Genomic DNA, 115,343 nt, shown 5'->3' with positions numbered 1-115,343 from the left:
TGTTCTGCACATGCTGCAAGTCCTTTGTAATTTCGCCGGAGTTGGCGTACAGGGATTTCAACGTTTTGACTTCACCCTCACTGAGCGGCTCCTTCGTTAAATCACGCACACCTGTTTTGTAAGCAAAATTAGAAATTCGGGAAAGGAACTCTTCGGTCTTGTTGAAGGGAAGGAGCGTAAGCGGCAGCTGGCTGATCTCATTTTGAGCCTCGCTGGTTAGGCGCCATACATTCATCAAGCCCTTCCGGTGCATCCCTTGGGAGGTAGAGCTTACCGCAAGTGTGTTGCCGAGCTCGGCATGAATCCTGTCCATATTGTATGACAAGTCATGGAATGCCCGTTGGTATTGGTTCTCGGCATTAATCAATATGGCGTTTTTCTCTTTATTCTCTTGATAACCCCATACCAGAGCCCCGATCAATAAAATTGTGGCCACAGGAAACAGAATAGCGCTTAATCGTTTGTACATGATGCGATAGTCTCCTTTCTTCTACTCACTGCCGTTAGTTTGACTAGAAGAAAGAAGTCTTATGCATCTCTGTATAATTCCTTCATCCCTTAGAAATCTTCCTCAATGTCGAAGTGATCGCGATTGTTGCACAGACACTGCTTAAATCCGGTTTCAATCCGGCCCTGCTCCTTTTTTCCCCGCAGCACAAAACGTTCACCGCAATCTTTGCAAAGAATTTTCACTTTTACACGCAAAAAAAGACACCTCCCTTTCTATGATTCCCTGGCTGTCAGCCGAGGTCTATAGAATGAAGTGTGCCCTGATTTGTTAAGTGTTAACCTCTTCCTCCCGCTTAATGAAACGAAAAGGAGAACGGTTGTTAGCTCTAGAGATTTTGCCCATGCCGCCATACCACAGCAGCACCATAAGCGGTACGATGAACCATACCCATGTGTGGGTCAGCAGGTTCAGAATCAGGTCGTACAGACCATGCCACATCCAAGGCAGGAACAAGGATAGACCGAGGAAGAATCTTCTTCGTTTCCCTTCCGTGAACCTCGCATGTCCCATGTAGTATCCCATGATCACACCAAACATCGCGTGTCCCGAAACGGGCAGCAGTGCTCGTAAGAACATCGGACCAAAGGCTGCCTGGCTGTACCAGGCGTAAAGCAAATTCTCTACCGTAGCAAATCCCAGCGATATCGCCACTGCATAAAGGATGCCGTCATAAGGCTCGTCAAATTCCGTATGGTTAAAAATGATGTGATACATTACGAACCATTTCAGAAATTCCTCAACGCCCGCCGAAACGAACAATGAGTTGACTACCGGATTGTCGCCAAGCCATAGTATCATTCCCCGCTGCAAAATCATAACCGGGAAAACGATCAGAACCCCTAACATGAACACCTTGATCACCATGTGCAGGGGCTCTTGATCATACCTATCTTTCAGGTAAAAATACGTGAGCAATGCGAGTCCCGGCGCCAAAGCTGACGCAATTACCGAGAACACCAGCACTAAAATTCCCCTTCCGTTAGTTGCGGGCCTGAAGTCCGGCACGCACGCCCACCTTCATTAATGCTGACGCTGGAAGTGTGTACAGATAACCTCAACTGCTTGCTGAGGCATGACTTTCTTCCCGTATTCCTCCAGCATCGCCTCCGTTACTGAGGAGGATTCACCGAATTCAGCCAGCATCGCAATAACCGCCGGCAGCTTCTCGCTATCCAATTCCTCAGGATCGAAGTACAAAAACCATTTATCCATATAGTGATAGAGCTTACCCGCTCCGCCTACAAGGTCCTTCAACATATGCGATGCTTCAATGAGCACTTCAAAATCCTGAAAAACATAGACGATCGTATCACTTTGATCCAGCGTTACTTCCATTTCATAAATCTCGTCCGGCATATCTTCTTCGGATAAGCCGCCGAAATGATGATCGTATTTCCCTCTCGTCACAATAACCACCATGCCCTGGGCAGGCAGTGCAAACACCTCAACGGCAAGAGGTCCGGTGGCATCAAATCCGAGTTCACTGTATGCCTGATCCATCATCTCCGTAAACAGGTCATAAACTTTCGGTATTTCCTGCCACATCTCTTCCTTCTGGATCCCACGCTCACTCAGATCGTCAAACGTGAGGAAAATCCGTATCTTATCTTGACTCAAACGCTCTATTTTCATGACAGGATCCTCCTTACGTAAAACAAAAGTTTATAACAAATTATGATGTCTGGATTATGACGTGATAAAAATGGTTTTATATAATTGATTTTATCATTTAATAACCACAAATGCACGTAAATATGTAGCTAAAGAAAAAAGAATCATTCACAGGGAATCGTGTGGCCGCTCCCCGAGAATGATTCAAAATGGTTCATGCCGTTTACAAACCCGGTATGACGGTATGGGTCTCTTTCAAAATCTGTTCGACTTCGTTTTTAACATCAGGGTTGTTTCGGATGAAATCCTTGACTTGTTTCAGGTTGGCAGCCTTCGAATGAGTCGATGTCTGTACCCCTGCAGTTCCATTGGAATGAGTGGAATCATGTCGGCCTGAACTGGGAGACACGCTTTCTTGGCTGAAGCCAGAATATTGCTGGCTCTTGGTGCCCTGAATTTTACTCATCGCGGTATCCGCGAATCGGCCTAGATTCGCATCTTTCATCATTGAGGAGAAGAACTTGCTGTTATTACGGGAAATCATCCGGCATGCAACGGCACCGATAATGACACCATATAGAAATGACGAAGTCTTCACAAATGATACCTCCTTCTATGATAAACTCGAGATTATTGTTCTCGCACCGCCAAGAACTCATGCTACATAAATACAGGAAAGTGAGATGGAATCATGGTTAGAACACGAACAGTACTTCTGCTGGCTTTCTGCCTTATGCTCAGCGCATGCGGCAGTAACGGCGCGGCTCAGAAGCAAAGCACGGCCACGGAAGTCGGTAATGACAGGGCAGCGCAGCAAAATGAAACCTCCGGACAGGTGTCCACTCCGAAAGAAGGCACCGACAAGGCAGCCGAAACGGACAAGCCTGAAGCTGAGCCTGACGTGGATAAATCCGCGGACCCATCAGATAAAGCTGTCAAGAGTCCTGACAACGAGGCACCATCTGAACCAAAATATCACATGAATAAGGTGTATCGCATCGTTCCCAATGATGATTCCGTACCCGAAAAAGTCGTGCTGCTCACGTTTGATGACGGCCCAAAGGATAAAACCATGATCAACCAAATGATCGATACGCTGGACAAACATGATGCCAAAGCGATTTTCTTCGTCAATGGATACCGTGCGAAGGAGCATCCAGAGCTGTTAAAACTGATCCATGACCGCGGTCAAATCATTGGGAATCATTCCTGGGATCATATCGACCTGAAAAAAGAAAGCAAACAGAAGGTGAAGGAACAGATCGGGGATGTACAGCAAATCGTCAAAGAAGCGACCGGATCGGAACCGAAGTTTTTCCGTCCTCCATTTGGCTCAGGCGGAGATACCGTCAAGGAAGTTGCCCTTGATCATGACCTGCTGTTCATGACCTGGTCCAACGGTTCGCTGGATTGGGAAAGCAAAAACAAAAACAAACCCGATGCCGTAGTCAGCAATGTGCTGGAACAGCTTCACCCTGGCAGCAACATTCTGATGCATGAGCTTCCCTGGACCGTTGAGGCCCTTGATACCTTGCTGACCAAGCTTGAAGCCAAAGGGTATGGCTTCGTGGATCCGCAATTAATCGAACCTAAAATAAGATAATTCGAAAAAACACAAAAAACCTTAATTCTGCCGTCGCCAGCTGACGATCGAATTAAGGTTTTTTGCGTAATGTAAGCACATGATATTCTGCGGGACATTGCAAGCGCAGCGGGATATGGGAGGTACCGAATCCCCGGCTGATCAGCATCCTGGAAGAAGGTTTGGTTTCGCCCTTCTTTCTCGGCAGCGTATACCATCCGGATTTAAATTTCTTGTAAAAGCGCGCCAGACGAACGGCTCCGGCAATGGGCAGCACAATCTGTCCCCCATGGGTATGTCCTGCCAGCACAAGATCCCCATGCACTGCTTCCTTGCCTTTGACCCATATCGGATCATGCACCAGGATGATGTGAAACTGGTCTTCGGCTGCATGTCCCCGAAATCTTGTGTACGGGTGCTTCCGGCTGGCCGGCTGCCTTACTCCGCTGAGAGCAATAAGCTCGTTACTCCGCTTTAACGTAACGGTTTTGTCATTCAGCAGCATGACGCCGCTCTCCCGCAATACTTTACGGACAGCGTCCTTGCCTGCATGCAGATCATGATTTCCCAAGACGGCATACACGGGTGCGATACGGACCAGCACCGACATGTTATGCCTCATTCGCTGAAGGGGTACCCCTCTTTCCGTAATATCTCCACCAAGCAGTACGCAGTCCACCGATGATAGATTGGATAATAGCTTCACTTCTGACAATTGTCTGCGATGTATATCGGTGATGAACAATATCCGAAAGCCGTCTAACGAGTGAGGGATACGTTCGGATACCACTTCTTCTTCACGCACTCGATAACCCTTGGCTTCAGCCCTCATCCAGCCGATAGCGCCTGCACCGAGTGCCGCAGCACCTGCTATCCACATCAACACACTCATAATAACTCCTTTAACAATTCCTTTAATGGAGGCGCTCCGATAAGTCCCCACCACAGGAGACCTATCATTAACAATATGAAAATGACGATCAATGAGTTCACAAACCATTTGCTCATTCTTACGCGATAAGAGGAATATGTATTCGTTCGTTTAGGAGCGGACACTTCCTCCTCTGCTTGACGCTGGCGGGACCGGGTCGATCTGGAACGGCTCAATCCATCCGCTGTACTGCTGCTCTGGTGCTTTTGCTCCACGGAGCTTATGGAGGGCGGCGATTTAGATCGATTCCTCGTTTCATCTGCTTGTTGCGACTTCGCTGCCGTTCTTTTTTCTGATTGAGCCGTTGACTTGTTCTTGCGGCTTTTATTTCGGCTCTGATGTCGCTGCATTCTGCTAAGTTCGTTCATGTTCCTCTTTCCTCCGAAACCGAATCAACATTCCTGATATGAAATCAATCAGAAAATGACACAGGATGGGCGCCCAAATGGTACCCGTTTGAATATAGACGTAGCCAAGACCGTAACTGCTTAAGAAAACCCACCCAGTTGGAAGCCAATGTTTTAAATATCTGACATGAATAAGTGCGAATAAGATACTTGTCCAATATGGTCCGAACGCATGCTGGATGGCTCCTCGAAACAATAACTCCTCGCAGATGGATACGATCAGAGCTATAACAAAAATATGCCAAACCGGCCTTTTCCGGAACAACATTTCATTGATTCCGCCATCGTCCATACTATCCTCTGACACAAACCGGGATAATACAAAATCCACGACCAGCATTGCTGCAGCAAGTCCGAGCCCCCAATAAACAAACTCGATATTCTTCGGAATGACAAAGAGCCCAAACGGATTCCTCTGCTGAAACAGGATCCAGATCAAACCTGCAATGAGTGTCAATCCTTGGGTAAGATACAGATTAATAAGCAGCAGCCGATCGTTTAATTGATGGGCTTCGATTCTTTTTACGCGTATTTTAAATTTTTTCATAGAAGATGGGCCTGTCTTTCATCTTGATTTTTAAGATTATCTTCGTGTACAACCACAGTAATATCAGAATAATTCAATCATAGGCGGGCATATGCATCATAGCAAATTAACGGCATGACATTCAAGGCTAACCCTTGTTTCTTCCCCTACTATAAGGCCTATGGACAGAATAAACACCTATTGACACAATGTTAGAGCCATGATACATTATGAAAAAATTAATCTGTGAAAACCGATGATGGAAAAGAGAAGCTGTAACGTCCTCAGAGAGCCGATGGGTGGTGTAAATCGGTGGCGTAAAAGTATTCTTGAGCGTTCCTGAGATATTTCGCTGAAACTTGAAGTAGGCGCAAATCGGATGATATCCGTTACCAATCATGGTCTGAACAGACCGCTTGAGGCTGCCGCAAGTTGGCAGCGAATAAGGGTGGCACCACGAATAACTCTCGTCCCTTACTACGGAGGTAGTATGCGGATTGGGAGTTTTTTATGTTCCTGTCTCTTTGCCACGACACCGCGTCAAACCTGTATAGACCTCTTGCAGCTTTATTGGAATCTTTGGTGTATAACGGAATACGCCCCAGCGTAATCCTTATTCAATATTGCAGTACCGCATTTTATAGAGGATTTTAAGGAGGAAGAGAAACCATGTTTAAAGTATTGGTATCGGATCCGATCAGTGATTTGGGGATCCAGCAGTTAATGGATGCCGCCGACGTGCAGGTAGACAAAAAAACCGGGCTTAATGAAGATGAGCTCACTGCCATCATCGGTGAATACGACGGGCTCCTCGTACGGAGTCAGACACGTGTGACAGAACGCATTATGAATGCAGGAACCAATCTCAAGGTTGTTGGCCGTGCAGGCGTTGGCGTTGACAACATTGATCTTGAAGCTGCTACGAAGCGCGGGATCGTTGTTATTAATGCGCCTGACGGTAACACGATTACAACAGCAGAGCATACGTTTGCCATGATGATTGCCCTCGCCCGACACATCCCTCAGGCCTATGCCAAAACTGTGGGCGGATCCTGGGACCGCAAATCCTTCCTCGGCGTTGAGCTGCGCAACAAAACGCTGGGCGTTATGGGAATGGGACGAATCGGCAGCGAGGTGGCTAAACGCGCCAAGGCTTTCGGCATGAACATTCTTGCCTTCGATCCGTTCCTGACGGAAGAGCGTGCGGACAAACTGGGCGTAACGCTTTCCTCGGTGGATAACATTATCCGCAATGCAGACTTCATTACGGTCCATACTCCGCTTACGCCGGAAACGCGCCATATGATCGCAAGACCGCAATTCGAAGTGATGAAGCGCGGCATGCGCATCGTGAACTGCGCCCGTGGCGGCATTATTGACGAACGTGCCCTCGTGGAAGCGATCGATGAAGGCATTGTTGCCGGAGCTGCATTTGACGTATTCGAACATGAGCCGCCTGAAAGCGATCATCCGTTCCTGAACCATCCCAAGGTTATCGTGACCCCGCATTTGGGCGCATCTACCGTTGAGGCTCAGGAGAACGTTGCAATCGACGTGTCGGAACAAGTGCTTCATATCCTGCGCAACGAGCCGTTTAAGAATGCGGTCAACTTCCCGCTTGTAGCGGCTAGCGTGATGAACAAACTGCAGCCATACTTCTCGCTCGGCGAGAAATTGGGCAGTGTGGCCGCTCAGATCACCGCACATGCGGTGAAGGAGATTCACGTCGACTATGCAGGCGAGCTGGCTGAAGTCGATACGCAAGCCCTGACCCGATACATCGTGAAGGGTGTGCTGGAGCGCCACCTCGGAAGCGAAGTGAATATTGTAAACTCCATGCACTTGGCGAAGAGCCGTGATCTGCACGTCGTTGTTTCCCAGACACCAAAAACCAAAGACTTCACCAACCTCGTTACCGTTACACTTAAGACGCAAAACGGTTTGGAGCGAATTGTCGCAGGTACACTGCTGCTGGGTTACGGCGAACGAATTGTCCGTCTGGATAAATTCCCGGTCGATATCTCTCCGGAAGGTCACCTGATTCTGATCTCCCATAACGACAAACCGGGCATTATCGGTCGTGTCGGAACCCTGCTCGGCGAGAACGATGTCAACATCGCCTCCATGCAGGTTGGACGTAAAGTCATCGGCGGTGAAGCCATCATGCTTCTGACGGTGGACAAAGACGTTCCTAAAGACGTTCTGATCAAGCTTACCGGGCTGTCAGAACTGAACACCGCGCAGCAAATCGCGCTGGGCTAAATTCAGGCGAGAAATCAAGGTATAAGGGGTTAATCATTGTTCCACGTAGAACAAGATTAACCCCTTAATTTCAACAAAAAAACACGCTCCTTGCGAGCGTGTTTTGTCTTTTGTGGAGACATTCCCTAAGATTCTGCCGATTTAGTTGGAATGATCATCGTAAACACCGTTCCTTCGCCTACTTCACTTGTTGCGTTAATCGTGCCATGATGCGCTGTCACGATATTTTTCACGATGGCAAGGCCTATGCCGGTTCCCACCGTCTCCCCCCGCACACGCGCTTTATCGGCTTTGTAGAATCGCTCAAAAACAAATGGCAGATCTTCAGGCGGAATACCGACGCCTTGGTCGCTAATCTTTACCTGGAGAGCCTCTGTGTTCGATACGGTAATCCGATCTGCAATGATTCGGATCTGCTTGCCTGAAGGCGTATGACGAAAAGCGTTGTCCAGCAGATTGGTCAGCACCTGTTCAAGCTTGTCTTCATCCGCCGCTTCGAGCAGAAGATTCGAGTGAAGTTTGTTGAGCTGAAGATCAATATCTCTCTCCTTGGCGCGTACGGCGAACTTCCGGAATACCCTTTCACACAATTCACCTGCATCCATCTCCCGCAGGGACATCTCGGCATGCCCCGCCTCCATACGGGTTAAATCAAGCAGATCCTTCACCAGTCGGCCCATACGGAGGGATTCCTCATGAATCACCTGTATCAGCTCCCTGCTCTCTTCCGGTGAAGCCGCCATCCCGTCAAGCAGCGCTTCACTGTAGCCCTGCATCATGGACAGCGGTGTACGGATTTCGTGCGACACGTTGGCGATGAAATCCGTACGCATCTTCTCCAGCGTAACTTGCTCGGTAATATCTCTTAACACAACAACGGCGCCGCGGATCACATCATCCGAATATAAGGGAGCCATATGGGCGGACCATATCCCCTGCTTCACATGCAGGTCAGCGCTTTGGTCCTTTCCTTCGTTCACGGTGGCATAATAAAGCTCGCTGAGCGGTTTCGGCATGACATCGGCTGCCCAGCCTCCGCCCTGCAGCTCATCATCCCACTGCAGACCTTTCCAGGTTTTCATGATTTCCTGCCCTGGCGGGTTCACCAGAATGACCTGACCATGATTATCAAACGTAATCACCGCGTCGCTCATACTTCTCAGCACACTGGAAAGATGCTCCTTCTCATGGTTCAGATTGCGGATATTCGTTTCCAGCTCTGCTGCCATATGGTTGAAGGTATTGGCCAGCTCGCCAATCTCATCACTGGTCACAAGATTTAGACGGGTGCCATACTTCCCTTTACGAATGTCGTTGGCTGCCTCAATGAGCTGCTGCATGGGCTGGGTAATCTTCGTTAACAGAAACAACCCGAAAAAGGTGGTCATCGAAAAACCGATAATGGCCACATAAGTAAATAAACGTTTGATGGCATCCGAATTCGCAAACGTGGTATCGATATAGGGGAGCAAAAATAATCCGAGCGTCAGCAGCACGCACGCGACTAAACAGGTTATCGTAATCCACAGCTTGCCGACGAGTGATCTCCAGAAACTCACGTTACTTTGGTACCTCCAGCTTGTAGCCTACTCCCCATACTGTTGTAATCATCGCTGCGGATTCAGCAGATACCTTATTTAACTTCTCGCGCAGCCGCTTTACATGGGTATCGACTGTGCGAAGATCGCCGAAAAATTCATAATTCCATACGTCCTTAAGCAGTTCTTCGCGGGAGAATACTTTGTCCGGGGACGAAGCCAGGTAGTGCAGAAGCTCATACTCCTTCGGTGTCAAGCTGATTTCATGCCCTCCGGCCGTCACGCGGTGAGCATCATGTTCAATGATCAAATGCGGAAAAACAATGCTGTTGCTTGGGTTCGGTTCCTTGCTCAAATAGGCCGTAGCGGATGATCGGCGCAAAATCGCCTTCACGCGATAAATCACCTCGCGCGGACTGAACGGCTTCACCACATAATCGTCGGCCCCCACTTCAAATCCCTGTACGCGATTGATCTCCTCACCCTTGGCCGTCAGCATGAGAATAGGCGTCGACTTCACCTGACGGAGACGCGTGCATACTTCGACTCCATCCATCCCGGGCAGCATCACATCCAAAATAACGAGCCCGTAATCTTCCGAGCTTGCTTTGCGAAGAGCGGTTTCTCCATCCTCCGCCTCTTCGATTTCATACCCTTCCTTCTCCAAATACATTTTTAACAATCGGCGAATCCGTTCTTCATCATCAACAACAAGAATACGATTTCCGTGCTCTGACATTGGCGGCCAACTCCTTCATTTTTATAGGGAAAATCAGAAGCGGCCCTCTTGAATAAGAAAGGGCCCTTCTGATTGATCATTCACTGTTATTCTATTGACAATTAATCGGTTCCCGCATAGGAATGCAGGCCCGCGATAATCAAGTTGACGCCGACCAGCGTAAACATGACCACGATAAAGCCGATAACGGACAGCCAGGATGAGTATTTACCCTGCCAGCCGCGCGACAGCCGGAGATGAAGGTACACGCTGTAGAACAACCATGTAATAAGCGCCCATACTTCCTTTGGATCCCAGCCCCAGAATCGGCCCCATGCAATTTCTGCCCAAATCATGGCGAATATGAGACCTCCCAGTGTAAATACCGGGAATCCAATCGCAATGGCTCGATAACTGATTTCATCCAGATCGTCCGGATCCAATCTATTAAGTGCAGGCTGAATGAATTTTGCCAGCGGTTTGCGCAGGATCAGGCGGAGCAAACCGTACAGGATCAACCCCGTGATCAGCGACCATATCACCGTATTCAGCTTACGTCCCGCATTCACGCCGTGCATCCAGGACGGGGCTTCCATGAGTGGAGATTTCATGCCCAAGAAGGACTGCATGCTCTCCGTCTCGCTCTTATATGGTGCGACAAGCGGTGGCATGTTATATTCCACTTTTACTATTGTACTATTTTCTGTCTTCGGGTCAACCAAAGTCTGGTTAAATTCAGCTTGATATCCACCTGCACGGAAGCTGTATACCGACAATATAAATCCGATCAGCACCACGATGGCAAACATGACGAGCTCAAGCCAGCGCTGTTCCTTGCGTGAGCCCTTGTCCGTTCCGCTAAAGTTAACGGTACGGAGCAGGTGCATCAGGCCGGCAATAAAACCGACCGCAAAAAACGCATCACCCAGCGCCGCCATCGTAACGTGGATACCCAGCCAATAGGACTGGAGCGAAGGAATCAGCGGCTGCACCTGCTGCGGGAACACGGCGGCATAGGCCATGATCAGGACTGCCAGCGGCAGCGCAAACAATCCGAGCAGCGATTTTTTGTAGATAAAATAAAGTACGAGGAAGGCAATCATGATTGCCATCGACAAGAAGGACATAAACTCATACATGTTGCTGACCGGCACGTGTCCCGAGCCCGCCCATCTTGTAAAGAAGTACAGCAAGTGTCCGATCAAACCGATCGTTGTCGTAACAAACGCGATTTTGCCCCACTTCGCCAAATGGGCTTCCGGGTCGCGTTTGCGGAACCGGCGTCCCATGACGGCAAGTGCATACATGATAAATGCCACGCAGTATAAGGTAAAGGCCACGATAAATGCGTCGCCGCTAAAATCAATTAGATTCATGCTTAGTCCCCCTGTTATTCTCCAATGACTTTTCATCGACTTCGATATTCATTTGCTTGAGGATCGCGGAGATCTCCTTGCGAAGTCCAAACCAGTTCTTGTTCGTATGCGCGCCAAGTGTCAGCGTTCCGTTATCAATACGCAGCCAAATCCGGCGATGGGTGAAATAAAAGCCCATGACCAGGCCGATCATACCGATAAAACAACCAATCCAAATGAACGGCATGGCTTTATCCACACGAATATTCAGATAAGTCGTAGATTCCGAAAAGTCCACATCGTCCATGCTCAGCACATCCAGTTGTACGAGCGCTTCCCCACCCGCCAGCTGTGCATTGATCGCTTCCTGATTAAAGCGTTCCTTATCAATCTGTTTAGGGAAGTAGAAGTATTGAATGCCTTCCTTCGGCAATTCAGGTCCCTTAATCAGAAATAAGAATGCAGGCGCATTCGGGTTAGGTGACAGGTTTACCGGTTTGCCGTTATCGCCAAGTCCAAAATCGGTAAAGGATTGTGTAAGCGTTAACGTATATTCTCCCGCCTGATACTCTCTTTGAGGATCGTCGATCGACAATGTGATTTTGCCGTATTCCTTCCCGCTCTTACTGTCTATCAGCACCGGCGAAACCGTACGGAGAATCGGGGTCAGATCATAATCGAATTGATAAGCTTTTAACCCTTTGTAATTGAGTGGATGATTCACCTCAATGTTATGGCGTGTCAATTCCACGAGCTGAGGCTCTTTATCGAGATCGTCACAATTGGCCTCGCACATATACAGAATCGCCTGGGTTTGGAATTCCTTCGGCAGTACTTTATTCTTGCCTTTAAATTCCTCAGGCATATCGTCCTCGGTATAAAACTCCACCTTAAAGCCGTCGTTCAATAAATAATAACTCGTGTTCTTGATATGCACAGGCTCATCCTGAGGGAAGGCCATGTGCTCGTCCATATGCAGTCCAGGAAGATTCCGTCCAAGAACAGCAAGCAGGAAAATAATCAGGCCGATATGCAGAACATAGGGGCCCCAGCGGCTGAACCGCTGCTTCTCTGCCAGTAGGGTCCCGCCATCCGTTCGTACGCGGTAGCCCTTCTTCTTAATAATCGGCTTCACCCGTTCAACCCAGTCGGCACCGTCCTCATCAATATGCCCTTGGTATACCACCTTCTGGCGGGTAAGGAAGGACATGTGCTTCGGAACCCGCTGCCTGCTGAGTGCTTTGTACAGCGGCAGGACCCGGTCAAGACTGCAAATGACAAGAGATGCGCCGATCATGACAAGCAGCAGTACGAACCACCATGACGTGTATGTATGAGACAGCCCGAGCAAGTAATAGATATGCCCCAGCTGTCCGTACTCCTCTTTGTAATAGACTGAGGGGTCAATGTTAAGGAATGTGCTTTCCTGCGGAAAGATGGTGCCTAGCGAGGAGCCGATCAGCGTAAGCACTATCAGATATATTGCTACCTTAACCGAAGAAAAGAAATTCCATACCCGATCGATAATACCGGGATTTTCTTTCTGTGATCGGCGAGCAACGCCGTCATACCGCATTTCCAGAATCGGTTGGGCCTCCGCTTCTTCGGTCAGCGGCTTGCCGCAAGCCTCGCAGAGGACCGTCCCCGTTGGATTCTGGTGTCCACAATCACACTTCGTGTTCTGGATCAAAGGCTTGGAACCTTGACTCATTTCGCATTCACCAACTGTTCAATTTGTTTATCAAGGGTGTTCAAATCCAGTTCGCCTATACGAATATGGTCAATCTTGCCAGAGGCCGTAACAAAAAAGGTGGTTGGCATGGGGCCAACCCCGAAGCTGGCAACAGCATTCCGTTTAGGATCCATCAGTATGGGGAACTTCACGCCGGTTTGAGCAACAAAATTCTCAACGGTCATTTTGTTCTCTCCCACATTAATTCCGATGATCTCAACGCCTTGACTGTTCCATTTCTCCCACTGAGCTTGAAGAGCCGGCATTTCCCGCACGCATGGCGGACAGTAGGTGCCCCAGAAATTAATAACCCTGGCCTTACCCTCGTATTCACTCATGGTATGTACGCCGCCATCCATGCCTAGAAGTTCAAAATCCGCTGCCTTTTGACCCACTTTGGGAACCTCATCAGAGCCGAATACAACGGTTGCAACGGCGTACACTCCGACCAGGATAATGGCAAGCAGAATCACAATCTGTACGCTTTTCTTTGATTTGCCCATAAAGCAGCAGCTTCCTTTCTATGACATTCATCATATCGTATACTACGGGTGTGAACATCCTATGAACAATTATAACGAAATTTGTCATAAACGCCGCTCGCCATTTTGAATATTATGTGTCGGGTTTAACGTTTTCTCTTCGGTTTCCCGCCCGGCTTAGCGGCTTTCGCCATCTGCAAAAGCTGGTTGATTTCATCTGCTGTCAAATGGCGGTACAAGCCCCGTTTTAAATTTTGCAGCAGCAGATCCCCATAGGATATCCTCTTCAATCGCGTTACCGGATGGGAAATCGCTTCGAACATCCTTCTGACTTGACGGTTGCGTCCCTCATGAATGGTAATCGATATGACGGATTGTTTATTATCCGGATCCACATCCTTATACTCCACCTCGGCAGGAGACGTCATTCCGTCTTCCAGCATAATCCCTTGACGAAGCTTGTCCAGTTCGGTGCCATGGGGCACCCCTTTCACGGTAGCCAAATACGTTTTGGGCACATGATATTTAGGGTGGCTGAGCAGATTGGCAAACTCGCCGTCATTGGTCAGCAGCAGGAGTCCTTCCGTATCGTAGTCCAAACGTCCAATCGGATATACCCGCTCTTTGATGCCCTTGAGATAATCCGATACAATTTTTCGGCCTTCGGGATCAGAAGCGCTTGTAATGACACCCTTCGGCTTATTTAGCATAATGTATACCTTTTTCTCATTCTTAATCGGTTTGCCTGAAACCGTAATGATATCCTGGGCTGGATCGGCCTTCGTGCCGAGTTCGGTAACGGTCTCTCCGTTTACCTGCACCTTGCCTTCAAGAATCAATTCCTCGCACTTGCGGCGGGAAGCGACTCCGGCCTGTGCCATAATTTTCTGTAATCTCTCCATGTTCGTTAGGTCACCTCATTCCTAATGATAACCATCGACAGGATAAATCACAAGCGCGTTCCATGGAAAATGTGCCCCAGGGCAGGAGTCGGAGTGAGGAAACAAGTATAACGGGGAAATATCATGGAGTCTGGATAGCTCCAAAATGATTTTGCTGGCGGTAAACAGCTGTGTTTTCTGATCCAGCGACATGGACTCGTAGCCGATGTTGAAGTCGCCCTCCAGACAGATGTGAATCTGTCCCGGCTGAACCAGCACGGATGAAGAAGAGACCGAGCCGTCCGAATGGATTTTAAAATCCCAGTTCCGCGGTTCCCGCTCGCACACGGTATGATGAATAACAAAACCCTCGATTTCCATTTCATCACCCCTACTACAATTTGTAATTGCAGCAGTATATGACAAGGTGGAATCAAGGGTATGGGCATACGTCCTGTTACATAGAAAAAACGCTCCGTCTTACTCAGACCGTTCAAACGATCGCAATTAACCGAACACCAGCAGGCAGACGGCAATCGCCGCAATAAAACCGATCAAATCGGAGAACAGCCCGACCTTCAGCGCATAGCGGCCATTGCGGATACCCACGGCGCCAAAATAGACGGTCAGTACATATAAGGTCGTGTCCGTGCTTCCCTGTATGGTCGAAGCGATTCGGCCAATCATGGAATCCGGACCGTATGCGCGGATCAGCTCCGTTGTGTAAGCGAGCGAGCCGGTACCCGTCAGCGGCCTAAGAATTCCCAATGGCAAAATCTCGCTCGGTACCCCTAGCGATTGCAGAAAGGGGCCCGTCCAACCCACAAAAAATTCCAGCGCGCCGGAAGACCTGAATACGCTAATGGCAACCATCATGCCGACCAAGTGCGGGATAATCCCAATCGCTGTAGAGAAGCCGTCCTTGGCTCCATCCACAAACGATTCATATACGGGTACTTTGCGCGTATAAGCATAAAGCGGAATGAATGCGATAATAATGGGAATAGACCAAGCGGATACGAGATTAATCCATGATAGCAACCCTCATCACCCCTTCACATCCGGGTTCAGGCTTGTACCGATTCCCGGCGGCTTCTGGCGGCGTATCGTCCGTCTTCGATACCATCGGTCAGCCATGATGGCGGCCGCCGTTGCAATCGCAGTGGCCAACAGCGTGGTCCCGACGATTTCCGAAGGATTGGCGGACTCATAATTCAGCCTGATTGCAATTAGCGTTGTCGGTATTAGCGTAATGCTGGCCGTGTTGAGTGCAAGCAGCGTACACATCGCCGGAGAAGCTATTTCCTTGTCCGGGTTTAACTTCTGAAGCTCCTGCATCGCTTTGATTCCCATCGGAGTCGCCGCATTGCCCAAACCGAACAAATTGGCGCTCATGTTGGACAATATATACCCCATAGCAGGATGATTCTTCGGTACATCCGGGAACAGGAAGCGGACAACCGGGCCCAGCAGCTTGGCAACCTTCTTCAGCAGGCCCGCATCCTCTGCCAGGCGCATCATGCCAAGCCAGAACACCAGTATGCTGATGAGACCGAAGGAGACAGTCACTCCCGTCTGGGCTCCGTCAAATGCGGCTTTTGTAACACTTTCGATGTTCCCGTTCACTGCCGCAAAGCAAACACCGATCAGTATCATCCCCATCCAAATCAAATTGATCATCTCTTCGCCCCCGTTTGCTGCCCCGCTGCGTGAGAATCCACGATCTCTTAAGCGAAGGCTAGTTATGATTTGGCCCTGAACAGATGCCTAAGCACTTCTCCTGCAGACTGCCACAGCGACAACGAACCGATGGGTCCTGATGTGCTTCTGGACTTCTGCAAGATCTCAGGGGCTTCAGGAAGCTTGCTTCCTTCCGCATAGACCGGAACTTTGCCGATGCTGACATTATCGAGCAGAAGTTCAATATGACCCCGCAGTCCGAAAGACAAGTCGGGTGTACTCGCTTTATGCAGGACCAGTCTCTTAACCAGGCGTGCTTCCTCATCATGCGCAAACGCATACGTAAAAGAACCGCCCGTGACCAGTGGATAGCCCTGGATCTTCTGCCCTTTCTCCATAACCTTTTTCAGTGGAAATTGGGCAAATCCGTAATCCAGCATCTTGGAATGATCATTCCAATCGTTGCCGTCATTCAGCGTGACCGCCGCAATCTGCTGACCGTTTCGGGTGGCGGAGCTCACCAGGCAGCGGAATGCTTTTTTGGTGTAACCGGTTTTGACGCCGTCCGCCCCCTCATAGAAACGAAGCATCTTGTTTTTGTTATCCCATTTGTAGTCCCACGCTTCATTCGGATTGGGCGCTTTCTTGGTCGGGGTTTTGACAATCTCGCTAAAGACAGGGTTCTTGAGGGCATATGCCGTCAGTTTGGCTACATCATTAGCGGAAGAGTAATGTTCATCATGATCCAGACCATGGGGATTCATAAAATGCGAGTTCGTCAAGCCGAGCCCGGCCGCCTTCTCGTTCATCAGCAACACAAAGCCTTCTTCCGTCCCCCCGACATGTTCGGCAATGGCCGTCGCGGCGTCGTTGCCGGATCGCAGCATTAAACCGTACAGCAGATTCTCAAGCGTCATCTCCTCGCCAAGCTTCAGGAAGAGCGAGGAGCCTTCCTTGGCAAAGGCATTTTTGGAGATCTTGACGCGATCGTCCAGCTTGCCGTGTTCAATGGCCACGATAGCTGTCATGATCTTGGTCAGGCTTGCGATTCTTAAACGCTCGTCCCCGTTTTTGCTGTACAGCACCCTACCGGAAGTGACGTCAATCAGTGCAGCTGCCTGCGCATGATTGGTGGGGCCATTCTCATGATCTGCATGCACGGGGACAGCCGTAACCAGCAAGCAGCTTATGGCAATCAACATGGATAACAAAGACTTGAACCTGCAGTTCGTCCATTTCATTTTCATCATCTTATCCTCCGGTGTTCGGAAATCTTGTACAAGTATATGTCGTCCGCGCTAAAGGTATGTCCATTTCGTAAGAGAAACGCTGAAAGCCCATAAATTCAATAATCCTAACAGCAAAAATCCCTTCCGTCATGAACGAAAGGGATTTGCTTGCTCCAATCAGTACGCAGGCGGAGGCGTGGTGCTGTTCGCGTCATTGCTGCCTGATTGAAACATCGACTGGATTTGATCGAGTAAATACGGGGTCGCATCAATAATCCGTTCAAACAGATGGGTTTGATTGTCCAGCGGCACGATGTGCACGCCTTCTTTACCCACGACCAGGAAAGCAATCGGTCGAATGGACACGCCACCGCCGCTGCCGCCACCAAAAGGAAGGGCACTATGATCGTTGTGCGTCCCGTTAGTGGTCGCTTGGTGTGTGGATCCAGCCTCTACGTTGTAGTCGCTACCGCCGGCTGCAAAACCAAAAGCCACTTTACTGATTGGCAGGATAACGCTGCCGTCAGGCGTATTCACCGGGTCGCCTACAATCGTATTAACGTCCACCATTCCCTTGATGTTTTCCATAGCCGTTTGCATCAAGCCTTGAATAGGGTGTTCTGCCATGATCTAATTCCTCCTTTCACCTTTAACACGCGAACTATAAGTACCAGTCCAGCATACATAGCTTTTCCGCAGGAGATTTTCGCTATGCAGTTAAGCTCTGTGGAAATTTGCGGCGGACCGTTAAAGATCGGCACTACATCGATTCGAGGCAGCTCTTCCATGATCAGGCGATACGACATCCATCCAAGAAGCGTATGCTTTATGCCATGCAGCAGCCCGGTCGCTACCGCCGTATCAGCCGCATGCTCCAAAGCAATTCGGGTGGACCAGCGCACATCCATGAGATGAACGGCCGCCATCGTCTGCCTCACCCATTTTTTGAAACCTTTTGTTGAAAGCACAGCTCGCCCGTAATCCTTAAATTTGATCGTTCTGCTCGAAGCCTTTTCCTCTTTTGAATCGTGTGTATTTCCCTGTTCTCCGTCTCCAGGAACGGTTTCCTTCTTAAACTCGATCCCACCGTTCGCCAGGTGAAAAGGGACTGCATATTTGCGCTTAATCAAGCCGAAGATCATTTTGATTTCCGCTAATGCTTTATATTCATCTTTTTTTAGAACCACATCCAGCTTAATCGTTACCTTGGAGCACAACACAACGACCAGCAATATGATGAGGAGAACGACCAAACCGACCGCCAGAAAGATCCATACCCTCACGAAGTAACCCCCAAGACGTACTTAGTAAAATGTTATCCGCTTGGCTTAGTATGGCAAAAGCACCTCCAAATGATGCGAAACTGTTCCAAGTCCTTGATTTCAAACTTTCGCAAGCTGCATAAAAAAATCCCGGACGGTGGATTCCTCCACGCCCAGGATTCTATTCCAATCTTTCGTGTGTATAATGGCTAACTTTCCTCTACATCATCGAACGTAAGCTGACGACCGTCAAGCTTATCAAACAACAGCTGCGTTTCCTCTTCTAAATTATCGTTATCCTCAAATTGCGACGGCTCCGGCAAATCCTTGATGTTGGCAAGCCCGAAATATTCCAGGAAGGACTTGGTCGTTCCATACAAAATCGGTCTGCCAATCGCCTCGGCGCGTCCGACTTCCTCGATCAATCCTTTGCTTACCAGCGTATGAATAGCCCGTTCGGACTTGACGCCGCGGATGTCTTCAATCTCTACGCGCGTAATCGGTTGCCGATAGGCAACGATGGAGAGTGTTTCGAGTGCGGCTTGCGACAAGGATGAGCGAGAAGGCGAATACGCCAGGCGCTCGAAATACGGAGCGTGCTCGGCCAGCGTCGCGATTTTGTAACTCCCCGCAATCTGTACGATCTGAATCCCCCGCTCATGGCGCTCCCATTCTTCCTTCATATCTTCAAGCGCTTCGCCAACCAGGCCATCCGACTGCTCGGTAATCTCAGCAATTTGCCTAACCGACAAGCCCTCTTCTCCCGACAGGAACAGAAGCCCCTCAATAATCGATTTCAGCTTCGGATAATCCATCAATGCGTCCTTCCCCTCTCCACTCCATGACGATATCTTCAAACAACTTCTCTTGGTAGCACAAAATTTGCTTCATTTTCATCAGCTCCAAAATGGCCAGGAAGGTGACTACGATTTCATGCCGTACCATCTCTTCGTGAAGCAGCTTGGAAAACAGGATCCTGCCTCCCGGCCCAACCTCCTCCAGGGCATCCATGACCTGACGGATCCGGTCCTTTACCGATATTTCATCCCGCTGAATGCGGGCATACGATGTGCGTTTGACTGCTTTGTTTAACGCTTTTTGAAAAGCAGCGATCAAATCCGAAATATGTAATCCCTGCACCGGGTTCTCTTCCACTTCCGGCATGTAAGGCGTGAGATCTTCGGCTTCCTTGGAATAAATCAGACTGCGTTCCCATTCCTTCTCATGCAAATGGCGGGCGATGCCTTTGTACTTGCGGTATTCGATCAGCTTGGCAATGAGCTCTGCTCTCGGATCCATGTCATCCTCTTCATAAAAATCAAACTCGTCCATCTCGATAACCGGAGGCTTCGGAAGCAATAACTTGCTCTTTATAGACAGCAGCGTTGCAGCCATGACCAGAAATTCGCTCGTAATTTCCAGCTCCAGCTCCTGCATGTTGTGCAAATAGGCCATGTATTGTTCGGTAATCTCGCTGACGGGAATATCCTGGATGTCGATTTCCGCTTTATCAATCAAATGCAGCAGCAGATCGAGCGGTCCTTCAAACGTTTCCAGCTTATATAATACGGTCACGGTGAATCCTCCCGCCAAAAAAATAAAATGCAGTGCTCCAAAAAAAGAGCACTACATTAAATAAGCACTATTTTAGGCTTTTCGTCAAGTTCGCCATTTCGATGGCTGCCATGGCGGAATCCCAGCCTTTATTGCCGGCCTTCGTTCCTGCACGTTCCACAGCTTGTTCGATATTCTCCGTCGTAACGACACCGAAAATCGTTGGTACACCGGTCTTCAGGTTAATTGCGGATACCCCCTTGGCCACTTCGTTGCACACATAATCATAATGCGTGGTGGAGCCGCGAATGACGGTTCCCAAGGTGATGATGGCATCGTACTTGCCGCTTTCTGCCATTTTTTGGGCAATGAGCGGGATTTCAAAAGCACCCGGCACCCATGCGACATCGACTTCGTTCTCCTGTGCGCCGTGACGCTTCAATGCGTCCAGTGCGCCGCTCAGCAGCTTGCTCGTGATGAATTCGTTGAACCGACCTACGACGATACCGTACTTTAGACCCTCGGATACTAATTTACCTTCAAATATTGTTGCCATTGTTGGATGACTTCCTTTCGGTTTGGAGTTTATATAAGGTCTTGCAGTGATCATATTAATTGCTGTGCATTTCAGTCGCTGCCGAATCAAACCGTTCTTCCGATCGCTGTTACTCCTGATTTCATGATCTATTTTCTGGAGGAAAGAAATCAGGAGTTAAAGGCGACCGCTACCGCTTCTCCAGCAGCATTCCGTCCTCTTCGCTGGGTCATTCCATGAGGCAAACCTCACCACATGATTGACCTTTTATTATTGGGTGATTAGTTGGTGCTCTCGTTTTGCTCGATATCGCTGAATTTCAGCATATGACCGAGCTTGGCTTGCTTGGTATGCAGGTAGCCCGTGTTATCCTCGTTCTCCGGCATTTGGATCGGAACGCGCTCCACAACCTCAAGACCATAACCTTCAAGGCCTTTGATTTTGCGCGGATTGTTTGTCAGCAGTCGGATCTTTCTGATCCCCAGATCCTTCAGGATCTGGGCTCCGATGCCGTAATCACGCAGATCCGCCGCAAAACCGAGCTTTAGATTGGCGTCCACGGTGTCGAGTCCCTCTTCCTGGAGCTTGTAGGCTTTCAGTTTGTTGATTAAGCCGATGCCCCGCCCCTCCTGGCGCATGTAGAGAAGAACGCCTCTACCCGCTTCATCGATTTGGCGGAGTGCCGCCTCGAATTGGGGACCGCAATCGCAGCGATGGGAGTGAAACACGTCTCCTGTCAGGCACTCGGAATGCACGCGCACGAGCACAGGCTCATTTCCATCGATCTCCCCTTTTACCAGGGCTACATGCTCTTTATTGTCCACGTCGTTGGTGTAGGCAACGGCCTGAAACACGCCAAAGTCGGTCGGCATCCGCACAGCTACCTCTCGCTGGACAAGCTTTTCTTTGTCATTGCGGTAATGAATCAGATCCTTGATGCTAATCAGCTTCAGATCATGCTTCTTCGCAATCTCCACGAGATCCGGCAGCCTGGCCATTGTGCCGTCTTCCTTGATCACTTCACAGATGACGCCGGCCGGATAGGAGCCGCTCAATCTAGCAAGATCGACAGCCGCTTCCGTATGTCCTGCCCGGCGCAGGACGCCTCCATCTTTTGCGATCAGCGGGAACATATGACCGGGTCTTCGGAAATCTGAGCCAGATGCACTGGAATCCAGTATACCTTTGACGGTTATGGACCGTTCATAGGCAGATATGCCTGTTGTGGTGTCCTTATGATCAATGGAAACCGTAAAGGCCGTTCCATGATAATCCGTATTTTGGGCAACCATCGGTTTGAGGTCGAGCTCCTGAGCTCTGGTCTGCGTCATGGGCAAACATACCAAACCTCGGCCTTCGGTGATCATAAAATTAATGACCTCCGGGGTTGCCTTATCTGCTAATGCGATAAAATCGCCCTCATTCTCACGGTCTTCATCATCTACGACAATGACGACCTTGCCTTCCTTCAAATCGGTTAACGCCTCTTCGATTGTATGAAATGAAAAGCGCTCATCCATCGCTACTCCTCCTTCTTCTCATGGAGACCATATAAAGCACCCGGTTTAGGCAAATCCATGCTCCGCAAGATAATCCCTGCTGATTCCCGGTTTTGTCCCGCCTTGATTCCCTGCTCCTTGTGAGCCGTAATGCAGCAGGTGATCTACATATTTCCCTAAAATGTCGCATTCGATATTAATCGTATCGCCTGCTTTTTTATAAGCCAGCACCGTCTCCGCCAGCGTGTGGGGGATGATGGATACCGTAAAGGAGGAATCTGTTGTTTTGACAACGGTCAAGCTGATTCCATCCAGTGTGACGGAGCCTTTCGGAATGATATATTTGAATACGTCCCCATTCGCAGGCGCGATCTCGTAAACCACGGCATTCTGATCTGCCTGTACGCTCCGTATGACGCCGACGCCATCCACATGCCCCTGAACGATATGGCCTCCAAATCTACCTCCGGCCGCCATCGCCCGTTCCAGATTTACCTTTCCGCCTGGCTGCAGCTCCTTAAGATTGGTATTTCTATAGGTTTCCGGCATCACGTCTACCGTAAATATACCTTTGTCAATGGATGTAGCTGTCAAACAGACGCCGTTAACGGATACGCTGTCCCCCAGCTTTAAATCATCCATGATCCGGCTAGCGGAAATACTGAGCAGCATGGCTTCGCCTTTCCGTCCGATACGCCTCATCTCGCCGATCTCCTCAACCAATCCAGTAAACACAGGCTTCCCTCCTTTCTTTCTCCTTATTTCCAGACTGGAATCCCGGTGACGTAAATATTGTCGCCCAGCCTTTCCGTCTCAAGTCCTGTCAGCATAATCGCTTGATCCATCTGTTCGTATCCGCTGAACATGTAATTTCCAGGCGCATCATACCCTCCGATAATCTTAGGGGCGATAAACTGGATGAGCCGATCCACCAGCTTCTGTTCCAGCATCGAGCCATTCAGCGTGCCGCCACCTTCCAGCAAAATGGAGGCAATCCCCATCTGTCCCAGCTTCGCCATCGCAGCCTTCAGATCCACACGCGGTCCTGGCCCGCAGGGGATAACCTGGGCTCCCAGCTCTTCCAGCCCGGTCCGCTTCGTCTCATCCGCCTGCTCCGTCGTCAAAATCCACGTTGGCGCCAATCCGTCTGTCACGACATGGCTGTCGAGCGGGATTCGCAAGCTGGAATCCACAATGATCCTAACCGGATCCAGCCCTTCCACGCCAAGTCTCGTCGTCAGACTCGGATTATCAGCGATAACTGTAGACACGCCTACCATGATGCCTTGATGGCGATGACGCAGCGTATGCACAAGTGCTCTTGATTCTTCATTGGATATCCACTTGCTATCGCCGGTTTTCGAAGCGATTTTGCCGTCCAACGTGCTGGCTGTCTTTAACGTTACAAAGGGCTGACCTGTCGTAATGAACTTAATGAAGGTTTCGTTCAAGCGAAGAGCACGCTCCTTAAGGACACCGGTCTCAACCCGGATTCCCGCTGCACGCAGCATTTGAATCCCTTTGCCCGCAACCAGAGGATTGGGGTCCTCGCAAGCAACAACCACTCGCTGAACACCCTCGGCAATCAGCCTCTCGCTGCAAGGCGGCGTTGTACCGTAGTGACTGCAGGGTTCCAGTGTCACGTACACCGTACTGCCCGCCGCTTTGCTGCCAGCCATATTCAGGGCATGAACCTCAGCATGCGGTGTTCCACGCTCCAAATGCGTTCCTACCCCTGCAAGCGCGCCATCCTTAACTATGACACAGCCGACAACCGGATTAATCCCGGTTTGACCCTGAGCACGTTCAGCAAGGTCCAGCGCAAGTGACATATAGAATTCATCGTTGACGATATCCATGCTAAACATGCTCCTTTCCCAACGTTCACATAAAAAAGCCCTGCCAAAGATTCGGGGGAATCCTTAACAGAGCTTGATGGAAGTTAATAATCGACACGCTAAATAACCGTCATGAATGCAGGTTTTGCTTATAACAAACAACTCAAATCCGTTACCGGCGACATCCAATCATCGCAAGTACAGGCTTGAACCGCATGTGAAAACCTGCACATAACGCATATCACGTTGTGCGCATAGACACAAATAGCACATGTTGCTTATGTGTCTTTCACTCCTTCTCCCATCCAGACTATACTGTCGGTCCCGGAATTTCACCAGGTCCACCGCATACGGTGTGCAACAACACACGCATATCCGGGTCACGGACTAAGACGCAGCCATCTGCTTTCTAAAGCTTAATCACTGCGTTCATCACCGCCGGTAGGGAATTTCACCCTGCCCCGAAGGATTAAACATATGAAATTGTTTGATCTTATGAAGAATCTTATCACCACCTTTTGAAAATTGCAAGAAAAAACAACTAACTTTTTTAAAGTTTATAACTTAATACCAATATGTGTATTGGAAGTAGAAGGAGAATTCTCCTCCAAGGGAGAACAGTTTAAGTTGGGCAAACACGGGAGCAAGATAAAGTTAAAAAAGGAGCGCGCTACGATGAAAACTTCGCTGGACATTGTCGTCCGTCCTACGGAAATCGACGTCAACGGACATGTAAATAACGCCAAATACCTGGAATATCTGGAGTGGGGCCGTGAGGAATGGTACGAAGCAGGAGACCTTCAATATGATATGTTGAAACGGCTCGGAATCCAGACCGTTACCGTCAATATCAATATCAATTACCGCAAGGAGTGCGGCCAAGGCGAAAGGCTAACCGTCGTGACCGAACCGAAATCTATCGGTCGTACGAGTTATGTGCTGATTCAGACGATTTACAACGAACAGGGAGAGCTTTGCGCGGATGCTGCCGTTACCAGTGTGGCGATGGATGTACTTACTCGTAAGAGCAGGCCTGTTCCGGAAGAGCTCCGCCAATTATTCCCTGCCCCTGCGTAATCCCTCCCCGAATAATCAAACAGGCTCACCCTTAAGGGTGAGCCTGTCCTGAACAGAAGCTGATTGTTATGCTTCGTATACTTCTACTTTTTCCATTTTGTCGCGGCCTTTGAATGCATCCACGTACTCCATGCCCTCTACAACTTTACCGAACACCGTATGCTGTCCGTCTAAATGCGGCTGCGGCTCGTAGCAAACATAGAACTGGCTTCCGCCCGTGTTGCGGCCGGCATGCGCCATGGCCAAGCTTCCACGCTCATGCTTGTTAGGGTTGATCTCGCAGTTAATTGTATAGCCAGGACCGCCGGTTCCCGTTCCCTGTGGGCAACCGCCTTGCGCCACGAACCCAGGGATTACGCGGTGGAACACAAGACCGTTATAAAAACCGGAGTTTGCCAATTTCTCAAAATTAGCTACCGTGTTAGGTGCATCATTCTCAAACAGGTCAAGCACAACCTCTTTGCCGTTCTCCAATGTGATCTTCGCCTTTTTAGCCATATGTGTTATCTCCTTCCGTTATTAGAACGCTTCAATCGATTTTTTTACAATGCATTGTATAGTTTACTATGAATTGAGCCCCGAAGCAAAGCGATCTTGTCCCCCGTTCACACATTCCATATCAAGTCCTGGGCAAGCCAAAGAGCCCTGACCGCTGCCGGAGGCAGTGGCGGGCCCTCTTGGATATTAGAGGCGTAAAACATCCGTTTAGCTCGTTACAGTTTCTTTCGTTACACTTGCCGGCACGACATCATGGCTGACGATGTCCGCAAGGGACTCACGGCGTACGACCAGATTGCTCTGTCCGTCCTTCACGAATACGACCGCAGGTTTACGGATCCGGTTGTAGTTGCTAGCCATGGAATAGTTGTATGCGCCTGTGCAGGATACAGCCAGCAAATCGCCTGTTGCTACCTTCGGAAGCTCCAGGTCCCAGATCAGCATATCTCCGCTCTCACAGCACTTGCCGGCAATGGATACCGTTTCTTCCGGCTTCTCATTAGCCCGGTTAGCGAGCAACGCTTCATATTTCGACTCGTACAGCGCCGGACGCGGGTTATCCGTCATTCCGCCGTCTACGGCAACGTATTTACGTACTCCGGGAATATCCTTGCTTGTTCCTACCGTGTAAAGGGTGGTGCCTGCGTCACCAACAATGCTCCGGCCCGGTTCCACCCAAATTTCAGGAAGTTCGGAACCAAGGCCCGCAAAGTGGGTCTTCACGGCATCCGTGATCGCTTTTACATACTGGGATACTTGAAGCGGCGTATCTCCATCCACGTAACGGATACCGAAACCACCGCCCAGGTTCACAACCTTGAATACAACCCCCAAGCCTTCTTTAACGGAAGCCGCGAATTCAGCTACGCGCTGAACGGCCATCTGAAAGCCTTCCACCTCAAAAATCTGGGAGCCGATATGGGAATGAATGCCCATCAGATGAATATTCGCTTGAGCTTCGGCAAGCTTCACCGCTTCATAAGCTGAGCCGTTGCCGATATCGAAGCCAAATTTCGAATCCGTTTGGCCTGTTGAGATATACTCATGCGTATGAGCCTCAACGCCCGGTGTCACGCGAAGCAAAATGTTGACCTTCCGGCTCTTCTCGGCAGCAATCGCTTGCAGCATATGAAGTTCAACTACGTTATCGACAACAAAACAGCCGATTTCCGCATCCAGCGCCATCTCAATCTCTTCCGGCGTTTTATTATTTCCGTGGAAATGAATCCGTTCTGCCGGGAATCCGGCCTCAAGTGCGGTGTACAGCTCTCCGTCGGAAACGACGTCAAGCGACATCCCTTCCTGGTCAGCCAATTGGCACATGGCCATCACGCAAAACGCTTTACTTGCATACGCGACTTGGAACTTCAAGCCTGACGCCTTGAAGGCCTCGATGTATTCCCGGCAGCGATTACGAACCGACTGCTCGTCTACAATATATAGAGGTGTTCCATATTGAGCTTTCAAATCGGATGTGTCACACCCGCCGATTTCCAAATGCCCCTGATCGTTAATCTTGCTTGTACCGTGTAAAAACATGCTTACAATTCCTCCGATCCATTGATTCAAAAATAGGGTAATCGAATAATTGTTCACAGTATAGCAGACAACGGAAGGTAATCAAAATGGATTTTTCAACACAACATTTGTGTTATTGTTAATGCTCGCCTCTCGGATTCATTTCAGGACCCATTTTGGTGTTGTCGCGCGTTTTGTTGATAGACGGGCGTCTTCTTGACATGAGCAGCGGTTTACGGAATAAAATTTCACCCATCGCTTTTGCACTAAATGGTATAAACGGCCACAAATAAGACGAGTTATAGGAACGATGGGTCGTCAGGAGCAGAATCAGAAGCGTCGTCCCGATGACAAAGCCCTTCACCGCGAACAGGGCTGTTGCAAGCAGAAGGAGCAGCCTGACCATCCGGTTTGCAAGTCCCAGCTCATAACTCGGAGTAGCGTACATCCCGATGGACGCAACCGCCATATACAGGACAACCTCGTTGACAAACAATCCGGTCTTAACCGCGATGTCGCCGATCAAGATCGCAGCGATCAACCCCATCGCCGACGCTAGCGGTGTCGGCGTATGCACGGCAGCCAAACGGAGCAAATCCACACCGAATTCAACGATCATAAACTGCAGGATAATCGGAATTTTAGCGTTCTCCTGCGGACCGATGATATCGAGACCCGGCGGCTTCAGCTCAGGATGAACAACCAGCAGCATCCACAGCGGGAGCAGGAACATGGATGCAAAAATGCCTATAAAACGTATCCAGCGGAGATAAGTCCCCATAAACGGGGTCTGGCGATTCTCCTCGGCATGCATACAGAGATCCAAAAACGTGGTTGGCATAATCATTACGCTCGGTGAAGTATCTACCATGACAACAATTCGGCCTTCGAGCAGATGCGAGGATACTACATCCGGCCGTTCCGAATATCTGACCAGTGGAAAAGGGTGCCAACCTTTGTTCACAATCGCTTCTTCGAGCTGCTTATCTCCGATAGGAAGCCCCTCTATATCCACTTCCAGGATTTTTCCGCGAATCGCCTCAACCTGGGTTCGGTCCACGATGTCATCAATGAAAAGCAGACACACATCTGTTCTCGTCCGCCTTCCGACCTTCATGACCTCGACGTGCAGTCCCGGATCACGAACCCGTCTACGCACCAGGTTCACGTTGGTAACGAGTGTCTCCGTAAAACCATCCCTTGCGCCGCGAACGACGCGTTCCACCGCAGGCTCTTCGAGCCCGCGCACAGGATATTTCCGGGTATCCAACAAGATGGCGGAATGTGCATCCTCAATAAACAGCGCACATATCCCGGAGAGCACTTCGTTAATCACTTTGCTGAGTCTTGTATCCCGCTCCACTTGGACATGGGGAATATAGCGGGTCATCATCTCGGTAAGTGCCTGGTTGCTCACATCCTGCGGTGTCAGGTACGTCAGCCTTGTCAATATATCCGTCACGATGGCATCATTCGTGAAGCCGTTTAAGAAGAGAAGCCCCGCATTTCTGCCGGCAAAGTTCATTTCACGGAATACCACATCAAAAGAAACCCCAAGACCGATAACTTCCTTAAGCACTTTTTTCAGATCACTCAGCTTCGCGGGAACATGGTCCGTTTGCTGCCAGTAGATGACGGATTCCTCGGTGCTGTTGGAGGTTTCGGCCTCCCTCTTTTCCTTCAGCTCTTGTTCCTCCAACGCTTTGATCTCCGATGGGGGAATGATCGGAATATCGGTTTCCAGTTCGCCGCTATGTGTTGTTTTCTCGTCCATAACCTACCTCCTAGCCATAACTATCACTTGCTGTAAACAAACCAGTCGAACAGAGAGCCCGCTACCTTGCCTGCCACCATGGCCATTAGAAGACCAAACAAATACCCCGTCAACCGGAGCCGCTTAGCCAGAATCGGCAATACATTCAGCACTTCCGTCAATGCAGCTGCCAGCATGCCGATGAAAATCCCGCACATCAATCCGATCACGGTACTCACAACCGGTCCCAATGGAACGGACCATCTCCAGAAATCGGCCACCGTGCCGATGAAAGATCCCGCTATTAAAGCCCCTTCATACCAATGGACCCGGCTGTAAGTTGCCGTCAGTTGGGACAATCTAGGGATGATGTCCAGCACGATGATGAGCGCAATGACTCCGCCGCCGACGGCAATGCCCCCGGCAACGCCAAGAACACAGGTGAATATCCCTTGCAGAATGGACAGCATCATGGTTCCTTACCTGCCGTATCGGCTCCGGCGTTCATTTTCCGATATTCTTCGGCAACCACGAACTGATCCAGATTTTCCTGATAGAGGTACATTTCCACCTCAAGCGGGGTCGGTTCTTCATTCCATTTTTTCTTGAACAAATGATTGAAGAACACCGTCATTCCGAATCCGAGCCCCAGCGAGTAAGCAATCTGGAACAAATAGGGATGCTCGTCCCTCTTCCCCGTCACCATTTCGACGATTCGGATCTGTACCTCGAGCATGTTGACGTCGGCATGGAAGTTCATAATGGTCAGTGCCGAACCGAAAAACAAGAGCAGCCAAATGAGCGGGAACCACAATTTTGACCGCTTGCTCTCCGGACCGACAAGCTCCACCAGGGTATGATGGTTTCCCATTGGTTCAATATGGACGCCAGGAATCAAGACTTGAATCTTCGGGATGATTTGAATCAGATCCATGACAAGGCGGTTGCCATCGATATCCTTCGGCTGCGTAAGCGGCAGGGCTCTAAGCCGTTTCTCCCATTCGGGTTCGCAGACAATGAAGGCAACATCACCTAGTTTGACGGTTTGGTTCTTTGGTAACCGTATGCGGCTCCTTAGCTGCAGAAACACCGTCGGAGTGGGATTAACCTTCATCCGAAACACTCCTTTACTGCTAAATTACCGTTAGTATGGGAAATCTCTCTCCTTTCTACTCGGATTTACCATACTTTCTTTATCCGCCAAACCACCAAGGGGTTTGCTGAAAAATGAAAAAAACGCCGTCCCCTAAGGGCGGCGTCAGTTTGATCAGGCTTTAGAATAACGGCTGAGGCCCGCTACTGCGCGATCTCGTTCCGTATGCTCTGCAATATTTTTTTCTCAAGTCGCGATACCTGTACCTGGGATATGCCCAGCCGGCTGGCAACTTCCGACTGCGTCTGATCCCGGTAATACCGCAGATAAACAATGAGCCGCTCCCGTTCGGTCAAGCCTCCTATCGCTTCATTCAAGGCCAGCTTGTCGAACCATCGTTCCTGCGACTCATCAGCTATCTGATCCATAAGCGTTATGGGATCCCCGTCATTTTCAAATACGGTCTCATGAATCGAGGTTGGCGGTTTGTTCGCCTCCTGGGCAAACACCACTTCTTCGGGGGTTACCCCAAGCTCCTCGGCAACCTCTTTCACCGTTGGAAGACGATCAAGCTGCTTGGACAGCTCGTCCCGCTTCTTCCTGACTTTGTTGGCCATTTCCTTAAGCGATCGGCTGACCTTCAGGGTCCCGTCGTCCCTTAAGAAGCGCTGAATTTCTCCAATGATCATCGGTACGGCATAGGTCGAGAACTTTACGTCATAACTGAGATCGAACTTGTCCACGGATTTGAGGAGACCGATACAGCCGATCTGAAACAGATCATCAGGCTCATACCCCCGGTTCATAAACCGCTGAACGACAGACCAGACAAGACGAATATTACAGTTGACGAGCGTGTCCCGGGCAACATTATCCCCGCTTTGGCTAAGTGCAATGAGTCGTTTGACCTCCGCGTCGTCCAAATAAGTCTGCGAAGTTTTCTTCACATCGGCATCCATTTGTCCAACCCCTAATTATATAAAGCTTTCTTAGATTCGATCCTCTTTTTCATTTTGATCGACGTACCGCTGCCTGGTTCGCTGACCACTTCAAATTCGTCCATGAAATTTTCCATGATGGTGAATCCCATGCCGGATCGCTCCAGCTCTGGCTTGGATGTATAAAGCGGCTGTTTGGCCATTTCCAAATCTTCGATCCCATGGCCGGAATCTTCAATGCACAGCGTGATCATATCCCCGTCTATTAGGGCTTCAATCTTGACAACCCCTTCCGGATCACTATCGTAACCGTGGATAATGCTGTTTGTAACCGCTTCGGAGACAACCGTTTTCAGGTCACTCAGCTCATCCATGTTGGGATCCATCTGGGAGATGAACGCAGCCACGGCGACACGGGCAAAGGATTCGTTTTCCGACCTTGCGGCAAACTGCAGAGTCATAAAATTATGCTGTGCTTTCCCTTCACTCATGACACTACCTCCAAACCCGAGAGTGCCGTGCCCTCGTTCTCATATATCGGCATGATCTTGAACAGCCCCGACATTTCAAGCAAGCGGTAAACCTGCGGCTTGACATCGCATACCGCCATCTTTCCGCCCTTTTGCTTGATGAATTTATAGCGTCCCAGGATGACCCCAAGTCCTGAGCTGTCCATAAAGTCCAAGTCCTTAAAGCTCAGCACCAAGTGCTCTGTTTGACGTCTCTGAATAGCTTCATCCAGCTGCATCCGGACATGATCGGCCGTATGATGATCCAGTTCCCCGGACAGACGGACGATCAGTACATGCCTGTGATGCTCCATATCAACATGCAGATTCATGTTTGCTCACTCTCCTCCCTGACATGAACAAAGATTTCTACATTTGAAAAAGACATTCCTGCATCCCGACAAAACTAGAAGAAAACTCCTATGAATCTACATGAAACAACTTGCCGGTTGTCCGTTTGAACAGCTTCCAGAACCCGGCCTTCTTCACCTCGACAGGTGAGGTCAGCTCGAACTCCTTGACCACGCGATCACCTTGATAGACCGTTAGCTTGCCGACAACTTGTCCTGCGGCTACCGGCGCCTTCAAATTCGGGTCCATCTGAATTTCATGACGGATATCCGGACTCTTTACGCCCTTCTTAACCAGCACGCTGTAATCTTTATCCGCTTGAATCGAGATCTCGGGCACGGTTCCCTTCTGGACCTTCACGATACCTAACACTTCACCCGGTTTATAGATGGAATGCATCGAATACTGGGAAAAGGCATAGTCAAACATGCGAGATACTTCATTATTCCGCGTCTTCGTATCCGGAGCTCCCATCACAACAGCAACAGCGCGCAGTCCGTCCCGTTTGGCCGTTGCCGATAAACAGAATTTGGCCTCTGACGTGTATCCGGTTTTCAATCCGTCAGCACCAGTGTAGAATCGAACCAGCTTGTTCGTATTGACCAGCCAGAACGGTTTTTCTGAATCTTTACGCAAATAATCCTGATAGGCGCCCGTATATTTGGTGATCTGGTCATATTTCAGCAGCTCCCGGCTCATGACCGCAATGTCGTGGGCTGAAGTGTAATGATTCTCTGCGGGTAGTCCGTTGCAGTTCACAAAATGCGTATCCTTCATTCCCAGCTCGGCTGCTTTCTCATTCATCAGCTTGACAAAGGCTTCCTCTGAGCCGGCAATTTTCTCCGCCACCGCGACGGAAGCATCATTGCCTGATGCCATGGCAATGCCTTTGAGCATCTCATCCACCGTCATTTCTTCACCGGGCTCAAGAAAGATCTGGGATCCGCCCATAGAGGCCGCATATTCGCTGGTACGCACCTTATCCGTCCACTGCAATTGTCCTTCATCGATGGCCTCCATTGTAAGCAGCATCGTCATGATCTTGGTGATGCTCGCCGGAGGCAGCTTATCATGGCTGTTTTTCTCGTAAATAATGGTTCCGGTATCCGCATCCAGCAATATAGCAGAACGAGCACCTGGTGCCAGTTCCTCTTGTGATGATCCTTCCCCGGGTTTGCTATTTTCTTCTGCATAACTTGGTACAGCTGCACTGGACAACCCTACACATAGAACCAGAAATCCAGCGATTAACGCTTTTTTCACTTCCATCCCCTCCTGACATTCGTAATGGCATCCCGAAAAACAACGGGTCTGTTATTCATTGTCGTCAGGATGAAAACAAATTATTCCAGTATTTTACGGAAATATTATCGCCTTGAACGGAAGTGAACGCAGCAAAAAGGCTGGGCTCGACAGATATATCCGCCGGAGCCCAGCCCTTTGCTAAAATAGGTTATTACATTTTTGGAATAATGGCCATGACAAGCGCAAGGAATTTCTCCCGGACCTTCTCGGCTGTCTCCATAACCTCGTCATGGGACAGCGGTTGATCCAATATTCCGGCTGCCATGTTGCTGATGCAAGAAATGCCCAGCACTTCAAGACCGGCATGTCTGGCCACAATGACCTCAGACACCGTGGACATGCCTACCGCATCCGCACCGAGCGTACGCAGCATGACGATCTCGGCGGGTGTTTCATAGGTTGGTCCGAGCAAACCTGCGTAGACCCCTTCTCTCAGCGCAACGCCTTGACCCACGGCCACTTCTTTTGCCAATTGGCGAAGCTGACGGCTGTATGCCTGGGACATGTCCGGGAACCGGACGCCAAGATCTGGATCATTAGGCCCGATTAACGGGTTGGTGCCTGTCATGTTCAGATGATCGGAGATCAGCATGAGGTCACCCGGCTCGAAGGACGTGTTGATACCGCCCGCCGCATTGGTAACCAGCAGACTCTTCACACCCAGCTCTTTCATGACGCGCACCGGGAAAGCAGTCACTTCCGGACCATAACCTTCATACATATGGAATCGTCCCTTCATCAGAACGACAGGTCTATTGTGAATCGTACCCAGCAGCAGTTCTCCTTCATGGCCTTCTACAGTCGATACGGGGAAATGAGGAATGTCCGTGTACGGGATGGACACCGGATTCTCAATCAATTCGGCCAGTACGCCGAGTCCTGAACCCAATATCAGGCCGACCTGGGGCTCGACACCCTTCTGCCCGCGTATGTATGCCGCTGCTTCCTTAATGCTCTGCTGATTAATTGAACTCATGTTCATACCTCTCCTAACTGAGAATAAGTTGTAGATCCTAGTAGAGTAGGCCCCACTAAGATCTCGGGTGATAATGATCATATACTTCCTTCATGCTTTTCTTGGTGGATTGATACATGCCGGTGGTCGATAATGCCGAGTGACCCAGCATCTCCTGGACCGAACGTAAGTCGGCGCCGTTCTGCAGCATATGAATGGCAAACGAATGGCGAAGGGTATGCGGCGTGATTTCCTCATCGATTTCGGCCAGCTTGCCATACTTTTTAATAATTTTCCAAAATCCCTGCCGTGTCAAGCGCGTACCGAGCGAATTCAGGAATAATGCATCCTCATCAGCATCTCGAATCAGCTTGTCCCGCATCTCTTGCATATAAAAAGCGACGCTCTCGGCTGCGATCTGGGTAATCGGAAGAATTCGCTCCTTCCCTCCGGAAACGGCACAGCGCAGGAAACGCATCTCCATATTGATGTCATGAGTGCTCAAGTTCACCAGTTCCGACACCTTGATGCCTGAAGCATACAGCAGTTCCAGCATCGCTTTGTCCCGGGCCCCCTGAGGGGTGCCGGAATCCGGAGCCGACAGCAGCTTGTCCACCTGCTCAATGGTCAGCGACTTGGGCGGCTTCCGTTCCGGCTTCGGATTATCCAGCAGCTGGGTCGGATCTTGACCTATAACGGCCTGACGCACCAAATATTGAAAAAAGGAACGCAAGGAAGCCGTGCAGCGAAGCAGGCTCGATGCCGCCTTGCCCTGCTGCCGCAGTCTTCCCATGTATAAGCCAAGCATGGTTCGTGTAACTTCCTGCGGATGGATAACGTCTCTTTCCGCTACAAAAGCAATGAATCCTTGTAAGTCGGCCCGGTACGATTCCATCGTACTTCGGGACAGCCCCTTCACATCTTCCAGATAGGTTACATATTCGTCCAAATATTGTTTCATGATCTTTTTGCTCCTATTCCCATGTGCCCTTTACCAGCACGATCACTCCCCATACCAGTAGTACAATCGCAGACGTTCCGCCGGCGAATATCGGGAGTCCATGGTGCTTTCAGGCTGAAAAGCCTTAACCGCTTGACCGGAAGGCGCACGGTAAGGATCCACTGGGGTCAGCCAATCTCCCACCCATCCCAGCACGAAGTAAAAAAACATCGTCAGAACGGCAAACATCGTAATAAATCGGATTAGTGAGCCTATTTTTCGGATCGATATAATCACTGGCAGCGCCTCTCTTTCATCTTTGCATTGATCACCAAGTGAAAGTGGATATTACAGGTATCACTTCACGTAAAGCCTATGATACAAGCTGAAGGATTATGACGGCGGCTTTCCTCTGATCCGTTCTTTAGTCATTGGACTTGGCGGTTATTGGGATAGAATAAAAAAAACGTCTTCTCGACGTACGTTGATGGTGTAGAATGATAGATTGTTCTTGCGTGAACGATACGGATTCGTGCATGTTCCATTTATATTTTGGTTACCATCTAAAAAACCCTCCCGGCTTACCGCCGTAGAGGGCTTGCCGTGATGGTCATCACTGCGGTTTGTTGAATGGTATGAAATTATGATTTGTCCTGGTCATTCTTGCCCTTCTCTTTGCAACGGTAGCATATGCCATGGAAATCAAGCCGATGGTCATGAACGGTAAAGTTGAACTCTCGCTCTAACCGCTCTTCCAATGGACCGAGCCAATCCTCGCGTATCTCATCCATGCTTCCACATTGAGTACATATCAAATGATGATGGTGATGCTTCGAAGTATCCGTCCGCAAGTCATAACGGGCGACACCATCGCCAAAATTTATCTTCTCGACAACATGAAGCTCACTGAGCAGCTCTAGGGTACGGTACACGGTTGCCAGACCGATCTCCGGAGCCTTCTCTTTCACGAGCATAAATACATCCTCTGCGCTAAGGTGGTCGTCTTCATTTTCCAACAATACGCTTACCGTGGCTTCCCGTTGGGGCGTTAATTTGTATCCTTGGGATTGTAGCTGCTGCTTAATTTTGTCGATCCGCGCTTCCATCGTTTCCCTCCCCCTTGGAAATCACTGCACGTTATTGTTCACTTCCTTCATTATAGGGGGATTTGACAAACAAAGTCAAACGGTTTTGCTTTATGGAAAAATTCGCGGATTATAGCAACATTGGCGTGACCCAGCGCATCATGGCCGGGGTTACCCAGGTTTCAAATGAAGCGACTCCGAGCGTTAACAGGACCATGAAAAAGGTCAGCATCGCATACGAAGCAAAGGGCTTTACCATGCTCCCGCCGCGATTCATAATAAATCGGTCCCTGATAATGTATAGTGAGAAGGTTATGGCGGCTACGCTGCACATCATGAGCACGGGGATGATGAACAAATTTTGCGGCGCAATCGACACCAAGGCGAACAGCAGGCCTTTCCAGGAATACTGTCCGACCAAGTAACCGACCGTAAACCCAATAAGCACTCCTTTTAAGAAGTCCAATATCAATATTCCCGGAAGCCCGATGACGGACAATCCCAGAATCCATATCAAACCGATCCATTTCAGATGAAGGGCTGCGATGCTCCAGTAAGAAGACTGACTCATGGTTTCTCCACCGTCCTGCACGTTTACAAAAAAGTGGTTTAAATATCGGGCCATTTCCTGCTGCTGCTCCAATGAAAGCGCATTGACCATCAACGCTCCAAACAGCACGCCAACTAAAAACAAGACGCCCACGAACACATAGAGCATGGTCTGATCCTTGAAGGCTTGGCGGAATGATTGCATAGAATAGAGTCTCCTTTCTGTGTCTCTACTCTACTCTATGACCATCACCCTCCTTGTATGACCTGTGATTGAAAGAGTTGATCGATTTACCGGAGAACCTTCCCGTATGAGCCCCCGCCGCCATCCGATAAGGACAATGTCCCGTTCCGGGCCATCACAATGCTGGCAGCGAGCCCCTCTCCGGCAACAGCGGCAAGCTCCGCTTCCGTAGCCTGATGAAGGATTTTCATTTCGGTCCCGAAAGCCCCCAGCAGCTTCGACATCGACGATTTGCCAAGGCCCGGGATGAACTCTAGCGGAACCTGATAGTGATAAGCCGGCCGGCTTTGCGGTACCACGGGCTCTTTGCGGTCAGCGATGTTCAGAATCCGATCAAACACGCCCTGTACCAGCTTGGTACTGCCGCAGAATGGACATCGCACCAATTCATGTATATCGCTGCCCTCCTCCAGTATGCTGTCGCAGCCGCTGCAGTAAGAACGATGGTATTTTCCGAGTCTGGGATTCAGCCCGTAGTTCGCACTGATTCTTCTACCGTTACTTGTTCCAAGGGCCTGGCGAAATTCAGAAAATGAAGGCTTCGCCATGTCGATCCGGTTGTATTCCCTGCCGATTTTCCCAAGCGAATGCGCATCCGAATTGGTCAGGAAGGAATAGGCGTCCAGTTCGCTTATCCGCCCTGCCATCGAGGAGTCGGCACTGAGCCCAAGCTCTATTCCTGCAATCCCGTCCAAGTCCAGCACCTCGCTCATACGATCTGCCATGCTGCCGTACAGTCCCTTATGAGGCGTAAAGACGTGTGCAGGTATCAGCAGCCCGCCGCGGTCTAGAATCTCCTGCTGCAGCTCACGGGGGCTCACATAGATACGCTGCGAACTAAGCTGCACGTTCTTCATGTATTTTGCCATCCAGCCAGTGAATTCCTGGATGGTGTTCAGATCAGGGAAATAGGCCAGCACATGGGCTGCGCCACGGCCGCTTTCACGTATTTCAATCTCGCTTCCAAGCAAGATCACCGTATCCTGATACGCAATTCCGCCTCCATCGATCTCCTGCATGACCCCGCTGTCCAAACACTGGAGAATATCGTGCTGTACCGAAGGAGAGTGGCAATCGATGATGCCAATCATTTGGATGCCTTTCCGCTCCGATGCCTCCACGGCTATATTTTCAAAGGTCAAATTGTTACTTGCGCTTATTTTCACAGCTTGTCCGCTGCTTGTGCGCCCTATGTGAATGTGCATGTCGCAGTAATAGGACTGAAGCTTCTCCCCGGTTGACATGTTCTTTTCAGGCTGCAGCATATCAGATTTTTCCTGTCAGGCTATACATATTCCAAGCGTACACGGCGAGAATGGTCTTCGCATCGCTGATTCTCTCTTCTTGGATGAGTGAATATGCCTCTTCCAGGGAGATTTCCATCATCTCTATAAATTCATCCTCATCCGGGTTCATCTCGCCGCTGACCAGATCCTCTGCCAGATATAAGTGAATGATTTCATCGGCAAATCCCGGGGATGTATAGAAGGAATGCAGCTTGCGAATGGAACCGCACGTATAACCCGTTTCTTCCTGTAGTTCGCGCTTCGCGGCTTCCAGCGGATCCTCTCCCCGCTCCAGCTTGCCTGCAGGGATTTCAACCTCACAGCGCCCTAGCGGCTGTCGAAATTGATTAACGGCCAACATTTTATCGCCTCTTAATGCGAGCACCGCTACTGCACCGGGGTGTCTGACAACTTCACGTTTCGCGGTCTCCCCATTTGGCAGTTTCACCGTATCGACCTGCAGTGAAATGATTTTCCCTTCAAAAATCGATTGGGTAGACAGCGTGGTTTCTTCCAGCAATTTATCCGAGGCTTCTCGGTTCTTACTGCCGATATCGCTCACAAAATGACCTCCTTTGTTTAAAAACGGCATGTCTGACCATGCTATTGCATAAGGTGTATTATATCAAAATTTCCAAGAAAGAAGGAAGCTGCCCATGAAAAGCTACAAAGGGGACCATTCAGTACATATGGTAGGACAAGCCTGGCAGATACGGATCATGCTGAAACAGTGGCAACAGCAATGGGGCTCGGAAGCGAAGATTATGGATATTATTTCTAAGTCTTCTAAAAATATTTACGAAAACAGGACGTGAAATCAGGTCTTAAGACCTGTTTTTCGACTTTTTTCGAATATGGACCATGACCTTTACACCTATAATGGTGTTATATCATTGGGAGGCTTCGACATGCGACATATACCTATTATTGAAACCGAACCAATTACTAATCCACCTTCAACTGAATATGAGCGCGGAAAATGGTACAAAAGACGCGGGTATCTTGAGAAGGCGTTAAGGAGCTTCAGGGAAGCTGCGCAATCCGCTCCAACCGATAAAACGAGCTCGGGATGGAAGGAAGTTGATCTAAGCTGGCTCGAATACGGGTTGTTGAGCATGCGGATGCGTTCCTTCGACAAATCGGAGGAAGCTTTCCGAACCGTCGTACAGCATTCCGGTACTTACGTTCAAGAGGCTCTGAATCAGTGGGCTGCACTCCTCCACATGCAGGGGATTTCGGACCAAACGATTTGTGAACGACTCCTGAGCGAAACGAGGAGCTTTCCATCTTCCCACATGATGGTTGGCAGGTCACTTTTCTACATCGGAGCTTATCCGTATGCTGCCCATTGTTTTGCTGAACAGGGGAGCTTATACCCAGATACCTGTATCCAGTATGTGACTTGCCTGATCATGACGGGTCAAGTATCTGAAGCCATGCAGTTCATCGACAGCTACCTTCGCGATTTGGCTCACCACCCGCGCGAACTGCCTCGTCCAAGAACATCTGGAGTGGCTCAGCTGGCCAGAATCAGGCAGGTGTGCGAGTGGAACATAAACCATTCGATCCCTGACCGATTTATCGCCATGTCGGAAACTTTAGAATTAGCACGCGCTGCCGTATCGTTTAATATGATCTCCATAGCCGAACACCTGCTTACCCATAGCGGCGACCATGCTTATTATGCTCTGATCTGTTTTCTTTATGATGAAGGCTACAGAGGGCTCGCGATTTCAAAATTGAATCAATTGGAAGCGCTGCCGCTCCAAGAACAAGACAGCAACAGTATAAAAGTATGCGTTATTGCCGCTGAGCATTTATATGATCAAGGAAAATATGATGAGGCTGCATCCCTGCTCGAGCAGCTTAGACTGGCTCACCCCGGGCGTACAGAGATACGATTCGGCGAGGCTGCTTGTTATTTGCAGTCAGCCCTGATCTCCCTCTCTGCCCGCCTTGAGGAGCAATACTCATCTGCAACGGCGAGGAAAGAGATTGAACAGTACCTGGACAACATCAATGCCGCATTGCATGTGGTCGAGAACACGAACTGGCATACCACCTGGTCGCCTGCCCAAAAAAGACGGGAGAATTACTCGCCCATGTCATCCTTGAATTAATAGGCAAATCTAAAAGCCCGCAGCGGACTTGAAGCGTCCGTCGCGGGCTTTATACTTTCATAATGGGTCTAATGGTTGACTAGGCTTTAGCCGTTTCCTGGATTATCCCAACGACAATCTGCGCAGCCTTGACCAAATCAGAAGCCTGAATGCGCTCTTGCGTGGTGTGAATGTCTTGATATCCAATCGCCAAATTGACGGTTGGAATTCCAAGGCCGTTAAAAATGTTGGCGTCACTGCCGCCTCCGGAGCGGAACGTGCGGGTTGCCAAGCCCAAACCGCCGATAGCCCGCTGCGCAAGCTGAACAACCTCATCATGTTCATTAAAACTGAAGGCCGGGTATACGATCTCGCTAATGAACTCACAATTGGCATTGTACTCACGAACGGTGGTTTCGAGCGCCTCGCGCATATCGTTCACTTGCTTATCCACTTTCTCTTGAACGATACTGCGTGCTTCAGCATCAATCTGAACATGGTCACAGACGATGTTTGTTGCGCCTCCGCCCTGGAACTTGCCGATATTTGCGGTGGTTTCTTTGTCGATCCGTCCCAGCTTCATTTTGGCTATCGCTTTTGAAGCGACTTGAATGGCACTGATGCCATCCTCCGGATTCACTCCGGCGTGAGCAGACTTGCCCTTGATGATCATTTGGATTTTCGCTTGGGTCGGTGCAGCAACTGCGATTGAGCCTAACTCACCGTTGGAATCCAGGGCAAAACCGAGATCCGCATCCAAAACATCAGGGTCAAGCGCCCGAGCTCCGACCAGACCCGATTCCTCACCTACCGTAATGACAAATTGAACTTGTCCGTGAGGAATGTTATTTTCCTGGATGACCCGAATACCTTCAAGCAATGCCGCGATTCCCGCTTTGTCGTCCGCCCCGAGAATGGTCGTTCCGTCACTTCGAATCCAGCCGTCATCACCCAGTGTCGGTTTGATGCCTTGACCGGGCGTTACGGTATCCATATGGCAGGTAAATAGCAGCTTAGGCGCTTGCTGGGCCGCCTCGTCCGCTTTCCAGGTAATAATCAGATTCCCTGCTCCGTGTCCTGTCTTTTCCTTGGCATCATCTTCGATGACGTCAAAGCCAAGACTGGAAAATTTTTGTTTGAGAACGTTGGAGATCTCTTCTTCATGCTTGGTTTCGCTATCGACCTGAACCAATTCCATAAATTCTTGGATGATACGCTCTTCTGAGATCACTGGACTTCCCTCTCTTTCGCAGATACGATACAATGTCTTTATATCTATTTCTCATTGAAATGATGCTGCTTCCATGTATGTTCATCATTAAACCTATTTCAAAGGAGTTACACAATGCAACGTAAAAAGTGGTTTCGAATTGTTATCTATCTCATGCTGATTGCCATGGTCGGATCAACGCTGCTGGTTATCCTTGAGCCATTGTTCCTTCGCTGACACCCTGCATTTACGAGCGCATAAAGTTACAACCAACGAGCCTCATATGGAAATACCCGGGTGAAGAAAGGCACGATCTCCCGGGCTACTTCCTCCACCTCAAAAACCCGCCCCGTACAGTCCTCCAATGAAGTTACACCGTATTCCTGTATGCCGCAAGGAATGATTCCCGAGAATCCCGCGTCTGTAATTCCGGATTTAATATTAAACGCAAAACCATGGCTCGTCACAAATCCGCGATGATGGCGGCCTTTATTGAATTTCACGCCGATGGCGCAAATTTTCATATCCCCTACCCATACTCCGGTGTACTCGGGTTTCCGGCCGGCTTCGATGTTGTATGATGCCAAGTAATCGATAATGACCTGCTCCACGTCGCGCAGAAAACCGTGCAGATTCAAATTCTTGCCGCCATCCAGCAGTAACAACGGATACCCGACAAGCTGTCCAGGACCATGATATGTAATGTCTCCGCCTCGATCTATTTCAAACAGGCCGATGCCCTGTTTTTCCAATTCCTCTTTGCTCAGGAGCAAGTGCTCCGGATGACGCTGTGACCCCATGGTATAGGTCGGAGGATGTTGAAGTAACATCAAGCGCTCGTGCTGCTCTCCCTGATCGATGGCGGAAACATGTTGTTTCTGAAGCTCCCAAGCCATGCCATAATCTACAATCGGCGTGTACGATACATCTAACGGTTTGTTCATGTGCTAACGCCTTCTTTCATAGGGTTCCCACTAACCAATGAATGCTCCTGCGATTGACTTCGGTATGAATAACGTCTGCGAACCTTCTTCCGAAGAATCAGTCCGCAGATCATGTACGAAAATTAATAAAGCTTCGTATCCAGGGTGTAACCTTCCAGGTTATCTTTAACCCGCTGCAGGAATCTTCCGCAGATTACCCCGTCCAAAATCCGATGATCAAGGGATAAACACAGATTTGCCATCGAACGGACCGCGATCATGTCATTGATGACCACAGGCTTTTTAACAATCGATTCAAACGTCAGTATCGCAGCCTGCGGATAGTTGATGATCGGATAGGACAGAATCGAACCGAAGGATCCCGTATTGTTAACCGTAAAGGTACCGCCCTGCATGTCGTCTAACTTCAGCTTGCCTTCACGGGTCTTGCGTGCAAGCTCCTCGATCTCTCTAGCCAAGCCGGCAATATTCTTCTGGTCGGCACGGTGGATGACCGGCGTCAGCACGGAATCCTCTGTTCCGACGGCCAAGGAAAGATTGATATCGCGCTTCACCACGATTTTATCCACGGCCCAGAACGAATTCATGATCGGATAATCTTTAATTGCGTTCACAACGGCTTTCAGCAAAAAGGCCAGGTAGGTCAGATTAACCCCTTCCTTACGCTTGAACTCATCCTTCAGCTGATTACGCAGCAGCACAATGTTAGTCACGTCGACTTCAATCATCGTCCATGCATGCGGAATTTCCGTAACGCTTTGACGCATGTTTCTGGCGATGGCATTACGCATCGGCGTAACATCAATAAAGTATTCCGATCTTCCGCCTTCCATTCCTTCCACTTCGATGGTCGGAATTTTTGGCGATTCCGTCAAATGCAGCCCGGAATGTCGCACATTCGGAATCGCTGTGCCCAGAGGAGGCGACGGTTCCGCAGGCGTCTGATGCTGCAGCCCCTGAAACGGCGATTCCCCGCTCGGCTGAACCGTTTCTTTCGGCGCTTGGGCGCTTTGGACCGGCGCTGCTCCGGCAGGAGCGCCTTGGCCTTGGGCTGCTCCTCCCTTTTCAATATAAGCCAGTACGTCCTTACGGGTGATTCTGCCCCCCATGCCTGACCCCTGGACTCGCGAAAGGTCAATCTGATGCTCGGCTGCCAGCGTCTGCACAGCAGGCGAATACCGGAAACGCATCGAACCCTCTTCACTGCCGCTTCCCTGATGCTGACTCACGGGAGCACTTGCAGCCGGCTGTGGCGAAAGATCTGTACCTTGTCCTGAAGCCACAGAGATCCGGCAAATGATCTCGCCAACATTGACGGTCTGGCCCTCCTGGGCAAGAATCTCTCCCATGACGCCGTCCAATGTGGATGGAATCTCGGCATTGACTTTGTCGGTAATGACTTCACAGATCGGTTCGTACTGCTCGATGACATCCCCCGGCTTCTTCAGCCACTTGGCAATGGTCGCCGAAACAAGGGATTCCGCCAGCTGAGGCATCGTAACATCGGTCAATTTCTGATTTTCGGACATGCTCACACTCCCTGTTCTTAATAAAGCGCCAATTGACGCATGGATTCTTTGACTTTGTCCTTGTTAAGCATGAAGAATTTCTCCATTGGCGGACTGATTGGCATAGCCGGTACATCCGGACCGCACAAGCGCATGATCGGGGCATCAAGATCATAGAGGCAGTGCTCCGCAATAATCGCGGATACTTCCCCGCCGACGCCGCCGGTCTTATTATCCTCATGTACGATCAGCACTTTACCCGTTGCACGGGCCGCTTCAATAATCGCTTCCCGATCAAGCGGCTGTATGGTACGCAGATCCAGAACATGCGCGCTGATGCCCTCTTCCTGCTCAAGCTCTTCGGCAGCCTGCATGGCAAAGTGCAGCGGCAGGCTGTAGCTGATGACCGTAATATCCGATCCTTCGCGCAGCAGATTCGCTTTGCCGATCGGTACAACGTAATCATCGTCCGGCACATCGCCAGTAATCAGCTTGTAGCATTTTTTGTTCTCAAAAAACAGGACCGGATCCGGATCGCGTATCGCTGCTTTCAGCAGCCCCTTCGCATCATAGGCCGAGTACGGCGCAACGATTTTCAATCCCGGCGTTCCGAAGAACACCGATTCCGGGCACTGGGAATGATACAAGCCCCCGAATATGCCGCCGCCGATCGGCGCACGAATGACGACGGGACAGCTCCAATCGTTATTGGAACGATACCGGATTTTCGCTGCTTCGCTAATGATCTGATTGGTTGCCGGAAACATAAAGTCCGAATATTGCATCTCGGCAATCGGCTTCATGCCATACATGGCTGCACCGATTGCCACACCGGCAATCGCGGACTCCGCGAGCGGGGTATCAAGCACCCTCATTTCGCCGAACTGATCCATCAACCCCTTGGTTGTTGTAAACACGCCGCCTTTGACGCCTACGTCCTCGCCTAACACAAATACGGACTCGTCACGCTCCATCTCTTCCTTCATGGCCAGACGAATTGCATCGATATATTCCATTACCGCCATTCTTTACACGCCCCCTTCATCATCGGCATATACGTGAAGAAGCGTATCTTCAGGCTTCGGAAATGGAGCCAAGTCTGCAGATTCCGTCGCTTCTTTGATCTCCAGGTTTAATTGAGCGATCAAATCCTGATCGCGTGCTTCGTCCCAGAGCCCGCAGTCGACCAAATAATTCTTAAAGCGGGCGACGCCGTCATTCTTCCAGTTCTCTTCGACCTCTTCTTTTGTCCGGTACGCCAAATCGTTATCCGATGTGGAGTGCGGAGACAAACGGTACATCATGGATTCGATCAGTGTTGGGCCTTCTCCGCGAATCGCACGCTCACGCGCTTCCTTCACGGCTGCATATACCTCAAGCGCATCGTTGCCGTCCACTCGAATGCCTGGGAATCCATACCCGAGAGCGCGGTCGCTTACCTTCCCGCTAATCTGTTTATGAAGCGGCACCGAAATGGCATACTGATTATTCTCGCACATGATAATAACAGGGAGCTTGTGAACGCCCGCAAAGTTGCAGCCCTCATGAAAATCCCCCTGATTGCTAGAGCCTTCGCCAAACGTAACAAACGATACAAAATCCTTCTTCTGCATCTTGGCCGCCAGCGCGATACCAACGGCATGCGGAAGCTGTGTGGTTACAGGGCTGGAGCCCGTCACAATTCGCAGACGTTTACTACCGAAGTGTCCCGGCATCTGCCGTCCGCCGCTGTTCGGATCCTCGGCCTTGGCAAAAGCCGACAGCATCAGTTCGCGAGGGGTCATCCCCACTGCCAATACAAATCCGTAGTCGCGGTAATAGGGTAAAAAATAATCCTTCTCCCGGTCAAGGGCAAACGCAGCAGCAACCTGACATGTCTCCTGCCCGATACCGGATACGTGAAAGTTAATTTTGCCCGCCCGCTGCAGCAGCAGGTTGCGCTCGTCGAATTTTCGTGCCAGCACCATATATTTGTACATGTCTAGCACTTGTCCGTCGGTCAGTCCAAGCTGCTCATGCCTATTGTTGTTTGCCGTAACCGTTTCATGTTCTTTCATGGAGATCCCTCCTTTATGTGAGCCATGACTTCAGGCTTGATCACCGGCCTCGTAACATGAGTTTAAAGGCATATTTGATCAAGTATTAAAACCTGGTACTAAGACTTGGCTTAATGTTATTATAATCCCTTTCTCGGCAAAAAGAAATGAGGGATTCCACAAAAGGATGTTCTCATCCCTACAAACCGATGGCTCGTCCATCCACCGCAAGCATCGCTTCGCCGATGATTTCGGATAATGATGGATGGGCATGCACCGCCGCTCCCACTTCCCATGGAGTCGCATCCAGTACTTGTGCCAGAGCCGCTTCGCCGATCAGCTCGGTTACATGCGGGCCAATCATATGCACGCCCAGAATATCTTGCGTCTTCTGATCGGCAATGACCTTCACGAACCCCTCTTTCGTTCCGTGGATCAACGATTTGCCAATCGCCGAGAACGGGAATTTTCCGATCCGGATCTCATGTCCGGATTCTTTGGCCTGCTTCTCCGTCAGTCCGACGCTGGCTACCTCATGACGGGTATAGATGCAGCGAGGGATCCATTCACTGCGGTAGGCTTCCGCCTTCTCGCCTGCCAGATGGTTCACGGCTGCAATCCCTTCGTGGCTTGCCGCATGGGCAAGCTGAAGACCCCCGATGCAATCGCCGATCGCGTAAATATGGGGTTCCGTTGTTTGCATATTGGCATTCACCACAATGACGCCGTTCGCAACCCGAACGTCCGTATTTTCAAGTCCGATATTTTCAGTATTGCCGATTCTGCCGACAGAAAGGAGCAGCTTGTCCGCTGACAATGTTCTTGTATCGTCCTTTTGCTCGATCGTGATGGACACGCTTTGATTCCGAACCTCACAGCTGTCGGTTTGAAGTGAAACGTTGGTGATCACCTCTACGCCTCTGGCGGTGAGCATCTTTGTCAGCTCACGTCCAATCTCCTCGTCTTCGGCTGGCAGCAGATGTGGCGAAGCTTCCACAATCGTGACCTGAACGCCAAAATCATTCAGCATCGAAGCCCATTCCACGCCGATTACGCCGCCTCCTACGATGATGATGGATGCAGGAAGCTCATCCAGCTGAAGCGCATGGTCGCTTGTCAGTATATGTATGCCGTCAGGCTCAAGTCCCGGTAAGTGACGTGGACGCGAGCCGGTCGCGATGATCAGATGAGTGGGAACCACGGTTTCCATCTCGCCATCCGGAAGCTCAACCGCCACTGCGCCGCTGCGCGGAGAGAAGATGGACGGGCCGATGACTCTCCCTTTGCCTTGCACGACGGTAATTTTATTTTTGCGCATCAAATATTGAACGCCCTGGTGCAGCTTATCGACGATACCGTCTTTGCGCTTTTGCACTTTGTCAAACGATAACCGGACCCCATCCGTCTCGATTCCGTAGCTCTCGCTATCCTTCATTTCCGCATACAATTCGGCACTCCGAAGCAAAGATTTGCTCGGAATACAACCGCGGTGCAAGCAGGTTCCCCCCAATTTGTCCTGCTCGATGATGACCACATTTTTACCAAGCTGGGCTGCACGGATGGCCGCAACATATCCACCGGTTCCCCCGCCAAGAATTGCTACATCACATGTTATAGCCACAAACGGCACCTCCATAATAAGTCCAATTATACACTTTCATTGTACTCTCTTTTTTTCGGATTACAAAATCATCATCCATAATCGAAATAGACATACCCCTATGAAAAAGGTATGATAAACGGTAGTTCATTACATCAGTCGCAGGAAGGAATCTTCTATGAAAATGTTAATTTCCCGCTTTATTGCCATCTTGATTTTAGTTATCCCGGGTTTTATGGCAATGAAGGGTTTCTTAATGATGAAAGATGCGGTTTTTCTATATATTTCCGTTCATGGGGATGACAGCGTGGCAAACCCCGCTTTCGGGTGGCTGCCTTTTCTAGGCGGGCTGGCCCTGTTTGTCATCGGTATCGGATTCTTGGGCGGCTGGATTCTGTTCCGGGACCGCAAGCGAAATTACGTTGGACCCCGATTCAAAAAGAAGCGCCAGGCGCCGAAGTCAGGAACGCCATCTAAAAGCTAATCATGCGATATCAGGAAGCCCATGCTTCGTATGTTTACCGCTTTATGATATTTCCAAAAAAAACACCGGGGAGCCATCCCCGGTGTTTATCATATGTTCTGGACTCCGCCGTTTATTCCATTAGTGCGTCCTTCAGTTTACTCGACATCCTCGTTTCTCTGGACGTCGCTTTCAGCGCGGTTTTCCGCAGATTAAAATTTTGTTTCGTCAAAACTTCCAGCTCTTCATACATCGCATGGATTAGCGTTAGGGCTTCCGGAGATAAGCCTCCTTTGGATTCTACCTCTCGAATACGCTCTTTCCATGCTTCCATCTTGTCGCTCATGCTGATCTTCCTTTCAGGGCACTTCCCTCTTGTCTTTCTTCAAATGATGTATCCAATCACTCCGCTAGCGAACCTGCAAATCGGCGGACAATTCAGCAATCAATTTCGGCATCCAATCGTGCAGATCCCAGAATTTAAAGCCGGCAGCTGCCGCTCTGGCATGATCCATCGTCCAATCTCCAGGAATTCCGAACGGGGACATGTGATCAGGTGGTGCCGAAGACTGCAGCGGTGCCGACCTACCAATTTCCTGCTGGATCAGGCTCATCATTTCCCGGACCGAAATCGTTCCGCTGGAGCAAGCATTTACCGGGCCTTCCCATTGGACTTGACCTGCCCATTCCAGAAACTCTGCCGCTTCCTCGGCATGCACAAACGAGATTTGGGCGTCAGGATCAGGCAAACCAATAGCTTCACCGCTCGCTGCATGCTCAATATGAAAATGCAGTCTGCGCGTGTAATCATCCGGTCCCAGCACAATCGGCAACCGGACTGCGGTAACGTTCAGGTTATGGCGACCGAATAATACCGCCTCCGCCTGGCGCTTGCCTTCCTTATAGCTGTAGTCCCTGCTTTCGTTCATCATAACAGGGTATCTGTACGGATCAAAGTCCTCTTCCCTCAACGGGTGATCCGCAAAATCATATACCGATAACGTGGAGGTCAGCACGTATTGTCCAATTCGTCCGGCAAAGATGTCTGCAGCTTGTCCCGCTTCTTCCGGAGTATAACATATATTATCATACACGATATCAAAGTCCTGGCTTCCCACTGCCTGTTTTAAACTTTCCGGATCCTTCCGATCCACGGCAAGCCGCGAAACGGCACCCCCGAATGAATCCTGGTGATGTCCACGCGTCAAAATCGTAACGGCATCGCCTTTAGCCAGCAGCCGGTTAACCAGCCTTTTACCGAAAAAGCGGGTCCCGCCCAATACTAATATCTTTGCCATTTATAATTCCTCCTTACCAGGAAATAAGAATATATCGCTAATCGATTTGTGCTTTATACATCCTTAACCATTTCATAAAACCATCTGTCCCTTTTTCTCCATCCATATCGAAGACTCCTTCTTTTTTCCTATTTTATATTCTGCCGCTTACCTCCTAGAATGTAAAAAACCGACCAAGCTGTTAAGCTCAGTCGGTCTGATGTTTGTTAATCCTTCCGGTCACAACCCCAATGACAAAGTCGGCATCATGGCTTGGAGACCGGTTCATGATCCGCTCTTGGCACCCCGAAATTCGGCGTTCCGTCTTCGTTCCATCGGATGACCTGTACACGCGTATGACGGTTCGGATCATATAGTGGATCCCCGACGATCTCCTTGTAACTTCTTGCATGGTATACCAAAATGTCCTGCAAGCCGTCCTCGGAAATCGTGAAGCTGTTGTGCCCCGGACCATATTGGCCATTGGCTTCAGATGTCGTAAATACAGGTACAGGCGACTTGACCCAGGAGCTCGGATTCAGCAAATCACTGTCTTCATCGGCTGTCAGCAGCCCCATCGCATAGTTGTGGTCCGTGGCGCTCGCGGAATAGGTCATGAATATTCGCCCGTTTCGCTTAAGAACGGCGGCCCCTTCATTCACAAGATACCCGATCTTCTCCCAATCGTACTCGGGAACCGATATGCATACCTGTTCCCCTGTCAGGGTCCAGGGGTTTTCCATCAATGAGATATACAGATTGGAATTGCCTGGAATGCCCGGATCTTTCTGAGCCCATACATAGTACCGTTTGCCTTTATGCTCAAACGTCGTTGCGTCCAAGGCGAAAGATTCCCACTTCGTGATCACTTGCCCCTTCTCCACCCATTCCCCTTCGAGCGGGTTCGCCGAAGCGTTCTCCAATACGAACATGCGGTGATCGAACAATCCGTCCCTCGTTTCTGAAGTATGGGCAGCGGCGTAATACACATACCATTTGCCATCCATATAATGAATCTCGGGTGCCCATATGTTGGCACTCATCAGGCCTGACTCATGCTTGCGCCAGATCGTAATTCCTTCGGCATCCGCAAGCCCTTGAATCGTTTGCGAGCGTCTAAGCTCAATTCGGTCGTACTCCGGCACGGAACCGGTAAAGTAATAATAACCATCGGTATGTTTATAGATCCAGGGATCTGCCCGCTGTTCGATCAGGGGATTTTTTATATATAATTCAGTCATGGTGACGACTCCTATACCTTATAGTTTGACTTCCGCTAGCTTTCTATTTTTACTAACTTCTATGAATCCAATCTTCTTGCTATCCTTTGATGCCTGCGTTTAAGTTGATCGACTGCACAAAATATTTCTGGGCAAACAGGAACAACAGCAGCGTCGGAATGATGGCCAGGATCGCAGAACCCATCAATTGTCCGATCATGCGGTAATTGCCGTAAATGTCCTGCAACAACAGCAGTCCTGCTGTGACCGGCATCTTCTCCACATCCGTATACACGATGACGGGCCAAAGGAAATCATTCCAGGAACCCGTGAATGAAAACAGGCCGCATACAATCAATACAGGTTTCATGAGCGGTAAAATAATAGAGTAATAGATTCTAAAATCTCCCGCTCCATCCACGCGCGCCGATTCATCCAAATCCTTGGGAACGCCCATCATGAATTGTCGGACCAAAAAAATGTTCCCCATCCCGGCCAAGCCAGGAATGATCATCGCCCAAGAGGTATTCACCCATCCCAGCGCATCAATGATTTTATAAGACGGGATCAGATTCACTACCCCAGGAAAAAAGGAAATCCCAAGCAAGGTAAAGAACAAGGTGTCCCTTCCTTTAAAGTTCATGCGCGAGTATCCATAACCGGTAATGGAAATAACGACGATCACGAGCAGCGTATGCATCGTGGCAATAAAAACGGAGTTCATCAACCAGCGCAGAATGGGCGCTGTCGATGTATTTTGCAGGATCGCGACATAATTTTCGAAAATCCAGCTATCAGGCAGCAGACTGAACCCGCTGGATACCACCTCGGCCTGGGACCGAAAAGATGTGGTAATGCCAAATATGACCGGAATCGCCCATATCACACACAGCAGGATGAGAAATGTATACGCAATATATTTTGACACGCTAATGTTGGTTGAAGCCTTCTTCGGACCAGAGCGACCAAGCTTGGAATCCGCGTTCACTTCATGTACTACCGGGTTCGACATTGCACAGTACACCTACCTTTTATCGTTTCCGTCGTTTGCAAGCTGAACATGCTGCTAGGACGCGTTTCGGTTCATCACATAATACTGAAGAGCTGAAATGACGAGAATGACCAGTCCGAGCAAAACGGCCATCGCGGAAGCCATGCCCGCAATCGATTCTCCGTGACCAAAGGCCAGCTGCCGGATATACATCATCAATACGGTTGTGCTCTGTCTAGGTCCTCCGTCCGTCATCATCAATGGCTGACCGAATACGTTAAAGGCTCCGGCTGTCGTCATAACAAAGGTATAGATCAGCGGGAAACGAATGGAAGGCAGCGTAATGCTTGAAAATCTGCGGACAGGCCCCGCTCCATCCATCTCGGCCGATTCATACAAATCCTTGGACACTCCGCTTATGGAAGCCCGGTAGATAATCATGTTCCCGCCGACTCCGCCCCACACCGTAATGACAATAATGATTAGCCAGGCATAGGGCTGGTTGGCCGCCCAGACCGTTTCGGAGCCGAAGATATTATTCGTGATCCCAAGCTGCTTATTGAATATTAAAGACCAAATCAGTGCCGCTGCAGAGATCGAAATGAGTCCGGGAATATAGAGAATGGACTGAATGACATTTTTCATTTTCACTTTTTTGTGCTCGAGCGATACGGCAATCATTAACGGGATGATGATTAATATAGGTACACTTAGAACAACAAAAATCAGTGTATTTTTTAATCCATTCATAAATTGGGTATAAAAGGTGGACTCCGTGTCAAACAGAATCGTTTTATAGTTGGCCAAGCCAACCCATACAGGATCATTGATCAGATTCCACTGCGTAAAGGAAGCATAAATCCCGTATAGGGTCGGCAATAGAATAAATACGATAAAAAGTATCAAATGGGGACCTACAAAGAAATAAGGCGTCAACGACTTCTTATTCATACCCTTTCATTTCTCCTTTGGAAAAGCAAAGTGTCATGAAAGCAAGGACACTTTGCTTTTTTTCAATCATGCTCTGCTGTCATTTACTTTGCGGCACTGTTGCCTTCCGCGATTTTATCCTCTACAAATTTTTGCATCGTCGCCAGGGTTTCGTCGATATCGACATTGCCCCGTACGATATCCGCTGCATATGTATCTACAGCCTCCGCTACGTATGGATAGTATTCGTAAGTGTAAATGTACAAGGATTCAACTTCTTTTTCGTTGGAGGTAAAGAATGACTGTATATAGTTTTTGTAGTCGGGGCTCTCAATGACTTGTTTACTCGCTACGATCTGTCCCGCTTTTGCCCACTCAATCGAGTTTTGGCGAATGAATTCCAGGAACTGGCCGATGGCTTGCTCTTTTTCATCCGTTCTCTTGTCGTTCTTCAGCATGGAGAATAAGTGCGAAGAGGCTCGGTTTGTATACTTGTCCGCACTCGTCGAATAAATGTTCGTTACGCCAAAGTCCAAGCCATCCACTGTTGCGTGTGCCGTCGAGCTCCATGTGCCGTCTGTTGAGAATAAAACGTTTCCAGCTTGGAACATCAGGTATCCGTCCTCACCAAAAGGGGTCATCAAGCCCGCATCCGATATTTTCTTAATCTCCGTAAACGCTTGTTTCATGGCTTCTGTATTCACGGCAGGTTTGCCGTCTTGTTGAATGTCGCCGCCCAGGTTCTGGATTTGCGCTAACACAACCCAGCCCAATAGAGCGTCATTAATAACGTAATCGCCTTCATCCAGCTTGCCTTGCAGCGACAAAATTTCATCAATGGTAACCACATCATCATCCAAGAAGCTTTCTACATTGTATTTTTTGAGCAAGTTTTTATTGTAGTACATTGCATTGCTGTGTATATCAAGCGGCACCGTATATTGGGTACCCTCTACGTTTCCCGTTGCCCAGGCCTGCGGCAAATAATTATCCGCTTTCAATTCTGGTTGAGCTTGCATGACTGCCGTCATCGGCTCCAACACGCCTTGCTTAACAAAGCTTGGAACGCGGTCCGCGTGAATAATGGACAGATCAGGAACGCCTTTGCCTGAATTAAGAACTGTAGATATTTTTGTATACATGTCCGAGGTAATCACATGCTTCACTTTATACTCGGGATTGGTGGCGTTGTAATCCTTCACAAGTTGATCCATGTAAGCCCCGTCATCACCCGTCAAAGGCGTCCAAAAGGTGATGGTGTTCTTGTCCCCGTTGCCACATCCCCCTAGTACCGCTACCGCTAACATTACAAGTATCAGTGAAACCCCCATTTTTTTCTTCAACAAACTCTCCTCCTATTACTAATCATTTGGTTAATCATTCACTGGCTTGGATCATGAAAACGATTAACTTTGGTTCAGTATACACTCGTAATGAAAACGGTGTCAATAACATATATATAAATCTTTATTGTTAATTTATCGTTTAATTAACATTTATATTAATCATAAGTTTGAAAAATTGTTGTATTAAATGATAAGATTTATATACAGGTTAATAAAGCATATGTTATGATGCATATTAGTTAATGAACACTGTTTATGAAAAACTTGTTGAAAGAAGTGGTCATATGCAATTGGAAATAGACAAGTCATCGCTTGTGGTTTACGAGGCTTTGGCCAGCGAAGTTCGAATCAAGATTATTCAGCTGCTCTCGAAAAACAAAATGAATATCAAAGATTTGGCCCAAGAACTTCAAATCAGCAGTCCGATTGTGACAAAACATATTAAAAAGCTCGAAGATGCAGGCATTATCCGGACTGAGAAAGTGCCGGGAAAATCGGGACAGCAGAAAATCTCGATCCTGAAGGTGGATCATATCGAAATCAACTTCCCGAAAAAAATCTTTCATTCCTTTGCTTCGTATGAGGCTTCGGTGCCGATCGGACATTACACCGATTATGACCTGAAGCCTACCTGCGGCCTTGCGACCGAGAAGGAATTTATCGGGCGGGTTGACGAGCCCAAGTACTTCATGGATCCCAAGCGTGTGGATGCAGAAATTCTGTGGTTTACCGAGGGCTTTATCCAATACAACATCGCTAATTTCCTTCAAAAGGATGAAAAACTGCAGCAGTTCGAAATCAGTTTGGAGATTTCCTCGGAGTTTCCTTTTTCCAATGATGTCTGGCCCTCCGACATCACCTTCTCCTTAAACGGCATTGAACTCGGCACGTGGACAAGCCCGGGGGATTTTGCGGATACAAGGGGGAAATATACGCCTGCATGGTGGCCACACAATATCAACCAATACGGACTGTTAAAAACGATACGAATTACGAGCCACGGTACTTATATCGATGGCGACCCGCTCTCCGCTGTCTCCGTAGATGATTTGGATGCAACCTGTGATCGCTGGACCTTTCGAATTGAAGTGAAGGAAGATGCAAGGCACGTTGGAGGCGCCACATTATTCGGCAAGAAGTTCGGGAACCACGAGCAGGATATCCAGTTCAAAATGTATTACCTGTGAGGGCAATCGAAGGAACGTAACACTGAAGGATATTTACCGGGTTAGTAACCTAAATGAAAACAAACCAGCCGCATTAACGGCTGGTTTGTTTTGTTGAAAGTCCATGACAAACATAAAATCACTCCTTCACTGGTTACGACGACGCAACCAATAAAGGAGTGATTTCAATGTTCCGCGCAAGTAGACATTTAGGTGCCACAACTTCATTCCCCTAAATCCCTTCCTTAGTCCTTACCCTTTCAAGAAACCTTATGCTCAATTCTCAGCTTATCCGCGACCATCGCGATGAACTCGCTGTTGGTTGGCTTGGATTTGCTGATGTTGATGGTGTAGCCGAACAGATGGCTGATCGAATCGATATTCCCGCGAGTCCAGGCTACTTCGATAGCGTGACGGATCGCACGTTCCACTCGGGAAGGCGTTGTCTTAAATTTCTCAGCGATGGCAGGATACAACGTTTTCGTGATCGCACCAAGAATTTCGATATTGTTGTATACCATGGTAATGGCTTCACGCAAATATTGGTAGCCCTTGATATGAGCGGGAACACCAATCTCATGGATAATCGAAGTGATATTCGCGTCCAGATTTTTGCCTTTGCCCATGGGAACAACATTGGATTTCATACTTGTAAATGGCGCGCCTGACGAAATGCTGCCGGACGAGCCAACGAGTTGACGAATGCGGCTGGCGAGTACCTCCATATCAAACGGCTTCAAAATATAATAGGAAGCGCCCAATTGTACAGCTCGCTGCGTAATATTTTCCTGACCAAATGCCGTAAGCATGATCACTTTCGGCTGCGGAGACAAATTCATATCGCGTAATCGTTCAAGTACGCCAAGGCCGTCCAAGTGAGGCATAATAATGTCAAGGATCAGCACATCCGGTACTTTTCCCGATTCCTCAATCATGCTCAGTACTTCTTCGCCATTATAAGCGATTCCGGATACCACCATATCTTGTTGATCCGAAATGTATTCACCAAGCAGGTTTGTAAACTCACGGTTGTCGTCTGCCAATAATACCTCGATCTTTTGCAATTCGTGCTCCTCCTTTATCAGATCAGTTGTTATTTTAGAACATTTTCTTGTGTATAAAGTTTTCGACATACTCATTTAAATTCCTTCTGTCGAAAATTATTTTTCTTTATTTTTTTTTGAAGTTGATTTATAATTAAATATTTTGTTTCAAATTAATCTCTAATTCGTTATTTTACGACAAAAAATCTCAAGGCATTAACCTGCCTTAAGATTTTGAGGAGTTGATTCTGTAGATTGTAGTACGCCGGAGTCCTGAAGCATCCATTCGATAAAGCATCCATACCCCGATTTCGGATCATTTACAAAAACGTGGGTTACCGCTCCTATCAGCTTGCCATCCTGAACGATTGGACTGCCGCTCATGCCTTGTACGATTCCGCCTGTCTTCTTAAGCAGTCTCGGATCGGTAATACGAAGTACAAGTCCTTTCGTTGCGGGAGTATCCTGTTTGGAGACGTGTACGATCTCCACTGTAAAACGTTCAACCTCTTGGCCTTCTACGACAGTTAAAATTTCTGCAGGACCTTCCTTAACCTCATGGGATAAAGCTACGGGTATTGGCTCCTGATACAAACCGTGTTCAGGAAGATTATTCATTTTACCGAAGATTCCGAAATGAGTATTACGCTCAACATTGCCCAATATCTTGCCGTCTTTTGTGAAGGTTGCCCGTTTTTCTCCCGGCTCGCCTTCTTCACTTCGGCTAATGGATGTAACGTTGGACTGAACGATCTGGCCGCTTCCAACATCAATGGGGGTTTGAGTATTCATATCGGTAATGACATGGCCCAGAGCTCCGTAGACTTTTTGGTGAGGCGCATAGAATGTTAAAGTTCCTACACCTGCTGCAGAATCACGGATATACAGACCAAGGCGCCAGCTTTGATCTTCTTGATCATATGCCGGACTGAGCTTTGTTGTCATTTCTTTGCCGCCCCGCTTAAAGGAGATATCCAAGGGCCGGTTGGCTTCACCGGCCTTCTTGACGATGTCAGCGACCTTTGTTACATCATTAAGCGGCTTTCCATCCATCTTGGTAAGCAGATCGCCAACCCTCAGGCCAGCTGCTTCTCCAGGAGACACTTTAGCACCGTTTTGAACGCGTACCAGATGATGCCCAACGACCAGTATACCGGAGGATTTCACTTTGACGCCGATGGTTTGACCTCCTGGAATGACCTTGAGTTCGGGGATCACCTTCACATGAACTGTCTTCAGAGGAATTTTACCAAATAATTTCAGGGTAACTTCGGCATTTCCGCTTTGCTGGGGATTCAGCTGCAGTGGATGCTTTAGCGATACTTGAAGTTTTGACTCGCGGGAGCCGTTGAGCTGCAGGACATCCGGGCGATCAACTGAAGCGAGGGCTTGAACAGGCATGGCAACATCAAGACGGGACTGCTGACCGGAAATCAATCTCAGCTCATTGGGCAATGAAGCAAAAGACTGGACAGGATCAGCAGTTCCAATGAAACAAAGAAGGAAAGCAAGAACGAAACCGAGCAGTTTTCTCCTGAGGTTGGGCTTCAATGGCTGTCACGCTCCCTTTTTCTTCTTTCGCTTGACGAAAAGGTGGTCGCCAATTGCGTACCTTTAAGTTACCCTGCCCTTAAGGATTTATAACTGTCAATCATTGACCCAAAGCCTTTCTGGAAGCCTTTTGCGCTGCCGCCAGATTGAGCATTTCTTGGGCATGATGAAGTGTCTTTTCGGTGATCTCGACTCCGCCAAGCATCCGTGCAAGCTCCTTTACACGCCCCTCTTCATTCAGGTTTTCTACTTGCGTCATCGTTCTGGAGGCTTCCAGCTTCTTCTCGATTAAATACTGATGATCCGCCATGCAAGCGACCTGCGGCAAATGCGTAATGGAGAACACCTGACAGGTTTTGGCCAACAAAAACAGCTTCTCCGCAATCGATTGGGCAGCCCTTCCACTGACACCTGTGTCGACTTCATCAAAGATTAAGACCGGTATTTGATCATGACGGGCAAATATACTCTTCATCGCCAGCATAATTCTGGACATTTCTCCACCCGAAGCAATTTTGGCAAGCGGACGCAGAGGCTCACCCGGATTGGCGGATATCAGGAATTCAGCCGTATCCATACCTTGTCTGGTCAACCTTACTTTATGTCCTTCATATTCGTAACCGTTAGGATCCAGCTGCAGTTCCATCCGAACCTCAAGCGAGGTTCGTTCCATTTGAAGATCCTTCAGTTCCCCCTCCACTTGCCGTGCTAAATCTTGCGCACACTGCTTGCGGGCAATACTAAGCTCTTTAGCGCTAACCAACAGCACACTTAACAGCTCGTCACGACGCTGTTCCAACGCTTGAATAAATTCGTCCTTATTCTCCAGCATATCGGTTTCCTGCTGAATTCTCACGTAGTATTCCAGAATTTGCTCTACATTATCCCCATATTTTCGGCGCAATCCGGAGATCATATCTAAACGAAGCTCAATTTCATTCAGCCGTTCCGGATTGAATTCAATGCTGTCGCGATAATCCCTAAGCTGGAATACCGCATCCTCCAGCTGATAATAAGCGGATTGCAGCTGCTCAACAAGCGGCTTTAGCCCCTTCTCATCGTACCCGGACACATCCTCCAATCGAGATAGGGCACGGCTGACGGATTCCAGTCCCGAGGACCCGTACAATAGGTCGTATGCTCCGGCAACGGAATCCATCATCTTCTCGCTGTGGGACAGCTTGGTTCTTTCTTCGGACAATTCCTCGTCCTCACCGGTTTTCAACTCCGCAGCCGCGATCTCCTCCAGCTGAAACCGATACATATCCAGCATTTGATACGCCTTCTGGCTGGTCTCCTGCAGGTCCTTGAGCTCTCTCTCGACTTTACTGAATTCTCCGTACAACGCTTGATACTTCTGCTTGGCAGGCCCTATGACCTTATCCCCGTACGTGTCCAGAAGACCCATATGCTGCTCTGAACGCAGCAAGCTTTGATGTTCATGCTGACCATGGATATTGATGAGCTTTTCTCCAACTTCACGCAGCATGCTTAAGTTTAGCAGTTGTCCGTTAATACGCGACGTGCTTTTTCCTTGAGATGTCAGTTCTCTCCGAATTAATAAATGCTCTTCCGGATCCGCTTCAACCCCCAGCTTCTTCAGTGTTTCCCATACGGGATGCTCCACAGGCAGCTCAAACAGAGCTTCAATCTCCGCTTTGTCGCATCCGTAGCGAATCAGATCAGCCGAACCGCGGCCGCCAGCAATTAATCCGAGCGCATCAATAATGATGGACTTACCTGCTCCGGTTTCCCCCGTCAGTACGTGAAATCCCGGATAAAAATGCACATCCACGCTTTCTACAACAGCCAGATTCCGAATGGATAGCGTGTTTAACATGTTTCCCACCTCCGCTACTGCTTAAAACTGCCAATGAATCACAATGTTTATTACGAAATGAAATTTTTAATTTGGGCAACGACATGTTCCCCGTCATCTTCCGTTCGGCAAATCAGCAATATCGTGTCATCGCCGCAAATGGTGCCCATGATCTGGGACCATTCCATATTATCGAGCAGCACGGCAACCGAATTAGCTGTCCCGGGCAAGCATTTCATGACTACAAGATTACCGGTACGGTCAATGTAAACAAAATTATCGACAAGCGCTCTTTTGAGCTTCTGCACAGGGTTATAACGCTGATCCGTCGGCATGGAGTATTTATATCGCCCATCATCTGTAGGCACCTTAATGAGCAGCAGTTCTTTTATATCACGTGAAATCGTAGCTTGAGTGACCTGAAAACCTTCCGCACGCAATGCGTCTACAAGCTCATCCTGTGTCTCAATATCCTGGTGGGTAATAATATCCCTGATTTTAATATGGCGTTGTCCCTTCATAAAGAGCCTCCTGAGTATTAACTGTTGTAATCATCTTGACCAATCCATTCTTCGTCCGACCAATCCATGCTTAAACGGTGAATCGACTTCTCATTCACGTCGATATAGAGCAGACCGGCACATTCGGGATACAGCAGCAAAAACGGCATCAACCGATCGCGAATGCCAGAGCCCGTCCACTCGACCGGCATCCGTTCCCGTGCCAGCTTCACCATGTACAGCTCGCCACTGTCATCGGATGCAACGTAATCTATAAACAACCGACTCAAGATGGGTCTCTGTCCCGTTTCAAATGACAAGTTTATTTTTACTTTGCCCCCAACCACGTCATATCCTTCTCGTTCGAGCATCCCAATGGCTGGGTGATCTGGAATGTGTTCATTTATCGGGATGCCCGGCAATCGATCCGGTGATGGCGACATCAGCCAACGATTCAGCCTATAACCGATAAGCAAGGCAATGACGACACCAAGCAATATCATTAATAACCAATCATAACGCTCATTCATCCTCTCACCTCGAATTTTGTATTCGCGGATGAGAACATGAATTCCTCTTTTTCAACAAAAGAAACCCATCATTTCGATGAGTTTCCTGTGAATGTATGAGCCGCTTGCGTTACGACGGTATCAATCCATTGACTCAGATGGACAGAATCTTGTCCATCTTCCTGAGCCGGTTCTTCCGAGCTTTCAGTAACCTCTGGCTCTAATCGCCAGTGGGCCAGGAATTCGATATTGCCTTCCCCTCCCGTAATCGGAGAGAACGTAAGATTTTTTAATTTAAACCCAATTTCATCCGCAAACGTCAGCACCTGCGTTAAGACTTCCCTGTGCACCTTTGGATCTCGAACCACACCGGATTTACCAACCTTCTCCCGCCCTGCCTCAAATTGAGGTTTGATCAGAGCAGCTACATCGCCCGGTTTATCCAGGAGCATCTTCAAAGGCGGTAAAATAATGCGAAGGGATATAAACGAAACGTCAATGCTGGCAAAATCAGGCCGAGGGCCACTCAAGTCGTCCGGCGTCATATAGCGGAAATTCGTCCGCTCCATGACACACACGCGTGCATCGTTACGAAGCGACCAATCCAGCTGGTTATAACCGACGTCAATCGCATACACATAACTGGCCCCGTGCTGGAGCGCGCAATCCGTAAAGCCGCCAGTTGAAGAGCCGATATCCAGCATCGTGCGCCCCTTCATATCGATGTCGAATGAACGAATCGCTTTTTCAAGCTTTAATCCACCACGGCTGACATAGGGATGAACCGAGCCTTTGACTTTCAGTTCGGACGTCCTTGGAATTTTCATACCGGCTTTCTCGATCCGCTCGGTTCCGGCATAGACCAGGCCCGCCATAATCGCAGCTTTGGCTTTTTCGCGACTCTCATAATATCCCTGCTCTACAAGCAGGATGTCAATTCGTTCTTTCTGAGATGAATCCATATTATACTCCTGATGGTTTACTAAGACATAAAACTTCTCTTGCCGAGTACGGCTGTCCGGGCATTCTTCAGGCTCCGGATCTCCTGACAAACCGATTCCAATGTCAGCCCTACTTCTTCACGCTGCTGCGGTATGCTTCCGTGCTCAATAAACCGGTCTTCGATCCCCATTAAAGATACGACCGCATCATGGATTCCCTGCTCCGCAAAGAACTCCAGAACCGCGCTGCCCAGACTACCCGCTTGCGAAGCTTCCTCCAGAACCAGCATCGACGTCCCCGTCTCCGCCAGATTCCGCAGCATGCCTCCATCAAGCGGTTTAAGGAAACGGGCATTTACGACTTCTACCGTAATGCCTTCCCGCTTGAGCTGTTCGGCCGCTTCTTCAGCCAATTGAACCATAGGACCCGATGCCAGAATGGCGTATCCTTCGCCAGGACGAACGACTTCCCAAGTCCCGATAGGAATCGGTACCAGCTCGGTGTCCATGGGAACGCCGCGCACATTGTTCCGAGGGTAACGGTAAGCAATAGGTCCCTCATTATAATCGAGCGCTGTTTTCATCATATGACGAAGCTCGTTCTCGTCTTTTGGCATCATAATGACGATATTAGGTATATGACGCATGAAGGCTACGTCATATACCCCTTGATGGGTTTCGCCATCTGCACCGACAAAGCCAGCACGGTCAATCGCAAACATCACGTTGGCGTTATGGCGGCAAATATCATGCACGATTTGGTCGTATGCACGCTGCATAAACGTGGAATACACCGCAAACACAGGCTTCATGCCTTCCATTGCCAATGCTGCGCATAAGGTCGCGGCATGCTGCTCGGCAATCCCCACATCGATCATACGGTCAGGGAATTTCTTGCTGAACGGGATCAAACCGGAGCCTCCCGGCATCGCCGGCGTGACGGCAACGATCCGTTTGTCCTGTTCCCCCAGCTCAACCAGAGTCTGTCCGAACACTTCCGTGTACATCGGATTCCCTACCGCTTTAAGCACTTGACCGGATTCAATCTTATACGGCGTGATCCCGTGCCATTTATGAGAATCGGATTCGGCCGGCCGGTATCCCTTGCCTTTGGTTGTGACGGCATGAATCAGAACGGGTCCGTCCACATTGTCGGCCTGCTTTAACGTATCGATCAGTTTGTTCAGATCATGTCCGTCTACAGGCCCCAGATAGGTAAATCCTAGCTCCTCGAATAAAACGCCGGGAACCATCATATATTTAAGGCTGTCCTTCATCTTCTCTGCCGTCTTGGCGAGTTTGCCGCCGATGGCAGGAATTTTCTTCAGGAGCATTTCCACTTCGTCCTTGGCACGAAGATAATAACGATCAGAACGGATCTTGCTTAAGTAATTGTGCATGGCACCCACATTCGGTGCAATTGACATTTCGTTGTCATTCAGGATGACCATCAGCTTTTTCTGCTCGTGGCCAATATGGTTGAGCGCTTCAAAGGCCATGCCCCCGGTAAGGGCACCGTCACCGATCATGGCGATAACCCGGTTGTTGTCACCTTTCAGATCACGCGCCATCGCCATGCCCATTGCAGCAGACAGCGAGGTGCTGCTGTGTCCTGCTTCCCAGACATCATGCTCGCTTTCGGAACGCTTCACGAAGCCGCACAAGCCTTTGTATTTACGGAGCGTATCAAATTTATCCATCCGTCCGGTCAAGATCTTGTGTACATAGGCTTGATGGCCCACGTCAAAAATCATCTTGTCACGAGGGCTGTCAAAGCAATAGTGCAAGGCCAGCGTGAGTTCAACCACTCCCAGATTCGGTGCAAGATGGCCACCGGTAACGGACAGCTTTTCGACTAGAAAATGACGGATTTGTCCTGCTAAATCCTCGAGTTCGTCTACCGATAGATGTTTAAGTTGTTCGGGATGTTTGATATTTGGAAGAAGCACGAAGAATCTCCCCGCTTTCCTTGATTAAGTTTACGTTTCTTTAGCTGATATGAATTCAGCCATTAACAGACATTATATCACAAAAAAACCGTTTGCATGTAAAGCGTGGTTAGTGATCCCGCGCCATCAAGAAATCTGCGATCTCCAGCAATCTTGAGGGGTCATTGAAATTCCCTTCTGAAATGGCCCGCTTGGCTTCTGCTGTCAGGCGCTCAACTTCACGCCTGGATGCGTCCAAACCGATGAAGAACGGATACGTTACTTTTTCCTGTTTCACATCGCTTTGTACCGGCTTCCCAAGCTTGGACTCATCCCCGACCAGATCCAGAATATCATCTTGAATCTGAAAAGCAAGGCCGATATGATGCCCGAAGGTTCGCAAGGATTCGATTTGGGATTCCGAACATCCGGCAATATGCCCGCCTGCCATCAGCGAGAACATGATCAGATCACTCGTCTTGTGCAGGTGGATATACTCAAGCTGCTCTAGCGTCGTTATCCCTTGTTCGCCCTCCATATCGGCAACCTGACCGCCTACCATCCCCCGCGGACCTGCATACTCCGCAAGATCCTCGACAATCGACAGCACACGTTCAGCCGGAACCCCATGCTTTCTGGAAGCCTGGATTACGCTGTAAAAGGCATGCGTCAGCAAGGCATCACCGGCCAAAATAGCGCTCGCTTCGCCAAAAACCTTATGATTCGTTGGCTTGCCGCGACGATAATCATCATCATCCATCGCTGGCAGATCATCGTGTATAAGGGAATATGTATGGACCATCTCAACAGCGCAAGCGACCGGAAGAGCTGCATCACGATTTCCACCTCCGGCCTCGCAAGCCGCAATGACAAGCAGCGGACGCATTCGCTTGCCGCCTGCCATTAAAGAATACGACATGGACTGGCGAAGGGTTTCAGGAACTTTCCAACTTGGCGGAAAAAGATTGGTTAATTCGCTATCCAGTCTGTCCCAAATCTCATTCATATATTGTTTAATCGGAAGTCTGTTATTCACCCAGTTCACCTGTCTCATCAAGCGTTCCACCAAAAGGCTTACGCTTCAGTTCTCCGCCTTCTTCCACGATCATTTCGATTTTTTGCTCAACCTGCTCCAGCTTTTTGCTGCACATCTGCGACAGCTTCATGCCCTGTTGAAATAAGTCGATCGCTTTTTCCAGCGGCACGTCTCCATCTTCCAACTGCTCTACAATCGTCTCGAGCTGAGCCATCGCTTCTTCAAAACTGATCTCTAATGTTTCATTCGCCATTTTCTTCATCCTCCTTCATTCCCCACACTTGACACTGCAGCTGTCCATCACTGACCCTCACGTTAACCAAATCGCCTAACTGGACATCTTCGATGGATTTGACAAGCTTTTGCTCTTTCTCGTCATACACGAGACTATATCCTCTGGACATAATTTTCAGCGGGCTGAGCGCATCGAGATGCCTCATTTCGGTTTGCAGCTGCGACATCTTGGATTTCATAATCGACTGCATGGCATTCATTAACTGCCGGCTGACCTGATCTTTTCTTCTCGCGGCGAACTCCGCTTGGGTTCGCGGATTATACCGGATTAATCCCTGATGCAGTGATTTTTGCCGCTGGCGGACCAGGGATAACCGGGATTTCAGGTTGCCCTGCAGCCGCTGGGACAGCATGTCCAATCGTTCGGCATGTTGAAGCATATACCGGCGAGGATGAACCAGAACCGGGGAACGCTGGAGCGAAAGTAAACGTTCACGACTCCGCTTAAGACGCTGTTGTAGTCCCTGGTTCAGCTGGCGCTGTCTTTGAACAAGCTGCCCCCTTAGTTCCGCACTGCTCGGTACCGCGAGTTCCGCGGCTGCCGTTGGCGTAGCGGCTCGTAAATCCGCAACAAAATCGGCGATCGTAAAATCCGTTTCGTGTCCAACGGCGGAAATGACGGGAATATCGGATTGATAAATAGCTCTTGCAACGATCTCCTCGTTAAACGCCCACAGCTCTTCCAGTGATCCGCCACCGCGCCCAACGATGAGCACGTCAGCTTCAGCCATGTCATTCATCGTTCGAATAGCCTTCACGATCGAAGGAGCTGCCCCTTTGCCTTGAACCAGCACCGGATATAGTATCGATCTCGCCTGAGGGTACCGTCTCCGGATCGTGATCATAATATCCCGAACAGCGGCACCCGTCGGCGAGGTAATAACACCAATCGTCTTGGGATAACGAGGCAAAGGCCGCTTGCGCTCGGCTGCAAACAAGCCCTCTTCCTCCAGCTTCGACTTCAGCTGTTCATAAGCAAGGTACAAACTGCCGATCCCATCAGGCTGCATTTGGACCGCATAAAACTGATACTGTCCATCCCGCTCATACACTGACACATTGCCCCGGGCAATGACGCGAGAGCCTTCCTTCGGTATAAAAGGGAGCCTCTGGTTATGAGTCGCAAACATGATCGCACGAATCCGGCTGCCTTCATCCTTTAAGGTAAAGTACATATGTCCGCTGGAATGATGGGTGAAATTCGAAATTTCACCTCGGATCCATACGTCGGAGAGCCTGGAGTCGCCTTCCATTTTCATGCGGATATAACGGTTTAAATCCTTAACGGATAATATTCGTCCTGGATCTGCCGACTTCATATCAGCTCAACCCATTCAGCCTTTTGGCGGCTATCAAGGTATTCTGCATGAGCATGGTAATGGTCATGGGTCCCACCCCACCGGGAACCGGAGTAATCGGACCGGACACTTCCTTCACACTCTCAAAGTCAACGTCGCCGGCAAGCTTTCCGTTCTCCAAACGGTTCATGCCGACATCAATCACGACGGCGCCGGGCTTCACGTAACTGGCATCAATCATATTCGCTCTGCCGATCGCAACGACCAGGATGTCTGCTTGACGAGCGATTTCAGCCATATTCCCCGTTCTGGAGTGACACATCGTAACGGTGGCGTTCTCGCGCTGGAGAAGAAGTGATACCGGTTTGCCGACGATATTGGATCTTCCGATTACAACAGCATGCTTGCCTGCAATCTCAATGCCCGTCCGCTTGATCATTTCAATCACGCCGGCAGGCGTGCACGGCAGCAGACTGTCATCGCCTATTACGAGGTTACCCACATTAACCGGATGGAAACCGTCCACGTCCTTTTCCACGGCGATCGCGTCAATGACGGCCTTCTCATGGATGTGCTTTGGCAAAGGCAGCTGGACCAGGATTCCGTGAATAGATTCCTGAGCGTTGAGCTTGTCCACGAGCGCCAGCACTTCTTCCTGGCTGGATTCCGCGGAAAGACGGTGCACCTCGGAATAAAAGCCCAGATCCTGACATGCTTTCTCCTTGTTGCGAACGTAAACATGCGAAGCCGGATCATCACCTACAAGTACAACAGCCAAACCAGGACGGACATTCTGCTTGGACAATTGTTCTACTTCTAACGCAATCCCCTTGCGAATTTCTTCAGAAATCTGTTTTCCGCTAATTATCGTTGCTGCTGTCATCCTAATCTCTCCTCCATTATGATTGAATGATATCGTTTCAGGCTAAGCTTTAGCGTACAGATTAAGACTGACGCAGCTTCACCTTGACTTGATCCAGCTCCTGAATCATTCGGCCCAGTACGCCGTTGACGAATTTCCCTGACTCCTCGGTTCCGAAATGCTTGGACAACTCAATCGCTTCATTAACAGCTACCTTGCCAGGCACATCTTCACGGGAGGTCAGTTCATATACAGCCAGACGCAGGATTTGACGATCCACACGGGAAAGACGACTTACCTGCCAGCCTTTTAAATAATGAGCGAGCAGTTCATCAATCGAATCCTTGGATTCCCATGTTCCATTGACCAATTGCAGCACATACTCCTTCATTTGAACTTCGTCGCCGATGACCCGCTCGGTCTCATTTTCTTCGGCCGCTTCCGAGAGCAGCATCGACACGGCTTCCACACTGTCGACTTCGTTCATCTCCATCTGGTAAAGGCTTTGAACGACAATCTCTCTTGCTACACGTCTTTTCATTTTGTTCCTCCTGTGGACCCTGCTGAATCCATTTTTCTAATTAGTATGATCCATTTGCCGTCAAGACTTGACAACAATTAAAACACCAAAAAAAAACCTGTGAATATCTCTCTCCGCAAAAAAGGCGCACTACACCTGTCCTCAGCATTTTTTCCGGAGAAAGCATATCACAGGGTTCATTTAAACGGCCGCCAGCGCTCGGAAAGCCATCGTCCCCATTCCTGAAAGTGGAACATGGAGCCCTGCTTCAGATCCTTGCGCTTGCCAAATATATAGCCGATAAATACCACTAATGCAAAGAACAGCATATCCCAAAAACCGGATAATAAGTAAATCAGTCCGCACACAAGCCCGCCGGTCACCCCGGCAATTCTTCCTCTGTGACTCTCCCATATTTCTTTCCAAGGCATTGGGGAAGCTCACCTCTATTCCACGCGGCTCTTGAAGCTTGGTGCCTGAACCACGTTAGCAATATATACGGATACGGATGACACGGGTATTCCTGTTGTATCTTCAACAAAGTCGTGCACCTGCTTCTGCACTTCCGTTGTCAGCGTAGGAATGGATTCCTCACCATCTACCACGGCGCGAATCGCAATATCAAGACCCGATTGGGATACCTTGATCCGGGATTTCAAATCCTTGACTCCACGGACGCGCGAAGCCGCCTTCAGGCATAGATTCTCGATCGTCTCCACCGAGATTTGGATGTCACCAAATTCCGTGCGCTGATCGATGGAATTCAGGTTCGAGCGATCGCGCCTTACGGAGATGTAGAAGAAACGGATGCTCAGCAAAAACAAAACCGCAGCTACGATAATTCCAGCCCAGAAAAGGCGTTGTTCCTGAACACTCGTTAATTCATACGGAACAGCGCCACTCAACAGGAGGATGGCAACTACGGATATAACACCGATACTTAAGCTGTAGATAAACAGCAAAAGTCTGTCCATTATTTTGGCCACGATTCAGCACAGCCTCCTTAAAATTAGATTAAACCCTCGACATCGCTGCCCAGGGCTAGCCTGAAACTATTCTATTTCACGCGTTGAGCCAGATCCAATTCTTCCGTCTTCTCTACGGATTTCATGAAATGGACATCATGAATATGTACATTGACTTCAATCACCGTAAGCCCTGTCATATTCTCAATCGAACGTTTCACGTTGCGCTGGATTTCTCCGGCTACTTCAGGAAGACGATGGCCATACTCCACGATGACGGATACGTCAACAGCAGCTTCCCGTTGTCCAACTTCCACTTTGACACCCTTGGATAAATTCTTGCGTCCGAGCAATTCGGCAATGCCGCCTGCAAAGCCTCCGCTCATCCCTGCAACCCCACGTACTTCTACCGTAGCAAGTCCAGCGATGACTTCAATAACCTCCGGTGCAATCTGAATCTCACCGATATCTGTACGTTCAAATTCTGTAGGCAAAGTTTCCGCCATTGTCTCAACACACCTTTCGGAATAAGTTAGCGGATGCACCCGAACTGCATAAGGCATGCGCTCTTATTACTCATACTATACCATTTGGCCAAGTTTATGACAAACTTGGCCAAAGGTTTCAAATCTCATTTTCTTCCAAAAATTTAATATCGAAGTCACCCTTCAAGAAGGTAGGATGGTTCATCAGTTTCTGATGGAACGGGATGGTTGAATAGATCCCTTCAATCTCGAATTCACCCAAAGCGCGCTTCATCTTCGCGATGGCTTCATCGCGGGTCGGCGCCCATACAATCAGCTTGGCAATCATCGAATCATAATAAGGCGAAATGGTATAACCTGGATACGCCGCACTGTCTACCCGCACGCCAGGACCTCCTGGAGGCAAATAGAACTGAATGGTTCCAGGGGCAGGCATAAAGCCCTTGTCCGGATTCTCGGCATTAATCCGACACTCAATGGACCAGCCATTAATAACGACTTCCTCTTGAGTGAAAGAAAGCGTGTTGCCCTCCGCAACGGAGATCATTTCCTGAATCAGATCAACCCCGGTCACCATCTCGGTCACCGGATGCTCCACCTGAATCCGCGTGTTCATCTCCATGAAGTAGAACTGACCGTCCTGGCCGAGCAAAAATTCAAGCGTACCTGCACCGGAATAATTAACGGCCTTCGCGGCGCGAACGGCGGCTTCGCCCATCCGGCTGCGTACCTCTTCACTTAGCACCGGACAAGGAGCTTCCTCAACAAGCTTTTGTCTCCGGCGCTGCACAGAACAGTCACGCTCCCCGAGATGCACGGCGTTGCCATGTTTGTCGGCGATAATTTGAATCTCTACATGCTTCATGCCGGTCAGATATTTCTCCAGATATACGCCTGCATTGCCGAAGGCCTTCTGGGCTTCCTGCTGTGCGTTTGTAATCTGTTTAACCAGCGATTCTTCATCCTCGGCGATCCGAATTCCCTTACCTCCGCCACCTGCAGTAGCTTTGATAATGACGGGATATCCGATATCACGGGCAAGCATAACGGCTTCGTTCAGATCCTCGACCAATCCGTCGGATCCCGGAATAACCGGAACACCTGCATCCTTCATCGTCTGCTTCGCAACAGCCTTATCTCCCATACGGTTGATCGCGTCAGCGGAAGGACCGATAAAGGTAATGTTGCAGGATTCACAAATTTCCGCGAAATCCGCGTTCTCGGCCAAAAAGCCGTAACCGGGATGAATGGCGTCACACTCGGTCAGTGTGGCAACGCTCATGATATTGGTGAAATTCAAATAGCTGTCTTTCGATAACGTAGGGCCGATGCAATAGGCCTCATCCGCCAGGCGAACATGCAGGGATTCCCGGTCCGGCTCCGAATATACGGCAACGGTTGCGATGCCGAGTTCCCGGCAAGCCCGGATGATACGAACGGCAATCTCTCCCCGGTTCGCGATAAGCACTTTTTGAAATGTCATGCAGTAACCTCCTTCGGACTCTTGCGACTCTCGTTCTTGGCGAGTCCCTCCATATTACTCCGGTTTCACCAGAAACAGAGGCTGCCCGAATTCTACAAGTTGACCGTTCTGCGCGAGAACCTCTACGATTTCGCCTTTGATCTCTGCTTCCAGTTCATTCATCAGTTTCATGGCCTCAATGATGCAGACCGTCGATTTTTCTGTCACCTTGTCCCCGGGACTGACAAACGGCCCAGCCTCAGGTGATGGGGAACGATAGAAGGTTCCTACCATCGGTGATACGATTTTATGTAATGAGCTGTTGCTATCCTCCACTGAATCCTGCTGTGGTGCCGCTGCAGGTGCTTGATTCGCCGTATTCGGCTGTGCGATCTGTGGTGCCATCACTTGCTGTGCCGGAATGTACGTTTGCGGCGCTGCCTGATAGTTGTTAACAACCTCGGCTGCGTTGGGTTTCTTAATGGATAAGCGTGTACCTTCGCTCTCAATTTCCAGCTCATGCACGGAAGTTTGATCCACCAGCTTAATAAGTTCCTTGATCTCGTTTAATTTAAACATTATCGACGTTCACTCCTTCACTTTCTTGGAAGCCCTTGCTTAGGACAGTCAGTCAATAGCTTAGAGTATTATATCACAATCGAGCGAAATAGAAAGAGCCCAAGGCAATCCTTAGACTCTTTCGGGTTTATAGTATAACCGTGATTTATGTTGAAATCTGCTGACAAGGTTATGGCGCAACATATTGAACGGTAACTTTATCCGGCGAAACCTTCAATTCCTTCATTACAAGACTCACAATGCCGGCTGCACCTTTGGCATCGAGTTTCTCACTCAGAACGACCACATTATACTTCTCGCTCTCTTCCTTCACAACGGCGTTGCCGTATTGCTGCTGCAGCGCTTCCTCGATGCTGAGAATCACTTCCTCTTTCGCTTCGGCCGCTTTCAGCTGCTCGGTAGCTTGAGCTGTTTGCTCCGGCTTATTCTCATGATTGTCGATTTTTGTCATTAACTCATCGTATAATTTCATGTTTTTTTGTGAGCGGTCCAATTTATAGGACTCCAACTGGGCTTCTGCAGATGATGCATTGGCAGCCACTTGCTCCAGCACTTCTTCATCGGATTTCTTACCATTCGTGGCGCTGCTTGTGTCTTTGGACTCCTCGGTTCCCTCTTTGCCTGTGCTGCTAGCGTCTTTGGAATTCTCGGCTCCCTCTGGGGATTCCTTCACTTCCGGCTCTTCCGTTTTGCCGGCTTCGCCGCTGGCTTTTCCTTGATCCCCTTGCTCACCCTGTGTTGCTTCTGCAGGATCTTCTGTGCCGGCCGCGCCTGTATCGCTCGTTCCAGTCCCTTGCTCATTGGCTCCGGAATCGCCGTCAGTACCTTCTTCAAGCACTTCGTTCACAACCAGCTCGTCGCCCGTACCTGCAGTTCCGTTTGCTTCTTGTCCGGCGCCTGGCTTCTGACCGTCCACTTGCGTGCTCTCGGCAACCGGCGGCGCTTTCGTTCCCGAATCGTCGGTGAATAAGTAGTAAGCTGACAGGATGACCATTAAACTAAGCATGGATACTAACCATATGGTTTGTCTTTTGTTATTCATTTGAACGTTTCCTCCTTTAAATGAAAACCTTGGCACGAATGATCGGATCATTCGATTGGCTGCGGTTATTCCTGTTTACGCGGGACAACGGATATACGATAGGACGGGACATTGAGGCCTCGCTGGATCGCATCGACGATCAAACTCTTTACAACTTCATTCTCGGCTCCTTTGGCTACGACGAGCACCCCCCGGACTTGAGGTTTGATCTTCTTGGTGACGATCGGCGTTTCTTCCCCGGAGGATTCATAGGTGACAATCTGGCCATCACGCTGATAACTTGTTACATGGCGCTTACCTCCGTTAGCATCGGTTTCCTCCGTCAGTTCCTGGGTATCTTTCATGTCACGCTGGACGACCAGTTCTTCTGTCGATTCCACAGTCACCATGACATCGACGGACCCCACCCCAACAATCTGTTCCAGCATCGTTTTGGTGCGCATTTCAAAATCCTGCTCGATACTTTCAAACTCACCGCCGCCGCTGGTTGAAGTCCCGCCTTGGGTCGTTGAGACCGCAGCCGTCTCCGGCGGCGGCTCGCGACCGATATTCTCATGATCCAGCTTCTTCACATTGACGAAGGAGTTGAACAGCATGATCGCGACGCCGATCAGACCAAGAATGATCAACCACCTGAAGGTTTGCATTTTTCTTGCTCCGCCAGCTCCTCCACCAAGCCATTGCTCCAACCGCTTCAACCAATTTCCCATCATCCTCACCTCCGCTACAGCTTTTTATCCTGCTCCTGCCCTGGCATATATATCGTGATCAGATCCGGCTCCAAATCCCATCGGCGGCTAATGTAATCCCGAACCGGCTCTGCTCTTGCTTCTTCGGCCTTGCTGACTGCTTCTGCATTCTCTTTCGCCGCAGCCTTCCCATCTTGTTCCGACTGCATGGATTCAACATTCACCTGAACGGAATCCACAGGCTCTATACCGATGGGCTGCTTATCATCGCTATTCTCTACCTCTGCATTTTCCGATTCACCTCCAACCAGCTTTACGTCAACGGAGCGTATCGTAGCGCCTGCATATCCCTTGTCCGGTCCGGCAGCGGCAGCCAGCACCACCTTGACCTCCTGAACCGCTTCCCCCGTTTCTGCCGCAATCTCTTCTTTCATCACCCGGGCTAATTCGTTGCCTGCCCACTGAAGGCTTTGACTCTGCTGCGTTTCCTTCAGCTTCTCGGCCTGTGCCAGAATATGCTCCAGCTGAACCTCTTCCGGCAGACCCTTCTCCTGTCGCTCCAGCTCCATCGCCAGCTGATTCTCGGGGGGATCCGTAATCAATGTGATAATCGGGCTAAGCAGCGTAAGCAGAATCAACAGGCTCAGGACTAATCTGGCGTAACGTTCAAGCGCCTTGCCGGGCAGTATTAAATCAACGAAGGCTGCAAAGAGAACCACCATGATGACGCTTTTCAACCAACCTCCAAGCCAGTCCATTCGTCATTCCTCCTAAGCATTAGCCGCCTTCTATGTTCTGCCTCACCTCATCATGACGGTAATGTTGCCTGCCGTGAGCAGAATCGTTATGGCCAGGAAGAACATCATACTGACTGCGGCTAAGGCTGCAAAAACATACAGCATCGTCTTTCCAATCGTCTGCAGGCAGGTGCCGATCGGAGTGTCTCCGAGCGGCTGCATAACGGCTGCCGCGACGTTATATATCAAGGCAAGCGTCAAGATCTTGATCGCAGGGAATGCGCATAGGAACAAAATAATGATGACCCCCGCCAGCCCGATTGAATTCTTAACGAGCAATGAGGCCGAGATCACGGTATCCGTTGCATCTGCGAACATCTTGCCGACTACCGGAACGAAATTGCCGGTTACGTATTTGGCTGCCCGGATCGTTACGCCGTCCGTAACCGAGCTAGTAAGTCCTTGGACCGAGATAACACCCAGGAACACGGTAAGGAGCACGCCCAGAACACCCATCGAGACACCTCGCAGCAGGTTGCCAAGCTGAGTCAGCTTGTACTTTTCGGATAGCGAACTAACCAGATGCAGCAGAGCCGAGAAGAACAGAAGCGGAAACACAATCGTGCTGATCAGCGTGCCTACCGTATGTACCATGAAGATGACCAGCGGATGAGCCACCGAGACGGTCACGACATTTCCCATCGAAGCCATCAGTGCAAAGAGTAAGGGAAGCATCGCCATCATGAAATCAATCATTTGGGTAATGGCATCCCGGGCATATCCAATTGCGATGCTGAAGCTATTAACGGCAATGACCAGGACAACCATGTAACAGATGGTATAGGCAACCCGACTCACGGTGCTTTTTTCAAAAGCCGTCTGCAGATTCTCAAGGATCAGACTCATAATGCTCAGCATCACAATGGTTGCCAGCAGCTTGCCGTTATAGAGAACCTCGTGCCACAAATATTTTCCGATACCGGACATAACCCCTTTGAAGCTAAGACCGTCACCGCCCGGCAGCAGCATATCCATCAGGGACGGCGTCTTTCCATCCGGGAAGAATCCGCCGTAATCCTTCATGAGCCGGTCCCAGTATTTCTCGACCTGGTCTGTCGGCAGCTGCTGCGTCTGCTGCTCTACCCACTCATCGGCCGGATTTGCCGCGGCAGCCGCGCTTATCGTTCCGTAGAACCATCCGGACATAAACAACATCAGGATCAGTAGACGAAACACGGCCAAGCCCTTTCGAAGTATTGCTCCTGTAACCATGTCCCCCCACCTTTTTCAAGCCGGGAGGAGCTTCAGGACCGTCTCAATGATGATCCCGATAATCGGTACAGCGAGCACCAATATGAGCACTTTTCCCGCCAGTTCTATTTTGGATGCAATCGATTCCTGTCCGGCATCTCGTACGATCTGGGCTCCCATCTCCGCAATATAGGCAATTCCGATTATTTTCAGAACGGTCTTCAGATAAATGATCTGGACACCGGAGTTCTCCGCCAAATCTTCCAGCATGGATAAGACATTTCCAATCTTCCCGATCAGGAACAGGAAGATGAGAAGCGAGGTCGCCACAGCGAGAAGAAAGGCAAAAAGCGGCTTCTGTTCCTTGACAACCAAGATCAGCACGGTAGCGATGATGCCCAGTCCTACCACCTGGATAATTTCCATAAAAGTCCACCTACTGGAATAGAAAAATACTTTTGATTTCCTTGAGCAAATCGTCAAGCAGTCTGACGACCATAAACAGCACAACCACAAACCCGATAAGGGTTACCCAATGTGCCATATCCTCTTTCCCCATCTGTTTCAGGACGGTATGAATCATGGCAATGATGATCCCAATACCGGCAATCTGGAAGATGGCGTTCACTTCAATGTTCATTTCCCTTGGCACCTCGCTAAAAGATCAAAATGACGATCAATGCTCCAATGAGCAGTCCCAGACTTTTGCTCATCTTTTCATATTTGACCTGGTCATCCCTTGCCGCTGCTTCTTCATGCTTGAGCTGTCCTACGGCCAGAGCGATATGTTTGATCTGGTCCTGCCTGTCACTGGTGCCAAGAACGCCGCTTAGCTGCTCCAACACCTCACGCTCGGCATTTTTCATCGATGTTCGTTTCCAGTACTCGCCCAGTGCCTTGCGGATGCTGTCCTGTGCGGATAACCCGTAGTCGGGTCTCATGTAAAGCGCGGCTGAGGCAAATAATGATCTGAGCGGTTCACGAAGGGAATCGCCAATTCGCTCCAGCGCATCGGGTAACGGCGTCAAACCGTAGCTGATCTCCGTTTCCAGCCGTTGAAGCGCGAGAATAAGTTCTCGCAGCTGCCTGGGTCTTGCTGCGAATTGCTGGGCCTGAAAAAATCCGGCTAAAGTTCCAGCTCCCAGCACGAGCACAGCCCCGACCAGTTTAAGCATAGGCATCACCGCCCGGCGGACCGACGGAAGCCGTCTGAAGCGTTCGCTGACCTCCGTCATACAGCTTGTATGATCTGTGGTCGCCCGTTCTGTTAAGAACGGCATACATCTCAAACATCCGGTTCTCCAGAAGACCGGCGAGTGCCGGCCGCCCGCGCATATCTTGTATGGACGAGCCATGTGCCGTTGCAATCACGCTGATTCCCGCATGCAAGGCTTCAATGACGGCTTCCGCATCCTCTGGCCGACCGATCTCGTCCACAATCAACACATCCGGGGACATCGAACGGAGCATCATCATCATCCCTTCAGCTTTCGGACAACCATCCAGCACATCCGTACGCGGACCTACATCGAATCCAGGCACTCCGCGCAAACAACCGGCGATTTCAGAACGTTCGTCGATGATGCCTACCTTCATTCCCGGCCAATGCACGGCCGAATTCCCCCACTTGCCGTAACTGATCTGCCTTGCCAGATCCCTGAGCAGCGTTGTCTTGCCTTGCTGAGGCGGGGATAAGATCAGCGAGTGCATCACCCTTTTCCGTTTCCGGTCGAGTAAGTGCGGGAGGATGTCATCCGCCGCTCCCTGAACTTCCTTGGCAATCCGAACATTAAATCCGCTAATATCCCGAATGTGTTCAACCTTACCACCGCTGAGGATCGTCCGGCCGGTGAGCCCGACCCGATGGCCCCCAGGTATCGTGATAAACCCTTTTCGCAGTTCCTCTTCCATGGTGTAGAGGGAATGGTTACTGATTAGATCCAGCAACCTATGGGTATCTTCACGCGTCGGCTTATACGCTTCATCAGGCCGCAATGTAAGCCCGCCTCGCCGGTCCAGAAAATGATGCTTGCCCGCCGAATTAATCTCCAGCGGACGTTCCTCCCGGATACGTACCTCCTCCACATGATCGAGAAGCTCATTCGACAGGTTCAGCAGCATTCGTTTTACGGTCTCGGGAAACAGGTCTAACCAATTCAATGTCATATCAATTTCCCCCAGGTTGTCCTTTTTGATCATCTTTCTAATAAGAGAACTTCATATCCCATGTGTATGCTTGTACCTGAAAAATATGCAGCGAATCTATCATTTTTTTAGAACGCCGTATAAGAGACAGGAAACGCCGCACAAAATCCAGCCGATCTTCCCCCACGACAATTTATCCGCCATACCCACAAGCCCGATCGTTGTTGTCAGAATCAAGATCAGCGGGCCCATGAAAGCCAGGGCGGAATTCACAGCCAGCGCTTTATCGACTTGATTCAGGCGCAGCATGATGATGGCCGCCACAATCTCGAGACTGCCGGAGAAAAACCGAAGCGTGGCCATACTAGCGACAAACTTGTCCAGCATGCTATATATCCTCCTTCTTCCTTGTTTACATGTGTGATGTTTAAAAATATGCGAGGCACTCTCGTTTTATCTCTATTTTTTTAATTTCATAGAAGCGAACGTTGAATCTTTCGGACAACGCAAAAAATCCCGGTCGATATAGACCGGGATTAACTCTATTTAATATCGATATGATTGCAGAAAATGATTACATACAGGGCAGGTTATCGACGAACCTGCGGCCCGCCAACGGAAGCCTGCTGATCCGTATCCAGTCCGTATGCGGTATGAAGCGCTTGTACCACACCTTCCAGATTGGTTCCTTCAATGACGCAGGATACTTTGATCTCGGACGTGCTGACCATTTTGATGCTGACCCCCTGCCGGGAGATCACATCAAACATTTGTGCCGCCACACCCGGGTGGCTGACCATTCCAGCGCCAACAATCGATACCTTCACAAGATGGTCTTCCGAGGTAACGTCACGATACGGAATTTGGCCGCGGATCTGTTCAATAACCGACAACGCACGCTCCCGGTCGGCCAAGGAAACGGTAAAGGAAAAGTCTGCTTCGCCGTTCTGGACACCGCTCTGTACGATAATATCAACATCAATCGCTTCTTTCGCAAGCTCTCCGAACACTTGGGCCAAAACGCCTGGCGTATCGGAAACGCCCAGAATACTGATTCTCGCCACATTCTTGTCAAATGCAATACCGCTGACAACCACACCTTGCTCCATGCTTGTTTCCTCCTTAACAACCGTACCCTCATTATGATTAAAGCTGGATCTGACGACAAGCTTGACTTGATTATGCTTCGCATACTCAACCGCGCGCGGGTGAAGAACAGCTGCACCCAGATTGGCTAACTCCAGCATCTCGTCATAGGAAATCTCCTTCAACTTCCGCGCGCATTTGACAACCCGCGGATCTGTGGAGTAAATCCCGTCCACATCCGTATATATTTCACATACATCCGCTTGAATGGCAGCCGCAAGAGCAACCGCAGTGGTATCAGATCCCCCGCGTCCAAGCGTCGTAATCTCTCCGTCTTCGGACATTCCCTGGAATCCCGCTACAATGACGACATTCCCTTCGTCAAGCGCTTTATGCACGCGTTCTGGCCTAATATCCGTAATGCGGGCTTTACCATGGACCGCTTCCGTACGGAACCCCGCCTGCCAGCCGGTAAGAGACATTGCCTTGCGTCCGAGACCATGAATGGCCATGGATAGCAGCGACATGGATATCTGCTCTCCCGTGGTCATCAGCATATCCATTTCCCGTGCCGGTGGATTCTCGTTCAGGAGCTTCGCCTGGTCAATTAGATCGTCTGTCGTATCCCCCATAGCAGACACCACGACTACACATTGATGACCTTCATCTTGTTTCTCTACAATTCTTCTGGCAACGCGTTTCATACGTTCTGTATCCCCTACAGAGCTGCCTCCGAATTTCATGACGTACAGTGACAATGCTTCTTTCACTCCCCACTAATATCAGTATGTAACAGCATTCAGGTGGTTTCTCACTTTAAAACAGTATAATACGAAAGTGAGTCATTCCGTCAAGGGCTTCAAGGCAAAAAGAACTCGGGATCATCGCCCCGGCTTTGGCCCATCGCAAAAAAACTCCCGTACATACGTACAGGAGTCTCGTTGTTTAGAAGATATTGGCACCCCATCAATCGTTGAAGGGTCCCGTTAAAGCCTACTATGCACGGGAGATGTATTTACCTTCTCGCGTATCGATCAGAAGCACATCGTCTTCATTAATGAACAGCGGTACTTGTACATTCAGGCCGGTCTCCACTTTCGCACTCTTCGTTGCGCCCGTTGCCGTGTTGCCTTTGATTCCTGGCTCGGTTTCAACAACTTTCAGCTCAACGCTGTTAGGCAGGTTGATCCCAAGGATTTCCCCTTGGTAGCTGATGATATTTACATTCATGTTCTCTCTCAGGAAGTTCAGCTCCCATTCCAACTGCTCGCTGGTCAAGCTGAACTGATCGTAAGTTTCGTTATCCATGAATACATGCTCTTGACCGCTGGCGTAAAGATACTGCACACCACGATTGTCAATGATCGCGCGGCCAATCGTTTCACCTGCACGGAACGTCTTCTCAACAGTGTTGCCATTGCGAAGGTTTTTCAATTTGGAACGTACGAAAGCTGCGCCTTTACCGGGCTTTACGTGCTGAAAATCCAAAACGGTGAATATATCGCCATCTACTTCTACGGTCAAGCCTGTTTTAAAATCGTTAACTGAAATCACTAAGATTCCCTCCTAAGGATGCGGTCTAATTAATATAGTACATCATCTTCCTAAAGCACAAGTTCAAAAAGCTGCCTTGTTGATCAGCCTCTTAAAGCACAGTGTAGTCTTTGGACGAGCTTGTTAGTATATGAATACCCGATTCCGTGATGACGATATCATCTTCAATACGGACACCGCCAAGCCCAGGCAAGTAAATGCCCGGCTCCACCGTTACAACCATACCCGGCTGCAGCACATCATCACTCAGTTTGGACAGTCTCGGAGATTCGTGAACCTCCATACCCAATCCATGCCCCGTGCTGTGACCAAAATATTCCCCGTATCCATAACGGGTAATTATATCACGAGTTAAGGCGTCTGCCTCGCGTCCTGTCATGCCGGGTTTAATATGATCCAGTGCATGAAGCTGCGCCTCGAGCACGATATCATAGATCTCCTTCAGTTTAGGATCAGGACTTCCCAGCGCAACGGTTCTCGTGAGATCGGAGCAGTATCCGTCAAGCAGCGCACCGAAATCAAACGTAACGAATTCGTTCCCTTGAATGACACGCTCGCTGGCAACGCCGTGCGGAAGAGCCGAGCGCTCGCCGGAAGCGACAATCGTGTCAAAGGAGGACGAGGTTGCGCCATGCTTGCGCATGAACATTTCCATCTCCAGGTCGATTTCCCGCTCCGTTTTGCCGGCAGCCAGAATCGTCAGCACCTGGCTGAACGTTTGATCGGCCAAATCGGCAGCCCGCTGCATAATGCTCAATTCTTCCGCATCCTTGAATATACGCAGATCCTCTACAAGACCTGAAACCGGCACCAGGCTCATTGGCGCGAGCTGTTCCGAATAGGTGGAAAATACGCCGTATGTAACGTGGTCCTGTTCAAATCCAAGCGATGTAATTCCCTCGGAAGATAGCAAATCCTTGACCGTCTCCATCACCTTCGGTCCATGCTCAACCACTTGGAAGCCGACGGCTTGCTGCGGTGCTTGAGTCATATAGCGGAAATCCGTCAACAGATAGGCATTATCCCGTGTGATCAGCACATAGCCGGCAGACCCGGTAAAGCCTGTCAAATATCTGCGGTTGATCGGGCTTGCAACCAGCATAGCCGTTAAGCCTTTGGCCTGAAGTTTCTCGCGCAGTTTAACCACTCGTTTGTTACTCATTCTAACCTCTCCTCTCACCCATTTCCCAAGCCGGCACAAGAAAAACATCTTCGACGCATTTCTAAGGGGCCAGTTAAGGTTAGCTGTAATTCTTTTGATAGCAAAAAGCAGCCTTTCGGTTATAAGCTTTCTAATATCTGATCAAAGTAGCTATCCTTCTTGGTCGTTCAGGACTTGCAAAAGGGCCGACAAGCCCAGTGTGTAACTCGCTGCGCCAAAACCCGCGATTTGTCCGACAGCAACAGGTGCGATGACGGAGGTATGACGAAATTCCTCCCTGGCATGAATGTTCGATAGATGAACTTCCACTGTCGGAATTCTGGCAGAACTGATCGCATCACGTACAGCGTAGCTGTAGTGGGTCAATGCTCCCGGGTTAAGTAGTATGCCGTCCGCCTGTCCAATAGCTTCATGAATACGGTCGATGATAGCACCCTCATGATTAGACTGATAGAAGGTAATACCGATACCGGCGAGATCCGCCTGTTTACGCAAATTATCTTCGATCGCCTGCAGGCTGAGTGAACCATAAATGCCCGGTTCACGGAAGCCGAGCAGGTTTAAGTTCGGTCCGTTTATCACCCATATGGATTTCATAGGGCTTCCCACCTTTTCGTCAAATAACCAAAAGCTATTTTACCATAGGCGGCATAGGGTTGAGAAGTTTTTCTTGCCTAGCCCGTCACCTTCTTCGGTTCGCGCAGTTTCTCGTCCGTGAATTCCTGCGCAATCGTATAACCGATAAATAGTCCCCATAATATAAAAATACAAACCTCAGAGATGTTTGTATCCCAAGACAGCTTCTTCACCGGGTCCGTCAGCCGAAGCCATGGATTGAGCGCGACGAACAGCATCGCCCACCATATGATTCCGTAAGCAATCCCGGGCCATGGGCCCTTCAGCTTCCTGAACAAGGCGACGTAAATGAGGGAAACAATGACGGAAAACGCGATGAAGGACAGCCAACCGGCAATTTGGCCGGCTGCCGTCTGGAGGAACTCATGCTTGAAGAATGGCTCCAGCAAAAAGCCCGGCAGCACCTTCGTGAATTTTAGCCAGTAAAATATCCAGAATACGCCCCCCCAGATCAGACCCGCATAATAGCCCAGCTCCAAGGCAAACGAAAATGGATTAGTAATCTGGTTCTGCTGTCGAAATCGATGTTCGTGCATCTCATCATTCTCCTCTCTAAGTCATCGAAGTACTGCTGTTGCTCCGTTCTTCTCTCAAAGTAGTATGCTCCGGTTCCCCTGCGCCTAATCCAACTAGAAATTACTTTCAAAATTCGATACAATAGTTCATAGAACGAATAACATGTCAGGGAGGGTGAACTGGTTGTCCGATAAGTCAACCCCGATCAGCTATGGAGGCCAAGCTGTGATCGAAGGCGTTATGTTCGGCGGAAAGCATGTGAATGTGACGGCCGTGCGGCGTAAAAATAACGAAATCAAGTTTCTCGAGGTGCCTCGCGAAGACAAGACATGGGTTCGGAAGCTGCGAAAGATTCCGCTTCTTCGCGGCATCGTCAGTCTCATAGATTCCACAATCAAAGGTTCCAAACATTTGAATTACTCTGCGGATGCATATGCTGACGATACCCTGGAGCCGGAAGAACGTGAGAAACAGAAGGAGAAAGAAGACTCAGGCTGGAGTTTAAGCATGATCATCGGTGTGGCCGCCGTCAGCGTGCTCTCTTTTGTATTCGGCAAGCTGCTGTTTACACTCGTTCCTGTTTTTGTAGAGGATTTCTTTTTTGGCGATACATTTGATCACTATATTGTGCATAACCTGATTGAAGGCGTAATTAAATTAATACTGCTCCTCGTATATTTATGGGCGATCTCCCAGACACCTGTCATTAAAAGACTGTTCCAGTACCACGGTGCCGAACACAAAGTCATCAGCGCATTTGAAGCTGGCGAAGAGTTGACGGTGAAGAACGTTCAGAAATATACACGACTGCATTATCGCTGCGGCAGCAGCTTCATGATGCTGACCATCGTTCTCGGCGTTGTCGTCTACTCGGTAGTGCCATGGGATACCATGACGCAACGGGTCATTCAAAGAATCGCGCTTCTTCCGGTCGTGCTTGGCGTTTCCTTTGAGTTCCTGAAACTTACCAATGCCATGCGAGACATGCCGGTACTCCGTTTCCTCGGGTATCCCGGTCTGTGGCTGCAGCTTCTAACGACGAAGGAACCTACTGATGATCAAGTTGAAGTATCCATCGCATCCTTTAACAGAATGCGTGAGTTAGATGCTCAATACGAGAATGTTACAGTTCACCAATCTGTGACAGGAAGTGTGCTGGATCCCGCGAAAGGGTGATAATCCATGAGAAGGCATGCGATCATTTTTTGGACGGCGATTACGTTAGCCGCCATAGGGCTACTGGTATTCCTGTTAGACCCTGGATCAAGAATGAATATTGTGATTCCTCTAATTATTGTTGCTGTCGTGTATGTGCTCTACAAGTTCCCGCCCCGCCGCTTTAACAAGCGGCCCAAAGTGAAGCCTTCCAAGCGAACGGCAGCAAAGCTGGCGGCAAAAAACAGCACCGTACGGAAAAGCAGTCCAACTGCAAAACGTAAACAGTACCCGTTTCAAGTCATCGATGGGCAAAAAGGAAAAACCGACCCATCGGATGATGTTCCTAAATATCATTAACAAGAAAACCGTCCAACCGTGCAAACTCATGCCGGCTGGACGGTTTTTTAATGTTCGGATTGCCAGCGGGCGAAAAACATCGTACCCGCCGTTAATCCCGAATTATACAAATTCTCACTTTCTTCCTTCGTCAGATTAAAATGAGTGGTGCCAATGCCCAGCGTCGGAATTTTGATCGTTCGATTGCGATTTTGCTGTTCAATATAACGTTCATCGTGAGCGGAAAGCATCGTCTCAAACATGGCGGTTAACATGCCGAACGGGCCTTCGATCAGATGGGGTAAGTTCGTATTTTTCCCGACCATCTGAAAGCCAAGCACCGGCAGCGGCTTGGGTCCTCCCTTCGACTCACGATCAAATAGCCATAACGGAAAGTTGCTCAGCAGCCCACCATCCACGATGTAAACAAACTGTTCCCCGAACGATTTCCCCTTAGCGGCCCTGCCCAATAAACGAAGAATGACAGGATCGAAAAAATAAGGGATGCTGCAGCTCATGCGTACAGCCTTGGCCACGGGAAATGTTGCAGGGTTTATGCCATATTGGCGAAGGTCATCCGGAAGCACCAGCAGCCTTCCATTCGTAATGTCGGATGCCACAATATATAGCTTGCCTGCCGGGATGTCCGAGAAAGTAAAGATCCCTTTGGCAAGCAGGATTTCCCGAATCCAGTTCTCCAGGGCTTCTCCGGAGTACAGCCCCTTCTTAATCAACACCCGCAAGGCAGGACCGATAAACTTTGTATTAAAGATCGGTGCTCGCTGGAGAAACGAATGAAAAGGCGTCTCCTCGATAATGCGCTTGATCTCGTCTGCTCTGTAGCCTGCTGCCAGCACGGATGCCACGATGGATCCGGAGGACGTTCCGGCAACGCGGCTGAATTCCATGCCGGCATTCTCCGCCGCCTTGACAGCCCCGGCAAGCGAGATTCCTTTGACTCCCCCGCCTTCAAATACCGCATTGATTTGCATATAAAATCCCCCGCCTCACATGGTCTAATGACTATGTATGAGCGCGGGGGATGTTTCATACCTATAGGACGTGCCGATTTATCTATAATATGATTGCAATTGATCTTTAATGCCTAACGGATTGCTTAAAATATTCTCTGCTCTAAAGAAGATGCTGCCTTTAACCTCGGCATAATTCTGATTGTACTTCAGTTGATTGATGATTTCCGCTGCGCTCTGCCAACCGATCTCACTGGTTCCCAGTTTGTAGGGCGCATGACCGATCAGAAGGTCTACGCCGGTTCCTTGTACTTCACTGACCCACCAGTCAACCAGCTTATCATAATCGGCGGCAGGGTTACTCATGCTCCAGTAGATTTGCGGAGCTACGTAATCGATCCAGCCATTCTGAATCCAGGCCCTCACATCGGCATACATGCTGTCATAAGCCGTCACACCCGCTTTTGTATCCGATCCCGTCTTATCCACGGATTGGTTTCGCCATACGCCGAAAGGACTGATTCCGTATTCAACACTAGGTTTCACACGGTGTATGCTCTCTCCGAGCGATTGTACAAATGCATTGATATTTCCACGGCGCCAGTCCGCAAGGTTGGAATACGCACCTTGATTGTATTGGCGGTATGCCGCATCATCGTTGAAGACCGTATTGGATGGGTAAAAGTAATCATCCAGGTGAATACCGTCAATATCGTATCCGTTCACGACCTCCATTATGGTGTCGATGATATGCTGCCGAGCTTCCGGGATCCCTGGATTGATGTACAGCTGCTTACCCGTGTTCACGATCCAATCGGGGTGGCTGAGCGCAACATGGGACGGATCGAGCGATGCTGTCAAAATATCGGTGTTTGCCCGGAAAGGATTGAACCATGCGTGAAACTCCATATTCCGTTTATGCGTTTCCTCTACCATGAAAGCTACCGGATCATACCCCGGATCCGCTCCTTGAATGCCTGTCAGCACCTTTGACCATGGCACTATAGATGAAGGATACAAGGCATCGCCAGCCGGACGTACCTGCACGTACACGGTATTGATGCCAACGTCCTGGAGTGAATCCAGCAAGGCGATGTAAGATGCCTTTTGCTGTTCTGCGCTGGTCTTTGTTTTCGGCCAATCCAGATTAAACACCGTGGATATCCAGGCCCCTCTGACCTCATCCCCCGTCGATACCGGCGGTGGAACGACGTCCGTGCCTGTGGTCAGCGAGATACGCTGTGCCGCTTGGTTCCATTCGACTTGCACGCCCAGATTCTCGCTGATAAACCGCAGCGGAACCATAACCCGGCCGTTCTTAAGTTCAACCGATGCATCCAGAGCTACGGATGAACCGTTCACAAGCGCGGTTTTGCTGCCGGAAGTCAATTGCAGACTCGAACCGTCCATCCCGATCGTTACCGTCTTTGACTTCTGATTCCAAGCGACCGAAGCGCCCAGGCCTTCACTGATAATTCGCGTAGGCACCATGGTTACATGGACCTTGGGCAATATGTAAGGGGATACGTCACTGTTTAAGGTTACACCGTCCAACTGAATACTAATGCGAGCTGCCTTCGCTTGCGCAGTTGGGACCACCGACGGGAGACACAATAGTAACAGGATCAGTACCAACAACCATCTACGAAGCTTCATTTCTATTAATCCTCCGAAAATATGAAATTTGCAGGTAATCTAACTTATTATGATAACACTAGAAATATGACGGTTCAGTTTAAAAAAGCATCTGTCACAAGCGGACAGATGCCACATTACGATTCGTTGACTAATTCATTATGAACGTCACGCAAATCCTGAAGTCGATTCTCATCGCGCTTGAAATACTCCACAAGCGTCTCAATTCTCGTAATGGAATCCCAGCTTAAATGATGCTCGATTCCTTCAACATCCCTGTAAATATTTTCATCCTGTACACCTATCATCTCAAGGAATTCCTCAAGCAAATGATGACGTTCCATGAGCCGTTTGCCCATTTTTTTGCCTTTGCTGGTCAAAACCAAACCACGATATTTTTCATAGATCAAATATTCGTCTTTGTCCAGCTTTTGAATCATCTTCGTGACGGATGAGGGGTGAACCTCCAAGCCTTCGGCAATATCCGAAACGCGCGCATATCCTTTTTCGTCGATCAACTTGTAGATGCGCTCCAAATAATCCTCCATGCTAGGTGTCGGCATCTTATTCCCTCTTTTCTATAATTACATAACCCGTGCAAAAACCTGTTTTACCTGCACTAGTAATGATACATGTTTTTGAGACCGGTTGGCAAGTCCTGGTCCAATCCTATGCCATATTGACCTATGAATTGAACCAGCCTTACCCCTGCCATTAGAATTTAAGCCATTCCGGCGTAATGCCTTGCAGCCAAATCGTAATTTTGTACATTTGATCTGTGAAGAGCAGAAGCCCCATCAGAATCATCAAAACGCCGCCGACCTTCATCAATGTGCTTGAATACTTGAGAATCCAGCGGGTGGAGCCGATGAAAAAGGCCAGGATGAAGAACGGCACCGCAAACCCCAGCGAATAGGAGGTAATCAGCGGGAACCACGTTCCCGGATCGGAAGCTGCCAGTGCGATAATAGCCGTCAAAATCGGTCCTACGCAAGGCGACCAGCCTGCGGCGAAGCCGATGCCAAACAGAAATGTTCCTATGTATCCGGTCGGTTTGGATTTAAAATTGAATTTCCGGTCCTTCATGAGAAACTTAGGCTGGAAAATGCCAATGAGCATAAGTCCCATCACGATGATAAGCAGTGCAGACAGCTGACGAATCAGGTCCTGATATTCCGTGAAGAACTCCCCGAATAGGCCCGCCCCCCAACCGAGGGTATAATAAACGGCAGAAAACCCAAGGATGAACGCGAGTGTGTGCGTCATGGTCCGGAATCGGACCTCCTTGCGGTTCTGTTCGTTCTTCAGGTCATTGACCGACATGCCTGTAATAATAGATAAGTAGGACGGGTACAGCGGTAAACAGCATGGAGATATAAAAGAAGCAAAACCGGCAGCAAACGCGATGCCGATATTAATATCAGCCATTTTATTTCAGAACCCCCTTATGTCGTAAAGCCCTTTTTGCCGACAAGCGTAATGATAAGCAGGCTGATCAGCAGCAGCACGATGGTCGCGCCCGGTGCCAAATTAAATACGCCCGCAAGCATCAGTCCCCCGATAACGGCAATTTCGGAGATGATCACCGATAAGACGATAGAGCTTCGGAAGCTTCTCGCCAGCAATAAACTGATCGCTACCGGAATTACCAGCAATGCGGACACCAGAAGCGCACCCACAATTTTGATGGCGGTGCTTACGACAAGCGCCGTCAGTACCGTAATGATCATGTTCATCATTTTGACAGGCAGGCCGCTCACGCTGGCCGCATCCTCCTCGAAGCTGAGCAGGAAGAACTCCTTGAAGAACATCACCACGACCGCAATCACAACGACGGTTACACCGCCCACCATATAAATATCCGTGGAATCCAGCGTGTAGATGCTGCCGAACAAATAACTCATAACATCCGTATTATAGCCCATTCCCAGGGTGAAAAACAGCGAAGCAAGCGCAACGCCGCCAGACATAATAATGGCGATGGACAGCTCGGCATAACTTTTATATGCCTTTCGCAGCTTCTCAATCGCAAACGAGGCCAGCACCGCAAACACAAGTCCTGCGGCAAGCGGATAGACTTCGATCAGAAACCCGAGCGCCACACCCGCAATCGTGACGTGCGACAACGTATCTCCGATCATGGACAGCCTGCGCAGCACAAGGAATATCCCGATAAGCGGGGCCGTGATACCGATCAGAACCCCTCCGATCAGCGCCCGCTGAAAAAAATCGCTAAACAAAATATCAAGCAATGATAACGTCCCCTTCTCCTGCTTCAAAAAGCTTGTTTCTATAAATTATACGAGCGAATGCTGCAGATCCACTTCCGCGCAGTTTTCGATGTCATGAGAATGTCTTACAAAAAACTGAATTTTTCCGTTCTGCGATACCGGCGATTCTCCCAGGTAGTCTTTGACCATGTCCAAATCATGGGTGACCATCAGAAACGTCATGTGATGATGGGCATGCATATGGGTAATCAATTCAAAGAATCCGGCCTGGGTCTCGGCATCAATGCCGATCGTAGGCTCGTCCAGGATAAGCAGATCCGGACGATTGATGAGCGCCCGAGCTAGAAAAACGCGCTGCTGCTGTCCCCCGGACAGAGCACCGATCCGCTTATCGGCAATATCCTGAATGCGCATCACTTCCAAAGCGTCCTCACATTTCTGGTGGTCCAGGCGGTTCAAACGGCGAAACATTTTCTTCCGATTATATAGTCCGGACATGACAACTTCACGCACAGTGGCCGGGAACAGCGGATTAAATGAATTTTTCTGCGGAACGTATCCGATGCGTTCCCAGTCCTGAAACTTGCGGATCGGCTGACCGAAGAGTTCGATAGACCCTTCCGCGGCAGGCAGCAATCCAACGATCATGCGGAGCAAAGTGGTTTTGCCAGCCCCATTAGACCCGACAATACCTACAAAGTCCCGCTCTTTTATGGTGAAATTGAGATCCTTGATCACCTGTTGCTCGCGGTAATGAAAGGATACATCCTTGATTTGTACAATAGGTTGGTGGCAATCCTGTGCTGCCGGCTCCATAATCAGGCCGCCTTTCTCTTTGTAATCTTTCTATCTATAATATGAAAATAAATAAACATCCATAACACGAAAGAAGAGGGGGATATGCTCCCCCATCTTCCTTATTGTAAAGCCTTCGTTAGATTTTGCAAATTTTTCTCCATCAGTGTGAAATAATTCTCACCGGCGCTCGCCTGCTCTTTAGTCAGTCCCTCCACCGGATTCAACACCAAGGTTTCTACGCCCGCTTCATTCGCCAGCGTTTTGGCAAGTTTATCCGATACGAGCTCTTCAAAGAAAATATACTGGACTTCCTTCTCTTTCACCGTCTTCGTGAGGTTCACCATATCCTGCGCTCTGGGCTCCGCGTCCGGCGAAAGTCCCATAATCGCATGCTGCGTCAAGCCATAATCCCGGCAAAGATAGCCAAACGCCTGGTGGGAAACGACAATGTCTTTTTTCGGCATTTTGGACAACTCGCTTGTGAAATCGTTATCCAGTTTAACCAGCTTCTCTTTCAGGGCTTCAAAGCGCTGTTCGTAGCCGTCCTTATGCTCGGGATCCACCTCGACCAGGCTGTTCTTGATATTCTCTGCCATGACCAGTGCCGATTTCGGGCTTACCCATGTATGCGGATCCGTATGATGTGTGTCGGTGCTAGTCCCAGCGGACTCTTCTTCGTGTTCATGGCCCGCATGGTCTTCTTCCGTGCCTTCCTCGTGGCTATGGTCGTGCTCTGCTTCGGTGCCATCCTCGTGGCTGTGATCGTGCTCTGCTTCGGTGCCTTCCTCATGGCTGTGATCGTGCTCTTCTTCATGAGCTGCTGCCCCGTGTCCATGACCATCGTCTCCCACGGCATCAATCAGCTGGATGCCGTGACTGACTTCAATCGGCTTGACTTGCGTGTCTTTATCAAGTCCCTTCAAAAATCCGGGTACCCAGCCTTCCAGCCCGGCACCGTTATAAAGAAACAGCTGGGCCTTGGAAGTATTCACGATATCCTGACTGCGTGGTGTCCAATCATGCGGCTCCACGCCCGTTGGCAGAAGATTTACGACATTGGCGTCATCCCCGCCAATTTCCTTCGTAAATTCATATATTGGATAGAAGGTCGTAATGACGTTTACCTTGCCTTCTACAATGCTGCCGCCGGATTTACTTCCGCACCCCGACAGGATGAGTACCGCCAACAATATAGAGGTTACACTCCAGGTCCAACCGTTAAGTTTGTTCTCTCTCTTTCTCTTGTTCATGTTCATCTCCCCATATCCGCTCCGTTCAATTAATCGTAATCTTTACTAACAAGATTATAAGAGCAGGTAAACCCAATTGTCAACCAAATCGTAAAAATTACTATTAATTTTCAATAGAGATGTTATATCCCCCGTATTAAAGTGCGTGTTCAAAAAGGTCGATTTTCAGCACCGAAGCTTATGCTTCCGATGTGCGTTTTTTCAAAACGCTCAGTTGGATGAAGCTAGGGACGTCAGGAGCGGAGCGTTCGTTTGGGTACTTGAGCACCGGAAGGCCCGGCTGAATTCAAGATTCGATGCCGAACTACTTCCTGATTCGCTTCGTGTTAGATATAGAATTTATGAGTTATCAGTGGAACTGATGAAATTCGATATCGCAAGAAAACCTACCTATCCATCGCGGTCGCTCATCCTTGAAGTGGCCTCGATAGAGGTTTTCCTTATCAAAAGCGGACTTTTTGAACAACCTCTTAAAGGAAAAAATAACGGCGTACCCTTTAATAGGGTACACCGTCTATCGCGACTTCATTCAATGCGAGAGCGTTTTATTTAACAACTGCGCCGTTAGGCATGCCCTCCGGTACCGTTGCAAGCGTCAGCTGGTCACCGTGGGAGGCGGCCAGAATCATGCCTTGCGACATTTCGCCTCTAAGCTTCACCGGTTTCAGGTTCGTTACGCAAATCACTTTGCGTCCGACCAATTCCTCCGGCGTGTAGAACTTCGCAATGCCGGATACCACTTGCCGCTGCTCAAATCCGAGATCGAGCTGCAGCTTGAGGAGTTTGTCCGCTTTCTTGACCGGCTCGGCAGCAATCACCTGCGCTACGCGCAGTTCTACCTTGGCAAAATCTTCAATCCCGATTTCCTCTTTAAGCTCCACAGGCTCCTCCGAGCTATCGGTGGGCGAAGCTACTGCCGAGGTCGAAGGCTCTTCCTGGGCGGCCTTCGTACCGCCTGTCATCGCCTCTGCGATGTATGCCACTTCCAGCTCTGTATCCAGGCGAGGGAATATCGGCTCGCCTTTTTGAAGCTTCGTCCCAGCCGGTATGGCTCCGAACTGGCGTCCGCTTTCCCAAGTTGTCCATTCGCCTTCTGCCAAGCCCAGCTGATCCCACATTTTCTTCGGCGTACGGGTCAGGAACGGCTGCAGCAGGATCGATGCCACGCGGAGCGTCTCCACCAAATGACTCATGACGGATGCCAGTTCATTTCGTTTGCCCTCGTCTTTGGCCAGCGTCCATGGCTGGGTCTCATCGATATATTTGTTGCTGCGGCTGACAAACTGGCTGATGGCCGTCAGCGCAACCGAAAATTCCATATTCTCCATAGCGGTTTCGACTTTCTCATAAACCGACTTAGCCGCTTCCTCGATTGCTGCATCAAACGGCGTTACGCCTGCGGAGAAAGCCGGAACTTCTCCGTCAAAATATTTATCGACCATGGCCACGGTACGGTTCAACAGGTTGCCCAAATCATTGGCCAGGTCGGAGTTCACCCGCTCCACGAAGCTTTCTGGCGTAAAAGTACCGTCCGCCCCGAATGGAACTTCGCGCAGCAGGTAATAACGAAGCGCATCAAGACCATACCGGTCTATCATCGTAACCGGATCGACTACATTCCCCTTGGACTTGGACATTTTCCCGTCCTTCATCAGCAGCCAGCCGTGAGCAAACACCTTTTTCGGAAGCGGAACATCGAGCGCCATCAGAATGATCGGCCAATAGATCGTATGGAAACGCACGATCTCCTTACTCATCAGGTGTACGTCGGCCGGCCAGTATTTGTCATACAGGCTGGTGTCCTCTGTACCGTATCCGAGTGCCGTTATATAGTTCAGTAGTGCGTCAATCCACACATAAATCACGTGCTTCGGATCGCTCTTTACCTTCACGCCCCACTCATAGGTCGTACGGGACACAGCCAGATCCTCAAGACCCGGTTTAATGAAGTTGTTGATCATCTCATTCTTGCGGGATACCGGCTGAATGAAATCCGGATTCTCCTCGTAATACTGAAGCAGGCGGTCCACATATTTGCTCATGCGGAAGAAGTAGCTCTCTTCCTTCACCAGCTCTACGGGTCGTCCACAGTCCGGACAGTTGCCGTTGACAAGCTGACGCTCCAGGAAGAATGACTCACAAGGCGTGCAGTACCAGCCTTCGTATTCACCCTTGTAGATGTCATCCTGCTTCAGCAGACGTTCAAATACCTCCTGCACCACGGTGGTGTGCCGCTGCTCCGTAGTGCGAATGAAATCCTCGTTGGATATGTCCAGCTTTTTCCACAGGTCCTTGATGCCTGCCACGATGTCGTCAACGAACTGCTGCGGGGTTTTTCCAGCCTCCGCCGCTTTGCGTTCAATCTTCTGTCCGTGCTCGTCGGTCCCCGTCAAATAACGGACATCGTATCCACGAAGCCGCTTGTAGCGGGCCATGGCGTCGCCGGCCACCGTAGTATAAGCATGGCCGATATGCAGCTTGTCGCTTGGATAATAGATTGGCGTTGTAATATAAAACGTCTTTTTGTCTGCCATAGTAACCTTCCTTTACCGTGAAATGAATTGTCGTGTCAGGCTATTTCTTTTGATGAAAAACAGCAGTAGACAGCAAAAAACCCCCGTCCCTATGGGACGAGAGTTGTTCTCACGTGTTACCACCCAAATTCCCTGTCCCCTTACGGGTAACAGGCTCGTCTGCCGTCATCCGGCAGTCCATTAACGCTGGCTCACGCCGCTTCTTTACGGCAGCCTGATTACCCGGACTGCAGCGCTCAAAAGCGGATCCTCCAAGACCATTTTCCGAAATTCGCCAAGACCGGTTTCCAGCTGCTCCGGCTCTCTGTTCAAGGCAAGCTTTTCGTACTTATCTCTTCCTCGGATATACCTATAATTTCTTACATTTTAATCAAACCGGCTGCGGCGTGTCAAGGTTAAGCGCGATCCGAAGGACTGATATGTCTAAAGACAGCTGCATTCCGTCCCATATCGAGTAGGATGCCCCAAAAACGCTATTTCTCTGTCAATGAAGACGATACCTTATCCTTGCGCGGCGGAACCATGTCAATGCCGCCAGGATGAAACGGATGGCATCTCGCTATTCGCTTTGCTGCCAGCCAGGAGCCCTTGAGCGCGCCGTGCACCTCAATTGCTTCGAGAGCATAGGCCGAGCAGGTTGGATAGAATCGGCAGGTCGCCGGTTTCAACGGAGAAATGAATTTCCGATAGAAGTGGATCGGCACCTTCACCACTCTGCGTGCCGTGCTCATGCCCGGCTATCCCTCTTACCACCACTGGCTGGAGACGTTTCCTTATCGGTATTGTCCTTGCCGCAATCCCTGCAGTAACCGAACACTTCGAATTTATGCTGAACCACCTGGAAATCATCCGGTGCATCGGTCAGCTGCATCGGGCAGAACGTAATCGGGTACGTCTTCTGGCACTGCAGGCAGATCATGTGATGATGGTGATGTTCTTCGCTGCAGCGTCCTCGAAACTTGATGCCTTCCTCGAACACAACCTGCTCCAATACGCCTAACTCGTACAATACCCGAAGATTCCGGTACACCGTATCAAAGCTTAAACCGCTGTACTTCTGGCCCATATATTCGTACACATCCTTGGCCGTCAAATATCCAGGATGTTCCCCAAACAATTTGGCAAGCGTCTTGCGCTGATCGGTAATGCGCAGCCCATGTTCCGACATGGCGTCGATGATCTGTTCCGTCGTAAGCATACGGAGGTAACCTCCTCTACTTGAAGATACTCTCTTCTTATAATGCCTGAAAAATAAGACAGCGTCAATGAAAGCGGTTGTGTATAGGCTAAACGCCTCCAAGATACTGCGCCGCTGGAACGCGAAACGATCGGCATTTGACGTGATCCCTTGGAGAGTGCCAACAAAAAGGACAGCCCTAACCATGTGCTGGCTGTAGGCTGTCCCTCTATTACGAATAAATAATGGATTAGTTCTTCACTTGCGGAAGCGGCTGGAACAGAATGTTGATTGGCAAACTGCTTCCCGGTGCCGCCGTAAACAGAATTTCCACGGTCTGCTCGTAATTCCCCGTCCGATAGAGAACGGCAGCTTCATTCGGTGCAGATACAGCGCCTCCGCTTGTATTCGGCGTCTGAATGATATTTCCGTTCACCATCATTGCCCCCATGTATTTGCCTCCGCGCGGATTCAGCGTGATCAGCGTATTGGGCGCTACGCGGTGCAGCTTGATTTTGTACAGGACGCCGAAGTTCCCGGCATTGGATTGATATGAACCGTTAATGCCATCATATCCTTCCAGATTCGGATCGTTTGTCTTGTCACCAAGCGCAAGACGGGTAGGCGTGTTGCCAACCAGATCATAGGATTCAATGATCCGTGTCGAGTCCGGGTACGTTCCCCGGTTATGAACGCCATCGCTCGGATGAAGCTTCAGGTAAGGAAGCTTTTGAATCGGATCCTTGGCTTCATCAATCATGATGACATCATACCGGATCGGCGAATCCGAATAGAGATCAGCAAACATGGAGAGCACCTGCTGATTCTTCATGGTTTGCGCGCTCAAGTCTTGCAGAATGACCCGGCTTTCCCCAGGGGCGAGCGAAATCGTCTTGAATGAATCAGCTGATTGCATGGACTCGAGGTAGCGCTGAACAGCCGCTTTTCCCGTGGCAGTCGGAATATTAATCGGACCGCCTATTCCCGTATACTCGGTTGTCAGACGCGCCGTCATGGTGTTGATATTGGTGGCGACGACGTACATCTTCATGTTCTTCCCGGTTGCGTTCAAGTGGTGAATCATAAACCGCGTGCTGGCATTGCCGACCTCGCGGTAGACGATACCCTCTTGATAGACGGTTTCCGGTGAGTTGCTGCGGATCAACAGATAAGGTTCGGAGCTTCTTGTAATCGGCATCAGATTCCATGTCGGCACTGCGGATCCGTCAAAGGTGTATTTGTCGCCGATGCCCGTAAACAATTGATTGAATTGATCACGCGTATACAATACTTCGCTCGTTACGTTAATAATCTTCTCGTATGAGCTGGTCGCTCCATGTTTATCGGTAACAATCAACAGCACTTTATGCGGTCCTGCCGTAAAAAAGGCCTGATCATTGTTTTCCCACTTATACGAAAGCTCATCGCCAGGATCGTTGTCATAACTCATATTCATGTACGTTATTTTCTCACCGATCTTATATTCCTGTTTATCCGTTTCAAACATGGCCACAGGCGGCGTATTCGGTGCGGATACTTGGATGCTCAATATATACGGGTCGCTCCACTCCCCGCTGGAATCCTGTACCGAGTAGGAAACCGTATGCACGCCGGGTTCGTCAAAAATCTCTTCCCGGCCTTCCCAATGCTCGTCAACGATAGCCAGGCCCGTCGGCGAATAGGCATTCGTCTTATACGTAACCCTTGTTTGTCCGGCAAGGATCTCACTAGGCTGCACCGTGAAGGAAGCTACCGGCTTTGCGCTCAGGGTAAGAATAACCCGTTTGTTCGGCTGGTCCACCCGATAGGTGATGTCCAGCGCCTGCGTGATGCTGGTCAGCGGCACCATGAACGTATTGTTGGACTGGTATGCCGGTCCCTTCATCGATTTTCTGACCCCGTTTACGGTGTACACGCTGCTGTTCGTCTTAAAGCGCAGCTCATCGTTACCTCGGATAATAATCGTTTCCTTTGTCTTGCCGTCATAGGTCAGCTTCAGGCCAACACGGTCGACGAGGGATCGAATCGCGACATAGGATACGCCATTCTTGACTGCCATAGGCTGTCCGGCGGTATACGCTTTTCCGTTCTGATACATCTTGTTGCTGTTCATCATCAGGATCAGGTCATTCGGACCGAGGTTCGGTATGTTCGGAACCTCGCTGCCGGATCCGCCGCCGCTGCTGCCCCCCGGCTGTTCGCCGCTATTGCTGCCGCTGCCCATTCCGGACAGATCGAGAATCACTTTCTTCTCCGGTTGGTTCACCGTGTATGGAATATCAAGCGCTTGAGTGATCGCGGTCAGCGGAACCATAAACACGTTGTTGCTTTGGTAGGCAGGGCCTTTCATCGGACGCACCTGTCCGTTGACTTTATAATGGCTGCTTCCTGTCGTGAATCGTAGCTCATTGCCATCCTTAATGATAATGGTTTCCTTCGTCTTATTATCGTAAGACAGCTTAAGTCCTGCGCGCTCAACCATGGCGCGAATGGCGACATAGGATACCCCTTGCTTCACGGCCATCGGCTGTCCCGCTTTGTACTGCTTGCCGTTATGGTACATCACATTGCTGTTCATCAACAGCACCAGTTCATTAGCGGCTGCATTGGTAATGCCGACTTCGGGCTTGCCTTCGGCCGGACTTCCTTCTTCGTTCTCAGATACTTCATTATCGGAAGGATCGTTTTGCGTGTCCTCCTGCTGTTCATTTGGTGCAGAAGGTTCGGCATTCGGATCGCTAATCGTGCCTTCGACTGAATCAGAAGGTGTTTCCTTTGGCGTTGCCGATGTTTCCTCCGCTTGCTGCAAGTCCGTCTGTTGTTCTCCACTCTGCTGGCTTTGTCCTTCCACCGGGGACTGCAGCGCTGACTGGCTATTTAGCGCCGGAGCTGTAATATCCGGTGATTCAGCTGCCGCGGGAAATGCCATGGATACCTGGGCCGCGGCAAGGACTGTAATCATCGAGATTCTCTTGAAATTCATTCTCTACTCCTTTAAAACTCTCAGTATAGTCTGTCTGCCTCTATTGGACATACTATTAGACGCGGACTTTCCCGAAAAGTTGCTCAGAAATGGCTGGAAAATAGGAAAACCGGAGCATTCCTAGGTAGGAAGACTCCGGTTCCAGCAACCTTTATTTAATTATTGACATAGTCCTCATTACATCTCCAGCCTAGCGGATAAGTCTCGCTGATCCCTACCGGGAGCTTACCCTCAGGCTTAACCTGTCCGATCAAGACGCCCGCGGCTGCATTCATATAATAAGGTGTGTTCTCGTAGCTGCAAACATACGTCGGAACCGGCGGAAGATCATTGATATCATAGGGATTACGGGTAGCGACGATAACAAGTGCCACATCCTCAAGTTCAGCCAGCTTGTTCACCAGCTTCTGCTGGCCAGCAGGAAGACGGCTCTCCGAGGTGTACGTAGCGACTACAATCTGTTTATATCCTTCAGCTGCCTTAACGGCTTGCTCTACCTCTTCATCGGACATATCCGTTCCGACACGCAGATCGTCTGCCTGAACCCCGTAACTTCTAAAGGCATCCCCTAAGGTGTAGCTCTTGCTCCATGCTTCATCCACCTGGGTTGCCTGAAGCAGTTCAGGCCAGATCACCGCGACGGCCTGCTCCGGCTTAAGAGGCAGCTGCCCTTCGTCTTTCACCAGCGTGATGCCTCTGCCTGCGATTTGAGCCAGCCATTGTTTGGTCTCTTCCGAAACCTCGCCAATCGGGTAGACCGGAAGCTCCTCTGCGAGCTTCGCATTACGCTGCTTAAGCGCCAATATCCGCTCTACAGCTGTATCGATCAGATCCTCTGAAAGTCTTCCGCTGCGGACAGCCTCAATGACGGCCGTAATCGCCGCCGTCTGCTCGGATAGATTATGGCTGACCAGTACGCAGTCCGCACCCGCTTCGATCGCGCGTATCGCGCCCTCCGGAATTCCGTACTCTTTGGAGATTGCATGCATCTCAAGGCAGTCCGTTACGATCAGTCCTTCAAACCCCATCTCTTCCCTCAGCAAGCCCGTTAACACGGCATGAGAGAGCGTAGCAGGCAGATCACTCGGCTCTATCGCCGGGAAACTGACGTGAGCCGTCATGATGGCATCCACGCCGCCCTGGATCGCTTGCGCGAACGGATACAATTCCACGCTGCGGAGCCGTTCCAAATCATGCGGTACAGAAGCCCGCCCGAGATGAGAATCGACGCTAGTGTCGCCATGCCCCGGAAAGTGCTTAGCCGTAGCGGATACGCCTTCTTCCTGGTATCCCTTAATCGCCGCAGTCCCAAGAGCGGCAACAGCTTGGGGATCTTCGCCGAAGGAACGCACGCCGATGACCGGATTACGAGGATTGTTGTTCACATCGAGGCAAGGAGCGAAATTCATGTTTACACCGAGTGAACGCAATTCGCGCGCCCCGATTTGCGCTACCCTGTACGAATCCTCCGCGCTGCCCGCTGCTCCAAGCGCCATATTCCCCGGAATGCGGCTGATGCCTTCATGATCAATTCGTGCGACCATACCACCCTCTTGATCAATCGAGATCAGAAGCGGGAACTTTTGGCTGTCCGATGCGAGCTGCTGCAAGGACTCCGACAGCTCGGCAAGCTGAGGCAGCGTTTTCACGTTCCGGCGAAAATAGCAGATGCCCCCGACCTGATATTGTTCGATCAGGATTTTGGCATGCTCATTCGGCGTCAGTGCGTTGAAGCCGCATATAAACATTTGTCCTACCTTTTGTTCTAACGATAAATCTGCTGCCGTCCATTTCATTGATTCCATACCTACCTTCCATCAATTTAGAGGACTTTGCAAGCCAGGCGGGATTGACCTAGTGATGACTTTAGCAGCCTGCATGGGTCCTATCAAAACCTATACCGTTGCCTCCCCGGACATTTCCCGAAATTCGGATGGCGTCATGCCGGTAGCCTTTTGAAATACCTTGGTAAAATACCGCCGCTCATGATAACCGACAAAGGAGCCGATCTGAGCGATATTCTTATCGCTGTTCACCAGCAGGAACTTGGCAGCCTCCATCCGCTGTCTCGTCAGGTACTCCACAAAGGTAAGTCCGACATGGTTCTTGAACAATAAACAGAAGTAGCTGGAGCTGATGCCCAGATGCTCCGAAAGCTCCTCAATCCCCAAATCCTGCCCCATATGGGTATTGATATACTCCAAAGCCGACGTTACCAATTGTTCCGGCGTTTTCTTTACAGCTTCGGGATTCGGAGCCTCATCAATAAGCGAAACGGTGCTGTAATACTTCTCTTTCGCCCTTTTCTTGCGGATCTCCTCCCCGATCTCCCGAATCTTCATCTCGAGTTCTCCGTAATGAATCGGCTTGCTGATGTAGTCCTTGACGCCCAGCTTAATCGCTTCCCGTGCATATTCAAACTCCTGATACCCCGTCAGCAAAAAGATTTCCGCCCGGCTTCCTTTCTCCCGGATCTTCGTAATAAAGGACAGTCCATCCATGACGGGCATCCGGATATCACACAGGATCAGATCGGGATTATACTGATCCGCTACTTCAAGTGCTTCCATCCCGCTTCGGGCAAGTCCGACAACCTTCATGCCCATCTCTTCCCAAGGCAGAACCTTGCTGAGATTGTTCAGGATGGGAGCCTCATCATCAACTAATAATGCCTTCAACATGCTGCCCTTCCCCCCTATCATAATTGGGTATGACGCATTGTATAACGGTGCCGCCGGAGCGGCTTGAGCATATGAACAGACCGTAATAATCCCCGTACTGAATTCTAAGCCGGTCAGCCACGCTCCGCAGTCCAAGTCCCCGTCGTTCCTGGTTCACTTTGAGATTCTGCATCGTCGTCTGTTCGGATCCGTTATCCTCGGACACCATATATTCAAACATGGACAACTGCTCAGAGGTCATGCCGAGTCCGTTATCCTCTACCCGAATGATGACATTACCGAGCTCCTTCCATGCAGAGATCCGTATCCATCCCGTATAAGAAATGCCTTCAAAGCCATGCTGTATGCTGTTCTCAACCAGCGGCTGCAGCGTCAGCTTCAAGATGCGGCTGTGCATAAGCTCTTTCGGCACGTCAATCTCGTATTCGAACAGGTCCTCGAACCGAAACTTCTGGATTTCAAGATAACTCTGCAAGTGCCTGATTTCTTCATCCAGCGTAATTTCTTCCTTCTCCTGTATACTAATCCGCAAGATGCTGGCAAGCCGGTAAACCATCTCACTGACCTTCCGTCCTTCATTCTGGACAGCGAGAACATTGATCGATTCCAAGGTGTTAAAAAGGAAGTGCGGCTTAATCTGCGCCTGCAGCACACGCATCTCCGCGTCGGTTTTCTGCCTCTGCTCCTTTTTGATCTGCGCAAACAGATTGTTGATCCGGTTCATCAAGTTGTTGAACCCTTTCGACAGCAGCAGCAGCTCATCTTCTCCCTTCTCTTCAACTCTCGCGTTCAAATCCCCATCCTCCACGCGGCGCATAAACCGCACGATAACAGCGATCGTCCCGGTAATCCGATTCATGAATAGACGGTTGAACACAATCGCGGTAACCAGACAGAGGCCCATAATGACGAAGAACCACTTGGCAAAGGAAGTAACCTCCTGTGAGAGCGAGTTCCAGTCGGTCACCGAGACGAGATTCCAGCCGTAATCATTCAGATGATAGATGGAAACAATATTCTCTTTCCCGTTAAACTTGGCTTTAAAGCTTTGGTAGCCTTGCTTAAACTCAACGTCACGCTTCATATATTGGCTGATATTTTGACCATCCATATCGTTTTTTGGGTCAAATAAAATGAAGCCTTCATTGTTGACCAACATAAAAGATGTGTTCTGCAGATTGTTAGGCAGTGTCAGATTACGGAAAATCTCTTCAAACTCCCACCTCTTGATCTGGACCACAAGAATCCCCAGTTTGCGGAGTGTCGTGACATCCTTAATCAACCTGATCTGCGTAAATACCGGCTCCGCCCCCGTTAATTCCGGAAATTCGTGAGGAGCCAGCCATTTGGGAATCCCGTTTAGCTGAACCACCTCTTCATATAAGGGACTATTCTTAAACTCTTCATAAGGCAGCGTCCTGAAATCTTCTTTACTGAATATAGGAATCGGTGATGACTCTTTATTAAAATGATATAAAAACGCATAACTGATCGCTGGATGATTATATAAAAGATTCCGAAAGCTCCGCTGTCTGTCGTTCAATTTCAGCTGGTCCGCATTGGATTCCTTAATCAGGTTCTGCGCATCGGGATCCTTGGCGTTCAGCGCCATGGCGAAGACGGAGGTGGCAATCCCGTTATCCGTGACGTACTCCATCTCCTTAAACACGCTCAGAATGCTGTAGCTGATCGCTTTGAGCGAATATTCGGCCTGCTGGCTGTACTTTTCCTCTATCGAATTGTAGGTAATAAAGAATGTAAATAGGCCCAGCACAAATAACGGAATAATAATGAGCCCCAAAAAGGCCGTGAATAGTTTGTTCCGCAAATTCATACGCATGCTCCTGCTCCTAGGATTACCCCTTGACGCTTCCTGCGGTGACGCCTTCAATGATCTTCTCTTGCAGAACGGCATAAATGATAAGGACCGGCAGCACGCTGAATATGATACCCGCAGACATTTGTGCGTAGTTCATATTGTAGGCGTCTCTGAAACCGACCATTCCGACAGGCAGCGTTCTCAGTTCATCATTCGATAGGAAGTAGTTAGCAAGCAAGAATTCGTTCCAGTTACCGAGGAAATTGATGATAAATACGGTAACGATGGCCGGAACGGTCAGAGGTAAGATAATTCTAGCAAACAACCCTCCGGACCTCAATCCATCAATAACCGCAGCCTCCTCGATTTCACCGGGCAGCGAGCGCATAAAGGCAGCCAGTATAATAACCGAGAACGGGATGGCATTGGCAACATACGGCAGAATCAGAGCCATATGCGTATTCAAAATATCCAACTGCCTCATCATGCCATATATCGGCAGCATGAGAGAGTTATTCGGAATCAGCATGCCTATCAAAATACATTGAAAGACGATGGCGCTGATCCGGTTGTATCTCATCCGCGTCACGGCAAAGGCCAGCATCGCCGCAAACAGAATCGACAAGCAAGCTGACAGCACGCCGATGTATAAGCTGTTCCAGAAATACGTGCTAATCTTGGCGCTCACCCATGCGTTCACATAGTTATCAAATACCAGCGTGCTAGGCAAACCAAAAGGGTTCGTTGCAATGGACTGGTTATCTACCTTCACGGAAGAGAACAGGACGAACAGGAATGGATACAGTATGACGAGCAGGTATGCCATCAGAAAAATGTGCGGGATCAGTTTCTTTATTGCTCTCATCAGTATTCAATCCTTTCGTTGCGTCTTGCGATCAGCACCTGGTAGAGCACCGTTACGATAATTGTGAAGAGGAAGATCAGCACGGCGATCGAATTGCCAAAGCCATGCTTGAAGCTTGTAATCGCATATCGAATCATATATGTCGCCATAACGTCGGTTGAGCCGGCCGGCCCGCCCTTAGTCATAACCAGAATAATGTCCGCCGCTTTCATGGCTCCCGCAATCGAAAGCATGATTACAACAGAGATAATTGGCATAATTAATGGAAGCGTGATTTTGGTTGCTCTTTGGACGCCTGTCGCTCCATCCATTGCCGCAGCCTCATCAAGCTCTTTGGGTATGGATAAAATTGCGGCAAGCACCATCACGATGTAAAAGCCGGTCCATTGCCACGCATTCGTGATCAGGATGGCAATCATGGCCCATTTGCTATCCGATAACCAGTAGATGGGTTCAATTCCAACCAGCCCTAAAATCTCATTCATCAGACCAAAGTCCGGGTTGTAAATGAATCCCCATAAAATGCCGATCACAGCCGTCGACATGATGGATGGTGCGAAAACCGCCGTTTTATAAAGCCCCTTCAACCGCTTCACGTTTGCGATTAACAGGGAGAAGAATACGATTGTCGGAACCTGGATTAAACAGGAAAAGAGAATGAAATAAACGTTGTTCCTGACAGCCTTCCAAAAAGCATCGTCATTCAAGGCGGTCACATAGTTATCGAACCCAATGTACTTCACATCTTTGGAAATGCCGTTCCAGCTCGTAAAACTGTTGTCAAACGCAGTAAAGATCGGGTATATGAAAAAAGCCAGAAACAGCAAGAATGCCGGCAGCACAAAAACGATGTAAATCAGAGGATTTCTCAGCGCTTTGTTCATGGTAACCTCCGTATTTATGTCTGATGTTGTTTAGGCGAAAGGGCACCCCCATGTACCGCAGCGGGTGGTGCCCTTTCGTCTAGAATTTTAGTTATTCCTCTGAAGCATTAGCCGCTTCTTGCGCTGCTTGCACATTCTCCAGCATCTTCTCGGCATCAAGCTCGCCGCCGATGACCTGCTGAATTCCCATGCTCAGTGCGGTGTTCACGTCTGCTTGAACAAGTGCATCAAAGGCAGGGAAGGATTTGTTGATCTCACTGACGCCTTTGAAAATGTCCTGCATAAGCGGATCATCCGAAGTGGAGTTCATTGTTGCCAGATCCATCTTCATGGCCGGCAGTACACCGTCTTCTTTCAGTCCGCGAAGCTGCATCTCATCTGTCCACATATTTTTAATGAATTCTTTAACCGCTTGAAGTTTACGAGGATCTTCTGCTACCGCTGCGGAGAATCCATATCCGTTGTTTGCGTCCTGCATGACGATGACAGGGTCGCCTTCATTAACCGGAGGCAAGTTGAAGTAGCCGACCTTACCTACCATATCACCTGCTTGAGCCGGATCTCTAAATACGGAGTTTGCCCACGATCCGTCCATCATCATGACGGCTTCGCCGGTGATCATTTGGTTTCTCATATCCGCGTATTCGAAGCCGAGCTCGCCTTTTTTGAAGTACCCTTTTTCCACCCATTCCTGATGCTTCTTCACACCTTCCACGACTTTCGGATCCGTCCATTTGGTTTCTCCGGTCTTGAAGCCATAAGTAACCTCCGCACCTGCATAGTAGCTCCACAGGTTATTCGTGGTCATGAGTGGAATCCAAGCATCCTTGGAGGATTGCGCAAAAGGAATCTTGCCGTCGGCTTTGATCGTTTCGGCAATTTGCTCCAGTTCGGCCAATGTTTTTGGAACACTCAGGCCTTTTTGTGTGAAGTAATCCTTGTTATAGAAAATACCTTCAATGGAACCGCCAATTGGCAATCCGTAGATCTTGCCGTCATGTGTGAACGGGTCCAGTGTCGTAAATTTGTCTTTAATGCCCAGTTCATCCAAAATCGGAGTCAAATCGAGCATCAAGCCTTCTTTGGAATATACGCCTGCATCCGGGCTGCCGAACACGTCGAATACTTCCGGCGGCTTACCGGCTGCCATCTCGCCTCTCAACTTCTCTTTACGGTTCACTTCAGAGTCTACAGCGTCCAGCTTGATTTTCAGTCCGGGCACCGCCTCTTCGGTTTTACTGACCACATCGTTCAGCAATGCGAGACGGAACTTCTTGGATTCACCTACTTGCGTATGGCGAATGGTGATTTCAAACGGCTCATTGCTCACCGTTCCTTCCGAACCACCTGACGGTTTTTCTGCTGCCTTGTCACCGCCGCCGCATGCAGACAAAAGCGTGGATGAGACGAACAGAAGCGACATGAATAATGCCAGACCCTTTTTCTTCATTGTCTTTGACCCTCCCGAAGTGTTTGTATACTTGATAGGCGCTTTCCTTACATCTTCATTATAGAAAGCGATTCCACTTTTCGATAGGTCGATATTTTTCTATCCAAGGGATAAAATCCTCTACAAAAAACAATAACCCTTCCATATCTAGGAAAGGTTATTGTTATTAATCATAACATATTATGTTTAGTATTATACGGGTGGCATTAATTCTGGACAGTCTGTATTTTCTCGGGTATCTCGCCAATCAACCGGTAAGCGCGTGCCACTTCTTCCTCGGACGGAGAAGGCACGCCCTCCAATGGATAAGCCATGCCGAGCTCCTTCCATTTGTACACACCCATCTGATGGTAAGGCAAGATTTCGAATTTCTCCACGCCGTGCAGCGTCCGGATGAATTGACCGAGTGCAATCAAGTCGTCCTCGCTATCATGGATGCCCGGCACATAGACGTGCCGGACCCACATGTTCCGATCATGGTCAGACAGCCAGCGGGCGGTCTTTAACGTCCTTTCATTGGACTTCCCGGTAAGCTTAATATGCTTCTCGTCGTTGATATGCTTCAGATCAAGCAGCACCAAGTCGGTAAACTCCAACAATTCCGATATTTTCTCCGGTTCATTATAGCCGTTGCTGTCCAGCGTTGTATGCAAATTCCAGCGGCGCTTTACTTCCTTGAACAGCTCTGTGACAAAAGGATACTGCAATGTCGGCTCACCGCCGGAGACGGTTAATCCGCCGCCCGATGAACGGTAGTAGCTCAGATAAGGTTCAATCTCAGCCAGCACGTCCTCCACCGTCATCTCGCGTCCTTCATGCAGTCCCCAGGTATCCGGATTATGGCAGTATTGACACTTCAAGAGGCAGCCCTGCATGAAGAGCACAAAGCGGATACCCGGACCGTCCACCGTTCCGAACGTTTCTATGGAGTGTACATGACCTTTTAGCATGGTGCGTCATCCTTTCTGTATCCGCTATGGTTGTCTTCCATTCTTACATCGATCCGTGGAACGTACGGTTGATGACATCGAGCTGCTGTTCGCGCGTCAGTTTGACGAAGTTGACCGCATATCCGGATACCCGGATCGTTAACTGCGGATAATTCTCCGGATGCTCCATCGCATCGATCAGCTGCTCCCGGTCAAATACGTTGACGTTCAGATGGTGCGCTTTGCTGCCAAAATAACCGTCCAGCATCGAAACCAGGTTGTTCACACGGATATCACTCTCTTTACCAAGTGCTTTGGGCACGATCGAGAACGTATTCGAGATGCCGTCGAGGCTGTCCTCATAAGGCAGCTTGGCCACGGAGGTCAGCGAAGCGAGAGCTCCCTTCTTATCGCGTCCGTGCATCGGATTCGCGCCCGGAGCAAACGGCTCGCCTGCCTTACGTCCATCCGGCGTGGTTCCTGTCTTCTTGCCGTATACGACGTTCGACGTAATCGTGAGCACCGATTGGGTCGGCATGGCATCACGGTAAGCCTTGTGCTTGCGAATCATGCTCATGAAGGCTTCGACCAACTCAACGGCGATGCTATCCACGCGATCATCGTTGTTGCCGTAGCAAGGGAACTCGCCTTCGATTTCAAAATCCACCGCAATCCCTTGCTCGTTGCGTACCGGCTTCACCTTCGCATATTTAATCGCGCTCAGTGAATCCGCTGCTACGGACAGGCCTGCGATGCCGCATGCCATCGTGCGCAGGATATCCCGGTCGTGAAGCGCCATCTCAATCCGTTCATAGCTGTATTTGTCATGCATGTAATGGATAACGTTGAGTGTATTCATATAGAGCTTCGCGAGCCATTCCATCATCGGCTTGAATCGCTTCATGACTTCATCATAACTCAGAACCTCGGCGGTGATGGCCGGATATTCCGGTCCAACCTGGGCGCCGGATTTCTCATCCTTACCGCCGTTGATCGCATACAGCAGCGCTTTGGCAAGGTTCGCTCTGGCTCCGAAGAACTGCATCTGCTTCCCGATGCGCATGGCGGATACACAGCAGGCGATGCCGTAATCGTCTCCGTAGATCGGACGCATGAGATCATCATTCTCGTATTGAATCGAACTGGTTTCGATCGAAACCTTCGAACAGTATTTTTTGAAGGCTTCCGGCAGCTTCTCCGACCACAGCACCGTCAAGTTCGGTTCCGGAGCAGGTCCCAAATTGTACAGGGTGTGCAGGAAACGGAAGCTGTTCTTGGTCACCCTCGTCTCACCGTTTACCGACATCCCGCCGATGGATTCCGTCACCCACGTCGGATCCCCGCTGAACAGCTCGTTATAATCCGGCGTACGCAGGAATTTCACGATCCGAAGTTTCATAACGAAATGGTCGACCAATTCCTGGGCTGTCTCTTCCGTCAGCTTGCCTTCAGCCAGATCCCGCTGAATATAAATATCAAGGAAAGAAGATACCCGGCCAAGCGACATCGCAGCGCCATTCTGTTCCTTGATCGCAGCCAAATAACCGAAATACAACCACTGGAATGCTTCCTTCGCCGTATTCGCAGGCTTGGAAATGTCAAAACCGTGCATACCCGCCATTTCCTTCAGTTCCTTGAGTGCCCGCATTTGTTCAGACAATTCTTCGCGCAAACGGATAACCGGCTCATCCATGGCATCCACTTCAAGCTCGGCGAGTTCTCTCAATTTGTCCTGAATCAGTGCATCTACACCGTATAACGATATTCTGCGATAGTCACCGATGATACGTCCGCGACCGTACGCATCAGGAAGTCCCGTAATAATCCCGGCCTTGCGCGCTGCTCTCATCTCAGGAGTATAGGCGTCAAACACGCCTTGATTATGCGTTTTGCGGATGCCGTTAAAGATGTCCACAACGGCCTGCGGCATTTCAAAGCCGTATGCGTTGCACGCATCAATCATCATCCGGATCCCGCCAAAAGGTTGAATCGAGCGCTTGAACGGCTCATCGGTCTGAACGCCGACAATCTGTTCTTTATCCTTATCCAAATAGCCAGGTTGATGGGAGGTGATGGTTGAAGGTGTATGGACATCCACGTCCAGAACCCCGCCGTTGTCCCGTTCCCTTATGGTTAAATCCGATACGATATCCCACAGTGCTTTGGTGTTATCCGTGGGTCCTGCCAAAAATTCATCAGAGCCATAATAGGGAGTAATGTTCTCTGCAATAAAATCATTAACGTCAATTCGCTTGGTCCATTTACCTGATTTAAAACCTTTCCAGCCTGCTTCTTTTTCAATCACCGACATATCGAATCCCTCCTAGATTTGCTGGGGCTTGCAAGGACAGGCGGGGCCACACCTTGATCTATCTCAGATCTTTAAATGTGATTATTTTCACGACCAATGATGCAACTACCCCGCCTTGTGCCTTCAAGCTTCTATATCAAAGATCTGAGATTCAGCTTCCTTCTACACCTTTATTGTAGTCCTGTTGATCTCTTGTATCTGTGATAATAATCACAAACTTAACTTTTCCCGTGATTTTTATCACTCTGGTCCTGGTCTCGCATACCTTACCTCAAAACCTTCACAGATCTTCATGATCGGCGTTTCAATACCTATCCTATTCAGAACCGGCCGTAGAATGCATTGCGGTAAACTTCTGCGAGCTCTGTCACCAGCGGCAGCTTCGGATTGCTCGTTGTGCACTGGTCTTCAAAAGCCCGATCCGCCAAATGCTCAACATTTTTCTCGAAATCTTTAGGATCGATGCCAAGCTGCTGGAACGACTCCTCGATACCGAGCTTGCTGTTCAGCTCCCGGATCGCGGCAATCAAACTGTTTACGCCCTCTTCCGTCGTTCTTGCAGGCAGCCCCAGAATCCGTGCGATTTCAGCATATCTCTCATCAGCTACAAAATGGGTGTATTTAGGCCATGCCGCGAATTTCGTTGGCTTCTTGGCGTTGTAACGGATGACGTGAGGCATCAGGATAGCATTAGTGCGTCCGTGTGCCGTGTGATACTGGCCGCCCCACTTATGTGCAAGACTGTGGTTGATGCCCAGGAACGCATTCGCAAAAGCCATGCCGGCAAGCGTCGAAGCATTATGCATTTTCTCGCGGGCGAGCTTGTCACCGGTAAGCGCCGACTGCTCAAGATACTGGAACACCAGCTGTATGGCCTTGATGGCAAGCCCATCCGTATAATCGCTGGCCATCACCGATACGTAGGCTTCAATGGCATGTGTCAGAACGTCCATTCCGGTATCGGCTACCGCCGTTTTAGGCAAGGTGTACACAAATTCCGGATCGATTATCGCCACATCCGGTGTCAGCTCATAGTCAGCCAGCGGGTATTTGGTATTTCCCAGCCCTTTGTCCGTGATGACGGCAAACGAAGTCACTTCCGAGCCCGTTCCCGACGTTGTTGGAATGGCAACGAACTTCGCCTTCCGTCCAAGCTTCGGATATTTATAGACCCGTTTGCGGATATCCATGAATTTTTGCTTCAGATTGTTAAAGTCCGTATCCGGATATTCATAGAACAGCCACATGGCTTTGGCTGCATCCATTGGCGATCCGCCGCCGAGGGCGATGATACAGTCCGGCTGGAACCTGGCAAGCATCTCCGTTCCGCGTTCTACGGTCGTTGTCGAAGGATCCGGCTCGACCTCCGAGAAGACTTCGATGGCTACCGGCACTCTGCGTTGACGCAGATAGTGCTCTACCCGCTCCACATAGCCCAGCTTCACCATCATGGGGTCGGTAACGATAGCGACACGGGTGATTTCCGGCATTTTCGCAAGATACTGCGTGGAACCTTTTTCAAAGTAAATTTTGTCCGGCACTTTAAACCACTGCATATTCACGGTTCTGCGGTTCACCCTTTTCACGTTGATTAGATTGACAGCCGTCACGTTCGACGAAGTGGAATTACGTCCATACGAACCGCAGCCCAGCGTCAGCGATGGCAGGTTCGTGTTGTAGATATCGCCGATGCCGCCTTGCGAAGAAGGCTGGTTCACCAGGATGCGGCAGGTTTTCATCCGATCCGAGAATTTCATGATGATGTCCTCATTGTGCGAGTGTATCACCGACGAGTGACCCATGCCGCCAAAAGCAACCATCTCTTCTGCGCGTCTTATGCCTTCCTCGGCGTCCTTTACTTTATAGCAGGCCAGAACCGGACTCAGCTTCTCGGCGGACAACGGATAAGCCGGACCGACCCCTTCCAGCTCGGCGACCAGGATCTTGGTGCTTTCCGGCACCTCGAAACCGCATGCCTCGGCAATTTTAGCGGCCGGCTTTCCGACGATGGATGGATTGACTGCACATTTCTCCGATACCATCGCATGCGCAGTCAGCTTCGCCAGTTCTTCCTTGTTGACGAAATAACAGCCGCTGGCGATCATTTTTTTCTTCGCTGTATGATATATAGGCTCCTCGATAATGACAGCCTGCTCCGAAGCGCAGATCATGCCGTTATCAAAGGTTTTGGACAAAATCAAGTCGTTCACCGCCTGATCCAGGTCGGCGCTCTTCTCTATAAAGCAGGGCACGTTACCTGGTCCTACGCCGAGGGCCGGCTTGCCGCAGCTGTATGCCGCTTTAACCATCGCCGAACCGCCCGTAGCCAGAATGCAGGCGACGTCAGGATGATTCATGAGCGCATTGGTTTTATCCATGGAAGGAGCTTCGATCCACTGGATGCAATCGGCAGGAGCACCTTGCTTCACGGCGGCATCCCGCAATATCAGCGCAGCTTCCCGGCTGCAGGCCTGAGCGGATGGATGGAATCCGAAAATGATCGGGTTTCTTGTTTTAATGGAGATCAGCGCTTTGAATATCGTCGTGGACGTCGGATTGGTTACCGGGGTTATCCCCATGATAATCCCGATCGGTTCCGCTATTTTTTGAAAGCTGTCATAAGCGTTGTCTTCAATGATACCCACCGTCTTGTCATATTTGATGCTGTTGTGGATATACTCTGTGGCAAACAGGTTCTTGATGATTTTGTCTTCGTACACGCCGCGTCCCGTTTCCTCAACCGCCATCTTCGCCAGCTGCATGTGCTTCTCAAGGCCTGCCATGGCCATCGACTGTACAATCCCGTCGACTTGCTCCTGATTCAATTCCATAAACTTTTCTTTGGCCCGATTTGCCTTGTCAATCAGACCCTGAATGTACTCTGCTGCCGTTTGTCCTTTAACTTCAACCGTTCCTTTGCTCACAGCCATATCTCTCATCCTCCCATGGTTCGTGTTTCTTTCTTCTCTACGCCTCGATCGTAACACAGCTGTTTCTAAAATCATGTGAAATATTTCACAATATTAAAATTTATCTTTTCTGTGTGATTTATACCTGTCTTTCCCTCCTTTCAAGTGAAAGAGATCACAAAGTTTGAAAATTCGCCACGATTTCCCTCTTATTCTCCCCCAAAAGTGAATGTTTTCACGTTATAATGTATTTAAAGATTAAACAGATCAAATTTTAGGATGTTAGGGGATACCAACATGAATACTGTAGACCATGTAATGGAAATCGAAAACTTAGGGAACACGCAGTGCTTCTCGGAACAAAACCGCAACCGTCTGCTGGTCACCATGAAGGAAAGGGTACTCCCTGAAGGATCCCATTTGTTCTGGGAAGGTGACTTCGCCGACAAGCTGTACTTCGTTAAACAAGGAAGAATTAAATTAACCAAATCGACGGATGAAGGCAAAGAGCTTATTCTATATATGTACCATCCAGGAGACATGGTCGGTCAAGCCGATCCATTCTTCAGCAACAACCACAGTTTCTCGGCAGAGGTGCTTGAGGATAGTGTTGTCGGAGTCATCGAGCACAAGGATCTGGAGCTGCTGATCTGTCAGCATTGCGACTTTGCCATTGATTTTATGAAGTGGATGGGCATTCACCACCGCATCACCCAGACCAAATTCCGTGATCTCATGATGTACGGAAAGCCCGGTGCTTTAACGTCGACGCTCATCCGTCTGAGCAATACCTACGGGCAGCATCAAGCGGATGATACCATTCTCATCAACAAGAAGATTACCCACACCGATCTATCGAACATGATTGGGGCAACCCGAGAAAGCGTGAACCGGATGCTGAGTGACTTACGCAAAAAAGATGCCATCGAATATGCCGGCGGGATGATTGTCATTAAAGATCTTCCGATGCTGCAGGAAATCTGCCATTGTGAGCTGTGTCCGAACGAAATCTGCCGGATTTAACCGGCCGGCTCCCTTCTGTGCATAATTTACAGTCATCTGCTTACAATAAACCTTGTCTTTCCAAACCAATTAAAGGGAGTGCTCAGCATGCGTGAAGGTTTGATTCCTGCTGTTCTTGGAACTGTGGTTTCTGCTTCGGGTGCCGCTCTGCTTGGCAGCAGGTATAAACTTGCCGCCACCGGTATTCTCGGCTTCGGACTGGCTCATATCGTGCTCGGTGCGATTGACCTCGTGGAACATCGGTAAAACGATTGGGAAGACAAGATTCGCATAGCTGTCCTTTCAGTTCAATGACTGAGGAGGACAGCTTATTTATGCTAGCGCCCTCCTGTTCGCTCCAGCGATGACGTATCTAAAAAGCGGAGATCCCCCCACTCTATTAATATACAAAAAAAGAAACCGTTTCTTGGTAATTGGAAGAATGACGGACCATTAACCAAGAACGGTTTCTTTGTTTATTCGTCAGGTTAAACTTCATCTGACAATGAACTTGGAGGATGGAATTCCTCCACAACATCTCGTTCGCACGGTGAATGAAGCGGTCAACAGCTTGGGCAACCGAGAATCTTGATGGCTGCCTCCCTAAGGCAGCGGATGCAACAGCTATCATTCATCCCGCTCCAAGGTTCGCTACCGCCTACGACAGCCTACTTTTGCTTGCTCCCTTTTCCCGATGAGATAAACCAGTAAGCCATCCCTACAAACAATCCACCGCCAAGGATGTTCCCCAGCGTGACCGGCACCATGTTGCTGACCCATCCGCCGATGGAAATGGTTTCGGGATGCCCCGGTAAAATCGTCGCGAGCGTCAGAAGCGTCATATTGGCTACACTATGCTCATACCCTGTTGCAATGAAGGCAAACAGACACCACCATATTAAGATCAGCTTTGTCGTTTCTCCCTTGGCCCGAATTCCCATCCACAAGGCCAGACAGACAAGCCAGTTACACAAGATGCCTCTGAAGAACAGCTCCATAAACGGATCATTCATTTTCTTGGCGGCAGCCGTGAAGATGAGGTGGTCCGGTGGCAGGCCATTGAACAGGCCGGAAGCGTACACCAGATAGCTGAGCAGAATCGCTCCAGCCAAATTGCCGATAAATACGAGTACCCAGTTTTTCAGCGTATCCCCCATCGTCGTTCGTCCGGATAAGGTGCTTATCGTAAAAAACATATGATTCCCGGTGAACAGCTCGGATCCGGCGAACACCACCAACGTGAGCGCAATCCCGAATGCAGCTCCCATAACGAGGGATTGGAAAGGTGAACCGGCAGCTGCCAGCGGCGCCCCCAGCTTAAAGATCAATACAATTCCAATGCCGACATACGCGCCCGCCAGCATAGCCGATACCATATAGCGCAGCAGATTGTTATTCATCTGCTCTTTTTTCCCGACGGCGGCATTGACGACGGCTTCCACATCGGTTTTAAACATGGGATACCACCCCTTGATATCGTCTGTTGATTATGCGATTGCTGGCCTTAAACACCCACCTCAACCCTTCCGTCCACGGCGCGAATCGGATATACACGAACCTGACCTTGATCCGGAGCCTGTACGAGCCCGGTTGAAAGCTCGATTTTCCAATCGTATAACGGATCGTAGATGTAGTGCCCGGATACGATGGCTTCTGAGAGCGGCCCTCCTTTGGGATGTGGGCTTCGATTATCCAGCGCAAACCATTGATGATCCGAAGTCCGGAAGACGGCAATCTCCCGGTCTCCAAGTTGGACCACCCTTCCGAGCTGTGACAGAAAATCATTTTCATTCCCTACCGTAATAAATCTTCCGGTTTCCATAACATATAACCTCCACTTCTCTTTTCTATCCTCATCCTTACTGCGAAAAAGCTCTCGATGTTCAGGCGGCAAGAGGGAAGTCTGTTCCTCCCTCTTTTATTTGCTGCTGACCGGTCTTGCATCCTCGAATAATGTATTGCGCAGCTTCTCGTCGTTCAGCACTTTCTTCCAAGGATCCTCGACTTGCTGCAGGGCGAGCTCAATTCTCTCCACCAGTTCCTTACGCTGCTTGGGATCATCCAGGATAACCGCTTGGATTTGTTCCAGTCCCAAGCGCTCCACCCACTCCGATGTTCTCTCCAGGTACTTGCCGGTTTCACGGTAATACTGCATCAAGGCTCCGCAGATTTCAATCAGCTCTTCATCCGTTTTCACTTTGCAGAACGAATCAGCAAGACGCGCTTTCGTTCCGCCGTTGCCTCCAACGAATATTTCCCATCCACCGTCATTGCCAACGATCCCGATGTCTTTCGTGCACGACTCGGCACAATTTCGCGGACATCCATTGACCGCCATTTTAAATTTCGCCGGAAAATCCAGTCTTTCGAATTTCTCCTCGAGAAATGCCCCCATGCCCATCGAATCCTGCGTACCGAAACGACAAAATTGGGAACCTACACAGGTCTTCACGGTCCGCAGCGATTTGGCATAAGCATAACCCGACGGCATATCGAGCTCTTCCCAAACACTCGGTAAATCTTCCTTCTTAACACCGATGAGGTCCAGACGCTGTCCGCCGGTAACCTTGACAACCTTCACATTATATTTAAGCGATACATCCGCGATTTTCTTCAAATCCTCCGGTGTGGTAACGCCGCCGTACATTCTTGGGACTACCGTGTACGTGCCGTCTTTCTGAATGTTGGCGTTCATCCGTTCGTTGACAAATCGGGATTCTCTCTCCTCCTGATGGGTTACCGGATTCAGCATCGCCAGATAATAATGAATGGCAGGACGGCATTTCGAGCAGCCCTCCGGGTTGCTGAACTCCAGAACATGCATGACTTCCTTCGTCGTGGTAAGCCCCTTGGCGCGGATTTCGGCGACGATTTCGTCCCGATCGAGGGTTGTGCATGGGCATATGCCTTGTTTGCCTGCCGCCTTAAAGCCATCGCCCAATACGCTCTGGAGTATTTGCTCCACGACAGGTTTACAGCCGCCGCACGAGCGGGTAGCTCCTGTACAAGCTTTGATCTCATCCACTGTCGTAAGACCCTGTAGAGTAACGGCATCCACAATGGCTTTTTTGGTTACGCCGTTGCAGCCGCACACGATTTCATCATCGGGCATCTTCTCCAGTGAAAATGCCTTGCCATTTCCTGTTCCTGCGCTGTCAGTACCCATGATCGAATCGTAAATCTCATCCGTCATGGCTGTCTTTTTCCGAATCATGGATTGAAGGCTTGCCGAATCGCTCACATCTCCGAACAATATCGCCCCAACGATGATATTGTCGCGAATTAATATTTTCTTATAGGTCTTGCGCCAATCATCTTTTGCGGTAATCACCGAGTGCTCGGCTTGCTCCATGAATTCTCCGGCAGAGAATACATCAACCCCGCTGATTTTCAGCTTCGTCGATACAATGCTTCCCTCGTAAGGCTTGCCTTCCACACCGCATAGATGCTTCGCCAATACCTGTCCCTGCTCGAACAATGGTGCAACCAGGCCGTAGCATGCGCCCCGATGCTCACAGCATTCGCCAACCGCATACACATCCGGCCAGGAAGTCTGAAGATAATCATTGACTACGATGCCCCGGTTCACTTCGATTCCGCTCGCTTGGGCGATCGCGGTGTTCGCTCTGATGCCCACTGCCATCACCACCAGGTCGGCTTCAAGCTCATCCCCATCCTTGAACCGGAGTCCCGTAACTCTGGTATCTCCCAATATTTCGGTTGTTTGCCTGCCTAATAAGAAGTTGATACCCTGCTGTTCAAGCTCCCTTTTCAGCATGCCGGATG

Annotated in this window: 120 protein-coding genes, 1 riboswitch and 1 other annotated feature (2 of these 122 running past the window's edge); of the genes, 12 read left to right on the top strand and 108 right to left on the bottom strand. The window is 49.6% G+C overall.

Annotated features, from left to right (window positions below):
* The 5 genes from ypeB to OHJ21_RS03220 all read right to left on the bottom strand — a co-directional run.
* Nucleotides 1-469, bottom strand: the beginning of a protein-coding gene (gene ypeB / locus OHJ21_RS03240) for a germination protein YpeB (protein WP_100536299.1). It extends 881 nt beyond the left edge of the window; 469 of the gene's 1,350 nt are visible here — the first part of the coding sequence; it begins with the start codon at nucleotides 467-469; its stop codon lies off the left edge, out of view.
* 89 nt (nucleotides 470-558) lie between these two features.
* Nucleotides 559-705, bottom strand: a complete 147-nt coding sequence (locus OHJ21_RS03235; RefSeq protein WP_009595221.1) for a hypothetical protein — start codon at nucleotides 703-705, stop codon at nucleotides 559-561.
* Between the two features lie 73 nt (nucleotides 706-778).
* The gene (gene prsW, locus OHJ21_RS03230) at nucleotides 779-1,474 is read right to left on the bottom strand and encodes a glutamic-type intramembrane protease PrsW (RefSeq protein WP_100536298.1); all 696 of its coding nucleotides are present in this window, start codon (nucleotides 1,472-1,474) and stop codon (nucleotides 779-781) included.
* Nucleotides 1,475-1,531: 57 nt separating this feature from the next.
* A complete protein-coding gene (locus OHJ21_RS03225; RefSeq protein WP_071223917.1) occupies nucleotides 1,532-2,143 on the bottom strand; it encodes a genetic competence negative regulator in 612 nt (203 codons plus the stop codon).
* A 202-nt stretch (nucleotides 2,144-2,345) separates the two neighbouring features.
* The gene (locus OHJ21_RS03220; protein WP_326112186.1) at nucleotides 2,346-2,720 is read right to left on the bottom strand and encodes a hypothetical protein; all 375 of its coding nucleotides are present in this window, start codon (nucleotides 2,718-2,720) and stop codon (nucleotides 2,346-2,348) included.
* Nucleotides 2,721-2,813: 93 nt separating this feature from the next.
* Between OHJ21_RS03220 and OHJ21_RS03215 the strand changes: the two genes are divergently transcribed.
* Complete coding sequence (locus tag OHJ21_RS03215) at nucleotides 2,814-3,725, top strand: polysaccharide deacetylase family protein (protein ID WP_100536296.1); 912 nt, start codon at nucleotides 2,814-2,816, stop codon at nucleotides 3,723-3,725.
* Nucleotides 3,726-3,777: 52 nt separating this feature from the next.
* Here the strand turns inward: OHJ21_RS03215 and OHJ21_RS03210 are convergent, their stop codons facing one another.
* Genes OHJ21_RS03210 through OHJ21_RS03200 form a run of 3 tightly spaced genes read right to left on the bottom strand, consistent with a single transcriptional unit; the run spans nucleotide 3,778 to nucleotide 5,589 of the window.
* Nucleotides 3,778-4,596 carry a metallophosphoesterase gene (locus tag OHJ21_RS03210; RefSeq protein ID WP_486019292.1) on the bottom strand — a complete coding sequence of 273 codons (819 nt, stop codon included), beginning with the start codon at nucleotides 4,594-4,596 and terminating at the stop codon, nucleotides 3,778-3,780.
* A complete protein-coding gene (locus tag OHJ21_RS03205) occupies nucleotides 4,593-5,003 on the bottom strand; it encodes a hypothetical protein (protein ID WP_100536294.1) in 411 nt (136 codons plus the stop codon). Before OHJ21_RS03205 ends, OHJ21_RS03210 begins: the two co-directional genes overlap by 4 nt.
* Nucleotides 4,990-5,589 carry a CPBP family intramembrane glutamic endopeptidase gene (locus OHJ21_RS03200; RefSeq protein WP_326097495.1) on the bottom strand — a complete coding sequence of 200 codons (600 nt, stop codon included), beginning with the start codon at nucleotides 5,587-5,589 and terminating at the stop codon, nucleotides 4,990-4,992. The genes OHJ21_RS03205 and OHJ21_RS03200 overlap by 14 nt, the downstream gene beginning before the upstream one ends.
* A gap of 226 nt (nucleotides 5,590-5,815) precedes the next feature.
* Nucleotides 5,816-6,046 (top strand) — a binding site (T-box leader).
* 191 nt (nucleotides 6,047-6,237) lie between these two features.
* Here OHJ21_RS03200 and serA point away from each other — a divergent pair.
* Nucleotides 6,238-7,830, top strand: a complete 1,593-nt coding sequence (gene serA / locus OHJ21_RS03195; RefSeq protein WP_127594164.1) for a phosphoglycerate dehydrogenase — start codon at nucleotides 6,238-6,240, stop codon at nucleotides 7,828-7,830.
* Between the two features lie 125 nt (nucleotides 7,831-7,955).
* Here the strand turns inward: serA and OHJ21_RS03190 are convergent, their stop codons facing one another.
* From OHJ21_RS03190 to ribD, 18 genes are all read right to left on the bottom strand, one after another.
* On the bottom strand, nucleotides 7,956-9,389 hold the full coding sequence (locus OHJ21_RS03190; RefSeq protein WP_394056872.1) for an ATP-binding protein: 1,434 nt from the start codon (nucleotides 9,387-9,389) through the stop codon (nucleotides 7,956-7,958).
* Nucleotide 9,390: 1 nt separating this feature from the next.
* Nucleotides 9,391-10,107: a response regulator transcription factor gene (locus OHJ21_RS03185; RefSeq protein ID WP_009595176.1), complete on the bottom strand. Its 717-nt coding sequence runs from the start codon at nucleotides 10,105-10,107 to the stop codon at nucleotides 9,391-9,393.
* 101 nt (nucleotides 10,108-10,208) lie between these two features.
* Entirely contained in the window at nucleotides 10,209-11,462 is a 1,254-nt protein-coding gene (ccsB, locus tag OHJ21_RS03180) for a c-type cytochrome biogenesis protein CcsB (RefSeq protein WP_100536290.1), read from the bottom strand.
* Nucleotides 11,449-13,152 carry a cytochrome c biogenesis protein ResB gene (gene resB, locus OHJ21_RS03175; RefSeq protein ID WP_100536289.1) on the bottom strand — a complete coding sequence of 568 codons (1,704 nt, stop codon included), beginning with the start codon at nucleotides 13,150-13,152 and terminating at the stop codon, nucleotides 11,449-11,451. Before resB ends, ccsB begins: the two co-directional genes overlap by 14 nt.
* Nucleotides 13,149-13,676 carry a redoxin domain-containing protein gene (locus OHJ21_RS03170; RefSeq protein ID WP_100536288.1) on the bottom strand — a complete coding sequence of 176 codons (528 nt, stop codon included), beginning with the start codon at nucleotides 13,674-13,676 and terminating at the stop codon, nucleotides 13,149-13,151. The genes resB and OHJ21_RS03170 overlap by 4 nt, the downstream gene beginning before the upstream one ends.
* 125 nt (nucleotides 13,677-13,801) lie before the next feature.
* On the bottom strand, nucleotides 13,802-14,557 hold the full coding sequence (locus OHJ21_RS03165) for a pseudouridine synthase (protein ID WP_071223906.1): 756 nt from the start codon (nucleotides 14,555-14,557) through the stop codon (nucleotides 13,802-13,804).
* A 21-nt stretch (nucleotides 14,558-14,578) separates the two neighbouring features.
* Nucleotides 14,579-14,917, bottom strand: a complete 339-nt coding sequence (locus OHJ21_RS03160; RefSeq protein WP_100536287.1) for an N-acetylmuramoyl-L-alanine amidase — start codon at nucleotides 14,915-14,917, stop codon at nucleotides 14,579-14,581.
* A gap of 126 nt (nucleotides 14,918-15,043) precedes the next feature.
* Complete coding sequence (locus tag OHJ21_RS03155) at nucleotides 15,044-15,577, bottom strand: spore maturation protein (protein ID WP_076320934.1); 534 nt, start codon at nucleotides 15,575-15,577, stop codon at nucleotides 15,044-15,046.
* 6 nt (nucleotides 15,578-15,583) lie between these two features.
* Nucleotides 15,584-16,216: a nucleoside recognition domain-containing protein gene (locus OHJ21_RS03150; protein ID WP_100536286.1), complete on the bottom strand. Its 633-nt coding sequence runs from the start codon at nucleotides 16,214-16,216 to the stop codon at nucleotides 15,584-15,586.
* 62 nt (nucleotides 16,217-16,278) lie between these two features.
* Nucleotides 16,279-17,466, bottom strand: coding sequence for a D-alanyl-D-alanine carboxypeptidase family protein (locus tag OHJ21_RS03145; protein WP_486019291.1), 1,188 nt, complete (start codon nucleotides 17,464-17,466; stop codon nucleotides 16,279-16,281).
* A 156-nt stretch (nucleotides 17,467-17,622) separates the two neighbouring features.
* Nucleotides 17,623-18,072 carry a GerW family sporulation protein gene (ytfJ, locus tag OHJ21_RS03140; protein WP_326112192.1) on the bottom strand — a complete coding sequence of 150 codons (450 nt, stop codon included), beginning with the start codon at nucleotides 18,070-18,072 and terminating at the stop codon, nucleotides 17,623-17,625.
* Nucleotides 18,045-18,728, bottom strand: coding sequence for a DUF2953 domain-containing protein (locus OHJ21_RS03135; protein ID WP_326112193.1), 684 nt, complete (start codon nucleotides 18,726-18,728; stop codon nucleotides 18,045-18,047). The genes ytfJ and OHJ21_RS03135 overlap by 28 nt, the downstream gene beginning before the upstream one ends.
* A gap of 188 nt (nucleotides 18,729-18,916) precedes the next feature.
* A complete protein-coding gene (gene scpB / locus OHJ21_RS03130; RefSeq protein WP_100536282.1) occupies nucleotides 18,917-19,522 on the bottom strand; it encodes an SMC-Scp complex subunit ScpB in 606 nt (201 codons plus the stop codon).
* On the bottom strand, nucleotides 19,491-20,282 hold the full coding sequence (locus OHJ21_RS03125) for a segregation and condensation protein A (RefSeq protein WP_100536281.1): 792 nt from the start codon (nucleotides 20,280-20,282) through the stop codon (nucleotides 19,491-19,493). The genes scpB and OHJ21_RS03125 overlap by 32 nt, the downstream gene beginning before the upstream one ends.
* A 67-nt stretch (nucleotides 20,283-20,349) precedes the next feature.
* A complete protein-coding gene (gene ribH, locus OHJ21_RS03120; RefSeq protein WP_006209422.1) occupies nucleotides 20,350-20,817 on the bottom strand; it encodes a 6,7-dimethyl-8-ribityllumazine synthase in 468 nt (155 codons plus the stop codon).
* Between the two features lie 260 nt (nucleotides 20,818-21,077).
* Nucleotides 21,078-22,316, bottom strand: a complete 1,239-nt coding sequence (locus OHJ21_RS03115) for a bifunctional 3,4-dihydroxy-2-butanone-4-phosphate synthase/GTP cyclohydrolase II (RefSeq protein ID WP_326117876.1) — start codon at nucleotides 22,314-22,316, stop codon at nucleotides 21,078-21,080.
* Between the two features lie 45 nt (nucleotides 22,317-22,361).
* Complete coding sequence (gene ribE / locus OHJ21_RS03110) at nucleotides 22,362-23,030, bottom strand: riboflavin synthase (protein WP_100536279.1); 669 nt, start codon at nucleotides 23,028-23,030, stop codon at nucleotides 22,362-22,364.
* 23 nt (nucleotides 23,031-23,053) lie between these two features.
* Nucleotides 23,054-24,154: a bifunctional diaminohydroxyphosphoribosylaminopyrimidine deaminase/5-amino-6-(5-phosphoribosylamino)uracil reductase RibD gene (gene ribD / locus OHJ21_RS03105; RefSeq protein ID WP_326117875.1), complete on the bottom strand. Its 1,101-nt coding sequence runs from the start codon at nucleotides 24,152-24,154 to the stop codon at nucleotides 23,054-23,056.
* 268 nt (nucleotides 24,155-24,422) lie between these two features.
* Nucleotides 24,423-24,606: riboswitch (FMN riboswitch) on the bottom strand.
* Between the two features lie 202 nt (nucleotides 24,607-24,808).
* Between ribD and OHJ21_RS03100 the strand changes: the two genes are divergently transcribed.
* Nucleotides 24,809-25,210, top strand: a complete 402-nt coding sequence (locus OHJ21_RS03100; protein ID WP_486019290.1) for an acyl-CoA thioesterase — start codon at nucleotides 24,809-24,811, stop codon at nucleotides 25,208-25,210.
* A gap of 66 nt (nucleotides 25,211-25,276) precedes the next feature.
* Here OHJ21_RS03100 and OHJ21_RS03095 read toward each other — a convergent pair whose 3' ends face one another.
* From OHJ21_RS03095 to OHJ21_RS03020, 16 genes are all read right to left on the bottom strand, one after another.
* Nucleotides 25,277-25,708: a peptidylprolyl isomerase gene (locus OHJ21_RS03095; RefSeq protein WP_009595227.1), complete on the bottom strand. Its 432-nt coding sequence runs from the start codon at nucleotides 25,706-25,708 to the stop codon at nucleotides 25,277-25,279.
* Between the two features lie 207 nt (nucleotides 25,709-25,915).
* Nucleotides 25,916-27,247: a diaminopimelate decarboxylase gene (lysA, locus tag OHJ21_RS03090; protein WP_486019289.1), complete on the bottom strand. Its 1,332-nt coding sequence runs from the start codon at nucleotides 27,245-27,247 to the stop codon at nucleotides 25,916-25,918.
* 118 nt (nucleotides 27,248-27,365) lie between these two features.
* Nucleotides 27,366-29,000, bottom strand: a complete 1,635-nt coding sequence (locus OHJ21_RS03085; protein ID WP_486019288.1) for a spore germination protein — start codon at nucleotides 28,998-29,000, stop codon at nucleotides 27,366-27,368.
* A gap of 23 nt (nucleotides 29,001-29,023) precedes the next feature.
* Nucleotides 29,024-29,452, bottom strand: coding sequence for a stage V sporulation protein AB (locus OHJ21_RS03080; protein WP_100536274.1), 429 nt, complete (start codon nucleotides 29,450-29,452; stop codon nucleotides 29,024-29,026).
* Entirely contained in the window at nucleotides 29,449-30,093 is a 645-nt protein-coding gene (locus tag OHJ21_RS03075; protein WP_326112202.1) for a stage V sporulation protein AA, read from the bottom strand. The genes OHJ21_RS03080 and OHJ21_RS03075 overlap by 4 nt, the downstream gene beginning before the upstream one ends.
* Before the next feature lie 182 nt (nucleotides 30,094-30,275).
* Nucleotides 30,276-31,031: an RNA polymerase sporulation sigma factor SigF gene (sigF, locus tag OHJ21_RS03070; RefSeq protein ID WP_006209412.1), complete on the bottom strand. Its 756-nt coding sequence runs from the start codon at nucleotides 31,029-31,031 to the stop codon at nucleotides 30,276-30,278.
* A gap of 11 nt (nucleotides 31,032-31,042) precedes the next feature.
* Nucleotides 31,043-31,501 (bottom strand): anti-sigma F factor, encoded by a 459-nt coding sequence (gene spoIIAB / locus OHJ21_RS03065; RefSeq protein ID WP_100536272.1) that lies wholly within the window; start codon nucleotides 31,499-31,501, stop codon nucleotides 31,043-31,045.
* Nucleotides 31,498-31,851, bottom strand: a complete 354-nt coding sequence (gene spoIIAA, locus OHJ21_RS03060; protein WP_486019287.1) for an anti-sigma F factor antagonist — start codon at nucleotides 31,849-31,851, stop codon at nucleotides 31,498-31,500. The genes spoIIAB and spoIIAA overlap by 4 nt, the downstream gene beginning before the upstream one ends.
* A gap of 88 nt (nucleotides 31,852-31,939) precedes the next feature.
* Entirely contained in the window at nucleotides 31,940-33,133 is a 1,194-nt protein-coding gene (locus OHJ21_RS03055; RefSeq protein WP_486019286.1) for a D-alanyl-D-alanine carboxypeptidase family protein, read from the bottom strand.
* Between the two features lie 193 nt (nucleotides 33,134-33,326).
* A complete protein-coding gene (locus OHJ21_RS03050; RefSeq protein WP_326112205.1) occupies nucleotides 33,327-34,151 on the bottom strand; it encodes a purine-nucleoside phosphorylase in 825 nt (274 codons plus the stop codon).
* 55 nt (nucleotides 34,152-34,206) lie between these two features.
* Nucleotides 34,207-35,091: a site-specific tyrosine recombinase gene (locus OHJ21_RS03045; protein ID WP_486019285.1), complete on the bottom strand. Its 885-nt coding sequence runs from the start codon at nucleotides 35,089-35,091 to the stop codon at nucleotides 34,207-34,209.
* 42 nt (nucleotides 35,092-35,133) lie between these two features.
* The gene (locus OHJ21_RS03040) at nucleotides 35,134-35,367 is read right to left on the bottom strand and encodes a YqzK family protein (RefSeq protein WP_100536268.1); all 234 of its coding nucleotides are present in this window, start codon (nucleotides 35,365-35,367) and stop codon (nucleotides 35,134-35,136) included.
* Between the two features lie 344 nt (nucleotides 35,368-35,711).
* Nucleotides 35,712-36,176, bottom strand: coding sequence for a ferric iron uptake transcriptional regulator (gene fur, locus OHJ21_RS03035; RefSeq protein ID WP_006209405.1), 465 nt, complete (start codon nucleotides 36,174-36,176; stop codon nucleotides 35,712-35,714).
* Nucleotides 36,177-36,285: 109 nt separating this feature from the next.
* On the bottom strand, nucleotides 36,286-36,909 hold the full coding sequence (gene spoIIM / locus OHJ21_RS03030) for a stage II sporulation protein M (protein ID WP_100536267.1): 624 nt from the start codon (nucleotides 36,907-36,909) through the stop codon (nucleotides 36,286-36,288).
* Between the two features lie 86 nt (nucleotides 36,910-36,995).
* Nucleotides 36,996-38,213, bottom strand: coding sequence for an endonuclease Q family protein (locus OHJ21_RS03025; RefSeq protein WP_100536266.1), 1,218 nt, complete (start codon nucleotides 38,211-38,213; stop codon nucleotides 36,996-36,998).
* Between the two features lies 1 nt (nucleotide 38,214).
* The gene (locus OHJ21_RS03020) at nucleotides 38,215-38,796 is read right to left on the bottom strand and encodes an NUDIX hydrolase (protein ID WP_326112208.1); all 582 of its coding nucleotides are present in this window, start codon (nucleotides 38,794-38,796) and stop codon (nucleotides 38,215-38,217) included.
* A 94-nt stretch (nucleotides 38,797-38,890) separates the two neighbouring features.
* On the opposite strand from OHJ21_RS03020, the gene mciZ reads away from it, so the two are divergent.
* Nucleotides 38,891-39,049, top strand: a complete 159-nt coding sequence (gene mciZ, locus OHJ21_RS03015) for a Z-ring formation inhibitor MciZ (RefSeq protein WP_127594187.1) — start codon at nucleotides 38,891-38,893, stop codon at nucleotides 39,047-39,049.
* A gap of 93 nt (nucleotides 39,050-39,142) precedes the next feature.
* Nucleotides 39,143-40,354, top strand: coding sequence for a tetratricopeptide repeat protein (locus tag OHJ21_RS03010; protein ID WP_486019284.1), 1,212 nt, complete (start codon nucleotides 39,143-39,145; stop codon nucleotides 40,352-40,354).
* A 79-nt stretch (nucleotides 40,355-40,433) separates the two neighbouring features.
* On the opposite strand, the gene OHJ21_RS03005 is transcribed toward OHJ21_RS03010, so the two are convergent.
* On the bottom strand, nucleotides 40,434-41,564 hold the full coding sequence (locus OHJ21_RS03005; RefSeq protein ID WP_486019283.1) for a tripeptidase T: 1,131 nt from the start codon (nucleotides 41,562-41,564) through the stop codon (nucleotides 40,434-40,436).
* Between the two features lie 114 nt (nucleotides 41,565-41,678).
* Here OHJ21_RS03005 and prli42 point away from each other — a divergent pair, with 114 nt between their 5' ends.
* Nucleotides 41,679-41,780: a stressosome-associated protein Prli42 gene (gene prli42 / locus OHJ21_RS03000; RefSeq protein WP_015734477.1), complete on the top strand. Its 102-nt coding sequence runs from the start codon at nucleotides 41,679-41,681 to the stop codon at nucleotides 41,778-41,780.
* Nucleotides 41,781-41,806: 26 nt separating this feature from the next.
* Here the strand turns inward: prli42 and lipB are convergent, their stop codons facing one another.
* The 5 genes from lipB to lpdA all read right to left on the bottom strand — a co-directional run bounded on the left by lipB (nucleotide 41,807) and on the right by lpdA (nucleotide 47,652).
* The gene (gene lipB, locus OHJ21_RS02995; protein WP_486019282.1) at nucleotides 41,807-42,487 is read right to left on the bottom strand and encodes a lipoyl(octanoyl) transferase LipB; all 681 of its coding nucleotides are present in this window, start codon (nucleotides 42,485-42,487) and stop codon (nucleotides 41,807-41,809) included.
* A 122-nt stretch (nucleotides 42,488-42,609) separates the two neighbouring features.
* On the bottom strand, nucleotides 42,610-44,016 hold the full coding sequence (locus OHJ21_RS02990; protein WP_486019281.1) for a dihydrolipoamide acetyltransferase family protein: 1,407 nt from the start codon (nucleotides 44,014-44,016) through the stop codon (nucleotides 42,610-42,612).
* Nucleotides 44,017-44,033: 17 nt separating this feature from the next.
* Nucleotides 44,034-45,020, bottom strand: coding sequence for an alpha-ketoacid dehydrogenase subunit beta (locus tag OHJ21_RS02985; RefSeq protein ID WP_100536259.1), 987 nt, complete (start codon nucleotides 45,018-45,020; stop codon nucleotides 44,034-44,036).
* 3 nt (nucleotides 45,021-45,023) lie between these two features.
* Nucleotides 45,024-46,052 carry a thiamine pyrophosphate-dependent dehydrogenase E1 component subunit alpha gene (locus OHJ21_RS02980; protein WP_100536258.1) on the bottom strand — a complete coding sequence of 343 codons (1,029 nt, stop codon included), beginning with the start codon at nucleotides 46,050-46,052 and terminating at the stop codon, nucleotides 45,024-45,026.
* Nucleotides 46,053-46,230: 178 nt separating this feature from the next.
* Nucleotides 46,231-47,652: a dihydrolipoyl dehydrogenase gene (gene lpdA / locus OHJ21_RS02975; protein WP_100536257.1), complete on the bottom strand. Its 1,422-nt coding sequence runs from the start codon at nucleotides 47,650-47,652 to the stop codon at nucleotides 46,231-46,233.
* Between the two features lie 157 nt (nucleotides 47,653-47,809).
* On the opposite strand from lpdA, the gene OHJ21_RS02970 reads away from it, so the two are divergent.
* Nucleotides 47,810-48,115, top strand: coding sequence for a DUF2627 domain-containing protein (locus OHJ21_RS02970; RefSeq protein ID WP_100536256.1), 306 nt, complete (start codon nucleotides 47,810-47,812; stop codon nucleotides 48,113-48,115).
* Between the two features lie 112 nt (nucleotides 48,116-48,227).
* On the opposite strand, the gene OHJ21_RS02965 is transcribed toward OHJ21_RS02970, so the two are convergent.
* The 6 genes from OHJ21_RS02965 to OHJ21_RS02940 form a co-directional block, all read right to left on the bottom strand.
* Nucleotides 48,228-48,440 (bottom strand): hypothetical protein, encoded by a 213-nt coding sequence (locus OHJ21_RS02965; protein ID WP_100536255.1) that lies wholly within the window; start codon nucleotides 48,438-48,440, stop codon nucleotides 48,228-48,230.
* A 64-nt stretch (nucleotides 48,441-48,504) separates the two neighbouring features.
* Entirely contained in the window at nucleotides 48,505-49,392 is an 888-nt protein-coding gene (locus OHJ21_RS02960) for an NAD-dependent epimerase/dehydratase family protein (RefSeq protein ID WP_100536254.1), read from the bottom strand.
* A gap of 245 nt (nucleotides 49,393-49,637) precedes the next feature.
* On the bottom strand, nucleotides 49,638-50,612 hold the full coding sequence (locus OHJ21_RS02955) for a glycoside hydrolase family 43 protein (protein WP_100536253.1): 975 nt from the start codon (nucleotides 50,610-50,612) through the stop codon (nucleotides 49,638-49,640).
* Nucleotides 50,613-50,691: 79 nt separating this feature from the next.
* Entirely contained in the window at nucleotides 50,692-51,603 is a 912-nt protein-coding gene (locus tag OHJ21_RS02950) for a carbohydrate ABC transporter permease (protein ID WP_100536252.1), read from the bottom strand.
* Nucleotides 51,604-51,657: 54 nt separating this feature from the next.
* Entirely contained in the window at nucleotides 51,658-52,533 is an 876-nt protein-coding gene (locus OHJ21_RS02945) for a carbohydrate ABC transporter permease (protein ID WP_071223867.1), read from the bottom strand.
* Nucleotides 52,534-52,616: 83 nt separating this feature from the next.
* Nucleotides 52,617-53,858: an extracellular solute-binding protein gene (locus OHJ21_RS02940; protein ID WP_100536251.1), complete on the bottom strand. Its 1,242-nt coding sequence runs from the start codon at nucleotides 53,856-53,858 to the stop codon at nucleotides 52,617-52,619.
* 284 nt (nucleotides 53,859-54,142) lie between these two features.
* On the opposite strand from OHJ21_RS02940, the gene OHJ21_RS02935 reads away from it, so the two are divergent.
* Nucleotides 54,143-55,045 carry an ArsR/SmtB family transcription factor gene (locus OHJ21_RS02935; RefSeq protein ID WP_100536250.1) on the top strand — a complete coding sequence of 301 codons (903 nt, stop codon included), beginning with the start codon at nucleotides 54,143-54,145 and terminating at the stop codon, nucleotides 55,043-55,045.
* A 239-nt stretch (nucleotides 55,046-55,284) separates the two neighbouring features.
* Here OHJ21_RS02935 and spo0A read toward each other — a convergent pair whose 3' ends face one another.
* The 31 genes from spo0A to OHJ21_RS02780 all read right to left on the bottom strand — a co-directional run bounded on the left by spo0A (nucleotide 55,285) and on the right by OHJ21_RS02780 (nucleotide 81,654).
* Nucleotides 55,285-56,088, bottom strand: coding sequence for a sporulation transcription factor Spo0A (gene spo0A, locus OHJ21_RS02930; RefSeq protein ID WP_100536249.1), 804 nt, complete (start codon nucleotides 56,086-56,088; stop codon nucleotides 55,285-55,287).
* A gap of 195 nt (nucleotides 56,089-56,283) precedes the next feature.
* A complete protein-coding gene (spoIVB, locus tag OHJ21_RS02925; RefSeq protein ID WP_100536248.1) occupies nucleotides 56,284-57,618 on the bottom strand; it encodes a SpoIVB peptidase in 1,335 nt (444 codons plus the stop codon).
* Nucleotides 57,619-57,718: 100 nt separating this feature from the next.
* Nucleotides 57,719-59,458 carry a DNA repair protein RecN gene (recN, locus tag OHJ21_RS02920; RefSeq protein ID WP_326112219.1) on the bottom strand — a complete coding sequence of 580 codons (1,740 nt, stop codon included), beginning with the start codon at nucleotides 59,456-59,458 and terminating at the stop codon, nucleotides 57,719-57,721.
* A 50-nt stretch (nucleotides 59,459-59,508) separates the two neighbouring features.
* Nucleotides 59,509-59,958 (bottom strand): transcriptional regulator AhrC/ArgR, encoded by a 450-nt coding sequence (gene ahrC / locus OHJ21_RS02915; protein WP_100536246.1) that lies wholly within the window; start codon nucleotides 59,956-59,958, stop codon nucleotides 59,509-59,511.
* Nucleotides 59,959-59,975: 17 nt separating this feature from the next.
* Entirely contained in the window at nucleotides 59,976-60,467 is a 492-nt protein-coding gene (locus OHJ21_RS02910) for a hypothetical protein (protein ID WP_100536245.1), read from the bottom strand.
* Between the two features lie 68 nt (nucleotides 60,468-60,535).
* Entirely contained in the window at nucleotides 60,536-61,408 is an 873-nt protein-coding gene (locus OHJ21_RS02905; protein WP_100536244.1) for a TlyA family RNA methyltransferase, read from the bottom strand.
* Nucleotides 61,409-61,428: 20 nt separating this feature from the next.
* Entirely contained in the window at nucleotides 61,429-63,336 is a 1,908-nt protein-coding gene (gene dxs / locus OHJ21_RS02900) for a 1-deoxy-D-xylulose-5-phosphate synthase (protein WP_486019280.1), read from the bottom strand.
* A gap of 109 nt (nucleotides 63,337-63,445) precedes the next feature.
* On the bottom strand, nucleotides 63,446-64,369 hold the full coding sequence (locus OHJ21_RS02895; RefSeq protein ID WP_207797494.1) for a polyprenyl synthetase family protein: 924 nt from the start codon (nucleotides 64,367-64,369) through the stop codon (nucleotides 63,446-63,448).
* On the bottom strand, nucleotides 64,344-64,604 hold the full coding sequence (gene xseB / locus OHJ21_RS02890; RefSeq protein WP_009591232.1) for an exodeoxyribonuclease VII small subunit: 261 nt from the start codon (nucleotides 64,602-64,604) through the stop codon (nucleotides 64,344-64,346). The genes OHJ21_RS02895 and xseB overlap by 26 nt, the downstream gene beginning before the upstream one ends.
* A complete protein-coding gene (gene xseA / locus OHJ21_RS02885) occupies nucleotides 64,594-65,964 on the bottom strand; it encodes an exodeoxyribonuclease VII large subunit (protein ID WP_100536242.1) in 1,371 nt (456 codons plus the stop codon). The genes xseB and xseA overlap by 11 nt, the downstream gene beginning before the upstream one ends.
* Nucleotide 65,965: 1 nt before the next feature.
* Nucleotides 65,966-66,826 carry a bifunctional methylenetetrahydrofolate dehydrogenase/methenyltetrahydrofolate cyclohydrolase FolD gene (folD, locus tag OHJ21_RS02880; protein ID WP_100536241.1) on the bottom strand — a complete coding sequence of 287 codons (861 nt, stop codon included), beginning with the start codon at nucleotides 66,824-66,826 and terminating at the stop codon, nucleotides 65,966-65,968.
* A gap of 61 nt (nucleotides 66,827-66,887) precedes the next feature.
* Complete coding sequence (gene nusB / locus OHJ21_RS02875) at nucleotides 66,888-67,346, bottom strand: transcription antitermination factor NusB (protein WP_100536240.1); 459 nt, start codon at nucleotides 67,344-67,346, stop codon at nucleotides 66,888-66,890.
* 176 nt (nucleotides 67,347-67,522) lie between these two features.
* Nucleotides 67,523-67,756 (bottom strand): DUF2273 domain-containing protein, encoded by a 234-nt coding sequence (locus OHJ21_RS02870; RefSeq protein ID WP_006209372.1) that lies wholly within the window; start codon nucleotides 67,754-67,756, stop codon nucleotides 67,523-67,525.
* 15 nt (nucleotides 67,757-67,771) lie between these two features.
* The gene (gene amaP, locus OHJ21_RS02865; protein ID WP_100536239.1) at nucleotides 67,772-68,311 is read right to left on the bottom strand and encodes an alkaline shock response membrane anchor protein AmaP; all 540 of its coding nucleotides are present in this window, start codon (nucleotides 68,309-68,311) and stop codon (nucleotides 67,772-67,774) included.
* A 71-nt stretch (nucleotides 68,312-68,382) separates the two neighbouring features.
* Complete coding sequence (locus OHJ21_RS02860) at nucleotides 68,383-68,796, bottom strand: Asp23/Gls24 family envelope stress response protein (protein WP_009591235.1); 414 nt, start codon at nucleotides 68,794-68,796, stop codon at nucleotides 68,383-68,385.
* A gap of 118 nt (nucleotides 68,797-68,914) precedes the next feature.
* Entirely contained in the window at nucleotides 68,915-70,258 is a 1,344-nt protein-coding gene (gene accC, locus OHJ21_RS02855) for an acetyl-CoA carboxylase biotin carboxylase subunit (RefSeq protein WP_100536238.1), read from the bottom strand.
* A gap of 54 nt (nucleotides 70,259-70,312) precedes the next feature.
* Complete coding sequence (gene accB, locus OHJ21_RS02850; RefSeq protein ID WP_100536237.1) at nucleotides 70,313-70,816, bottom strand: acetyl-CoA carboxylase biotin carboxyl carrier protein; 504 nt, start codon at nucleotides 70,814-70,816, stop codon at nucleotides 70,313-70,315.
* Nucleotides 70,817-70,985: 169 nt separating this feature from the next.
* Entirely contained in the window at nucleotides 70,986-71,858 is an 873-nt protein-coding gene (locus OHJ21_RS02845) for a SpoIIIAH-like family protein (RefSeq protein ID WP_100536236.1), read from the bottom strand.
* A 65-nt stretch (nucleotides 71,859-71,923) separates the two neighbouring features.
* Nucleotides 71,924-72,568 carry a stage III sporulation protein AG gene (spoIIIAG, locus tag OHJ21_RS02840; protein WP_207797445.1) on the bottom strand — a complete coding sequence of 215 codons (645 nt, stop codon included), beginning with the start codon at nucleotides 72,566-72,568 and terminating at the stop codon, nucleotides 71,924-71,926.
* Between the two features lie 14 nt (nucleotides 72,569-72,582).
* Nucleotides 72,583-73,305, bottom strand: a complete 723-nt coding sequence (spoIIIAF, locus tag OHJ21_RS02835) for a stage III sporulation protein AF (protein ID WP_100536234.1) — start codon at nucleotides 73,303-73,305, stop codon at nucleotides 72,583-72,585.
* A 42-nt stretch (nucleotides 73,306-73,347) separates the two neighbouring features.
* Nucleotides 73,348-74,556: a stage III sporulation protein AE gene (gene spoIIIAE, locus OHJ21_RS02830; protein ID WP_100536233.1), complete on the bottom strand. Its 1,209-nt coding sequence runs from the start codon at nucleotides 74,554-74,556 to the stop codon at nucleotides 73,348-73,350.
* A gap of 15 nt (nucleotides 74,557-74,571) precedes the next feature.
* Entirely contained in the window at nucleotides 74,572-74,961 is a 390-nt protein-coding gene (spoIIIAD, locus tag OHJ21_RS02825) for a stage III sporulation protein AD (RefSeq protein WP_071223846.1), read from the bottom strand.
* 10 nt (nucleotides 74,962-74,971) lie between these two features.
* Nucleotides 74,972-75,175 (bottom strand): stage III sporulation protein AC, encoded by a 204-nt coding sequence (spoIIIAC, locus tag OHJ21_RS02820; protein ID WP_007129715.1) that lies wholly within the window; start codon nucleotides 75,173-75,175, stop codon nucleotides 74,972-74,974.
* A 16-nt stretch (nucleotides 75,176-75,191) separates the two neighbouring features.
* Complete coding sequence (gene spoIIIAB / locus OHJ21_RS02815) at nucleotides 75,192-75,710, bottom strand: stage III sporulation protein SpoIIIAB (RefSeq protein WP_100536232.1); 519 nt, start codon at nucleotides 75,708-75,710, stop codon at nucleotides 75,192-75,194.
* Nucleotides 75,703-76,701, bottom strand: a complete 999-nt coding sequence (spoIIIAA, locus tag OHJ21_RS02810) for a stage III sporulation protein AA (RefSeq protein WP_100536231.1) — start codon at nucleotides 76,699-76,701, stop codon at nucleotides 75,703-75,705. Before spoIIIAA ends, spoIIIAB begins: the two co-directional genes overlap by 8 nt.
* A gap of 99 nt (nucleotides 76,702-76,800) precedes the next feature.
* Nucleotides 76,801-77,067, bottom strand: coding sequence for a YqhV family protein (locus OHJ21_RS02805; RefSeq protein ID WP_071223843.1), 267 nt, complete (start codon nucleotides 77,065-77,067; stop codon nucleotides 76,801-76,803).
* A gap of 203 nt (nucleotides 77,068-77,270) precedes the next feature.
* Nucleotides 77,271-78,524, bottom strand: a complete 1,254-nt coding sequence (locus tag OHJ21_RS02800; RefSeq protein ID WP_100536230.1) for an aspartate kinase — start codon at nucleotides 78,522-78,524, stop codon at nucleotides 77,271-77,273.
* A 238-nt stretch (nucleotides 78,525-78,762) separates the two neighbouring features.
* On the bottom strand, nucleotides 78,763-79,320 hold the full coding sequence (efp, locus tag OHJ21_RS02795) for an elongation factor P (protein WP_076320870.1): 558 nt from the start codon (nucleotides 79,318-79,320) through the stop codon (nucleotides 78,763-78,765).
* A 91-nt stretch (nucleotides 79,321-79,411) separates the two neighbouring features.
* Nucleotides 79,412-80,482, bottom strand: a complete 1,071-nt coding sequence (locus OHJ21_RS02790; protein ID WP_100536229.1) for a M24 family metallopeptidase — start codon at nucleotides 80,480-80,482, stop codon at nucleotides 79,412-79,414.
* A 150-nt stretch (nucleotides 80,483-80,632) separates the two neighbouring features.
* Nucleotides 80,633-81,079, bottom strand: coding sequence for a type II 3-dehydroquinate dehydratase (aroQ, locus tag OHJ21_RS02785; protein WP_098742943.1), 447 nt, complete (start codon nucleotides 81,077-81,079; stop codon nucleotides 80,633-80,635).
* Between the two features lie 77 nt (nucleotides 81,080-81,156).
* Nucleotides 81,157-81,654 carry a YqhR family membrane protein gene (locus tag OHJ21_RS02780; RefSeq protein WP_100536228.1) on the bottom strand — a complete coding sequence of 166 codons (498 nt, stop codon included), beginning with the start codon at nucleotides 81,652-81,654 and terminating at the stop codon, nucleotides 81,157-81,159.
* Between the two features lie 163 nt (nucleotides 81,655-81,817).
* On the opposite strand from OHJ21_RS02780, the gene OHJ21_RS02775 reads away from it, so the two are divergent.
* Nucleotides 81,818-82,810: a DUF1385 domain-containing protein gene (locus tag OHJ21_RS02775; protein WP_100536227.1), complete on the top strand. Its 993-nt coding sequence runs from the start codon at nucleotides 81,818-81,820 to the stop codon at nucleotides 82,808-82,810.
* Between the two features lie 6 nt (nucleotides 82,811-82,816).
* Nucleotides 82,817-83,149, top strand: a complete 333-nt coding sequence (locus tag OHJ21_RS02770; protein WP_100536226.1) for a hypothetical protein — start codon at nucleotides 82,817-82,819, stop codon at nucleotides 83,147-83,149.
* A 47-nt stretch (nucleotides 83,150-83,196) separates the two neighbouring features.
* Here OHJ21_RS02770 and OHJ21_RS02765 read toward each other — a convergent pair whose 3' ends face one another.
* The 20 genes from OHJ21_RS02765 to adhE form a co-directional block, all read right to left on the bottom strand.
* Nucleotides 83,197-84,120: a patatin-like phospholipase family protein gene (locus OHJ21_RS02765; protein WP_100536225.1), complete on the bottom strand. Its 924-nt coding sequence runs from the start codon at nucleotides 84,118-84,120 to the stop codon at nucleotides 83,197-83,199.
* 78 nt (nucleotides 84,121-84,198) lie between these two features.
* A complete protein-coding gene (locus tag OHJ21_RS02760) occupies nucleotides 84,199-85,755 on the bottom strand; it encodes a family 10 glycosylhydrolase (protein WP_100536224.1) in 1,557 nt (518 codons plus the stop codon).
* A gap of 116 nt (nucleotides 85,756-85,871) precedes the next feature.
* Nucleotides 85,872-86,297, bottom strand: a complete 426-nt coding sequence (gene mntR, locus OHJ21_RS02755) for a transcriptional regulator MntR (RefSeq protein WP_009591262.1) — start codon at nucleotides 86,295-86,297, stop codon at nucleotides 85,872-85,874.
* A 151-nt stretch (nucleotides 86,298-86,448) separates the two neighbouring features.
* Nucleotides 86,449-87,162: a cytochrome c biogenesis CcdA family protein gene (locus OHJ21_RS02750; protein ID WP_100536223.1), complete on the bottom strand. Its 714-nt coding sequence runs from the start codon at nucleotides 87,160-87,162 to the stop codon at nucleotides 86,449-86,451.
* A 17-nt stretch (nucleotides 87,163-87,179) separates the two neighbouring features.
* Complete coding sequence (locus OHJ21_RS02745; protein ID WP_100536222.1) at nucleotides 87,180-87,986, bottom strand: metal ABC transporter permease; 807 nt, start codon at nucleotides 87,984-87,986, stop codon at nucleotides 87,180-87,182.
* 45 nt (nucleotides 87,987-88,031) lie between these two features.
* Complete coding sequence (locus OHJ21_RS02740; protein WP_100536221.1) at nucleotides 88,032-88,781, bottom strand: metal ABC transporter ATP-binding protein; 750 nt, start codon at nucleotides 88,779-88,781, stop codon at nucleotides 88,032-88,034.
* A gap of 101 nt (nucleotides 88,782-88,882) precedes the next feature.
* Nucleotides 88,883-90,013 carry a metal ABC transporter solute-binding protein, Zn/Mn family gene (locus OHJ21_RS02735; protein WP_100536220.1) on the bottom strand — a complete coding sequence of 377 codons (1,131 nt, stop codon included), beginning with the start codon at nucleotides 90,011-90,013 and terminating at the stop codon, nucleotides 88,883-88,885.
* A gap of 545 nt (nucleotides 90,014-90,558) precedes the next feature.
* Nucleotides 90,559-92,547, bottom strand: a complete 1,989-nt coding sequence (metG, locus tag OHJ21_RS02730; protein WP_100536218.1) for a methionine--tRNA ligase — start codon at nucleotides 92,545-92,547, stop codon at nucleotides 90,559-90,561.
* A 473-nt stretch (nucleotides 92,548-93,020) separates the two neighbouring features.
* On the bottom strand, nucleotides 93,021-93,278 hold the full coding sequence (gene yidD, locus OHJ21_RS02725; RefSeq protein WP_076320856.1) for a membrane protein insertion efficiency factor YidD: 258 nt from the start codon (nucleotides 93,276-93,278) through the stop codon (nucleotides 93,021-93,023).
* The gene (locus tag OHJ21_RS02720; RefSeq protein WP_100536217.1) at nucleotides 93,275-93,745 is read right to left on the bottom strand and encodes a Fur family transcriptional regulator; all 471 of its coding nucleotides are present in this window, start codon (nucleotides 93,743-93,745) and stop codon (nucleotides 93,275-93,277) included. The genes yidD and OHJ21_RS02720 overlap by 4 nt, the downstream gene beginning before the upstream one ends.
* 229 nt (nucleotides 93,746-93,974) lie before the next feature.
* Nucleotides 93,975-96,707 (bottom strand): copper amine oxidase N-terminal domain-containing protein, encoded by a 2,733-nt coding sequence (locus tag OHJ21_RS02715; protein ID WP_100536216.1) that lies wholly within the window; start codon nucleotides 96,705-96,707, stop codon nucleotides 93,975-93,977.
* A 155-nt stretch (nucleotides 96,708-96,862) separates the two neighbouring features.
* A complete protein-coding gene (gene nagZ, locus OHJ21_RS02710; RefSeq protein ID WP_100539307.1) occupies nucleotides 96,863-98,503 on the bottom strand; it encodes a beta-N-acetylhexosaminidase in 1,641 nt (546 codons plus the stop codon).
* A gap of 99 nt (nucleotides 98,504-98,602) precedes the next feature.
* A complete protein-coding gene (locus OHJ21_RS02705; protein WP_100536215.1) occupies nucleotides 98,603-99,388 on the bottom strand; it encodes a response regulator transcription factor in 786 nt (261 codons plus the stop codon).
* Nucleotides 99,366-101,222: a cache domain-containing sensor histidine kinase gene (locus OHJ21_RS02700; protein WP_100539306.1), complete on the bottom strand. Its 1,857-nt coding sequence runs from the start codon at nucleotides 101,220-101,222 to the stop codon at nucleotides 99,366-99,368. The genes OHJ21_RS02705 and OHJ21_RS02700 overlap by 23 nt, the downstream gene beginning before the upstream one ends.
* Before the next feature lie 22 nt (nucleotides 101,223-101,244).
* Nucleotides 101,245-102,072, bottom strand: coding sequence for a carbohydrate ABC transporter permease (locus OHJ21_RS02695; RefSeq protein WP_100536214.1), 828 nt, complete (start codon nucleotides 102,070-102,072; stop codon nucleotides 101,245-101,247).
* Entirely contained in the window at nucleotides 102,072-102,956 is an 885-nt protein-coding gene (locus tag OHJ21_RS02690) for a carbohydrate ABC transporter permease (protein WP_100536213.1), read from the bottom strand. Before OHJ21_RS02690 ends, OHJ21_RS02695 begins: the two co-directional genes overlap by 1 nt.
* A gap of 91 nt (nucleotides 102,957-103,047) precedes the next feature.
* On the bottom strand, nucleotides 103,048-104,406 hold the full coding sequence (locus tag OHJ21_RS02685) for an ABC transporter substrate-binding protein (RefSeq protein ID WP_100536212.1): 1,359 nt from the start codon (nucleotides 104,404-104,406) through the stop codon (nucleotides 103,048-103,050).
* A 206-nt stretch (nucleotides 104,407-104,612) separates the two neighbouring features.
* Nucleotides 104,613-105,356 carry a pyruvate formate-lyase-activating protein gene (gene pflA / locus OHJ21_RS02680; RefSeq protein WP_100536211.1) on the bottom strand — a complete coding sequence of 248 codons (744 nt, stop codon included), beginning with the start codon at nucleotides 105,354-105,356 and terminating at the stop codon, nucleotides 104,613-104,615.
* Nucleotides 105,357-105,399: 43 nt separating this feature from the next.
* Complete coding sequence (gene pflB, locus OHJ21_RS02675; protein WP_100536210.1) at nucleotides 105,400-107,646, bottom strand: formate C-acetyltransferase; 2,247 nt, start codon at nucleotides 107,644-107,646, stop codon at nucleotides 105,400-105,402.
* A gap of 320 nt (nucleotides 107,647-107,966) precedes the next feature.
* On the bottom strand, nucleotides 107,967-110,576 hold the full coding sequence (gene adhE, locus OHJ21_RS02670; RefSeq protein ID WP_100536209.1) for a bifunctional acetaldehyde-CoA/alcohol dehydrogenase: 2,610 nt from the start codon (nucleotides 110,574-110,576) through the stop codon (nucleotides 107,967-107,969).
* Between the two features lie 276 nt (nucleotides 110,577-110,852).
* Between adhE and OHJ21_RS02665 the strand changes: the two genes are divergently transcribed.
* Together OHJ21_RS02665 and OHJ21_RS02660 are read left to right on the top strand one after the other, a co-directional pair.
* Nucleotides 110,853-111,578: a Crp/Fnr family transcriptional regulator gene (locus OHJ21_RS02665; RefSeq protein WP_100536208.1), complete on the top strand. Its 726-nt coding sequence runs from the start codon at nucleotides 110,853-110,855 to the stop codon at nucleotides 111,576-111,578.
* Nucleotides 111,579-111,665: 87 nt separating this feature from the next.
* The gene (locus OHJ21_RS02660) at nucleotides 111,666-111,824 is read left to right on the top strand and encodes an asparagine synthase (protein WP_100536207.1); all 159 of its coding nucleotides are present in this window, start codon (nucleotides 111,666-111,668) and stop codon (nucleotides 111,822-111,824) included.
* A 401-nt stretch (nucleotides 111,825-112,225) separates the two neighbouring features.
* Here OHJ21_RS02660 and OHJ21_RS02655 read toward each other — a convergent pair whose 3' ends face one another.
* The 3 genes from OHJ21_RS02655 to nirB form a co-directional block, all read right to left on the bottom strand.
* Nucleotides 112,226-113,014: a formate/nitrite transporter family protein gene (locus OHJ21_RS02655; protein ID WP_394056951.1), complete on the bottom strand. Its 789-nt coding sequence runs from the start codon at nucleotides 113,012-113,014 to the stop codon at nucleotides 112,226-112,228.
* A gap of 47 nt (nucleotides 113,015-113,061) precedes the next feature.
* On the bottom strand, nucleotides 113,062-113,379 hold the full coding sequence (gene nirD / locus OHJ21_RS02650) for a nitrite reductase small subunit NirD (protein WP_394056953.1): 318 nt from the start codon (nucleotides 113,377-113,379) through the stop codon (nucleotides 113,062-113,064).
* Between the two features lie 96 nt (nucleotides 113,380-113,475).
* Nucleotides 113,476-115,343, bottom strand: partial view of a nitrite reductase large subunit NirB gene (nirB, locus tag OHJ21_RS02645; RefSeq protein ID WP_394056955.1) — the 3' portion only. 571 nt of this gene lie beyond the right edge of the window; the window shows 1,868 of its 2,439 coding nt (coding positions 572-2,439); its start codon lies beyond the right edge, outside the window; the stop codon is at nucleotides 113,476-113,478.

Source organism: Virgibacillus sp. LDC1 (assembly GCF_025792345.1).
GTDB lineage: Bacteria > Bacillota > Bacilli > Paenibacillales > Paenibacillaceae > Paenibacillus_AQ > Paenibacillus_AQ lautus.
The sequence above is the reverse complement of the archived record's forward strand: the minus strand, read 5'-3'. Positions and strand labels throughout refer to the sequence as shown.

Bases quoted from the DNA above. Each gene is read 5' to 3' on its own strand.
- OHJ21_RS03225 (WP_071223917.1), bottom strand. From the start codon at position 2,143: ATGAAAATAGAGCGTTTGAGTCAAGATAAGATACGGATTTTCCTCACG.
- OHJ21_RS03215 (WP_100536296.1), top strand. From the start codon at position 2,814: ATGGTTAGAACACGAACAGTACTTCTGCTGGCTTTCTGCCTTATGCTC.
- OHJ21_RS03210 (WP_486019292.1), bottom strand. From the start codon at position 4,596: ATGAGTGTGTTGATGTGGATAGCAGGTGCTGCGGCACTCGGTGCAGGC.
- OHJ21_RS03205 (WP_100536294.1), bottom strand. From the start codon at position 5,003: ATGAACGAACTTAGCAGAATGCAGCGACATCAGAGCCGAAATAAAAGC.
- OHJ21_RS03200 (WP_326097495.1), bottom strand. From the start codon at position 5,589: ATGAAAAAATTTAAAATACGCGTAAAAAGAATCGAAGCCCATCAATTA.
- serA (WP_127594164.1), top strand. From the start codon at position 6,238: ATGTTTAAAGTATTGGTATCGGATCCGATCAGTGATTTGGGGATCCAG.
- OHJ21_RS03185 (WP_009595176.1), bottom strand. From the start codon at position 10,107: ATGTCAGAGCACGGAAATCGTATTCTTGTTGTTGATGATGAAGAACGG.
- ccsB (WP_100536290.1), bottom strand. From the start codon at position 11,462: ATGAATCTAATTGATTTTAGCGGCGACGCATTTATCGTGGCCTTTACC.
- resB (WP_100536289.1), bottom strand. From the start codon at position 13,152: ATGAGTCAAGGTTCCAAGCCTTTGATCCAGAACACGAAGTGTGATTGT.
- OHJ21_RS03170 (WP_100536288.1), bottom strand. From the start codon at position 13,676: ATGGGCAAATCAAAGAAAAGCGTACAGATTGTGATTCTGCTTGCCATT.
- OHJ21_RS03165 (WP_071223906.1), bottom strand. From the start codon at position 14,557: ATGGAGAGATTACAGAAAATTATGGCACAGGCCGGAGTCGCTTCCCGC.
- OHJ21_RS03160 (WP_100536287.1), bottom strand. From the start codon at position 14,917: ATGGAAATCGAGGGTTTTGTTATTCATCATACCGTGTGCGAGCGGGAA.
- OHJ21_RS03150 (WP_100536286.1), bottom strand. From the start codon at position 16,216: ATGATCAATTTGATTTGGATGGGGATGATACTGATCGGTGTTTGCTTT.
- OHJ21_RS03145 (WP_486019291.1), bottom strand. From the start codon at position 17,466: ATGATGAAAATGAAATGGACGAACTGCAGGTTCAAGTCTTTGTTATCC.
- ytfJ (WP_326112192.1), bottom strand. From the start codon at position 18,072: ATGGCAGAACACCCTATTCAAGGCTTGATGCAAACGGCTATGGAAAAC.
- scpB (WP_100536282.1), bottom strand. From the start codon at position 19,522: ATGGATTATCCGAAGCTGAAATCGATTATTGAGGGGCTTCTGTTCCTG.
- ribH (WP_006209422.1), bottom strand. From the start codon at position 20,817: ATGGCAACAATATTTGAAGGTAAATTAGTATCCGAGGGTCTAAAGTAC.
- OHJ21_RS03115 (WP_326117876.1), bottom strand. From the start codon at position 22,316: ATGGATGAGCGCTTTTCATTTCATACAATCGAAGAGGCGTTAACCGAT.
- ribD (WP_326117875.1), bottom strand. From the start codon at position 24,154: ATGGATATCGTCAACGATGAATTCTATATGTCACTTGCGCTGGACCTT.
- OHJ21_RS03100 (WP_486019290.1), top strand. From the start codon at position 24,809: ATGAAAACTTCGCTGGACATTGTCGTCCGTCCTACGGAAATCGACGTC.
- OHJ21_RS03095 (WP_009595227.1), bottom strand. From the start codon at position 25,708: ATGGCTAAAAAGGCGAAGATCACATTGGAGAACGGCAAAGAGGTTGTG.
- lysA (WP_486019289.1), bottom strand. From the start codon at position 27,247: ATGTTTTTACACGGTACAAGCAAGATTAACGATCAGGGGCATTTGGAA.
- OHJ21_RS03085 (WP_486019288.1), bottom strand. From the start codon at position 29,000: ATGGACGAGAAAACAACACATAGCGGCGAACTGGAAACCGATATTCCG.
- OHJ21_RS03080 (WP_100536274.1), bottom strand. From the start codon at position 29,452: ATGATGCTGTCCATTCTGCAAGGGATATTCACCTGTGTTCTTGGCGTT.
- OHJ21_RS03075 (WP_326112202.1), bottom strand. From the start codon at position 30,093: ATGAAGGTTAATCCCACTCCGACGGTGTTTCTGCAGCTAAGGAGCCGC.
- sigF (WP_006209412.1), bottom strand. From the start codon at position 31,031: ATGGATGCCGATGTGAAGAAAACTTCGCAGACTTATTTGGACGACGCG.
- spoIIAB (WP_100536272.1), bottom strand. From the start codon at position 31,501: ATGAGTGAAGGGAAAGCACAGCATAATTTTATGACTCTGCAGTTTGCC.
- spoIIAA (WP_486019287.1), bottom strand. From the start codon at position 31,851: ATGAATCTGCATGTTGATATGGAGCATCACAGGCATGTACTGATCGTC.
- OHJ21_RS03050 (WP_326112205.1), bottom strand. From the start codon at position 34,151: ATGAGTTCAATTAATCAGCAGAGCATTAAGGAAGCAGCGGCATACATA.
- OHJ21_RS03045 (WP_486019285.1), bottom strand. From the start codon at position 35,091: ATGAAACAATATTTGGACGAATATGTAACCTATCTGGAAGATGTGAAG.
- fur (WP_006209405.1), bottom strand. From the start codon at position 36,176: ATGGAAGCGCGGATCGACAAAATTAAGCAGCAGCTACAATCCCAAGGA.
- spoIIM (WP_100536267.1), bottom strand. From the start codon at position 36,909: ATGCAATCATTCCGCCAAGCCTTCAAGGATCAGACCATGCTCTATGTG.
- OHJ21_RS03025 (WP_100536266.1), bottom strand. From the start codon at position 38,213: ATGCTGCAGCCTGAAAAGAACATGTCAACCGGGGAGAAGCTTCAGTCC.
- mciZ (WP_127594187.1), top strand. From the start codon at position 38,891: ATGAAAAGCTACAAAGGGGACCATTCAGTACATATGGTAGGACAAGCC.
- OHJ21_RS03010 (WP_486019284.1), top strand. From the start codon at position 39,143: ATGCGACATATACCTATTATTGAAACCGAACCAATTACTAATCCACCT.
- prli42 (WP_015734477.1), top strand. From the start codon at position 41,679: ATGCAACGTAAAAAGTGGTTTCGAATTGTTATCTATCTCATGCTGATT.
- lipB (WP_486019282.1), bottom strand. From the start codon at position 42,487: ATGAACAAACCGTTAGATGTATCGTACACGCCGATTGTAGATTATGGC.
- OHJ21_RS02990 (WP_486019281.1), bottom strand. From the start codon at position 44,016: ATGTCCGAAAATCAGAAATTGACCGATGTTACGATGCCTCAGCTGGCG.
- OHJ21_RS02985 (WP_100536259.1), bottom strand. From the start codon at position 45,020: ATGGCGGTAATGGAATATATCGATGCAATTCGTCTGGCCATGAAGGAA.
- OHJ21_RS02980 (WP_100536258.1), bottom strand. From the start codon at position 46,052: ATGAAAGAACATGAAACGGTTACGGCAAACAACAATAGGCATGAGCAG.
- OHJ21_RS02970 (WP_100536256.1), top strand. From the start codon at position 47,810: ATGAAAATGTTAATTTCCCGCTTTATTGCCATCTTGATTTTAGTTATC.
- OHJ21_RS02965 (WP_100536255.1), bottom strand. From the start codon at position 48,440: ATGAGCGACAAGATGGAAGCATGGAAAGAGCGTATTCGAGAGGTAGAA.
- OHJ21_RS02960 (WP_100536254.1), bottom strand. From the start codon at position 49,392: ATGGCAAAGATATTAGTATTGGGCGGGACCCGCTTTTTCGGTAAAAGG.
- OHJ21_RS02955 (WP_100536253.1), bottom strand. From the start codon at position 50,612: ATGACTGAATTATATATAAAAAATCCCCTGATCGAACAGCGGGCAGAT.
- OHJ21_RS02950 (WP_100536252.1), bottom strand. From the start codon at position 51,603: ATGTCGAACCCGGTAGTACATGAAGTGAACGCGGATTCCAAGCTTGGT.
- OHJ21_RS02945 (WP_071223867.1), bottom strand. From the start codon at position 52,533: ATGAATAAGAAGTCGTTGACGCCTTATTTCTTTGTAGGTCCCCATTTG.
- OHJ21_RS02935 (WP_100536250.1), top strand. From the start codon at position 54,143: ATGCAATTGGAAATAGACAAGTCATCGCTTGTGGTTTACGAGGCTTTG.
- recN (WP_326112219.1), bottom strand. From the start codon at position 59,458: ATGTTAAACACGCTATCCATTCGGAATCTGGCTGTTGTAGAAAGCGTG.
- ahrC (WP_100536246.1), bottom strand. From the start codon at position 59,958: ATGAAGGGACAACGCCATATTAAAATCAGGGATATTATTACCCACCAG.
- OHJ21_RS02910 (WP_100536245.1), bottom strand. From the start codon at position 60,467: ATGAATGAGCGTTATGATTGGTTATTAATGATATTGCTTGGTGTCGTC.
- OHJ21_RS02905 (WP_100536244.1), bottom strand. From the start codon at position 61,408: ATGGATTCATCTCAGAAAGAACGAATTGACATCCTGCTTGTAGAGCAG.
- OHJ21_RS02895 (WP_207797494.1), bottom strand. From the start codon at position 64,369: ATGAGACAGGTGAACTGGGTGAATAACAGACTTCCGATTAAACAATAT.
- xseB (WP_009591232.1), bottom strand. From the start codon at position 64,604: ATGGCGAATGAAACATTAGAGATCAGTTTTGAAGAAGCGATGGCTCAG.
- xseA (WP_100536242.1), bottom strand. From the start codon at position 65,964: ATGAAGTCGGCAGATCCAGGACGAATATTATCCGTTAAGGATTTAAAC.
- folD (WP_100536241.1), bottom strand. From the start codon at position 66,826: ATGACAGCAGCAACGATAATTAGCGGAAAACAGATTTCTGAAGAAATT.
- nusB (WP_100536240.1), bottom strand. From the start codon at position 67,346: ATGAAAAGACGTGTAGCAAGAGAGATTGTCGTTCAAAGCCTTTACCAG.
- OHJ21_RS02870 (WP_006209372.1), bottom strand. From the start codon at position 67,756: ATGCCTTGGAAAGAAATATGGGAGAGTCACAGAGGAAGAATTGCCGGG.
- OHJ21_RS02860 (WP_009591235.1), bottom strand. From the start codon at position 68,796: ATGGCGGAAACTTTGCCTACAGAATTTGAACGTACAGATATCGGTGAG.
- accC (WP_100536238.1), bottom strand. From the start codon at position 70,258: ATGACATTTCAAAAAGTGCTTATCGCGAACCGGGGAGAGATTGCCGTT.
- accB (WP_100536237.1), bottom strand. From the start codon at position 70,816: ATGTTTAAATTAAACGAGATCAAGGAACTTATTAAGCTGGTGGATCAA.
- OHJ21_RS02845 (WP_100536236.1), bottom strand. From the start codon at position 71,858: ATGAATAACAAAAGACAAACCATATGGTTAGTATCCATGCTTAGTTTA.
- spoIIIAG (WP_207797445.1), bottom strand. From the start codon at position 72,568: ATGGGAAATTGGTTGAAGCGGTTGGAGCAATGGCTTGGTGGAGGAGCT.
- spoIIIAF (WP_100536234.1), bottom strand. From the start codon at position 73,305: ATGGACTGGCTTGGAGGTTGGTTGAAAAGCGTCATCATGGTGGTTCTC.
- spoIIIAE (WP_100536233.1), bottom strand. From the start codon at position 74,556: ATGGTTACAGGAGCAATACTTCGAAAGGGCTTGGCCGTGTTTCGTCTA.
- spoIIIAD (WP_071223846.1), bottom strand. From the start codon at position 74,961: ATGGAAATTATCCAGGTGGTAGGACTGGGCATCATCGCTACCGTGCTG.
- spoIIIAC (WP_007129715.1), bottom strand. From the start codon at position 75,175: ATGAACATTGAAGTGAACGCCATCTTCCAGATTGCCGGTATTGGGATC.
- spoIIIAB (WP_100536232.1), bottom strand. From the start codon at position 75,710: ATGCTTAAACTGGTCGGGGCTGTGCTCGTGCTGGGAGCTGGAACTTTA.
- spoIIIAA (WP_100536231.1), bottom strand. From the start codon at position 76,701: ATGACATTGAATTGGTTAGACCTGTTTCCCGAGACCGTAAAACGAATG.
- OHJ21_RS02805 (WP_071223843.1), bottom strand. From the start codon at position 77,067: ATGCTGGACAAGTTTGTCGCTAGTATGGCCACGCTTCGGTTTTTCTCC.
- OHJ21_RS02790 (WP_100536229.1), bottom strand. From the start codon at position 80,482: ATGAGTAACAAACGAGTGGTTAAACTGCGCGAGAAACTTCAGGCCAAA.
- aroQ (WP_098742943.1), bottom strand. From the start codon at position 81,079: ATGAAATCCATATGGGTGATAAACGGACCGAACTTAAACCTGCTCGGC.
- OHJ21_RS02780 (WP_100536228.1), bottom strand. From the start codon at position 81,654: ATGCACGAACATCGATTTCGACAGCAGAACCAGATTACTAATCCATTT.
- OHJ21_RS02770 (WP_100536226.1), top strand. From the start codon at position 82,817: ATGAGAAGGCATGCGATCATTTTTTGGACGGCGATTACGTTAGCCGCC.
- OHJ21_RS02765 (WP_100536225.1), bottom strand. From the start codon at position 84,120: ATGCAAATCAATGCGGTATTTGAAGGCGGGGGAGTCAAAGGAATCTCG.
- OHJ21_RS02760 (WP_100536224.1), bottom strand. From the start codon at position 85,755: ATGAAGCTTCGTAGATGGTTGTTGGTACTGATCCTGTTACTATTGTGT.
- mntR (WP_009591262.1), bottom strand. From the start codon at position 86,297: ATGCCGACACCTAGCATGGAGGATTATTTGGAGCGCATCTACAAGTTG.
- OHJ21_RS02750 (WP_100536223.1), bottom strand. From the start codon at position 87,162: ATGGCTGATATTAATATCGGCATCGCGTTTGCTGCCGGTTTTGCTTCT.
- OHJ21_RS02740 (WP_100536221.1), bottom strand. From the start codon at position 88,781: ATGGAGCCGGCAGCACAGGATTGCCACCAACCTATTGTACAAATCAAG.
- OHJ21_RS02735 (WP_100536220.1), bottom strand. From the start codon at position 90,013: ATGAACAAGAGAAAGAGAGAGAACAAACTTAACGGTTGGACCTGGAGT.
- metG (WP_100536218.1), bottom strand. From the start codon at position 92,547: ATGGCAGACAAAAAGACGTTTTATATTACAACGCCAATCTATTATCCA.
- yidD (WP_076320856.1), bottom strand. From the start codon at position 93,278: ATGAGCACGGCACGCAGAGTGGTGAAGGTGCCGATCCACTTCTATCGG.
- OHJ21_RS02720 (WP_100536217.1), bottom strand. From the start codon at position 93,745: ATGCTTACGACGGAACAGATCATCGACGCCATGTCGGAACATGGGCTG.
- OHJ21_RS02715 (WP_100536216.1), bottom strand. From the start codon at position 96,707: ATGAATTTCAAGAGAATCTCGATGATTACAGTCCTTGCCGCGGCCCAG.
- nagZ (WP_100539307.1), bottom strand. From the start codon at position 98,503: ATGAAATGGACGGCAGCAGATTTATCGTTAGAACAAAAGGTAGGACAA.
- OHJ21_RS02705 (WP_100536215.1), bottom strand. From the start codon at position 99,388: ATGTTGAAGGCATTATTAGTTGATGATGAGGCTCCCATCCTGAACAAT.
- OHJ21_RS02700 (WP_100539306.1), bottom strand. From the start codon at position 101,222: ATGAATTTGCGGAACAAACTATTCACGGCCTTTTTGGGGCTCATTATT.
- OHJ21_RS02695 (WP_100536214.1), bottom strand. From the start codon at position 102,072: ATGAGAGCAATAAAGAAACTGATCCCGCACATTTTTCTGATGGCATAC.
- OHJ21_RS02690 (WP_100536213.1), bottom strand. From the start codon at position 102,956: ATGAACAAAGCGCTGAGAAATCCTCTGATTTACATCGTTTTTGTGCTG.
- OHJ21_RS02685 (WP_100536212.1), bottom strand. From the start codon at position 104,406: ATGAAGAAAAAGGGTCTGGCATTATTCATGTCGCTTCTGTTCGTCTCA.
- pflA (WP_100536211.1), bottom strand. From the start codon at position 105,356: ATGCTAAAAGGTCATGTACACTCCATAGAAACGTTCGGAACGGTGGAC.
- pflB (WP_100536210.1), bottom strand. From the start codon at position 107,646: ATGTCGGTGATTGAAAAAGAAGCAGGCTGGAAAGGTTTTAAATCAGGT.
- adhE (WP_100536209.1), bottom strand. From the start codon at position 110,576: ATGGCTGTGAGCAAAGGAACGGTTGAAGTTAAAGGACAAACGGCAGCA.
- OHJ21_RS02665 (WP_100536208.1), top strand. From the start codon at position 110,853: ATGAATACTGTAGACCATGTAATGGAAATCGAAAACTTAGGGAACACG.
- OHJ21_RS02660 (WP_100536207.1), top strand. From the start codon at position 111,666: ATGCGTGAAGGTTTGATTCCTGCTGTTCTTGGAACTGTGGTTTCTGCT.
- OHJ21_RS02655 (WP_394056951.1), bottom strand. From the start codon at position 113,014: ATGTTTAAAACCGATGTGGAAGCCGTCGTCAATGCCGCCGTCGGGAAA.
- nirD (WP_394056953.1), bottom strand. From the start codon at position 113,379: ATGGAAACCGGAAGATTTATTACGGTAGGGAATGAAAATGATTTTCTG.